At 62.8% G+C, this 115,343-nt stretch carries 106 protein-coding genes (1 of these 106 running past the window's edge); 65 read left to right on the plus strand and 41 right to left on the minus strand.

The window, feature by feature from the left end; translation table 11 throughout:
- Together RQH14_RS10685 and RQH14_RS10690 are read left to right on the plus strand one after the other, a co-directional pair.
- Window positions 1-252: hypothetical protein (locus RQH14_RS10685; protein ID WP_311213234.1), on the plus strand; the 252-nt coding region annotated here is incomplete at its 5' end.
- Between the two features lie 71 nt (window positions 253-323).
- Entirely contained in the window at window positions 324-455 is a 132-nt protein-coding gene (locus RQH14_RS10690) for a hypothetical protein (RefSeq protein WP_311213235.1), read from the plus strand.
- Between the two features lie 123 nt (window positions 456-578).
- Here the strand turns inward: RQH14_RS10690 and RQH14_RS10695 are convergent, their stop codons facing one another.
- The 3 genes from RQH14_RS10695 to RQH14_RS10705 all read right to left on the minus strand — a co-directional run bounded on the left by RQH14_RS10695 (window position 579) and on the right by RQH14_RS10705 (window position 3,704).
- The gene (locus RQH14_RS10695) at window positions 579-2,288 is read right to left on the minus strand and encodes an acyltransferase (RefSeq protein ID WP_311213236.1); all 1,710 of its coding nucleotides are present in this window, start codon (window positions 2,286-2,288) and stop codon (window positions 579-581) included.
- 102 nt (window positions 2,289-2,390) lie between these two features.
- Window positions 2,391-2,795, minus strand: coding sequence for a cupin domain-containing protein (locus RQH14_RS10700; protein WP_311213237.1), 405 nt, complete (start codon window positions 2,793-2,795; stop codon window positions 2,391-2,393).
- 18 nt (window positions 2,796-2,813) lie between these two features.
- The gene (locus RQH14_RS10705) at window positions 2,814-3,704 is read right to left on the minus strand and encodes a helix-turn-helix transcriptional regulator (protein WP_311213238.1); all 891 of its coding nucleotides are present in this window, start codon (window positions 3,702-3,704) and stop codon (window positions 2,814-2,816) included.
- A 130-nt stretch (window positions 3,705-3,834) separates the two neighbouring features.
- On the opposite strand from RQH14_RS10705, the gene RQH14_RS10710 reads away from it, so the two are divergent.
- Both RQH14_RS10710 and hrpB read left to right on the plus strand, forming a co-directional pair.
- Entirely contained in the window at window positions 3,835-4,878 is a 1,044-nt protein-coding gene (locus RQH14_RS10710; RefSeq protein ID WP_311213239.1) for an NAD(P)-dependent alcohol dehydrogenase, read from the plus strand.
- An 81-nt stretch (window positions 4,879-4,959) separates the two neighbouring features.
- Complete coding sequence (gene hrpB / locus RQH14_RS10715) at window positions 4,960-7,626, plus strand: ATP-dependent helicase HrpB (protein ID WP_311213240.1); 2,667 nt, start codon at window positions 4,960-4,962, stop codon at window positions 7,624-7,626.
- Here the strand turns inward: hrpB and RQH14_RS10720 are convergent.
- Window positions 7,623-9,254 (minus strand): amidohydrolase, encoded by a 1,632-nt coding sequence (locus tag RQH14_RS10720; protein WP_311213241.1) that lies wholly within the window; start codon window positions 9,252-9,254, stop codon window positions 7,623-7,625. The genes hrpB and RQH14_RS10720 overlap by 4 nt on opposite strands.
- A complete protein-coding gene (locus tag RQH14_RS10725) occupies window positions 9,244-10,701 on the minus strand; it encodes an APC family permease (RefSeq protein WP_311213242.1) in 1,458 nt (485 codons plus the stop codon). Before RQH14_RS10725 ends, RQH14_RS10720 begins: the two co-directional genes overlap by 11 nt.
- A gap of 148 nt (window positions 10,702-10,849) precedes the next feature.
- Here RQH14_RS10725 and RQH14_RS10730 point away from each other — a divergent pair, with 148 nt between their 5' ends.
- The 3 genes from RQH14_RS10730 to RQH14_RS10740 all read left to right on the plus strand — a co-directional run bounded on the left by RQH14_RS10730 (window position 10,850) and on the right by RQH14_RS10740 (window position 14,498).
- Window positions 10,850-11,467, plus strand: coding sequence for a TetR/AcrR family transcriptional regulator C-terminal domain-containing protein (locus RQH14_RS10730; protein WP_311213243.1), 618 nt, complete (start codon window positions 10,850-10,852; stop codon window positions 11,465-11,467).
- A 31-nt stretch (window positions 11,468-11,498) separates the two neighbouring features.
- Window positions 11,499-12,233: a M50 family metallopeptidase gene (locus RQH14_RS10735; protein WP_311213244.1), complete on the plus strand. Its 735-nt coding sequence runs from the start codon at window positions 11,499-11,501 to the stop codon at window positions 12,231-12,233.
- Window positions 12,234-12,392: 159 nt separating this feature from the next.
- Window positions 12,393-14,498 (plus strand): elongation factor G-like protein EF-G2, encoded by a 2,106-nt coding sequence (locus RQH14_RS10740; protein WP_311213245.1) that lies wholly within the window; start codon window positions 12,393-12,395, stop codon window positions 14,496-14,498.
- A 15-nt stretch (window positions 14,499-14,513) separates the two neighbouring features.
- On the opposite strand, the gene RQH14_RS10745 is transcribed toward RQH14_RS10740, so the two are convergent.
- Window positions 14,514-15,179, minus strand: coding sequence for an alpha/beta family hydrolase (locus tag RQH14_RS10745; protein WP_311213246.1), 666 nt, complete (start codon window positions 15,177-15,179; stop codon window positions 14,514-14,516).
- Between the two features lie 76 nt (window positions 15,180-15,255).
- Between RQH14_RS10745 and ligD the strand changes: the two genes are divergently transcribed.
- Both ligD and RQH14_RS10755 read left to right on the plus strand, forming a co-directional pair.
- The gene (gene ligD / locus RQH14_RS10750) at window positions 15,256-16,281 is read left to right on the plus strand and encodes a non-homologous end-joining DNA ligase (protein WP_311213247.1); all 1,026 of its coding nucleotides are present in this window, start codon (window positions 15,256-15,258) and stop codon (window positions 16,279-16,281) included.
- Window positions 16,282-16,417: 136 nt separating this feature from the next.
- Entirely contained in the window at window positions 16,418-17,446 is a 1,029-nt protein-coding gene (locus tag RQH14_RS10755; protein ID WP_311213248.1) for a serine hydrolase domain-containing protein, read from the plus strand.
- Window positions 17,447-17,469: 23 nt separating this feature from the next.
- Here the strand turns inward: RQH14_RS10755 and RQH14_RS10760 are convergent, their stop codons facing one another.
- From RQH14_RS10760 to RQH14_RS10780, 5 genes are all read right to left on the minus strand, one after another.
- On the minus strand, window positions 17,470-18,090 hold the full coding sequence (locus RQH14_RS10760; protein WP_089595019.1) for an L-threonylcarbamoyladenylate synthase: 621 nt from the start codon (window positions 18,088-18,090) through the stop codon (window positions 17,470-17,472).
- Between the two features lie 20 nt (window positions 18,091-18,110).
- Complete coding sequence (locus RQH14_RS10765; RefSeq protein WP_311213249.1) at window positions 18,111-18,977, minus strand: ABC transporter permease; 867 nt, start codon at window positions 18,975-18,977, stop codon at window positions 18,111-18,113.
- A complete protein-coding gene (locus tag RQH14_RS10770) occupies window positions 18,967-19,938 on the minus strand; it encodes an ABC transporter ATP-binding protein (RefSeq protein WP_311213250.1) in 972 nt (323 codons plus the stop codon). Before RQH14_RS10770 ends, RQH14_RS10765 begins: the two co-directional genes overlap by 11 nt.
- A complete protein-coding gene (locus RQH14_RS10775) occupies window positions 19,935-21,086 on the minus strand; it encodes an outer membrane lipoprotein carrier protein LolA (RefSeq protein WP_396136295.1) in 1,152 nt (383 codons plus the stop codon). The genes RQH14_RS10770 and RQH14_RS10775 overlap by 4 nt, the downstream gene beginning before the upstream one ends.
- Window positions 21,087-21,160: 74 nt before the next feature.
- A complete protein-coding gene (locus RQH14_RS10780) occupies window positions 21,161-22,096 on the minus strand; it encodes a BadF/BadG/BcrA/BcrD ATPase family protein (protein ID WP_311213252.1) in 936 nt (311 codons plus the stop codon).
- 103 nt (window positions 22,097-22,199) lie between these two features.
- Here RQH14_RS10780 and RQH14_RS10785 point away from each other — a divergent pair, with 103 nt between their 5' ends.
- The 5 genes from RQH14_RS10785 (at window position 22,200) to RQH14_RS10805 (ending at window position 26,679) form a co-directional block, all read left to right on the plus strand.
- On the plus strand, window positions 22,200-22,922 hold the full coding sequence (locus tag RQH14_RS10785) for a GntR family transcriptional regulator (RefSeq protein ID WP_396136293.1): 723 nt from the start codon (window positions 22,200-22,202) through the stop codon (window positions 22,920-22,922).
- 1 nt (window position 22,923) lies between these two features.
- On the plus strand, window positions 22,924-23,718 hold the full coding sequence (locus tag RQH14_RS10790; RefSeq protein ID WP_311213254.1) for an IclR family transcriptional regulator: 795 nt from the start codon (window positions 22,924-22,926) through the stop codon (window positions 23,716-23,718).
- A gap of 176 nt (window positions 23,719-23,894) precedes the next feature.
- Window positions 23,895-24,680 (plus strand): SDR family oxidoreductase, encoded by a 786-nt coding sequence (locus tag RQH14_RS10795; protein ID WP_311213255.1) that lies wholly within the window; start codon window positions 23,895-23,897, stop codon window positions 24,678-24,680.
- Window positions 24,681-24,718: 38 nt separating this feature from the next.
- Complete coding sequence (locus RQH14_RS10800) at window positions 24,719-26,392, plus strand: FAD-dependent oxidoreductase (RefSeq protein WP_311213256.1); 1,674 nt, start codon at window positions 24,719-24,721, stop codon at window positions 26,390-26,392.
- Entirely contained in the window at window positions 26,389-26,679 is a 291-nt protein-coding gene (locus RQH14_RS10805) for a Dabb family protein (RefSeq protein WP_311213257.1), read from the plus strand. Before RQH14_RS10800 ends, RQH14_RS10805 begins: the two co-directional genes overlap by 4 nt.
- A gap of 55 nt (window positions 26,680-26,734) precedes the next feature.
- Here RQH14_RS10805 and RQH14_RS10810 read toward each other — a convergent pair whose 3' ends face one another.
- From RQH14_RS10810 to kynA, 3 genes are read right to left on the minus strand one after another with little or no spacing between them, the layout of a single operon-like run.
- On the minus strand, window positions 26,735-27,616 hold the full coding sequence (locus RQH14_RS10810) for a PaaX family transcriptional regulator C-terminal domain-containing protein (RefSeq protein WP_311213258.1): 882 nt from the start codon (window positions 27,614-27,616) through the stop codon (window positions 26,735-26,737).
- Window positions 27,617-27,623: 7 nt separating this feature from the next.
- On the minus strand, window positions 27,624-28,862 hold the full coding sequence (locus RQH14_RS10815; protein WP_311213259.1) for an aminotransferase class V-fold PLP-dependent enzyme: 1,239 nt from the start codon (window positions 28,860-28,862) through the stop codon (window positions 27,624-27,626).
- Window positions 28,863-28,914: 52 nt separating this feature from the next.
- A complete protein-coding gene (gene kynA / locus RQH14_RS10820) occupies window positions 28,915-29,784 on the minus strand; it encodes a tryptophan 2,3-dioxygenase (RefSeq protein ID WP_311213260.1) in 870 nt (289 codons plus the stop codon).
- A 108-nt stretch (window positions 29,785-29,892) separates the two neighbouring features.
- On the opposite strand from kynA, the gene RQH14_RS10825 reads away from it, so the two are divergent.
- The 6 genes from RQH14_RS10825 to RQH14_RS10850 all read left to right on the plus strand — a co-directional run bounded on the left by RQH14_RS10825 (window position 29,893) and on the right by RQH14_RS10850 (window position 34,572).
- The gene (locus tag RQH14_RS10825) at window positions 29,893-30,411 is read left to right on the plus strand and encodes an HAD domain-containing protein (RefSeq protein WP_311213261.1); all 519 of its coding nucleotides are present in this window, start codon (window positions 29,893-29,895) and stop codon (window positions 30,409-30,411) included.
- A gap of 181 nt (window positions 30,412-30,592) precedes the next feature.
- Entirely contained in the window at window positions 30,593-31,798 is a 1,206-nt protein-coding gene (locus RQH14_RS10830) for an inorganic phosphate transporter (RefSeq protein ID WP_311213262.1), read from the plus strand.
- Window positions 31,795-32,016 carry a hypothetical protein gene (locus RQH14_RS10835; protein ID WP_311213263.1) on the plus strand — a complete coding sequence of 74 codons (222 nt, stop codon included), beginning with the start codon at window positions 31,795-31,797 and terminating at the stop codon, window positions 32,014-32,016. The genes RQH14_RS10830 and RQH14_RS10835 overlap by 4 nt, the downstream gene beginning before the upstream one ends.
- Before the next feature lie 327 nt (window positions 32,017-32,343).
- Window positions 32,344-33,123 (plus strand): hypothetical protein, encoded by a 780-nt coding sequence (locus RQH14_RS10840; RefSeq protein ID WP_311213264.1) that lies wholly within the window; start codon window positions 32,344-32,346, stop codon window positions 33,121-33,123.
- Window positions 33,120-34,007: a hypothetical protein gene (locus tag RQH14_RS10845; RefSeq protein ID WP_311213265.1), complete on the plus strand. Its 888-nt coding sequence runs from the start codon at window positions 33,120-33,122 to the stop codon at window positions 34,005-34,007. The genes RQH14_RS10840 and RQH14_RS10845 overlap by 4 nt, the downstream gene beginning before the upstream one ends.
- A gap of 13 nt (window positions 34,008-34,020) precedes the next feature.
- A complete protein-coding gene (locus RQH14_RS10850; protein WP_311213266.1) occupies window positions 34,021-34,572 on the plus strand; it encodes a dihydrofolate reductase family protein in 552 nt (183 codons plus the stop codon).
- Between the two features lie 4 nt (window positions 34,573-34,576).
- Here RQH14_RS10850 and RQH14_RS10855 read toward each other — a convergent pair whose 3' ends face one another.
- Window positions 34,577-35,041: a hotdog fold thioesterase gene (locus tag RQH14_RS10855; protein ID WP_311213267.1), complete on the minus strand. Its 465-nt coding sequence runs from the start codon at window positions 35,039-35,041 to the stop codon at window positions 34,577-34,579.
- Between the two features lie 160 nt (window positions 35,042-35,201).
- Here RQH14_RS10855 and polA point away from each other — a divergent pair, with 160 nt between their 5' ends.
- The 4 genes from polA to rpsA all read left to right on the plus strand — a co-directional run bounded on the left by polA (window position 35,202) and on the right by rpsA (window position 41,904).
- Window positions 35,202-37,844, plus strand: coding sequence for a DNA polymerase I (gene polA, locus RQH14_RS10860; RefSeq protein ID WP_311213382.1), 2,643 nt, complete (start codon window positions 35,202-35,204; stop codon window positions 37,842-37,844).
- Window positions 37,845-37,929: 85 nt separating this feature from the next.
- On the plus strand, window positions 37,930-39,246 hold the full coding sequence (locus tag RQH14_RS10865) for a GNAT family N-acetyltransferase (RefSeq protein WP_311213268.1): 1,317 nt from the start codon (window positions 37,930-37,932) through the stop codon (window positions 39,244-39,246).
- A 50-nt stretch (window positions 39,247-39,296) separates the two neighbouring features.
- Window positions 39,297-40,238 (plus strand): polysaccharide deacetylase family protein, encoded by a 942-nt coding sequence (locus tag RQH14_RS10870; RefSeq protein WP_311213269.1) that lies wholly within the window; start codon window positions 39,297-39,299, stop codon window positions 40,236-40,238.
- A gap of 184 nt (window positions 40,239-40,422) precedes the next feature.
- A complete protein-coding gene (gene rpsA / locus RQH14_RS10875; RefSeq protein ID WP_026540604.1) occupies window positions 40,423-41,904 on the plus strand; it encodes a 30S ribosomal protein S1 in 1,482 nt (493 codons plus the stop codon).
- 203 nt (window positions 41,905-42,107) lie between these two features.
- Here the strand turns inward: rpsA and RQH14_RS10880 are convergent, their stop codons facing one another.
- Window positions 42,108-42,797, minus strand: coding sequence for a YigZ family protein (locus RQH14_RS10880; RefSeq protein WP_311213270.1), 690 nt, complete (start codon window positions 42,795-42,797; stop codon window positions 42,108-42,110).
- A 22-nt stretch (window positions 42,798-42,819) separates the two neighbouring features.
- Between RQH14_RS10880 and coaE the strand changes: the two genes are divergently transcribed.
- The 4 genes from coaE (at window position 42,820) to RQH14_RS10900 (ending at window position 48,760) form a co-directional block, all read left to right on the plus strand.
- Window positions 42,820-44,058: a dephospho-CoA kinase gene (gene coaE, locus RQH14_RS10885; RefSeq protein ID WP_311213271.1), complete on the plus strand. Its 1,239-nt coding sequence runs from the start codon at window positions 42,820-42,822 to the stop codon at window positions 44,056-44,058.
- Window positions 44,059-44,087: 29 nt separating this feature from the next.
- Entirely contained in the window at window positions 44,088-46,187 is a 2,100-nt protein-coding gene (gene uvrB, locus RQH14_RS10890) for an excinuclease ABC subunit UvrB (RefSeq protein WP_011774759.1), read from the plus strand.
- 168 nt (window positions 46,188-46,355) lie between these two features.
- Window positions 46,356-47,384, plus strand: a complete 1,029-nt coding sequence (locus tag RQH14_RS10895; RefSeq protein ID WP_311213272.1) for a TerC family protein — start codon at window positions 46,356-46,358, stop codon at window positions 47,382-47,384.
- 29 nt (window positions 47,385-47,413) lie between these two features.
- The gene (locus RQH14_RS10900) at window positions 47,414-48,760 is read left to right on the plus strand and encodes an MFS transporter (RefSeq protein WP_311213273.1); all 1,347 of its coding nucleotides are present in this window, start codon (window positions 47,414-47,416) and stop codon (window positions 48,758-48,760) included.
- Here RQH14_RS10900 and RQH14_RS10905 read toward each other — a convergent pair.
- The 4 genes from RQH14_RS10905 to RQH14_RS10920 are packed head-to-tail and all read right to left on the minus strand — an operon-like array spanning window position 48,757 to window position 54,584.
- Window positions 48,757-50,115 carry an alpha/beta fold hydrolase gene (locus tag RQH14_RS10905; protein ID WP_311213274.1) on the minus strand — a complete coding sequence of 453 codons (1,359 nt, stop codon included), beginning with the start codon at window positions 50,113-50,115 and terminating at the stop codon, window positions 48,757-48,759. The genes RQH14_RS10900 and RQH14_RS10905 overlap by 4 nt on opposite strands.
- On the minus strand, window positions 50,108-50,620 hold the full coding sequence (locus RQH14_RS10910; RefSeq protein WP_311213275.1) for a GNAT family N-acetyltransferase: 513 nt from the start codon (window positions 50,618-50,620) through the stop codon (window positions 50,108-50,110). Before RQH14_RS10910 ends, RQH14_RS10905 begins: the two co-directional genes overlap by 8 nt.
- Window positions 50,621-50,668: 48 nt before the next feature.
- Window positions 50,669-52,039 carry a CoA transferase gene (locus RQH14_RS10915; RefSeq protein ID WP_311213276.1) on the minus strand — a complete coding sequence of 457 codons (1,371 nt, stop codon included), beginning with the start codon at window positions 52,037-52,039 and terminating at the stop codon, window positions 50,669-50,671.
- Between the two features lie 10 nt (window positions 52,040-52,049).
- On the minus strand, window positions 52,050-54,584 hold the full coding sequence (locus tag RQH14_RS10920; protein WP_311213277.1) for a DUF3516 domain-containing protein: 2,535 nt from the start codon (window positions 54,582-54,584) through the stop codon (window positions 52,050-52,052).
- A 70-nt stretch (window positions 54,585-54,654) separates the two neighbouring features.
- On the opposite strand from RQH14_RS10920, the gene RQH14_RS10925 reads away from it, so the two are divergent.
- From RQH14_RS10925 to RQH14_RS10995, 15 genes are all read left to right on the plus strand, one after another.
- Entirely contained in the window at window positions 54,655-55,434 is a 780-nt protein-coding gene (locus RQH14_RS10925) for a trans-aconitate 2-methyltransferase (protein ID WP_311213278.1), read from the plus strand.
- A gap of 202 nt (window positions 55,435-55,636) precedes the next feature.
- On the plus strand, window positions 55,637-56,017 hold the full coding sequence (locus tag RQH14_RS10930) for a GntR family transcriptional regulator (RefSeq protein WP_311213279.1): 381 nt from the start codon (window positions 55,637-55,639) through the stop codon (window positions 56,015-56,017).
- A gap of 65 nt (window positions 56,018-56,082) precedes the next feature.
- Window positions 56,083-59,010, plus strand: a complete 2,928-nt coding sequence (uvrA, locus tag RQH14_RS10935) for an excinuclease ABC subunit UvrA (protein WP_311213280.1) — start codon at window positions 56,083-56,085, stop codon at window positions 59,008-59,010.
- 68 nt (window positions 59,011-59,078) lie between these two features.
- A complete protein-coding gene (locus RQH14_RS10940; protein WP_311213281.1) occupies window positions 59,079-59,795 on the plus strand; it encodes an HAD hydrolase-like protein in 717 nt (238 codons plus the stop codon).
- Window positions 59,782-60,450 (plus strand): lysophospholipid acyltransferase family protein, encoded by a 669-nt coding sequence (locus RQH14_RS10945; RefSeq protein WP_311213282.1) that lies wholly within the window; start codon window positions 59,782-59,784, stop codon window positions 60,448-60,450. Before RQH14_RS10940 ends, RQH14_RS10945 begins: the two co-directional genes overlap by 14 nt.
- A 61-nt stretch (window positions 60,451-60,511) precedes the next feature.
- Window positions 60,512-62,527 (plus strand): excinuclease ABC subunit UvrC, encoded by a 2,016-nt coding sequence (uvrC, locus tag RQH14_RS10950; RefSeq protein WP_311213283.1) that lies wholly within the window; start codon window positions 60,512-60,514, stop codon window positions 62,525-62,527.
- 128 nt (window positions 62,528-62,655) lie between these two features.
- Window positions 62,656-63,579 (plus strand): RNase adapter RapZ, encoded by a 924-nt coding sequence (rapZ, locus tag RQH14_RS10955; protein ID WP_311213284.1) that lies wholly within the window; start codon window positions 62,656-62,658, stop codon window positions 63,577-63,579.
- Window positions 63,579-64,595 (plus strand): uridine diphosphate-N-acetylglucosamine-binding protein YvcK, encoded by a 1,017-nt coding sequence (yvcK, locus tag RQH14_RS10960; RefSeq protein ID WP_089595053.1) that lies wholly within the window; start codon window positions 63,579-63,581, stop codon window positions 64,593-64,595. The genes rapZ and yvcK overlap by 1 nt, the downstream gene beginning before the upstream one ends.
- 9 nt (window positions 64,596-64,604) lie before the next feature.
- A complete protein-coding gene (gene whiA / locus RQH14_RS10965; protein ID WP_018777554.1) occupies window positions 64,605-65,585 on the plus strand; it encodes a DNA-binding protein WhiA in 981 nt (326 codons plus the stop codon).
- Window positions 65,586-65,760: 175 nt separating this feature from the next.
- On the plus strand, window positions 65,761-66,384 hold the full coding sequence (locus RQH14_RS10970) for a superoxide dismutase (RefSeq protein ID WP_062069703.1): 624 nt from the start codon (window positions 65,761-65,763) through the stop codon (window positions 66,382-66,384).
- A gap of 271 nt (window positions 66,385-66,655) precedes the next feature.
- On the plus strand, window positions 66,656-67,666 hold the full coding sequence (gene gap / locus RQH14_RS10975; RefSeq protein WP_311213285.1) for a type I glyceraldehyde-3-phosphate dehydrogenase: 1,011 nt from the start codon (window positions 66,656-66,658) through the stop codon (window positions 67,664-67,666).
- Between the two features lie 9 nt (window positions 67,667-67,675).
- On the plus strand, window positions 67,676-68,902 hold the full coding sequence (locus RQH14_RS10980) for a phosphoglycerate kinase (protein WP_311213286.1): 1,227 nt from the start codon (window positions 67,676-67,678) through the stop codon (window positions 68,900-68,902).
- 74 nt (window positions 68,903-68,976) lie between these two features.
- Window positions 68,977-69,792, plus strand: coding sequence for a triose-phosphate isomerase (gene tpiA, locus RQH14_RS10985; protein WP_311213287.1), 816 nt, complete (start codon window positions 68,977-68,979; stop codon window positions 69,790-69,792).
- 36 nt (window positions 69,793-69,828) lie between these two features.
- Window positions 69,829-70,086 carry a preprotein translocase subunit SecG gene (gene secG, locus RQH14_RS10990; protein ID WP_024821019.1) on the plus strand — a complete coding sequence of 86 codons (258 nt, stop codon included), beginning with the start codon at window positions 69,829-69,831 and terminating at the stop codon, window positions 70,084-70,086.
- 175 nt (window positions 70,087-70,261) lie between these two features.
- A complete protein-coding gene (locus RQH14_RS10995) occupies window positions 70,262-70,657 on the plus strand; it encodes an RNA polymerase-binding protein RbpA (protein ID WP_311213288.1) in 396 nt (131 codons plus the stop codon).
- Here the strand turns inward: RQH14_RS10995 and pgl are convergent.
- Genes pgl through tkt form a run of 6 tightly spaced genes read right to left on the minus strand, consistent with a single transcriptional unit; the run spans window position 70,610 to window position 78,880 of the window.
- Complete coding sequence (pgl, locus tag RQH14_RS11000; protein ID WP_311213289.1) at window positions 70,610-71,428, minus strand: 6-phosphogluconolactonase; 819 nt, start codon at window positions 71,426-71,428, stop codon at window positions 70,610-70,612. The two genes, RQH14_RS10995 and pgl, sit on opposite strands and share 48 nt — an antisense overlap.
- Window positions 71,418-72,359 carry a glucose-6-phosphate dehydrogenase assembly protein OpcA gene (locus RQH14_RS11005; protein WP_024821021.1) on the minus strand — a complete coding sequence of 314 codons (942 nt, stop codon included), beginning with the start codon at window positions 72,357-72,359 and terminating at the stop codon, window positions 71,418-71,420. The genes pgl and RQH14_RS11005 overlap by 11 nt, the downstream gene beginning before the upstream one ends.
- Window positions 72,356-73,912, minus strand: a complete 1,557-nt coding sequence (gene zwf / locus RQH14_RS11010; RefSeq protein ID WP_311213290.1) for a glucose-6-phosphate dehydrogenase — start codon at window positions 73,910-73,912, stop codon at window positions 72,356-72,358. Before zwf ends, RQH14_RS11005 begins: the two co-directional genes overlap by 4 nt.
- 15 nt (window positions 73,913-73,927) lie before the next feature.
- Window positions 73,928-75,559, minus strand: coding sequence for a glucose-6-phosphate isomerase (locus RQH14_RS11015; protein WP_311213291.1), 1,632 nt, complete (start codon window positions 75,557-75,559; stop codon window positions 73,928-73,930).
- A 6-nt stretch (window positions 75,560-75,565) separates the two neighbouring features.
- A complete protein-coding gene (gene tal / locus RQH14_RS11020) occupies window positions 75,566-76,684 on the minus strand; it encodes a transaldolase (RefSeq protein WP_311213292.1) in 1,119 nt (372 codons plus the stop codon).
- Window positions 76,685-76,717: 33 nt separating this feature from the next.
- On the minus strand, window positions 76,718-78,880 hold the full coding sequence (gene tkt / locus RQH14_RS11025) for a transketolase (protein WP_311213293.1): 2,163 nt from the start codon (window positions 78,878-78,880) through the stop codon (window positions 76,718-76,720).
- Between the two features lie 392 nt (window positions 78,881-79,272).
- On the opposite strand from tkt, the gene RQH14_RS11030 reads away from it, so the two are divergent.
- Window positions 79,273-80,235, plus strand: a complete 963-nt coding sequence (locus tag RQH14_RS11030) for a heme o synthase (protein WP_311213294.1) — start codon at window positions 79,273-79,275, stop codon at window positions 80,233-80,235.
- Between the two features lie 168 nt (window positions 80,236-80,403).
- Here RQH14_RS11030 and RQH14_RS11035 read toward each other — a convergent pair whose 3' ends face one another.
- Complete coding sequence (locus tag RQH14_RS11035) at window positions 80,404-80,952, minus strand: TOPRIM nucleotidyl transferase/hydrolase domain-containing protein (protein WP_311213295.1); 549 nt, start codon at window positions 80,950-80,952, stop codon at window positions 80,404-80,406.
- Between the two features lie 211 nt (window positions 80,953-81,163).
- On the opposite strand from RQH14_RS11035, the gene RQH14_RS11040 reads away from it, so the two are divergent.
- The 4 genes from RQH14_RS11040 to RQH14_RS11055 all read left to right on the plus strand — a co-directional run bounded on the left by RQH14_RS11040 (window position 81,164) and on the right by RQH14_RS11055 (window position 85,587).
- Window positions 81,164-81,544 carry a peptidase inhibitor family I36 protein gene (locus RQH14_RS11040; protein WP_311213296.1) on the plus strand — a complete coding sequence of 127 codons (381 nt, stop codon included), beginning with the start codon at window positions 81,164-81,166 and terminating at the stop codon, window positions 81,542-81,544.
- 203 nt (window positions 81,545-81,747) lie between these two features.
- A complete protein-coding gene (locus RQH14_RS11045) occupies window positions 81,748-82,452 on the plus strand; it encodes a hypothetical protein (RefSeq protein WP_311213297.1) in 705 nt (234 codons plus the stop codon).
- Window positions 82,439-83,632: a hypothetical protein gene (locus RQH14_RS11050; RefSeq protein ID WP_311213298.1), complete on the plus strand. Its 1,194-nt coding sequence runs from the start codon at window positions 82,439-82,441 to the stop codon at window positions 83,630-83,632. The genes RQH14_RS11045 and RQH14_RS11050 overlap by 14 nt, the downstream gene beginning before the upstream one ends.
- Window positions 83,629-85,587 carry an ATP-binding cassette domain-containing protein gene (locus RQH14_RS11055; protein WP_311213299.1) on the plus strand — a complete coding sequence of 653 codons (1,959 nt, stop codon included), beginning with the start codon at window positions 83,629-83,631 and terminating at the stop codon, window positions 85,585-85,587. Before RQH14_RS11050 ends, RQH14_RS11055 begins: the two co-directional genes overlap by 4 nt.
- Window positions 85,588-85,606: 19 nt before the next feature.
- Here the strand turns inward: RQH14_RS11055 and RQH14_RS11060 are convergent, their stop codons facing one another.
- Genes RQH14_RS11060 through RQH14_RS11070 form a run of 3 tightly spaced genes read right to left on the minus strand, consistent with a single transcriptional unit; the run spans window position 85,607 to window position 88,325 of the window.
- The gene (locus RQH14_RS11060) at window positions 85,607-86,551 is read right to left on the minus strand and encodes a COX15/CtaA family protein (protein WP_311213300.1); all 945 of its coding nucleotides are present in this window, start codon (window positions 86,549-86,551) and stop codon (window positions 85,607-85,609) included.
- 47 nt (window positions 86,552-86,598) lie between these two features.
- Window positions 86,599-87,363, minus strand: a complete 765-nt coding sequence (locus tag RQH14_RS11065) for an ABC transporter permease (protein ID WP_311213301.1) — start codon at window positions 87,361-87,363, stop codon at window positions 86,599-86,601.
- Window positions 87,360-88,325 carry an ABC transporter ATP-binding protein gene (locus tag RQH14_RS11070; protein WP_311213302.1) on the minus strand — a complete coding sequence of 322 codons (966 nt, stop codon included), beginning with the start codon at window positions 88,323-88,325 and terminating at the stop codon, window positions 87,360-87,362. The genes RQH14_RS11065 and RQH14_RS11070 overlap by 4 nt, the downstream gene beginning before the upstream one ends.
- 109 nt (window positions 88,326-88,434) lie before the next feature.
- Between RQH14_RS11070 and RQH14_RS11075 the strand changes: the two genes are divergently transcribed.
- Genes RQH14_RS11075 through RQH14_RS11100 form a run of 6 tightly spaced genes read left to right on the plus strand, consistent with a single transcriptional unit; the run spans window position 88,435 to window position 93,588 of the window.
- Window positions 88,435-89,256 carry a helix-turn-helix domain-containing protein gene (locus tag RQH14_RS11075; RefSeq protein ID WP_311213303.1) on the plus strand — a complete coding sequence of 274 codons (822 nt, stop codon included), beginning with the start codon at window positions 88,435-88,437 and terminating at the stop codon, window positions 89,254-89,256.
- Window positions 89,256-90,719, plus strand: a complete 1,464-nt coding sequence (gene sufB, locus RQH14_RS11080; RefSeq protein ID WP_089595074.1) for a Fe-S cluster assembly protein SufB — start codon at window positions 89,256-89,258, stop codon at window positions 90,717-90,719. Before RQH14_RS11075 ends, sufB begins: the two co-directional genes overlap by 1 nt.
- Window positions 90,720-90,721: 2 nt before the next feature.
- Window positions 90,722-92,035 carry a Fe-S cluster assembly protein SufD gene (gene sufD / locus RQH14_RS11085; RefSeq protein ID WP_311213304.1) on the plus strand — a complete coding sequence of 438 codons (1,314 nt, stop codon included), beginning with the start codon at window positions 90,722-90,724 and terminating at the stop codon, window positions 92,033-92,035.
- Window positions 92,036-92,056: 21 nt separating this feature from the next.
- Complete coding sequence (locus RQH14_RS11090; RefSeq protein ID WP_311213305.1) at window positions 92,057-92,413, plus strand: non-heme iron oxygenase ferredoxin subunit; 357 nt, start codon at window positions 92,057-92,059, stop codon at window positions 92,411-92,413.
- Window positions 92,414-92,456: 43 nt separating this feature from the next.
- Complete coding sequence (gene sufC, locus RQH14_RS11095; RefSeq protein ID WP_089595077.1) at window positions 92,457-93,242, plus strand: Fe-S cluster assembly ATPase SufC; 786 nt, start codon at window positions 92,457-92,459, stop codon at window positions 93,240-93,242.
- Between the two features lie 13 nt (window positions 93,243-93,255).
- Window positions 93,256-93,588 (plus strand): metal-sulfur cluster assembly factor, encoded by a 333-nt coding sequence (locus tag RQH14_RS11100; protein ID WP_089595078.1) that lies wholly within the window; start codon window positions 93,256-93,258, stop codon window positions 93,586-93,588.
- A gap of 88 nt (window positions 93,589-93,676) precedes the next feature.
- Here RQH14_RS11100 and RQH14_RS11105 read toward each other — a convergent pair whose 3' ends face one another.
- Window positions 93,677-94,576, minus strand: coding sequence for a neutral zinc metallopeptidase (locus tag RQH14_RS11105; protein WP_311213306.1), 900 nt, complete (start codon window positions 94,574-94,576; stop codon window positions 93,677-93,679).
- Window positions 94,577-94,637: 61 nt separating this feature from the next.
- On the opposite strand from RQH14_RS11105, the gene RQH14_RS11110 reads away from it, so the two are divergent.
- Together RQH14_RS11110 and RQH14_RS11115 are read left to right on the plus strand one after the other, a co-directional pair.
- Complete coding sequence (locus RQH14_RS11110; RefSeq protein WP_311213307.1) at window positions 94,638-96,029, plus strand: AMP-binding protein; 1,392 nt, start codon at window positions 94,638-94,640, stop codon at window positions 96,027-96,029.
- Window positions 96,001-97,224: a thiolase family protein gene (locus RQH14_RS11115; protein ID WP_311213308.1), complete on the plus strand. Its 1,224-nt coding sequence runs from the start codon at window positions 96,001-96,003 to the stop codon at window positions 97,222-97,224. The genes RQH14_RS11110 and RQH14_RS11115 overlap by 29 nt, the downstream gene beginning before the upstream one ends.
- A gap of 13 nt (window positions 97,225-97,237) precedes the next feature.
- On the opposite strand, the gene RQH14_RS11120 is transcribed toward RQH14_RS11115, so the two are convergent.
- The 3 genes from RQH14_RS11120 to RQH14_RS11130 are packed head-to-tail and all read right to left on the minus strand — an operon-like array spanning window position 97,238 to window position 99,234.
- Complete coding sequence (locus RQH14_RS11120; RefSeq protein WP_311213309.1) at window positions 97,238-97,864, minus strand: energy-coupling factor transporter transmembrane component T; 627 nt, start codon at window positions 97,862-97,864, stop codon at window positions 97,238-97,240.
- Entirely contained in the window at window positions 97,861-98,598 is a 738-nt protein-coding gene (locus tag RQH14_RS11125; RefSeq protein ID WP_311213310.1) for an ABC transporter ATP-binding protein, read from the minus strand. Before RQH14_RS11125 ends, RQH14_RS11120 begins: the two co-directional genes overlap by 4 nt.
- Window positions 98,599-98,616: 18 nt before the next feature.
- Complete coding sequence (locus tag RQH14_RS11130) at window positions 98,617-99,234, minus strand: biotin transporter BioY (RefSeq protein WP_311213311.1); 618 nt, start codon at window positions 99,232-99,234, stop codon at window positions 98,617-98,619.
- Window positions 99,235-99,514: 280 nt separating this feature from the next.
- Between RQH14_RS11130 and RQH14_RS11135 the strand changes: the two genes are divergently transcribed.
- The gene (locus RQH14_RS11135; RefSeq protein ID WP_311213312.1) at window positions 99,515-101,113 is read left to right on the plus strand and encodes an ABC-F family ATP-binding cassette domain-containing protein; all 1,599 of its coding nucleotides are present in this window, start codon (window positions 99,515-99,517) and stop codon (window positions 101,111-101,113) included.
- A gap of 178 nt (window positions 101,114-101,291) precedes the next feature.
- On the opposite strand, the gene RQH14_RS11140 is transcribed toward RQH14_RS11135, so the two are convergent.
- The 4 genes from RQH14_RS11140 to RQH14_RS11155 are packed head-to-tail and all read right to left on the minus strand — an operon-like array spanning window position 101,292 to window position 103,396.
- Window positions 101,292-101,759 carry a YbaK/EbsC family protein gene (locus tag RQH14_RS11140; RefSeq protein ID WP_311213313.1) on the minus strand — a complete coding sequence of 156 codons (468 nt, stop codon included), beginning with the start codon at window positions 101,757-101,759 and terminating at the stop codon, window positions 101,292-101,294.
- Complete coding sequence (locus tag RQH14_RS11145; RefSeq protein ID WP_311213314.1) at window positions 101,760-102,626, minus strand: SURF1 family protein; 867 nt, start codon at window positions 102,624-102,626, stop codon at window positions 101,760-101,762.
- Window positions 102,627-102,902 (minus strand): hypothetical protein, encoded by a 276-nt coding sequence (locus RQH14_RS11150; protein WP_311213315.1) that lies wholly within the window; start codon window positions 102,900-102,902, stop codon window positions 102,627-102,629.
- Window positions 102,899-103,396 (minus strand): DUF3099 domain-containing protein, encoded by a 498-nt coding sequence (locus RQH14_RS11155; RefSeq protein ID WP_311213316.1) that lies wholly within the window; start codon window positions 103,394-103,396, stop codon window positions 102,899-102,901. Before RQH14_RS11155 ends, RQH14_RS11150 begins: the two co-directional genes overlap by 4 nt.
- A gap of 153 nt (window positions 103,397-103,549) precedes the next feature.
- Between RQH14_RS11155 and RQH14_RS11160 the strand changes: the two genes are divergently transcribed.
- The 3 genes from RQH14_RS11160 (at window position 103,550) to RQH14_RS11170 (ending at window position 106,920) form a co-directional block, all read left to right on the plus strand.
- Window positions 103,550-104,275 (plus strand): beta-ketoacyl-ACP reductase, encoded by a 726-nt coding sequence (locus RQH14_RS11160; protein ID WP_311213317.1) that lies wholly within the window; start codon window positions 103,550-103,552, stop codon window positions 104,273-104,275.
- Window positions 104,276-104,385: 110 nt separating this feature from the next.
- On the plus strand, window positions 104,386-105,138 hold the full coding sequence (locus RQH14_RS11165; protein ID WP_311213318.1) for an SDR family oxidoreductase: 753 nt from the start codon (window positions 104,386-104,388) through the stop codon (window positions 105,136-105,138).
- Between the two features lie 282 nt (window positions 105,139-105,420).
- Entirely contained in the window at window positions 105,421-106,920 is a 1,500-nt protein-coding gene (locus RQH14_RS11170; protein WP_311213319.1) for a sugar ABC transporter ATP-binding protein, read from the plus strand.
- Window positions 106,921-107,010: 90 nt separating this feature from the next.
- Here RQH14_RS11170 and RQH14_RS11175 read toward each other — a convergent pair whose 3' ends face one another.
- Both RQH14_RS11175 and serB read right to left on the minus strand, forming a co-directional pair.
- Window positions 107,011-107,607 carry a hypothetical protein gene (locus RQH14_RS11175; protein WP_311213320.1) on the minus strand — a complete coding sequence of 199 codons (597 nt, stop codon included), beginning with the start codon at window positions 107,605-107,607 and terminating at the stop codon, window positions 107,011-107,013.
- A gap of 317 nt (window positions 107,608-107,924) precedes the next feature.
- The gene (gene serB, locus RQH14_RS11180; protein ID WP_311213321.1) at window positions 107,925-108,818 is read right to left on the minus strand and encodes a phosphoserine phosphatase SerB; all 894 of its coding nucleotides are present in this window, start codon (window positions 108,816-108,818) and stop codon (window positions 107,925-107,927) included.
- 111 nt (window positions 108,819-108,929) lie between these two features.
- Here serB and RQH14_RS11185 point away from each other — a divergent pair, with 111 nt between their 5' ends.
- From RQH14_RS11185 to RQH14_RS11205, 5 genes are all read left to right on the plus strand, one after another.
- Entirely contained in the window at window positions 108,930-109,715 is a 786-nt protein-coding gene (locus tag RQH14_RS11185) for an ABC transporter ATP-binding protein (protein WP_311213322.1), read from the plus strand.
- Between the two features lie 21 nt (window positions 109,716-109,736).
- A complete protein-coding gene (locus RQH14_RS11190) occupies window positions 109,737-110,522 on the plus strand; it encodes a sulfite exporter TauE/SafE family protein (protein ID WP_311213323.1) in 786 nt (261 codons plus the stop codon).
- Window positions 110,523-110,529: 7 nt separating this feature from the next.
- On the plus strand, window positions 110,530-111,339 hold the full coding sequence (locus tag RQH14_RS11195) for an RNA methyltransferase (protein ID WP_311213324.1): 810 nt from the start codon (window positions 110,530-110,532) through the stop codon (window positions 111,337-111,339).
- A 142-nt stretch (window positions 111,340-111,481) separates the two neighbouring features.
- Entirely contained in the window at window positions 111,482-111,739 is a 258-nt protein-coding gene (locus RQH14_RS11200; protein ID WP_089595095.1) for a type B 50S ribosomal protein L31, read from the plus strand.
- 76 nt (window positions 111,740-111,815) lie between these two features.
- Window positions 111,816-112,925, plus strand: a complete 1,110-nt coding sequence (locus RQH14_RS11205) for a biotin/lipoate A/B protein ligase family protein (protein WP_396136292.1) — start codon at window positions 111,816-111,818, stop codon at window positions 112,923-112,925.
- Window positions 112,926-112,939: 14 nt separating this feature from the next.
- Here RQH14_RS11205 and pepN read toward each other — a convergent pair whose 3' ends face one another.
- Window positions 112,940-115,343, minus strand: partial view of an aminopeptidase N gene (gene pepN / locus RQH14_RS11210; RefSeq protein ID WP_311213326.1) — the 3' portion only. It continues 203 nt past the right edge of the window; only the last 2,404 of its 2,607 coding nucleotides appear in the window; the start codon falls outside the window, past its right edge; it ends in the stop codon at window positions 112,940-112,942.

Genomic DNA, 115,343 nt, shown 5'->3' on the forward strand with positions numbered 1-115,343 from the left:
GACGTCCTCGACCTTGCCGGCAAAGTCAGCCGCGTCTTCGAACCCAAACAGGGAACTCTCGCGGGGAGCGGACAGGCGGGCAGTGTCCAGAAGTGCCGCGCTGTGGGTAAGAAGCGCCGTCAGATCCCGCCCGCCAGCCGCGCTGGGGTCCGGACGCTGGGTGTCGGAACGTTGGACTCCGGGGATCCCGCCGTGGCTCAGGGATCGATCCTGTACTTTGTGCCGGAACGTCCGCCGGGGCCGGGCCGGTGAGCGATGAAGCCCGGGCCGACATGGACTTGCCGTTGAGCAGCCCAGCGCCGTGAAATGGGATGGTGATGGTGATGGGCACCGTCGAATCCTTGAACCCGGCCCTCAGCAAGTCCGGCATGCTCAAGAAGCGTCGTGACCGGACGGCGGACAGGGCAGCGACAGCAGGGGACAATTCCCCCATCGGTGCTGTCAACTGCCCTTGATCTTCCATAAAAACATCATGTCAGGGGGGCCTGACATTTTTAGCCCGTCGATGTACCACGTGCTTTCGGGGTCACGTGAGAGCGTTCGAAGGACATCAGCCGACGTGGTGATGCATCAAAAGGCTACAGACCAGGCAGCAACCATGTGGGTTCGGGCCGGTGGACGCCGCGGGGCCTGTATCCCAGTGCCTCGGCGCTGCCCAAGAGGTCGGCGAGGTACCAAATGATGGCAAGCCACATCTCCGTTCCCTGGAGTGTTGGGACATGGTGGGCTCCGCTCTCCTCAGCAACGCTGAAGGCCATTCCTTGGGCCGGATGCCACTGGCCCAAGGCCTGCTTCAGCTGGCTCGCGGCCCAGTTGCTGATCTCCGCCCGGCGATGAGAGGTCTGTTTGGACGCCAGCCACAAGGGGTGCGCGACGTCCAGGACATTGCAGGCGTTCTGCCGCCCGGGTGAGAAGAAGCGTGGATCCGAGGCGTGCTCAAGGACAGTGTCCACGAGGCGTTCAACGTGGGGGACCGGCACCCCGAACTGCGCAAAAGTGCCACGCGTCAGACGGTAGTACCCGTTGACTAACTTCAGTCGGGTGTCTGATGTGGGTGTACCCCACGTTCCGGCCGTTGGGTTGGCGTGCGTCAGCAGCCAACCGAACAGCGCCTCCAGCGACCCCAAGGAATTGGGATGATTCTGTGAAAGGTTCCAGTAAGCGGCAGTGCCCCACGCGTCCACCCAAGCACCCGATCCCCAGGCTTCCTTTCGCCACGGCAGGGCATCCAAGGAAGAAATCAGCGTCGCCGGATCCATGTCGGCGATGGAGTGCACCGGATGGCGGAACCGGCTCCCCAGGAGGTCCAGGGCATAGCCCACCGCGAGGACGTGATAGGTGGCTGGTCCCTCGCCAAAGGCGAGCGGATCACTGATGTCGGAGCCAAACTCCGGCACCAGCCCGGTTGTCGGATCCTGGAGTGTCTGCAGCCGTTCGATGTGATCCTCCCGTGTGAACTGCGGTGGGACGGAGCCCAGCAGGAGGTCGGCGATTTCAATGGCATCGCAGTGCGCCCTGACGGACGGCGAAGTCTCAGGACGGTCCACATAATGGCCGCCGTCGGCAGAGGTCCAACACCTTGAAAGAATCATCGGAGCATCGGTGCGTGCCGCATCGGCGAACGCCCCCAACTCTGCCAACAAGCCGCTGTCGGCCGCGGTCCCTTCCGCAAACGTTTCGGTCTGGCCGCCGGACGTCGCAGTCCGGTCCCCAGACCTTGCGCCATCCCTCCTGTCGCGGATCCTGCGGGCGGGGTTTCCGCCCACGATGGACCATTCGGGCACGTCCTTGGTGACCACCGAGCCTGCGGCCAGAACTGCATGCGGGCCGACGGTGACTCCGTCAAGGACCACCACGTTGGACCCGATCCAGACGTCGTCTCCGATGCGGATGCCTTTGCTGGTCAACGGCTGCTTGAAGACGGGTTCGGCGGGATCCATGGAGTGGTTGAATCCGAGGATGGACGTGTGGGCGCCGATCCTCACGCCGTCGCCCATGGTGATGTTGCCCCGGACCACAGTGAAAGCGTTGACAGAGCAGTCGTCGCCGATGGTGACGGTACCCGTGACGTAGGCGTGGGCGGCAATGAAGGAGTCGGCCCCAATGGACAGCGCATCGGGGTCGATACTGGCCAAGGGAGACAGGAAAGCCCGCTCACCTATGGTGACGCCCTCCCGTTCGGCGAAGCCTTTCTGGTATTCGTGCTGCGCCTCGCGCTCCGCCTCGGCGGCAGCACTCCAAAACGTCCAAGGGGAGTAGTCAAAGTTCAGGTGGTGCTGGGGATTCACGTCGTAGACTCCGCGGTAACAGAAGAGGGAAAGCGCTTCCCCCTCATTATTCGTGTCCGACTCACCCCGGTCAATGCGTCAAACGCAATCAATCAAGGTCGTTCACTCCGGGTAGCCATACTCCTCATCGCTGACCAACTCGCCCCACGTTGTCTCCGAGCCATCGGTGGCGCCCGCGGTTTCCCACATGGCCAAATGACTCATGAAGTGATCCGGGGCCGCGCCGTGCCAGTGCCACTCGCCGGGCGGTGTGTAGATGGTCTGGCCCTGCTTGACCACCTGAACCCCACCTCCACGTGCCTGCACCAGGCAGACGCCGTCCGTGACATGCAGTGTTTGCCCCGCAGCGTGATTGTGCCACGCAGTCCGCGAACACGGCGCGAACCGGACGATGTTCACCCGTAATTGCGATGGCGCTTCGCCCTTGGCGATGACGTCAAAGTAGACGTCGCCCGTGAAGAGCTCTGCCGGCCCTTTGGTGCTGGTGGACTTGGGAGAAATATCCATGATTCCTTTGCGTAGGTGTTACTGGTGGTGACGGAGAGGCTCTGGGTCCGAGGCCGGCACAGGAGTCGTCGCAGCCCAGCTTGCGAGCAATTGAAGGGCGTCCGCAGTGCCCGTCCCGGGCTCGGCGTTGTAGACGGTCAAGGTAAGACCGGCATCAGCGGACAAGTCCAAGGCCTCGTAGATCAGGTGCAAGTCACCGACTATCCGGTGCCGGAAGTGTTTCTTGCCGGTGAAATGCTGGCGGACGTTGTGGGATGCCCAACGGACCCGGAATTCCTCGCTGCGGGTGGACAGTTCACCCACCAGGTCGCTGAGCCCACGGTCGTAGGGATCACGGCCGGCCTCCGTGCGCATGATGGCCACGGTGTCGTTGGCGGCACGCTCCCAGTCCGTATAGAAATCGTGGCTGCGGGCATCAAGGAAGAGGAAGCGCGCATGGTTGGGCGGTCCGGATGGGCTGTCGTAAATGTCCGAGTACAGAGCCCGACCCAGGGCGTTCGTGGCCAGAAGGTCCAACCTGCCGTTGCGGATGAAAGCCGGCGAGCCGGTGATCGCATCCAGCGTGAGTTGTACTCCCGGCCGGATGGCCTGCTTCCGGACAGGTCGACGCCGGGACTTGCCGCCGTCGCTTGCAGCGCGGGCGAGGTCATACAGATGGGCGCGTTCGGCGTCGTCCAATTGCAGGGCGTTGGCGAGCGACTCCAGTACGCTCTCGGAGACTCCTGCGAGGTTTCCGCGTTCCAGGCGGGTGTAATACTCAACACTCACGCCGGCCAGCATGGCCACTTCGCCGCGTCGAAGTCCCGGGACCCGGCGGTTGCCGCCATAGGCTGCCAATCCCGCTTGTTCCGGGGTGATTTTCGCCCTCCGGGTGGAAAGAAAGTCACGCGTCTCAGTCCGGTTGTCCATGCTTTCAACGGTATGGCTTTTGTCCGGCTAAGGGAGTCCCTGTCATTACCCCTAACAGCAGTAACTCCTTACGCCCAGGGAAACAGGGTTAGATGGAAATATCCACCAACGTTCACAACGCAGGAGAAACATGCCTACCGCTAACGCTTACGCTGCCCCCTCGGCTACGGGCGACCTGACCCTGACCACCATCGAACGTCGCGAGGTCGGTCCGAACGACGTCCACATTGACATCAAGTTCGCCGGCATCTGCCATTCCGATATCCACACTGTCCGCGGTGATTGGGGACCGCAGCAGTATCCATTGGCCCCCGGACATGAAATCGCCGGCATCGTCACCGAGGTTGGCTCCGATGTGACCAAGCACAAGGTGGGAGACCGCGTTGGCGTCGGCTGCATGGTCAACTCGTGCAAGGAGTGCAGGAACTGCCTGGCCGGAGAAGAACAGTACTGCCTCAAGGGAAACGTGGGCACCTACGGTGCCGTTGACCGCGACGGCACCATCACCCAGGGCGGATACTCCAGCCATGTGGTGGTGAACGAGGACTTCGTCGTCACCATTCCGGAGGGTCTGGAACTCGACGTCGCTGCTCCGCTGCTCTGCGCAGGCATCACCACCTACTCGCCCCTGCACCACTGGGGCGCCGGTCCCGGCAAGAAGGTCGCCGTCGTTGGGCTTGGCGGACTCGGCCACATGGCCGTCAAGATCGCCCATGCCATGGGCGCTGAGGTCACGGTCCTGTCGCAGTCGCTGAAGAAGATGGAGGACGGGCTCAAGCTCGGCGCGGACCACTACTACGCCACCAGCGATCCCACCACGTTCGAGCAGCTCGGCGGCACCTTCGATCTCATCATCAACACGGTCAGCGCCTCGATCGACATCAGCGCCTACCTCCAGTTGCTGACGCTCGACGGAAGCCTGGTTAACGTTGGCGCCCCGGCAGAACCCTTGCCGGTTAACGTCTTCTCCTTGATCATGGGTCGTCGCCGGTTCGCCGGCTCAGCGATCGGCGGCATCCGCGAAACGCAGGAAATGCTGAACTTCTGCGCAGAACACGGCCTCGGTGCCGAAATCGAGGTCATCCCGGCCAGCAAGATCAACGAAGCCTACGAGCGCGTGCTCGCCTCCGACGTCCGCTACCGCTTTGTCATCGACGCTTCCACCATCGGCTAGAAACACAGCACCAGAGGAAGGCCACGCCCGGTTCACGCCGGCGTGGCCTTTCCCGCACCGCCCAGCAGGGACAATGGTCTGGTGACTTTCAGACTGGACACCATCGGTAAGGGGCTGGTCTTTGCTGAATCCCTGGCCGACCTGACCGCAGCGCTGGAACGCCAGGGCGACGGCGGGGCGGCAGTCGTCCAGGCGCCGCCCGGCACCGGCAAGACCACACTCGTGCCTCCGCTGCTGGCCAACCTGCTGGCCGAACGGCAGCTGCCCTCCGAACGGAAAGCCGGCCAGCCACGTATCGTCGTCACCCAACCACGGCGAGTTGCCGCCCGATCCGCTGCCCGCAGGCTGGCGACACTGGACGGCAGCCGTTTGGGCAGCAGAGTGGGTTACACCGTGCGCGGGGAGAGCAAGACCGGCAGGGACACGGTGGTGGAATTCGTCACGCCCGGCATTCTCCTCCGCCGGCTCCTGGGCGATCCCGGCCTGGAGGACGTTCATGCTGTGGTCTTGGATGAGGTGCACGAGCGCGGGCTCGAAACCGATCTGCTGATTGGCATGCTTGCCGAGGTCCGTGAGCTCCGTGGCGACCTGACGTTGATCGCAATGTCGGCAACCCTCGACGCCCCGCGTTTTGCAGCCTTATTGGAGCAGAGCGGGACAGCCCACGACGACGGCGGCCCGGCTCCCGTGGTTGACTGCCCTTCCGCGCTGCACCCACTGGAGGTTCAGTGGGCCCCCTCCGGTGAGCACCGCCTTAACAATCGGGGAGTGGCCCGCACGTTCCTGGACCACGTGGCCCGTGCCGCCGCGACCGCCCACGGACAGGCGTTGGCCACCAACCCAGATGTTGATGCGTTGGTTTTTCTGCCGGGCGCCCGTGAAGTGTCCGACGTCGCACATCGCCTTCGCGCCCAGGTTCCCCGGAACGTGGAGGTACTTGAGCTGCACGGCCAGATCGGCCCCGATGCCCAGGATCGGGCGGTTTCGGGCCGGGCGCCCGGCGGTCCGCCACGGATCATTGTGTCGACGTCGCTCGCTGAGTCATCCCTCACCGTTCCCGGTGTGCGGCTCGTCATTGATTCGGGGTTGGCCAGGGAACCGCGCAGGGATTCAGGGCGTGGAATGTCAGGCCTGGTGACCGTCTCATGCTCGCGGGCGTCGGCCGACCAGCGTGCCGGACGCGCGGCACGACAAGGACCAGGCGCAGTGGTCCGCTGCTACGACCACCAGGCTTTCGCAGCAGCCCCGGCCCACCAAACACCTGAGATTTCGGTAGCCGACCTCACTGGAGCCGCGCTGGTCCTCGCATGCTGGGGTGCGCCGGGAGGCCTCGGCTTGCAACTGCCTGACGCTCCACCTTCCGGAGCCATGGACGAGGCTGTGGAAGTCCTCCGGGAATTAGGTGCAGTGGCCGGGGACGGATCCGTCACAACGTTGGGCAAGGCACTGGCACGCATTCCGGCCGATCCCCGCCTTGCCCGCGCCTTGCTGGATGGAGCTGCACTGGTCGGTACGCGGGCAGCGGCGGAAACGGTAGCACTCGTTGCCGGTGACCAGCGCGCACCCGGTGCAGACCTCACCGCCTTCCTGACGTCGCTGAGGTCCGGTTCCGATCCCGCCGCACGCCGTTTCGCGGAGGAGGCGAAGCGGATGGAGTCGATGGCCCGCCAGGAGGCGTCCGGCGTCGCGCCTTCACAACCACCAGGGGACGTTACAGCCAAGGAAGCGCCCGGGTTTGTGGTGGCGTTGGCTTTCCCGGACCGCGTGGCGCGTCGCGTCCCTGGCGATGGATCCACATATCTGTTGTCCTCCGGGACCCGGGCCGGGCTTCCCGCCGGAAGTCCATTGTCCGGGCATGAGTGGCTGGCCGTATCGGAAGTGTCGCGGGCACAGGGCCGCGACGCTGCTGGAACGGGTGCGGTGATCCGCTCAGCGGCGCCGTTGTCCGCGGAACTTGCCGAAGCTGCTGCCCCGGATCTTATGGTCACCAAGGTGCAGGCGAAGTTTGACCACGGGAAGGTGACCGCCCGCTTGGAACGTCGGTTGGGATCGATCGTCCTGTCCTCCACGCCTGTGCGGCCCAACGCTGAAGCCGGACGCCATGCGGTGGGTGAAGCTCTGGCAAAAACAGGGTTGTCCATGATCGGTTGGTCAACAGCAGCCGATGCCCTGCGGAGGCGGCTCGCCTTGCTGCACCATGAGCTCGGCGCGCCATGGCCCGACGTCCGCGAAGCCAGCCTGCTGGCCCGGCTGGAGGACTGGTTGGCCCCGGAGCTGGAACAGATGGCCACCGGGACGCCCGCTAAGTCGATCAATCTGGCGGAGCCCTTGCGTCGGCTGCTGCCGTGGCCGGAAGCATCCCGCCTGGACAGCCTGGCTCCCGAGCGTCTGCAGGTTCCCAGCGGCTCGCGGGTCAGGATCGATTATCCGGAAGTGTCGGAGAAAGGACCGGAAGAGCACGACGGCGGCAGGCCGGTTGTGGCGGTCAAACTCCAGGAATGCTTCGGCTGGGATCGCACGCCACTGCTCGTCGATGGCCGGGTCCCTGTGCTGTTCCACCTGTTGTCTCCGGCAGGAAGGCCATTGGCCGTCACGGATGATCTCGCCTCCTTCTGGTCCGGCCCCTACTCCCAGGTCCGGGCCGAGATGCGTGGTCGCTATCCCAAGCATCCCTGGCCCGAAGACCCGTGGACTGCGCTGGCCACCGCCAGGACGAAGAACAGAATGCAGTCCGGCCCCTCCAGCTAGGCGAGCCGCTCCAGCATGAACTGGATCTCACCGTCCACGAATGTTCCCAGAACCTTGCTGGCAGCCAACTCGTCGGGGTGGGTGGTCAGGGGATCCAGCTCAAAAGCCGTGAAGTCTGCCCGTTTGCCCACCGAGATGGAACCGGAGACATCCCAGAGGCCTGCCGCTTTTGCTGCATGGGAGGTGTAGCCCTCCAGTGCTTGGTATGCGGTGAGACCTTGCGCCGGCACGATGGGCTCTTGTTCGGGATGTCCGGAGCGCCGACGCAACTGCGCATCAGCGATGATGGGAAGGGGCTCAAACGGAGCGATCGGCCAGTCCGAGCCAATGCCCAAAGTCACTCCCGCCTCACGGAGGTCCCTGCAGCGCCAGGCCCGGTCTGCCCTCTCGGCGCCCAACCGGGTGGACCAGTTGTCGCTGTGGTCTGCCGCTGAATAGTGGGTGCAGTGCGTCGGCTGCATACTTGCCACCACACCCGCAGTCCTGAAACGCTCCAGGAGTGTGTCCGGAACTGTCTCGATGTGTTCAATGCGGTGGACGGTCCGGCAAAGGACATCAGCCGGTACTGTACCGGGCAACGACTCCAGAGCATTCAACACATGTTCCACACCCGCATCACCGATCGCGTGCGTCGCCGTCGGGATGCCCCGGGAGGCGAAGTAGCGAACGGCCGCCGAGTATTCTTCCGGCCGTGGCCAGAACGGTGCAGTTGATTGGCCGTAGGCGTCGGGTTCATAAAGCCAGGCGGTTCCGTTGTCCACGGTTCCATCGACGAACAGTTTGATGGCCTCAACGGACCACCGTCGACCACCGGTTCCCACGGTGCGGGCAAGCTCCTTCCACTCGGATTCATCGGTGCCGGGCATGCACCACGGGGCGCTCCGAAGGCGCAGCGGCAGCTCGCCGTCGATCTCCAGGGCCCGGAAGAGGCGGGCGGATTCGTCGCTGTGGTCCATGATGTGGCCGCCGGTCAGTCCTGATCGGGCAAAGTCCTCCAGCAGGGCCGCGAGCCTGGCCTTCCGTTCGTCGAACGTTTCCTGGGGGATATGCCGTTGGATAAGTTCCATGGCGGCTGCTTCGAGGAGGAGCCCGGTGGGAACGCCATCGGCATCGCAAACCACCTCGGAAGCCTGCTCGAATTCGTACCTGCCCCGGACGCCTGCCAGGTCCAGTGCCCGGCTGTTGGCAAGGGCTGAATGACCGTCGAACAACCGGATCAGCGCTGGCTTGTCGCCGCTGACAGCATCCAGAACGCCCCGGTGCAACGGAACTGCGCCAAAGGCGTTGGGGTTCAGTCCCCAGCCACGCAACCAGCCGCCGTCGTTCTCTGACTCCGACTGGAGCAGGACGCGGACTTCCTCCAGGGTGGCAGCACTGGAAAGGTCGACGCCGATTGTCAGGTCCAGTCCGAACACCGGATGGATGTGGCAATCCACCAGGCCCGGGGTCAGCGTCGCGTTGCCAAGCTCTACCACGCGGGTGCCGTTGTGCGCCCAGTCCTGCGCTTCAGCCCGGCTTCCGACGGCGGTAATCACCCCATCGCGGACGGCTACAGCCTGGTGGGAATCGCCCAGGTGACCGTCCATGGTGTGGATGGTGTCGGCGAGGACTATGAGGTCAGGATTCATGTTTTTCGAAGCTTCCAATCCGTGCAAAAACGTCGGGGCGGGTGGTGCGCAGGCGGCGTGCAATCAGCAGGCCTGCCAGGAAAACAAGGGGTGCCACCAGAAGGAGGATGGTGTTGGTGAGGGCATCGGCAAAGGTGAGGAGTTCGATGTTGATGGCGATCAACGCCACCACTCCGAACAGGAGGACGGCCGAGGCCACGCTGACCGGCAGGAGAAGACGGTTGGTGACGGCAGCCGGATGACGGCGGAGATAGATGAACGCGGCCACGGACACCAGACCCTGCAAGGCGACGATCCCGACGATCCCCGGAGTGTTCACCCAGATCAGCAGCTGCTTGTACGGGTCGGCGCCGGCGATCGCGCAAATGATGATGACGACGGCGGCCAGAATGGTCTGGATCTGCCCGGCGCGGTGCGGGGACTTGTAGGTGGTGTGGGTCCTGCCGAGGAACGCGGGAAGGACGCCGTCCTTGGCGAGCATGTAGACATAGCGGTTGATGGCGTTGTGGAAGGCCAGTTGTGAAGCATAGACACTGGTGACGATCAGCACGTACATCACCACCTCGGCCCACGGCCCCACGTACTGGTTGATGGTGGCGAAGAACATTCCGTCGGCCAGTTCACCGGCAGCGGTGATTACGTTCCCGTCGCCGAAGGCCTGAATGACTGTCCAGACGATAAAGGCGTAAAACACGGACATGAAACCGACGGCGATGTAGGTTGCGCGCGGGACGGACTTGTCCGGGTTCCGGGCCTCACGCCGGTACAGCACGGTGGATTCGAAGCCCATGAATGCCGCGAAGCAAATAGCAAGGATGGCCAGGACGCCCGGTGTGAATGCGTGCTCAGGGGAGAACGAGGCGAAACTGATGCCGGCAGCTCCGCCCCGGGCAAGGATCGCTACGCCCATGATCGCCAGGATGGCGGTTTCGGCGATGAGCAGGACTCCGAGGACCTTCGCGCCGACGTCAATGCCGCGGAATCCGAGAAGCCAGACGGCTGCGATGGCCACCAACGCCACAACAGGCCATGGCACGTCCACGCCAAAGAGCGTGCGGAGCATGGCCTGGGTCTGGACTGCGAACAATCCATAGACGCCGATTTGCAGGCAGTTGTAGGACACGATCGCCAGTACGGCCGCAGCCAGGCCCACTGTCCTGCCCATGGCCAGGCTGATGTAGGTATAGAAACCGCCTGCGGCTTTGACGTGTTTGGTCATGGCCATGAAGGAGATGGCGAAAACCAGCAGGACGGCCCCGGCAATGACGTATCCCATGGGGGCGCCAATGCCCCCGATGCCGATGGCCACAGGGGCTACGCCGGCCATCACTGTCAGGGGGGCTGCCGCGGAGATCACCAGGAAGGCGATGCCGCCGGTGCCGATGGCATTCCGTTTGAGCCCATTTCCAGCATCTGCTGCTGGAGGTCGGGTTTCGAGGTCAGACATGGGGATCCTCAGGAGTGTTGGGGGAAGGAGTGCCGATCATTAAGCGAAAGGCTTTCGTTTAGCGTAGGGCCTAGTGATCCGGAGCACAATACCCGGACGCAAAGTTCTGGTTAGAGTCGTAACAACAACCTTGAATGGAGACACCCGTATGGCACGCCCGTTGGTCCCGCTGATATCAATCGATGCACTCGTCACGGCCGCCCTTGAGTTGGTGGACGAGGCTGGGGACTTCAGCCTGCCCAAACTGGCCAAGCGGATCGGCGTCAGCCAGTCCTCCATCTACAACCATGTGAGCGGACGGGAGGAAATCCTTGAGCTGATGCGGGGCCGGATCATCGGCGAGAGTCCCTACGTCCTGGAGGACGAGGAGGACTGGGAGGCGTCGCTTCGCGCCATTGTCCGGAGTTATCGCGATGCCTTCGCCCGACATCCGAAACTCGCACCCCTGCTGGTGCTCCAAACAGTTCAAGACGACCAGGTGATGGCACTCTACGAGAACCTTGCGGTGGCCCTTCACGCCGCAGGTTTCCGGGGCCGGGACGTGATGTCAGCGATTTCCACCATTGACAGCTTCGCCCTGGGTTTCGCCTTGGACCTGGCAGCGCCGGATGTCGTCTGGGCTCCACCTGCGCAGGGGTACCCGGCCCTGACCGATGCCTTGGCGCAAGCTGGACCTGCTGGGGAGCGTGGCGAGGCCGCTTTCGACTTCGGCCTCGAGATACTCATCGCCGGGCTGCATTCCCGTCTTCAGTCAACAGTGCTGTGAGGATGTCAGTTCAGGGAATCCGGAAGGCGCAATGACCCTCTTTCAAACCTGGTGGGACGCGGTGGTCCGCGGTTTCACCGAAATGCACACCACTGCGGTGCCACTGCCTGCCTTGCTGGGTATCCTTGCGTGTGCCGTTGTCCTGAGCATCCCTCGTGTCACCTGGCGCTGGTTCGGCCTCTACGTCACATTCGTCCACGAGCTCGGCCACGCTTATGCGGCGCTCATGACAGGGCGCTTTGTGCACGGGCTCCGGATAGGGCTCGACCATTCGGGACGTCTTGTCAGCAGTGGCCGGAGTGCTTTTGGGGCGGCCTGGTCCGGATTTTGGGGTTACCCGGCACCAGCGGTGGTTGGCCTGGGGCTGATCGCCGCGTTTGCTGCAGGCCGTTCCGGTGCTGCCATGTCCATCGGGGCCTTGATCCTGCTGGTATCACTCATTTTCCTGAGGAACATCACCGGGATTCTCGTGGCCGTGGTGAGCGCTGCGGTCGCCCAGCTCCTGATCCTGTTCGCTGCGCCCACGACGGTGAACTACGTGGTGCTCGCCCTTGGTGTCGCCCTGTCGGTGGGAGGTGTCCGCGACCTCTTCAAACTGGCCGGTGTGCACACCAGCCGCCGGGACCGGATTGCAGACTCCGACGCCTTCATCCTGGGCCGCACCACAGGCCTCCCGGCCTTCGTGTGGTTGACGGGTTTTACTGTGGTGATCGCGGGATGCGCGGCAGCGTCGGCCTTGTTGCTGTGGGGGATGCTCGCCCCGTAGTTCGCCAGTTCCGCACGCTGCCAAGGGCCCGACGGCGGCCGGCCGGTTTTGCTGGCTGCCAGCCCTTGCCCTGTGGTCACCTCAGGGTGTCCAATCCTGTTAACGTTCGAGCGGAATGTGCTCGGACTCCGTGCCGGGATTCAACACCAGGAGGTGCCCATGTCCGCGAAGGGCACACGCGAAACGCCAAGGGGAACCGGCCCCGGCATGCCTGAAGCCCGCCGGGGTGACAACGGGGCGGGCCTGGCAGCACGGGACCCCTCCCGAATCCGAAATGTAGCGCTCGTGGGGCATTCAGGAGCCGGTAAGTCGATGCTGGTGGAGGCGCTGCTCGCCGCAACCGGAGCCATCACCCGGATGGGATCCATCAGCGAAGGCACCACCGTCAGCGATTCCGATCCGTCGGCGATCCACCAACAACGCTCAGTGGCCATGTCTGTCGCGCCCATTCTGGTAGGTGAAATCAAGGTCAACCTGATCGACACCCCGGGCTACACCGACTTCACCGGCGAATTGCGCGCTGGTCTCAGGGCCGCCGATGCGGCCCTTTTTGTTGTCTCGTGCGTCGACGGTATTGACGCTGCCACCATTGCCCTGTGGGGCGAATGCGAGAAAGTCCGCATGCCTCGGGCGGTGGTGCTCAGCAAACTGGACCATCCGCGCGGCGACTTCAGTGCCGCCGTCGTGCGGTGCCAGGAGGCTTTCGGTGAGTCGGTGCTCCCGTTGTACATTCCTCAGGTGGGCAATACCGGCCTTGTCGGCATCCTCAACGGCCCCGCTGAGGGGGATTCGGCATCGGTGACGGATGCCGAGGAGGCGCGGGGCCCCTTGATCGAAGGGATCATTGCCGAGAGCGAAGACGAAACACTCATGGACCGGTATCTTGGTGGCGAGGAGTTGCCACTGGCAGACCTCGTAAGGGACCTGGAAACCGCCGTGGCCCGGGGAAGCTTCTTCCCGGTCATTCCGGCGTCGGCGGATACCGGTGTGGGCCTTCCGGAGCTCATGGCCTTGCTGACCGATGCCTTGCCATCGCCCATGGAGCGCATCAACCCCGCGGTGATGAAACTGGACGGTTCGTCAATGAAACCGTTGGAGTGTGATCCTGCGGGGCGTCTCGCCGCCGAAGTGGTCCGGACCACCGTGGATCCCTTTCTTGGCCGCGTGTGCCTGGTCCGTGTGTTCTCGGGGACGTTGCGGGAGGATTCCTCGATCCACGTGGGCGGCAGGGGATTGGCGGACAGGGGCCATGAGGACCACGACGCCGACGAACGCGTCACCCACCTCTATTCGCCGGTGGGCTCCAGCTTGAAGGCCGTTCCGCAGTGTATTGCCGGGGACATCTGCGCCATCAGCAAGCTTGCCAGTACCGAGACCGGCGACACTGTGTCCGACAGGGAAGCGCCGTTGCTGATCGAGACGTGGAACATGCCCGAGCCACTGATGCCCATTGCCATCGAGGGTGCTTCACGGAGTGATGAAGACGCGCTGGCCAAGAGCATCGGGAAGGTGGCGGCCGCCGATCCGACGCTGCGATTGGAACGCAACCAGGACACCCACCAGCTCATCCTCTGGTGCATGGGAGAAGCCCACGCGGAGGTTGTTTTGGACAGGTTGCGCAGCCAAGGCGTCAAACTGCAGACCGTGGACGTCATCACTCCGCTCAGGGAGACCTTCGCAGGCCAAGCCGCGGGCCACGGACGGCACGTCAAGCAATCCGGCGGCCATGGGCAGTTTGCCATCTGCGACATCGAGGTGGAGCCCCTTGCCAGAGGCGAAGGTTTCGCCTTCACCGACAAAATTGTGGGTGGAGCGATCCCGGCAACGTTCGTTACCAGCGTGGAGAAGGGCGTCCGTTCCCAGATGCTCAAGGGCGTATCCGCAGGATTCCCGGTGGTGGATATCAAAGTGACGTTGGTGGGCGGAAAGACCCACAGTGTTGACTCCTCGGATGCGGCCTTCCAGGCAGCTGGAGCGCTGGCCCTCCGTGAAGCTGCGGCGGCCGCCAAAATCCAGCTGCTGGAACCTGTCTCGTCGGTTGTTGTCAGCGTCCCTGACGAGTACGTGGGTGCCGTGATGGGTGATCTTTCGGGACGGCGCGGCCGGGTCACCGGCACTACCGCGACCGACGCCGAGGGAACGGACATCAGCGCTGAAGTGCCGGACCAGGAACTTCTGCGCTATGCCATCGAACTGCGCGCCCTTACGGCCGGTACTGGCCGTTTTCGCCGTTCTTACCTGCGCCACGAGCCCCTGCCAAAGTAGAGCCGGGGGACATCCTTAGGAGTTTGCCCGCAGGAACGCAGCCACCGCGGGCGCCAATGAAGCCCCGGTCTGCTCCGCCCCACGTTTGACGCCCTTGACCGCGAACGAATGGTCGCCTCCCTCGCTCCACTGAAGCGTCGCCGTCGGGCCTATCTTTTCCACCACGGTCTCCAAGAGTTCCGGTGTTGCGAAGGTATCCCGCGTGCCTTGGAGGAAGAGCATGGGCGCCGTGACGCCGTAGAGGTGTTCGTCGCGCAGCTTCCCAGGTTTGCCGGGCGCGTGCAGCGGGTAGCCGAGGTACACCAATCCGCTGGCAGTCATGCCTTCAGCTACTGCCATGGACGCCATTCGCCCGCCGAAGGACTTACCCGAAGCCCAGAGGGGCTCACCATCGCTGAGTTCAGCGGCCTTGTCCATGACCGCACGCCAAGTGGCGATGGCCAAAGGTGGGCGGTCGGGGAATCGCCGGCCGGCCTCGCGATAGGGAAAATTGAAGCGCAGGGTGGCCACGCCTTCGTCCGCCATCGCCCCAGCGAAACCTTGGAGGAACGGGTGTTCCATTCCAGCTCCGGCGCCATGCGCCACCACCAACGTGGCAAACGGGCTGTCCGGCCTGATGTGGAGGGCGGAAATGTCGGATTCACCGACCGTGATGGTGACAGGTGTTTCAGTATTTGGCATGCATCCATCATTGCCCACCGCAGCAAAATCGCAGTGGGTGCTGACGTACGAGCCCTTTACGGGGTAGCTTGTGCCCATGGCAAGCGAAGCAACCACTGTCACTGTTCCTGGTCCCGATGGCCCTCGGGAGGTCCGGATTTCCAGTCCAAGCAGGGTGATGTGGCCCGAGGCGGGACTGACCAAACTGGACCTCGCCAACTATCTCATCGACGTCGGAGAGGCGTTTGTGGCCGCCAACGGAAGCCGGCCCGTCAGCCTTCAGCGCTACTCGGGCAACATTGAGGGCGAGATGTTCTTCTCCAAGAATCCGCCCAAGGGCGCACCGGAGTACGTCCGTTCAGTCCCGGTGACCTATCCCAGTGCCCGGTCGCATCCGCAGCTGGTCATCGACGAGCCTGCGGCGGCCGTGTGGGCGGCACAGATGAATACGGTGGTGTTCCATCCTTGGGCGTCGCGGGCCGGCGATCCCGATAACCCGGATCAACTGAGGATAGACCTCGATCCCCAGCCGGGCACCGACTTCGACGACGCCATCCCCGCCGCGCAAGAGCTCCGGTCCGTTCTGGAAGAAGCCGGATTGACGGCGTTCATCAAGACATCCGGCAACCGGGGACTCCATGTCTACGCACCCATCCACCCCAAGCATGAATTCCTCGATGTACGCCATGCCGTGATTGCCGCAGGACGCGAATTGGAGCGCCGTCAGCCGGACAAGGTCACTACAGCGTGGTGGAAGGAGGAACGCGGGAGGCGGATCTTCGTGGACTTCAACCAGGCAAACCGGGACCGAACCATCGCCGGCGCTTACAGCCCCCGCGCCGTGCCCACGGCGCAGGTGTCCTGCCCGCTGACGTGGGATGAACTGGAGAGCTCCGATCCCGCGAAGTACACCATCACCACAGTCCCGGACCGTCTGGCGAAGACCGGCGACCCCTGGGCGTCCATGCACGATCACCCCGGTGATATTGACGTGCTGCTCCAATGGTGGGAGCGGGACGTCAAGAACGGCCAGGGCGAGATGCCTTTCCCGCCCGAATTCCCCAAGATGCCGGGTGAACCCATGCGCGTGCAGCCCAGCCGGGCCCGCAAGCCCGAGGAATAAACCGGGAGTCTGCGTGCCGCGACGTCAAGGTCAGGGGTTAACGAGCCTCGCACTTGCGTGCGGTTTGTTTCTGTGTGGATGCACCGGCACACCTAGCCCCCTGCCGCCCCTGCCCACCACGCCGGCACTGCCTCCGGTGACGGCAACGGTGGCACCCACGACGACGGCCCCTCCTTTGGTGCCGACGGTCACCGGAACACCAACTGCGCTGCCCACGGACACCGCCACATCTTCGCCGGCCTTTCAGGAGCTCCGGGCCACCTTGGAGCTCTTCTCCCGGGAGAAACTGGAGGAGGGCGCCTCAGCGGTGCTCATCAAGGCCAAAGTTGGCCGGCAGGAGTGGATCAGCGCAGCAGGATTGAGGAGCCGGGAAGCGCGCACGGCCGTCCAGCCCGGCGACAGTTTCCCTGTGGGTGGGCAGCTCCGGTCCATGGTGGCTGTGTCCATCCTCAAGCTCGCCGAAGAGGGCCTGTTGACGTTGGACGACGCCGTCACCACCTACCTGCCGGGTTCCCTTGCTGCGGGCAACCCACTCACCATCGGCCAACTCCTGGGAATCACCGCGGATCTCCCGGACGTGACGTCTACCCAGGCCGATGCCTTGCTGGGACGGGTGGTGGAGCAGCTCCGTGGTTCTCCGCTGGAGGCTGTCCTGCGGGCCGACATCCTGACGCCCCTGGACCTCGGGGCCACCGGGCTGCTGGCCCCCGGCTCCACCGTGCCGGATGACCTCGTCCACGGCTATATCCAGGTGAGCGGGGAAACGGTGGACGTGACGTTTCCCTCGGCGCCATCAGGGGTTGCACCAGGAGGCCTGGTGTCCAGCGTCGGGGACATCAGTACCTTTCAGGACGCCTTGCTGAGGGGACGGTTGCTGGCGCCGGCAAGCCTCATCACCATGAAGGGCACGGTGTTCGCCGAGTACGGCCTTGGCCTGGACCATTGGGACGACCGCTGCACCAACGGCTCCTACTATGGCCATGCCGGAGATGTTCCAGGCTACGGAAGTGTTGCCCTCAGCAGCGCCGACGGCAACCGCCAGCTGGCCATTTTCGTGGCCTATCCTCCGCAGCCTCTCGTGAGGCAACCGTCCGCGCTTTCCCTGGAGATGACGGGTGTTGCGCAGGTGGCCCTGAACTCAGGCTGCCGCTTCCAGTTCCGCTGAGCGCCTTCCAGGCATCCACGCGGCTACTCGAAGCGCGAAGTATCGCCCATTCCACGACGAACAACCTCGGCCACTCCGCTGGAGAAGTCGATCACGGTGGTGGGCTCTGAGCCGGTATCGCCGGCATCGATGACGCCATCCACCTGGTTGTCCAGGAGCTCCTTGATTTCCCAGCCCTGGGTCAACGGTTCTTCCTCATCCGGGAGCAGCAGGGTGCTGGAGAGCAAAGGCTCGCCGAGTTCGGCCAACAGCGCCTGGACTACCTTGTGGTCGGGAATGCGCACGCCCACGGTCTTCTTCTTGGGGTGCAGCAGCCGCTTGGGGACTTCACGCGTGGCCGGGAGGATGAAAGTGTAGCTGCCGGGAGTGACGGCCTTGATGCTCCTGAAGATGTCGTTGTCCAGCATCACGAACTGACCCATCTGGGCAAAGTCCTTGCACACCAGGGTGAAGTGGTGTTTGTCGTCCAACTGCCGGATGGTCCTGATCCGGTCCAAGGCTTCCCTGTTGCCGATCTGGGCTCCCAGCGCGTAGCAGGAGTCGGTAGGGTAGGCGATCAGCCCGCCGCCTTGGAGCATATTCACCACTTGGCCGATGGCGCGTGGTTGTGGATCTTCCGGGTGAACGTCAAAGAATCTGGCCATGGGAAGAGCCTACGACAAAGCTACGACAAGACGTCCTTGCTGGAGAATTTGGCGTAGGCCAGCGCGCCGCATACTGCAATGTACCCGGCCTGGAGAAGCGCGTTGTCGCCGAACGATGTCCAGGAGATGGGTTGCCGCAGCAGATCCGCGAAACCCAGCCAATGGTGGCTGAAGAGCCAGGGGTGCAGCCATTCAAGTTGGGGGAGATTATCCAGTACTTGCGAGACCACCGAAAGAACGATGGTGGCTGCCATGGCTCCCACCGGGACGTCCGTGAACGTCGAGATCAGCAGCCCGATCGCGGACAGTCCCAGCAGCGACACCGTGATGTAGCCAGCGATCAACAGCGATCTCAAGGCAGACTCACCCACGGTGATGGTGTCACCGGACAGGAGGGTCACCGGCCCCACAGGGAAAAGTACGACGCCGGCCAGGGCGCCGGAGGCTGCCACAGTCGCCGTTGCGGCGAAACAGAAGGCGACGGCACCCGCATACTTCACCAGCAGCAGGCGGATCCGTCCTGCGGGAGCCAGCAAAAGGTACCGCAGGGTTCCAATGTTGGCCTCTCCCGCGATGGTGTCTCCTGCCACCACGCCAACGGTCAGTGGCAGGAACAGCGGAACGCATACCACCAAGGCAGTCACGGCCACGAAGAGACCATTCTGGGTGATGCGATCCAGGAAAAGCGGTCCCCGCCCGGGCGTCGCTGGCCGGGACGACAACTTCACAGCCACGGCAATCAGCAGGGGAACTACGGCCAAAGCGATCAGCATGGCCCACGTGCGGAGCCTGCGGAACAGCACGGTTAGTTCAGAGCCCAGCAGCGCCCATCCGATTCCGGGCCGGACAGCGGCCGAGGTGCCGTGCGCAGCAGGTTCAGCCGACAACGTCGAACCCCTCTCCTGTCAGTGACACGAAACGTTCTTCGAGGCTCGCGTTTTCCACGGCGAAGCCTCGGACCCGGACACCCTCGGCCACCAGTGAGGCCACGATCATTTCGGGTTCCAGGCCATTGAGCCCAGTTCCCAACAACGCTGTGGTTCCCCAAGGGCTGCCGGTACCGGGAGCTTCGCCGGGAACCAGTCCCAGCCGGGCAAGGACGCCGGCGGCACGTTCGACGTCGGGTGTGTGGACCACAACGTGGGCCTGCCCGGCGGAACGCAGCTCTTCCAGGGGACCCTGGGCAACCAGCCGGCCGGCACTCATCACGCCCACGTGGGTGCACATCTGTTCCACCTCAGCCAGCAAGTGGCTGGAAACGAATACGGTGGTCCCGCCTGCGGCCAGGGCACGAACCAGGCTGCGCACCTCGCGCGTGCCCTGCGGGTCCAATCCATTGGTTGGTTCGTCGAGGACCAGCAGTTTCCGCGGTCTCAGCATGGCGTTGGCCAGGCCAAGGCGCTGTTTCATACCCAGGGAATAGGCGCGGACTTTCTTGCCTGCGGCGTGGCCAAGCCCCACCCGCTCCAACGCCTCGTGGACGCGTTGCCGTCTGGTGGATGAGGCGGCATGGCGGTCGGCGGTGTCCAGGCGCATCAGGTTGCCAGTTCCCGAAAGGAACGGATAGAAGCCCGGCCCCTCCACCAAGGCGCCGACATCCGGCAGCACGGACGCCAGCGATTGGGGCATCTCCTGGCCGAGCACGCGGATGTCGCCGCTGCTTGCCGAAGCAAGGCCCAGCAGCACCCTGATGGTGGTGGTTTTTCCCGAACCGTTGGGCCCAAGGAAGCCGAAGACAGAGCCCTGGGGGACCGCCAGATTTATCCCATCAACGGCGGGACGGCGACCGAAGCGCTTGACCAGGCCGCGCGTTTCTATGGCGAACTCAGTGGGTAAGGATTCGCTCACTGGGCGGCAGCGGCTGACTGGAGCCGTTCCAACGGCACCATGCCCGCATAGACGCGGCCGTCGTCGAGAATCAGGATACTGACCAGCGACGTCGTCATCGCGCGGCCACCGGCAATAGGTTCCAGCGCCTGGGACAATTGGGGGCTGGAGGTGAGCTCTGCCGGGGCAGAGCCTGCCGGCAAGGCAACAACGGACTCCCAACCCTCACCGGTCACGGTGGGGCGGGGCAGGTTGAGCTCCGGGGCATCCTGCGCAGTGGGCGTGCCGGGAGCGGCCATGGTGGGAACCGGCTTGGCAGGGAGTTCCTTCTCCGTCACAGTGGCACTCGGTGGCGGGGTGAACTCGAACAACGCGGCATCCGGTGTGGACAGGTTCAACTCGGTGAAGGCCAGTGAATACGCGGGGTCGGATTGACCCTTGGCCCGTACTTCAACACGCAGGGGCAGGCCGGTGTCAGCATCGACGTCGATCGCCACGGACTCAACCAAGGTGGTGGTGCTCCGGGGATTTAGGCTGAGCCGGTACGCGCCGCGGCCGGCAACCGAGGAGGAATCACCAACGGACACCTCGGTGCTGTCATCAATGGCCGCCAGGAAACGGCCGGCCATGGCCTCGGGCGTGGGCAGGTCCCGCGAGGACATGTCCGGTGAAGGCGGGTCGGATGGGGAAGTGGGTGGAAGCGACGGCCTGGGGCCCGCAACGGAAGGGACCTCGACTGGAGTTGGTTGCGGCGCCGTTAAATGCTTGGCGCTGTTGTCCGCAGAGTTGTAGAACCAAGCGTCGCGCCCGTTGATCACCACGTCACGCTCGGCCATGCGGTCCATGATCTGCAATCGGGCCTTGGAGGGACCGTCGACGTAGACCCGGGCTGTGTGCGAGCCGGTCAAGAACTCCAACGCCGAGGCCGCCCCGGGGGCAATGCCTGGGCCCGCCGCGGGGATTTCCGGCAACCCCAGTGCGGCTGTTTGTTCTACGGTGCCGGGCAACGCCCGAACCTCTGTGCGGGCCATCATCGCCAGGATTTCGTCAGCGGTCTTGGCCGGGAGGGAAACGGTGGCACCGGCTTGGACCGAGCCGAACGCGGCAGCCATCGCGATTACAAGGGCGATCACGCCGGCAGGCAGCCATCGCTGCTTGGACCGCGCCAATGTCACCAACCACCGATCGTGAAAGGCATGAACCCAGACTACTCCGGTTACCCGCGCGGATCACCTGTCTGCGATCAGGCCTTGATGAGTTGGCGTGCCAGTTCCACCGCCCCGTGGACCGGGGTTTGGGAGAGAATCCGAATCGATGACGGATCTTCCAGGGACACCTTCCGGGCAACGGAGCCGGCGAGTTGGCTGTGGTTCACCAGTAAGCTGCCGGCCATGACCAGCGGCAGGTCAAGGCCGAGCTCTCCCAGTACCTGCCTGGCCAAACTTGCCAGATGGTGGGCGGCCTCAGCCTGAATCCGCACGGCTGCGGAGTCGCCTTCGGCCGCGAGTTCAAGGACCAGCGGGGCCAGCGTCGCCCAGTGGTCCGGCTCCGGCTTCGCGTAAAAGGAATCCATGAGCTGCAAGGCGTCCACATTGGCCGTCGCTGCCATCAGCGCCCGGACCAAGGTGCCGGGTTCCAGCCCTGCATAGTATTCCCGAAGGGCTTCACGGACGGCGTCACGGACCACGGAGTAGCCGCCGCCCTCATCGCCCAGCAAGTAGCCATAGCCGCCACTGCGGGCTTCCAGCCCGTCTCGGTTCCTGCCCCAGGCTACCGAACCGGTACCAGCCACCAGGACGACTCCGGCGTCCAGGCCGGCTGCGGCGAGGACGATGCGCGTGTCATGGACCACCTCGATGCGGGCGCCCGGGAAGTGTTCAGTCAGGAGTGCGGACAGCACAGCCCGGCTGGACGGGGTGTCGGCGCCGGCAGCTCCAGCACACACGGCTTCGATTCCGCTGCCCACGCTCGCGGCGATCCTTCGCAGAACTGCGTCGGCTCCCTGGTGGCCCACTGAGGAAAGGTTGGCGCTCGCTTCGGTGATTTCGACACCTCCGCCCTCCGCGTGGGTTCCGTCCCAGCGCACGGCATGGGTCTTGGAGCCGCCGATGTGAAGGCCGAGGACTGCAGGCCCGGAACTCTTCCCACCGTTTTCATGGAACTGCTGTATTTCCTCCAACGGACGTCCCTTTCGTTTCCTGCTTTGTCAGGTCAGCGTGGTCCACGAGCCCAGTTCACATTGGCATAGACCAATTGTGTTGTCTACAAGTAGGATGTCCAATATGCCCACAGACGTCGCGCCGGGAACGCCGAAGTACTACCTCCTCAAGACTGAGGTTCTCGGGCTCATCGCAGGCCTCAAGCCAGGAACGCTGATCCCCACCGAACGTGCACTGGCCGGTAAATACGGGACGTCACGCACCACTGTCAGGCAAGCGATCAGCGAACTGGTGGCCGAGGGCAAGCTGGGCCGCATCCAAGGGCATGGAACGTTCGTGGCCCCGCCCAAGGTAACCCATGTCAGGCAATTGACGTCCTTCTCCGATGACGCCCGCAGCCAAGGGCTGCGGCCGGATTCCAGGGTGCTTGGCCTTGATGTGATCGGGGCCGATTCCGGCGTCGCAGTCCAGTTGGGACTTGAGCAGGGGGATCCTGTGACAAGGCTCGAACGCATCCGGTTGATTGAAGGGGAGCCTTTGGCGCATGAGGTGGCCTGGCTTCCAGGCAGGCTGCCGCGCTTGAAGTCCAATCTGGCTAAAGCAGGTTCGCTCTATGCTGTACTGGCCGATGTCTACGGCCTCCGCGTCGCCGACGTCGAGGACACTGTGGAGACGGCCTTGGCTGGGCCGGAAGATGTCCGGCTGCTGGGGATCGGGATGGGCGCGCCACTGTTGGTGGTCCACCGGCTGGCCCGCGACGCCAATGGCGCCCCGGTGGAATGGACGCGCAGTGCGTTTCGTGGTGACAGGTTCCGGTTCGTATCCCGCGTGAAGTCGGGAGGCTGAGGTGGCCAACTCGTCCTCGGGGGAATCAATTATCAGGCGGCTGGTCCGGCTGGTGGGAGCGTTCGACGACGCCCACCTCACCATGAGCGTCGCCACCTTGGCCCGGCGTTCAGGGCTTCCGGTGACAACCACCTACCGCCTTGTGGATGAGCTCCTGCATGAAGGTTTGCTCGAGCGCGAAGCCAATGGCGAGGTGCGGATCGGCACCCGGCTGTGGGAGCTGGTCTCCAGGAGCTCACGCATGGTGGGCCTCCGCGAAGCTGCCCTGCCCTTCATGGAGGACGTGCAATCGGTGGTCCAGCACTCCACCACGTTGGGGATCCTGGATTCCGATGAGGTCCTCTACATCGAGCGGATCGGCTCCCGGGACTCCATGGTGGACATCACCAAGGTAGCCGGCCGCCTGCCGGTCCATGGAACCTCGTCAGGGCTGGTACTGCTTGCCTACTCGCCCTCTGCCTACCAGGACCTGTTCCTGTCGCGCACGCTGGAGAAATTCACCGATGCAACCCTGACCCAGCCCACTGACCTGCGCCGCCACCTGGCAAATATCCGGCAACAGGGGTTTACTTCCATGCCCGGAATCATCGTTCCGGAATCCAGCGGAATCGCAGTCCCCATCTTCGGCCGTGCGAATACAGTGGTCGCCGCCCTGAGCGTCGTGGTTCCAAGAAATGAAGAAAACGTGGCAGCGCGGGTGCCGGTCCTGATGACGGCGGCACGCGGCATTTCACGTGCGCTGGGCTGGCGGGGAGAGCTCAAGGGAGCTGTCCGGCAGAGCAACGGAAGCATCTGATTCCCGTTCATCGGTAACCCTGTGGTTCCACTCACAAGCGCGCTGGCAGAGTGGAACCCAGCAGGGCATCACCGCCCACCATCCACCCACTAAGGGCCCCCGGGGCCCTGTTCTGTGCTGCCCTGCGTCGTATGTGGGTTTCAGCAGCCGCAACGCCGCGGCAGGAGGAGTTGGTCATGGATACAGCAACGCAGGCAGGGCAGACGTCCGTCAGCGGACGGGTGAACGGCAAGGTAGCCGTGGTCACCGGAGGCAGGGGAGACCTTGGCGGCGCCACGGTCCGCCTGCTTGCCCGCCACGGAGCGACAGTCGCCAGCCTTGACCAGGCAGGTACATCCGCCACAGGAAGCCACCCAGGGATCACTGAGTACGACGTCGATGTCACCAACGAAGCCAGCGTCGCCCAGGCCGTGAAGCAACTGACCGCTGACCTCGGCGCACCGGACATCCTTGTCAACGCAGCCGGAATCATCGGTCCGGCAGGTGCCAGCCACACTGCCAGCATGGACGAGTTCAACCTCATCTTCGACGTCAACGTCAAAGGCGTGTGGCTCCTGACCAAGCACGTTGTTCCGGCCATGATCGCCAAGAAGGCCGGCAGCATCATCAACTTTTCCTCCATCCACGGACTGACCGGCGGCCGCAACGTCCCGCTGTACCACGCCACCAAAGGAGCCGTCCGGCTCTTAAGCAAGTCTGACGCTGCGGCTTATGGCGCCCACGGAGTCAGGGTGAACTCCATCCATCCCGGATCCATGAACACCCGGATGAGCAGGCACTCGGCAGAGCAGTCGGACATTGGCGCGGAGGCCTATTACCAGCAACTGGTGGGCGGGAACCCGCTCCCGCGCCAAGGCGAACCGGACGAGATCGCCTACGGAGTGCTGTATCTGGCCTCCGATGAGTCCCGGTTCACCACCGGATCCGAGCTGGTCATCGACGGCGGTTACACGGCCGTCTGACGCCCACCCATCCATCACGCCCTATGAGAGGTACCACCATGAAATTCCTGAACGGCACACCCTCCGATACCTATGACGTCGTCGTCGTCGGTTCAGGCGCCGGAGCCCTGACTGCAGCCGCCACGGCCGCACGTGCCGGTAAGTCCGTCGTCGTGCTTGAAAAGACCGAACTGCTGGGCGGCACAACCGCCGTCTCGGGAGGCATGTTATGGGTTGCTGACAACCATCATGCCCGCGAAGCCGGGCTGAGCGACTCCAAGGAAGCAGCAGCCCAGTACGTCCGGGCCGTTGCCCGTGGCCGGAGCCGCGAAGAGCTTCTGGATGCGGCCCTGACCTACGGCGACACCATGCTTCGCTTCACCGAAGACGAATGCGGAGTCCGGTTCATCTTCCTGGACAACTTTCCGGACTACCGGCAGGACCTGCCCGGTTCCGTGGAGGGCGGCAGGACTGTTGAACCCGCGCTGTACAACATTCGTGAAGCGCTCGGCGGCCTCGCCGCCCACGTCCGTTCCGATGGCCGGGCCCCCTTCACCATGCAGGAGTACGAGACCTGGGGCGCTTTCACCAGGTTTCCGTGGGCGCAACTGCACCAACGGCAGGAGCAGGGGCTGGTGGCCAAAGGCCAGGCGCTGGTCTCCATGCTGTTGGCCAGCCTGGTCCGGGATGACGCTGCGCTGGTGGTTGGCGCCCGTGGGCATCGGCTGCTGAACGACGGCGGCAGGGTAGCGGGCGTGCAGCTGGCGTCAGGCGAAACCTTCCATGCCAACGACGGCGTGGTTCTCGGCACGGGCGGTTTCGAATGGGACAAGGCACTGGCTGACTCACTGCTGGCCTCACGCCTGTACATCATGTGCTCGCCGCCCTCCAATACTGGCGATGGCCTTAAGATGGCCCAGCGGGTCGGGGCACAAACCCGGGGAACGCGGGAAGCCTGGTGGGCCCCCATGTCCATCACGGGAGACACGCGGGATGGTGCACCTGTTGGTACGCTTCTGCGCTTTGAGCGGCAAGGGCCGGGCTCGCTCATGGTCAACCGTCACGGCCGGCGGTTCGCCAACGAATCCCAGAACTACAACGACCTCGCACGCTGCCTCCAATCATGGGATTCACCCAACAACCAGACCCTGAACACCCCTGCACACGTGGTGTTCGACCACAGTTACCTGGAGCGCTACGGGATCCTCGCGCACCGAGCCGGACAACCGACGCCGGCCTACCTGATGGAGGCCCCCACGTTGGCGGAACTGGCCGCGAAGATCGGTGTCCCTGCCGACAACCTGGCTGCCACCGTTGAACGCTTCAACCACTATGCAGTCAGCGGCGAAGACCCTGACTTCGGCCGCGGCGAAAGCGCCTACGACAAGTACTGGGGTGACGACGACTGCCCGTGGCCCAACCCATCCCTGGGTCCGCTGCAATCCGGCCCGTTCTATGCAATGGAGGTGGTCAACGGCGCCTTTGGCAGCAACGGAGGCGTGGCCACTGATGCCTTCGCACGGGTACTTGACGTGGACGGCGAGCCCATCCCCGGCCTGTTCGCCGCCGGAAACACCACTGAGAACGCCTACGCTGCAGGCTACCCCGGGGCGGGTGCCACCTTGGGGCCCATCATGACCATGGGCTACCTGGCGGGCCGCACCATTGCGGGCGAACCGGCAGAGTACACAGCGGCGGGGTATTCGGGCGCAGCAGCAGGAGTTGAAGCATGATTCGCCACACGGTGCTTTTCAAGTTCAAGGCCGACTTTCCCGAGGCGGACAAGGCTGCTTGGCAGGAGGGCCTGGACAGGATGAAAGGCAATATTCCCGGGCTTCTGGAGCTTACGCACGGGCCGGACGTCCTCCAGCAAGAACGTTCCTTCGACTACGCCATTGTGGCTGACTTCAGGGCCGTGGAGGACCTCGAGGTCTACACCACGCATGCGCTGCACGAGCCGCTGAAGAAGTACTCCTTTCCCAACAGCGAGCAGATCATCGCGGTGGATTTCGCGCTCTAGTTTGGCGCCGTGCCGTGCCGTGCCGTGCAGTGCTGAGCAGTGCAGGGGCGGCTGGTCAGGCCACGGTAGCGCCGGCAGTTTCCTTCAGAGCCAGGCGAACAAACTCCGCACTGGGCTCCGCAAAGGCGGCAACTGTCCGCCTGAACAGTGCCGTACCTTCGGCCCCGGGCCAGTCCTCCGGCAGGAAGGCGACCGGCAACCCGGGGTCGAGGTACGGGATGATCCGCCATCGGTCAATGCACTGCACATAGGTGGCGAAAGCTTCAGCAGAAGGCTCCACCATCCGGCCGTGAGGCGTAGGAACAGCAGCTCCGTTCGCACTGGCCGGACCGTGCTCACGGATAAAGTCCCTGTGCAGCGCGGCCACTGCTCCCAGGTCCCACCACTTGGAGGCTGCTTCCCGGAGGTTGCCGCCAACCATGGGTGTTTCCGTCACGAAGATCGTCGCCATGTCCCGGAGCGACAAGTCCGTCAGGATTTCCTCTACTTCTCCGCGCAGTGAATCGGGGCAGATCCACAAACCGGCCGCGACGGTCCCGCAACCGATCCAGTGGAGCCGGCGCCGCAGCTGGTGCCGCTTTTCGCGTTCCGTCTCGGGAATGGAAAACGAGAGCAGGCACCAGGGATCCGACGGTGACATGCTCCTTGGGTTGTAGATACGGCGGTCACCGCGCGCCAACATGGTGGCAGCCCCTTCCGTCAGTGTGAAACCGGGAACCCCTGCCCGCGTTTCCTGCAGCACCACGTCCTTTTTGCGCAGCCGGCCCAAGGCAGTCCGGGTTACTGTTCCGGACGTGCCAAGGGCCTCCATGAGTGCCACGATGTCCTTGGCGGACATCCATCCGCCGGCGTCGCGAAGATACAGGCCGATGACGGTACGCAGCAACGACGTTGTACTCCCCGGGCGGGAGTCCATGTCATCGAGGACAGCACTCATTTCCGGCTCACTGCAATTCGGAGAGTGCGTCGCGGATGGCTGCCACTCCCAGTTCAACTTCGGCAAAGCTTGTGCTCAACGGTGACAACCCAATGCGTAGGCCGTGCGGAGGGCGGAAATCGGGGATGACGCCCTTTTCCCAGAGCTTCGCCGTCACGTCTGCGAACAGTGGGTGGTCCACGGTGATGTGGGATCCGCGCTCGGCCACATTGCGCGGGCTCACGATTTCTGCGCCCAGGGGCACCAGGAGCTCCTCGGAGAGTGCGATTGCGTACTCGGTGAGCTTGATGGACTTCTCCCGGACCGCGTCCATCCCTACGGAGGCAATCAGTTCCAGCATGTCCTTCATGGGCTGCATGGCCAGCACGGGAGGAGTTCCCGTGATGAACCTGCGCATCCCCTGCGCGGGGCGGTAGGCATCCGTCATGCCAAAGGGATTCTCGGCACCCATCCAACCCCAGATGGGTTGCTGCAGACGTTCATGCTGGGACGCGTTGACGTAGGCGAAGGCCGGCGATCCGGGGCCACCATTGAGGTACTTGTAGGTGCAGCCCACGGCGATGTCCACGCCCCACTTGTCCAGCTCCATGGGCACGGATCCTACGGAGTGGCAAAGGTCCCAGAGCATCAGGGCACCTGCCTGGTGGACTTTGGCGGTGATCCCCTCCGCGTCGGCCAGGAAGCCGGACCGGTAGGCAACATGGCTGAGGACCACCACGGCGGTCCGCTCGCCCAGCAGGCCGTCCAGGTCCTCCGCGCGCACACCGCTGGCAGGGTTCGCAGCGATCCACTTGATGCTCGCTCCGCGTTCCGCGGCAATGCCCTCGATGATGAACCGGTCTGTGGGGAAGTTGTCGCGGTCAATGATGATCTCATCCCGGCCAGGCTGGGCATCCACTGCTGCGCGGATCATCTTGTAGAGCATGACGGATGTGGAGTCGCCCACGGTGGTCTGACCGGCGGCAGCGCCCAGTGTCACCTCGCCAATACGGTCTCCCACGGCTGTCGGCTCATCCATCCATTGCTCATCCCACCCCCGGATGAGGCGGCTGCCCCAGGCCTCGTGCACAAACGACTCAAGGTTTCCTGCCGTGGCTTTCAACGGACGTCCCAGTGAGTTGCCGTCCAAATATGAGGTGAGCTGGTCGGCGTCGGGCGCGTAAAAGGCTTCGCGCTGGGCGGCGAGGGGATCAGCGGCATCCAGCTCGGCCGACGTTGGCCGTTGGGTTTGCTGGGCTGTTGTCATGGTTTCTCCTGCGGAAGTGTTGGGCGACGATGCTGGACGGTTGCCTTGGTGCTTAGTTGCCGATTTCGGTACGTACGGCGTAGAGCTCGGGGAAGAAGGTCAGGTCCAAGGCGCGCTTGAGGAAATCCACGCCGGAGGATCCTCCGGTGCCCACCTTGAATCCGATGGTTCGTTGAACCGTCCGCAAGTGGCGGAAACGCCATGCCTGGAAGTTGTCCTCAATGTCCACCAGGTCTTCGCAGGCTTCGTAAAGGCCCCATGGGGTGTCGTCCGACTCGTAGATCTTCTGGAAGATCGGGACGAGGTCCTGACGGAAGGTCCATGGCTCACTGGTGTCCCGCTCCAGAATGTCAACGGGGATGTCGTAGCCGGCGCGGGAGAGAACTGCCAGGAAGGCGTCGTACAGCGTTGGCTCTTCCAAGAGCTTGCTGAGCAAAGCGTGAGCCTCGGGTTCGCTTTCGAAGACGCGCAGCATCCCGCGGTTCTTATTGCCCAGCAGGAATTCAACACCCCGGTACTGATAGGACTGGAAGCCGGACGAGCTGCCAAGGAACCCGCGGAACTGGGCGTATTCACGTGGCGTCAGCGTCCCCAGGACCGACCATTGCTCCGTCATGGTGCGCTGGATGGCCTTGACGCGTGCGATGCACTTCAGCGCCTTGCCCAGGTTGTCCACGTCAAAGAGCCTGCGGGCTTCCAGAAGTTCGTGAAGGACCAGCTTGAGCCAAAGCTCGCTGGTCTGGTGCTGGATGATGAACAGCAGCTCATCATGGTGCTCCGGCTCGCTCAGAGGATGCTGGGAGCTGAGCAGGTGGTCAAGGTCCAGATATCCGCCGTAGGACATGGCATGCCGGAAATCGGTGCGGACGGTGTCCTCGATGTCGCGGACGCTGTGGGCGGAATGGACTGTGGGCTTTTCCATGGCTTGAGATTATCACTTCCATGACGCACGTCAAGGTTTTGATTTCTGGACTGCGATGGATCCCGGTCCCGTAGGCTGAAGCACAACCATTGGGGAAGGGAAGTGGAGATGGATAGTGGGGGAACGGCTTCCGCGCACGTGTCCATTTACTTGGACGTCGACGGCGTGGTGAACCCCTTCAGTCCGGTGGGAACCACCGATTGGGGTGGTGAATGGACCACCGCAGACGCCGGCATCCTGGAGGTTTCCTTCGCACCGGAACTTGTGGCCGGTCTTAATGACCTTGCCCACCATCCAGCTGCGCGTTTCGTGTGGCTGACCACGTGGGAGCGTCTTGCACCCGAGTTCCTCTGCCCGGCTATCGGCCTCAAGGGGGAGGACTGGCCAGTACTGTCCAGCCAGGGCTGGGACCAAAATCCAGAGTGGTGGAAACTTGCCGCCCTCCAAAAGGACCTGGCAGCCACTGGCCGCCAGCGGATCGTGTGGCTCGACGACCAGCTCAGCCGGGAATCCGATGCCCGGTCCTGGGCTGAATACCAGCAAGACCGTGTGCTTTGCATCTCACCTGATCCCCGTAAGGGACTGTCCCCGAGCCACCTTGCAGCGGTACGGGAGTTCTTGGGCTGAAGCGGAGCCCGCGCACGTTTGTCCGCGCACTGGATGCCACGTAGGATTCTTAAGGTTTCAAGCCCGCCAGAGTGAATCCCGCAAGCCGAGTCAGTTGAACAGTTGCTGAACTATGCTGTGGATGGCAGGTATGGGGAAGTGAAACTGCTGAACGTCGTCGACTCTGCAGATTGGGCAACAGGTGGATATCACCTTCATGGTCGCGCTGGTAATAGCGTTGGCCCTATTCTTTGACTTCACCAACGGATTTCACGACACCGCCAATGCGATGGCCACGCCTATCGCTACGGGGGCGATCAAGCCCAAGACGGCCGTTGCCCTGGCCGCCGTCCTGAACCTCGTCGGCGCCTTCCTCTCCACGGAAGTGGCCAAGACCATTTCCGGCGGACTGATCCGGGAAGGTTCGGACGGTATCCACATCACTCCGGACATCATCTTTGCCGGACTTATGGGCGCTGTCCTGTGGAACATGGTCACCTGGCTCAAGGGCCTCCCGTCGAGTTCCTCGCACGCCTTGTTCGGCGGCCTGATCGGCGCAGCAGTGGTGGGCATTGGATTCCACTCGATCAATTTCGAGACCGTGCTGCAGAAAGTGATCCTGCCCGCCATTTTCGCGCCGCTGATTGCCGGCCTGGTGGCTTACATTTGTACCCGCCTGGCCTATGCGCTGACCTCGCGCCACGATCCCGAGACCGGTGACAAGCTCACGCAGAAACGCGGGGGCTTCCGCACCGGACAGATCTTTACCTCCAGCCTTGTCGCACTGGCACACGGTACCAACGATGCCCAGAAGACCATGGGCATCATCACCTTGGTTCTTATTGCAGGCGGTACCCAGGAACCGGGCAGCGGCCCGCAGTTCTGGGTGATTGCGGCATGTGCCTTCGCCATCGCCATCGGAACCTATGCAGGTGGGTGGCGCATTATCCGCACCATGGGATCCGGCCTGACCGAGGTCAAGCCCGCCCAGGGTTTCTCAGCTGAAACCAGCACCGCTTCGGCCATCCTCGCTTCGTCCCACCTCGGCTTTGCCCTGTCCACGACGCAGGTCGCTTCGGGGTCCGTCATCGGCTCGGGCCTGGGCCGCAAAGGCACCTCCGTTCGCTGGGGGACCGCGGGCAAAATCGCGTTGGGCTGGCTCTTTACCCTCCCGGCGTCGGCCATTGTCGGTGCGCTGACGGCGCTCTTGGTGAGCATCGGCGTCGTGGGCGTCATCATCGCGGCAGTTGTTGGAACAGCAGCGGTGCTGTTCATGTTCGTAGCCTCGCGCAAGTCGCATGTGGGCCACCACAACGCCGTCGAGGTTGAAGAAGCCGGCCATGCCGTCCGGTTCCGCAAGAAGAAAAAGACCCGGAAGACCACCCAGAACGAGGATGTGCAGCGATGAAATGGTTGGAATTGCTGCAGGTAGCAGGCGTTACTCTCGTGGCAGCCGTGACGCTGGTGGTCCTTTATTCCCTGGGAGTCCGCCTCACGGCCATCGCCGGTGACGCCCAGCAGAAGTCGCCTGCCCTGGTGCGGTCCCTGGCGTTCGTTTGCTTTGGCGTGTGCGCTGCGGCCGTGCTGTTCGGGATCTACCTGATTGTTCCCTACTTCGGAAAGTAGCAGCCTCTCTGGCAGTCAAGGGCTTTCGGGAGAATAATCAGCAGTGTAGTTATGCACATAACTGCGTGGTTGTGATCCGGCAGATGCGGGGCTGTCATGAATTGCCCATCCCAAAGCCATCTCATCCGACTGGCCCTGGTTCCGGTCTTGATGCTGGGCCTCTCCGCCTGCCTTCCGCCCGCTGCCGACGGTGGCGGAACACCCGCCCCGGGTTCCACCTCGTCCACGGCTGCCACCCCTGCGCAACCATTACCAAGCACCCTGGGTCCTACTGCCACCCAACCCGTAGGGCCAGCGGGCCCTGGGGCGCCACAGGCAGATGCTCCAGTGGTTCGTTGGGTTCCCGTCGGACCGGTTGGCCCCAACGATCCCACCTCCGGCCAGCGCTATCTTTTGCTCCAGCAATTCCAATGCGATGCCCTGGTGCAGAGCGTGGAGGGCGCCGACGACGCGGCCGTTTGGCTGGCCGGCGCAGCGGTGTGCAAGGCACTGCAGAGCGGGAGTCAGCAGGATTGGCAGCGGGCTTCCATCGCAGTTGCCGCCACGCCACGGATTCCGCAAACCCAGTGTCTTGAGTTCAGGGTGGCCGCCACCTCGGCGTCGCTGCTCGCCCAGCACCGCAGCAATCCCGGCGCCGTCTTCAGCGTGGAGCCGGGACAGGGCGAAGCATGCCCGAGGCAGTTGGTTGGTTTGACGGTGGTCGACGAAGAACTCAGGCCGGTCCCCGGGCTGTCACGCGCTTCCGGGCCCAGTACTGGTGACACAATCGTCCGCTTGGACGGCTACTACGTCCGGGTGGGCGAGGTCCTGTTCGACGGCGTTCCCGTGGATGCTGACTTCGTTGGCGGCAGGGACGACTACCAGCCTGTCTATCTGCGGATGCCCGCCTCAGGTGGCCGGGACTCGATCCGGATCTCCATCACGGACACCGTCGATATTGCCGGAACAGTCACCTTCTTCTACGACGACGCCGGTACGGCCACTGGACCCGCCAAGCCCCCGGAGACTGCAAGCCCGGGCACTGGTTCGCCCGGCGGCAGTCCATCGGCCACAACACCCCCCACTGCACCGCCGTCCAGCGATGCCTCCTCAACGGCTGCGCCGTGAGCGACACTCTGGATACCGCAGGAGCAATCAACAACACGCGCTGGCAACGAACCCTTGAGGTCCTCTCCGTCATCGGTCCGCCCCTAACCGTTGCCACGGCGCTGCTGGTCTACTTTGGTTGGGCCCGCACTGACGCCCAGGCCAAAGCCATGGGCCTTGATGTCAGCCTCTTCGGTTACACAGTCCAGGACTTCGTCCTCAGGAGTATCCAGTCGCTTTTCCAGCCGTTGGCATGGCTTGTGGTCATCGGATTGCTGTGGTTCATGCTGGACCGCGCGGTAACGCGGGTCCTCGAGGCCGGGCGCCACAGAAAAGCGGCCCACCTGACTGCCACCATTGTGATGCTGCTCGGCTTTGCCTATGCAGCAGCGATGTGGCTGGCTATCTCGGCACGTCCCGGCCAGATCGTGCTGTACGCGCCCTTCCTGATCGCCGGGGGATTGGTAGTAGGGGTCTGGGGCCTGAGCGTGCGACGCCGGGCGGTTGAACGCGGGCGGCTTGCGCTGAAGATCACCCCAAGGGCCCTTGAGAGGTCGCTGGTGTTCGTGCTGGTCACGCTGCTGCTGTTTTGGGGCACGTCGGACTACGCGCAGGCACTGGGGCGCGGTGCTGCCCTCGACTACCAGGAACGGTCCGGCCTTTTGCCCACGGCGGTGGTCTACAGCAAGGAACGCCTTGCGGTTGGTGCCCCGAACGTCCAAGAGGAGTCGGCAGGATCGGAGGCGGCGCCGCTGTATCGGTACACCGGGCTGCGCTTGCTGGTAGTCAGCGGCGGACGGATCTTCCTGCTCAACGACGGCTGGTCGCTGGAGCGGGGGCGCGTAGTGGTGTTGCCGGATGATGGCAGTGTCCGCGTGGAGTATGGGAACCCCTCGTCGAACTGACTAGTCTGGGCCAATGTCGACCTTTCAATACTACGTAGCTTGCACCATCGACGGCTTCATAGCCTCCCCGGACGACGACCTCGGCTGGCTCCTGCAGTTCGACCGGGTGGAGGGCGTGAACCAGGGCATCGAGTCCTTCATGGCGGGAGTAGGGTGCATCGTCATGGGCGGGGAAACCTACCGCTGGCTGATGGACCACGAGCCCGGCCAATGGCCGTATCCGGATACTCCCTGCTGGGTTTTCACCCACCATGAATACTCGGCTCCTGCTGGCGCAGACATCACTTTTGTCCGCGGAGACGTCCGCGAGTTCGCCCCGGACCTGCTCAAGGACGCCGGGGACAAGAATGTCTGGTTGGTGGGTGGAGGTGACCTTGTGGCGCAGTTCGCCGACGCCGGACTGCTGGACGAGATGATCGTCACGATCGTGCCTGTGGTGCTGGGCGCGGGGAAGCGGCTGTTGCCGCTTAAGGGCCCGACGGCGCCCCTTGAGTTGGTCTCGCACAAGGTCATTGGCGGGGCCGCGGCAGAGTTGCACTACCGGCTGCCCAAGGGCTCGGACTAGGGGCTCAGTGCCGGTTGTCCCGGATCATGTTGGTGATCCGGGCGGTCGAGAGGCGGCGGCCCTTGTCATCGGTCATCACGATCTCGTGCGTGGCAAGGGTGCCTCCCAAGTGAATCGCCGTGCACGTGCCAGTCACCAGGCCGCCGGCTGCTGAACGGTGGTGTGTTGCGCCCACCTCAATGCCTACGGCGTGGCGGCCCCGGCCGGCATGGAGGGAGGCCGCGAACGATCCCAGGGTCTCGGCGAGGACAACGTGGGCCCCGCCGTGAAGGATGCCCGCTACCTGCGTGTTTCCTTCCACCGGCATCGTGGCGACCATCCGTTCCGCGCTCATCTCCGTAAACCGGATCCCGAGCTTCACCACAAGGGCACCCACACCGTGCGCCGAGAGCCAATCGTGGAATTCTTCGGGCACCCCTGCCTCGTTGAGCTCATCGACAAAGGGGTTCGGCGTGAAATTGTCCATCATGCCAACTAGGCTGGCACCTGTGAGTGAAACAACCAAACCGGACCAGGTTCCAACGGCCCAGGCTGTTGCCATTGCAACAGCCCCCACCCCCTCTGCCACAGCATCCGCCAGCACCACGGGGGAGGGCCGGCCCAGGTTGCTGGTCCTTGACGGCCACTCCATGGCGTTCCGGGCTTTCTATGCCCTTCCTGCGGAGAATTTCTCCACTGCCAGGGGACAGTACACCAACGCCGTCCATGGGTTCACCTCCATGTTGATCAACCTGATCAAGGACCAGAAGCCCACACACGTCGCTGTAGCTTTCGACGTCTCTGACGACACCACGTTCCGCAAAGCCGAGTACAGCGAGTACAAGGGCGGACGCAACGCGACGCCCGCAGAGTTCGCCGGCCAGATCGGCCTCATCGCCAAGGTCATGGAGGCCTGGGGCATCAGGACCATCGCCATGCCCGGATATGAAGCAGACGATGTCCTGGCCACGCTGGCCGCGCAAGGCGACGCCGCAGGCTTCGAAGTCCTTCTCGTCTCCGGCGACAGGGATGCGTTCCAGCTGATCAACGACAACGTCTTTGTGCTCTACCCCAAGCAGGGCGTGAGCAACATCCCCAGGATGGACGCTGCGGCCATTGAAGAGAAATACTTCGTCAAGCCCGGCTTGTACTCGGACCTCGCCGCCCTTGTTGGCGAGACCGCTGACAACCTGCCCGGCGTCCCGGGTGTTGGCCCCAAGACAGCTGCCAAGTGGATCAATCTTTACGGTGGGCTCGAAGGCATCCTCGAAAACCTTGATTCCATCGGCGGCAAGGTCGGCGGGGCCCTCAAGGAGAACCTGGAGAACGTCAAGCGCAACCGCAGGCTCAACCGGCTGCTGACCGAACTCGACCTTCCCCTCACCCTGGCTGACCTGCACGAGCCACGTCCGGACCGCCAGGCGATCGAGGAACTCTTCGAGGAACTTGAGTTCAGGACCCTGCGCACGCGACTGTTCGATCTCTACGGTGATGACACCGCAGGGGAGGCTCCGGACACCATTGAAGCCCCGGAGTTTGCGACGCTCACTGATGCTTCCGGGCTGGAGGCCTTCTTCGCTGCAGGGGCGGGGATGCGCTCCGCCCTCGCCGTGCACCTGGTCCCCGGCAGGATCGGCGACGACGCCAATGCCCTGGCCGTGGTCAGGTACAACGGCGCCGCCCACATCGACCTCGCAACCCTGGACGCGGCAGCGGAAACCGTAGTGGCCACGTGGCTGCGGGACCCCGAAGAAGCCAAAGTCCTGCACGAGTTCAAGTCGGCGCTCAAGGCACTGCACCACCGCGGCCTCGGTTTGGAAGGCGTTGTGGATGACACCTCCATCTCGGGCTACCTGATCCAGCCGGACCGCCGCAGCTACGATCTCGCCGAGCTTGCCCAAGTGCACTTGAAAATCTCACTCAGCACGGCCGTTGCCACCTCCGGCCAGCTGGAGCTTGACCTCTCGGGCGAAACGGACCAGGCTGCAGCAGCAGCGCTCGTCCAGCAGGCCGCCGTCGTGCATGCCCTCAGCAAGCACTTCGAGACCGAACTCGCCGCCATCAAGGCCGATGCCCTGTTGACCACACTGGAACTTCCGGTGGCCCGCGTGCTCGCCCAGATGGAACTGACGGGTATTTTCGTTTCCACGGACCGTATGGACGAACAACTGGCCGACCTCACCAAAGTGATCGAGAATGCCCAGGAGCAGGCTTTCGCAGCGATCGGCCATGAGGTCAACCTGGGTTCACCCAAGCAGCTGCAGACCGTTCTGTTCGAGGAACTGGGGCTGCCCAAGACCAAGAAAATCAAGTCCGGCTACACCACGGATGCTGCCTCGTTGAAGGGGCTGCTGGAGAAGACCGGCCACGAATTCCTGGTACAGCTCATGGCACACCGTGAGTCCTCCAAGCTGGCCCAGATGGTGGAGACGCTCAAGAAGTCCGTGGCCGATGACGCGCGGATCCACACCACGTACGCGCAGAACATCGCCGCTACGGGCCGTATCTCGTCCAACAACCCCAATCTGCAGAACATCCCGGTGCGCAGCGAAGAGGGCCGCCGCGTTCGTGGAATTTTCGTGGTCAGCGAAGGCTACGAGTGCCTGTTGTCAGCGGACTACTCTCAGATCGAAATGCGCATCATGGCGCACCTTTCCGGCGACGAAGCCCTCATCCAGGCGTACCGCGACGGAGAAGACCTGCACCGCTTCGTGGGTTCCCGGATCTTCAACGTAGAGCCGGCCGAAGTCACCAGCGCCATGCGGTCCAAGGTGAAGGCGATGTCCTACGGCCTCGCGTACGGACTCACATCCTTCGGCCTCTCCAAGCAGTTGGAGATCTCCGTGGACGAGGCACGGACGCTCATGAAGGACTACTTCGACCGCTTCGGCGGCGTCCGCGATTACCTGCGTGGAGTCGTCGACCAAGCCAGGACGGACGGCTACACGGCCACCATCGAAGGCCGCCGCCGTTACCTCCCTGACCTGACGAGCACCAACCGGCAGGCACGCGAAGCAGCAGAACGCATCGCCTTGAACTCGCCCATCCAAGGCTCTGCAGCAGACCTCATCAAGCGCGCCATGCTGGGTGTGTCCGCCGAGCTCGCCAGCCAGGGCCTGAAGTCCCGGATGCTGCTGCAGGTCCACGACGAACTGGTCCTGGAAGTTGCTCCAGGAGAGCGCCAAGCCGTGGAGAAGTTGGTCATCGAACAAATGGGTTCAGCCGCCCAGCTGTCCGTTCCCCTCGATGTCCAGATCGGCGTTGGCTCCAGCTGGTACGAAGCCGGGCACTAGTCCGGCCCTTGAATTCCGGGTATCGCCGCAGGGCGCGCCGCCGAGATGGTGGCGCGCCCTGCGGCGTCTGGCTAGGCTCGGAATCGTGGCCGATCCCAATGAACCAACCTCCCAAAAATATTCCGTCCAGCGTTTCCCCGCTGTCGCCGGCAAGGAAGATTCCGAAGACTATGGCCGCTGCGCCACCTGGGTGCAGGCTGTATCGCACGGATTCCACCAGCAACGGCGTGACGACGAGTACGTCGCCAAGACCCTTTCCTCATACGAGACCGACAAGCGTGAGCTGACAGGCGTCTACGTCAACGGCCCTGTACCGGAGCACTCCCTTGGAGCCAATGTGCCGGTGGCAACCTACGCCACCATGCGCAAGGACCTGAATATCGGTTTTGGGCGTCAGCTTGAGTCCAATCTGGTCACGGCTGTGACGGTCCGCGGAACACACCGCCGCCATGGAATCCTGCGGGGGATGATCACTGCCGACCTGGAGGGCGCCAAGGATGACGGCCTGGCCACGGCGGCGCTGACGGCTTCCGAAGGATCCATCTACGGCCGTTTCGGCTTCGGTGTAGCTACCTTTGAGCGCAGCATCAAGGTTGACACCGGCCCCCGTTTCCGGATGAAGGGTCAACCCGAGGGAACCGTGGAAGTCGCCGATCCTTCAGTGCTTCTGGAATTGGCACCCCAAGTGTTCAAGCGCGTCCAGCGGCTGTCTCCGGGCTCGGTGGACCGGCAGGAGTATTACCGGCTTGTTGCTTCCGGTTCCATTGGGCATGACGGCAAGCCCGACACCAGCGTGCGCTGTGCCCTGCACTACGATCTGTCCGGAGCCTTGGACGGCTACGTTTCCTACCGTTTCAAGGGGTGGGACCACAAGCCCTACACCATGGAGATTGTGGACCTCGTTGCCGCTGCCAACGCCGCCTACCTCGATCTGTGGCGTTTCCTGGGCAGCATCGACCTCATCGACGAAGTGACGTGGGCTGAGGCCCCTGTGGATGACCCCTTGGCATGGGCGCTGGAAGACCCGCGGTGCATCGAAGCCTCCGAGGTCCGGGACATGCTGTGGCTCCGGATCCTGGATACGCCTGCCGCCCTGCAGGCGCGGCGCTTCGCCTCTGCAGGACGCCTGGTCCTCGAAGTGGCGGACCCCCTGTCTCTGGCGGGCGGCACCTGGGTCCTGGAGTCCGACGGCGGTGCTGCCGCCGTCGTGACTGAAGCGGCGGGCCAATCACCGGACCTGAGCATGGACGTAACCGACCTCGCGTCGATTTATCTTGGTGCGGTTTCCCCGGTAACCCTGGCTGCTGCGGGACGCATCCATGAGAAGACCGCCGGCGCCGCTTTCCTGGCCCAGCAACTGTTCGCGGTGGATCGCCCGGCGCATTGCCTGACGCACTTCTAAGCTGCACAACGTCATACAGAACACATAGCCACACCTAATTAAGGACATCCATGGGGGATTCCACGCGGCGGCCTTTGGCCGGCCGGCGATCAGTGCTGCTTGGAATGGCGGGCCTCGCGTCGGCTGCGTTGGCGGCTTGCGCATCGGTCGAGGGACCATCGGGAGCGGCAGCACCGTCGGCTGAGCCACCGACAGGCCCGGCCACGCCACCGCCGTCGATTGCTGCGATATCAAGCGAACAGGCCGCTGCCGCCCTCGCGCCAACGGCAACGGCCACAGCGGCCGCAGTGCCGGACAAACAGCAGATCCTGGCCGAATTCGCTGGCAGGCGGCCCAAAGAGTGGGGGCTGCACATCACGGGAGTGGTCAACGCTTCGGCCTCGAAGCACGTGGGGCTGACGTTCGACGCGTGCGGCGGACCCGGGGGCGCTGGGTGCGACCACGCCCTGCTGAAGACACTCCGCCGGCTCCATGTCCCGGCGACGCTCTTCATCAACAGCCGCTGGCTCCACGCCAACCCATCGCTCGCCGCCGAACTGGCCGCCGACCCACTGTTCGAACTGGCCAACCATGGCACCCTGCACCAACCCCTGTCCGTCAACGGGAAGTCTGCCTACGGGATCCCCGGGACGGCCAATACCGCTGCTGCCTACGATGAGTTGATGGGAAACCAGGCGCTGATGCAGGAACTCGACGGTTCCCCTCCCAAGTTCTTCCGCCCGGGAACTGCCTACTACGACGACGTCGCTGTGGAGATGACGCGCAGGCTTGGGATGCTGCCGGTCAACTTCACGATCAACGGGGACGGCGGCGCCACCTATCCGGCGGCCACGGTCGCAGCCGAGGTGTCGCGCGCAGCTGCCGGCGACATCGTCATATCGCACTTCAACAGGCCTGCTGCGGGCACTGCCGAAGGCTATGCCCGGGCCTTGCCGGGAATGCTGGACAGGGGCGTCACGTTCGCCCGCTTGGGAGACGTGCTGACCCTGTGACACTCCTTTTGACCCTGCTTTGCCAATGCGACTAGAATAAACGGGCGTGTACTACGTGCATGCATCCATTTTGTATTAATCCACAAATCAGGATGACCCGGTAATTTGCCGTGTTCTGCCGTCCGGACCCGGACGGCAGCGGTTTGCCTGACCGACTCACTATCCACAACGGAGCCCCTACTACATGACCATCACCTCCACCGAGAAGCCCGGTACCCCCGTAGTCGCCATTAACGACATCGGTACCGCTGAGGACTTCCTCGCAGCTGTCGACGCCACCATCAAGTACTTCAACGACGGAGACCTCGTCGAAGGTACCGTCGTCAAGGTCGACCGCGACGAAGTTCTGCTCGACATCGGTTACAAGACCGAAGGTGTCATCCCTTCCCGCGAGCTTTCCATCAAGCACGATGTTGATCCCGGTGACGTCGTCGCCGTTGGCGATCAGGTCGAAGCTTTGGTTCTCACCAAGGAAGACAAAGAAGGCCGTCTGATCCTCTCCAAGAAGCGTGCTCAGTACGAGCGCGCCTGGGGCGACATCGAGAAGGTCAAGGAAGAAGACGGTGTCGTTACCGGTACCGTCATCGAGGTTGTCAAGGGTGGCCTCATCCTGGACATCGGCCTGCGTGGCTTCCTGCCCGCATCCCTCGTCGAGATGCGTCGTGTCCGCGACCTCGCTCCGTACATCGGTCAGCAGATCGAAGCCAAGATCATCGAGCTGGACAAGAACCGCAACAACGTTGTGCTGTCCCGCCGTGCATGGCTCGAGCAGACCCAGTCCGAGGTTCGCTCCACGTTCCTCAACAAGCTGGAAAAGGGCCAGGTTCGTCCGGGCGTTGTTTCCTCCATCGTCAACTTCGGTGCCTTCGTGGACCTGGGCGGCGTAGACGGCCTCGTTCACGTTTCCGAGCTGTCCTGGAAGCACATCGACCACCCGTCCGAGGTTGTCGAAGTTGGCCAGGAAGTCACCGTCGAGGTCCTCGAAGTGGATCTGGACCGCGAGCGTGTCTCCCTGTCGCTCAAGGCTACGCAGGAAGATCCGTGGCAGACCTTCGCCCGCACCCACGCCCTCGGCCAGGTTGTTCCGGGTAAGGTCACCAAGCTGGTTCCGTTCGGTGCGTTCGTTCGCGTCGAAGACGGCATCGAAGGCCTCGTGCACATCTCCGAGCTGGCTGTCCGCCACGTGGAGCTCGCCGAGCAGGTTGTCTCCGTTGGCGACGAACTGTTCGTCAAGGTCATCGACATCGACCTCGAGCGTCGCCGTATCTCCCTCTCCCTCAAGCAGGCTAACGAGGGCGTTGACGCTGACAGCACCGAGTTCGATCCCGCTCTGTACGGCATGGCCGCTGAGTACGACGAAGAGGGCAACTACAAGTACCCTGAGGGCTTCGACCCCGAGTCGAACGAATGGCTCGAAGGTTACGAGACCCAGCGCGCCGCTTGGGAGCAGCAGTACGCTGACGCCCAGACCCGTTGGGAAGCCCACAAGAAGCAGGTTGCCCAGCACGCTGCTGACGACGCTGCTGCTGCAACGTCCGGTGAGAGCGATTCCGGCACCACCAGCTACTCCTCGGAGCCTGCTGCTGCTGAGTCCAACACCGGCGGCGGTACCCTGGCGTCCGACGAAGCACTCGCCGCACTGCGTGAGAAGCTGACCGGCAACTAATTCCGCCTCCCTCACGGGATGTGCTGAATAGCCAAAGAAGGACCCCTGCCTCCGGGCGGGGGTCCTTCTGCTTTAAGCCCTAAGCCGCACCACTTGCCGCCTCACGCTCCCGTAAGCACTGGTGCATGTTGCGGGAATGGGAGCAGGTCCAGCGTGAATTGGGCGCGCAGAGCGTTGCGGGGTGCGGCAACTCGTCAGACTCGTCAGAGGGGGACGTCTACCCACTCGGTTCCCTGGGGCCGCAGCTCAAGATGTCCTGCCGTCAGGGAAGCCAGCCGTGCGCGGGCCTCGGCGATGGCCGTTGCCTCGTCGGGCAAGGCGAGTTGAAGGACCGTGTGCTGGGGTTCGTAGCCGGTGTCCGCCATGACGTACCCGGCGCCGCGCAGCTCGTTTTCCAGGCGGCCGGCCTCGGCATGGGGGACGTCAATGGCGCACAGACGCAATCTTCGCCGATGAACCAACGGAGCCAGATCCAAACCGGCGGACACCGATTCGGAGTACGCGCGGACCAGTCCGCCCGCTCCCAGGAGAATCCCACCGAAATAGCGCACGACGACGACACTGACGTCGCTGAGGTCCGTCACCCTTGGTGACGTCTCACGTTTGATGAGGGCCTCCAGCATGGGGATGCCCGCCGTGCCCGACGGCTCGCCGTCGTCGCTGGAGCGTTGGATCATCCGATCAGGACCTATGACGAAGGCTGAGCAGTGGTGTCGGGCGTCGTGGAATTCGCGCCGAAGGTCACTGACCAGAGAGCGCGCGGTCTCCTCATCAGGTGAGCGCCGAAGGACTGTGATGAAGCGTGACCGCCGAATCTCCAGTTCGTGTCGGAAATCCGGCCCAACCGCGATTGTCGTATATGTTGTCGCGCGGCTGTCATCCTCATTTTCCACCGCTTCAGTCTAGTGTTGGAGGGTGCTGAAGATTGGGTTGACGGGCGGCATCGCCTCGGGGAAATCGCTGGTGGCGTCCAGATTGCGGGAATTGGGTGCCATCCTTGTGGACGCGGACCTCCTTGCGCGGGAAGTGGTGGAGCCTGGAACTCCCGGGCTGAGGCGCGTTGTAGAAGCATTCGGCACTGGAATTCTCGACTCTGATGGACGGCTTGATCGGCCCAAGCTGGGAGCTATCGTGTTCCAGGATCCCTCACAGCGCGAAGTGCTCAATGGCATCGTTCACCCGCTGGTCCGCGAAGCAGCGGGGGCGATCGTTTCAACTGCCGGCCCTGGCGACGTCGTGGTCCAGGACATTCCGCTGCTGGTCGAGACCGGGCAGGGCAGCAACTTCCACCTGGTGGTGGTGGTGGATGCGCCGGAGACGGTTCGCGTCCAACGAATGGTGGATTTCCGGGCGATGACTCCCGACGATGCCAAGGCCCGTATTGCGGCCCAGGCCACGCGTGAGGAACGCAATGCTGCTGCCGATGTTGTCTTGGTCAACGACGGTGACCGCGAAGAGCTCCTCGCCAAGGTTGAGGCATTGTGGACGGACCGCCTGTTGCCTTTTGCAAAGAATCTCAGCCAGGGAACAAGGGCTGAACGGCACGTTGGGCCGGTCATGACGCCATCCAACAGTGACTGGAGCAGTCAGGCTGACCGCCTCGCCGCCCGCATTGCTGTTGCTGCCCCCCACCAGATCCTCGCGGTGGACCACGTCGGCTCTACATCGGTGCCGGGACTGGCGGCCAAGGATGTGATCGACCTTCAGGTGGCGGTAGCCGATCTCAAGGCCGCTGATCTGATGGCGAATCAGCTGGCTGCAGCAGGTTTCCCTCCGGTCCCGGGAGTCAACCGGGACACACCGAAACCCACCCAGCCTGATCCCGCAGACTGGCAAAAGCGGTTCCACGCCAGCGCCGATCCCGGCCGGCCGGTGAATCTGCATATCCGCGTGGTCGGGTCGCCGGGGTGGCGGTATGCACTGCTGTTCCGTGATTGGTTGCGCTCTGAGCCCTCCGCCATGGCGCTGTACGAGGCGCATAAGCGCGATCTGGCCGCCACCTTTGCGGGGGAAAGCGGCACATCTGCCTATGCCGATGCCAAGGAGCCGTGGTTTACCGATGTTGCCTGGCCGCTCATGGATGAGTGGGCCAAACGCGCGGGGTGGCAGCCGCCGTCGTATATGTCTTCCGCTGAAGGCAAACGCGGACAGTAGCTGTCCTGGGGCAGGGGTAGATTGGTTTTATGAGCCTTGCCCAGGAAATCAACCGTGTCGTCGCGCCCTTCGAAGTGATCAGTGAGTTCAAGCCCGCCGGTGACCAGCCGACAGCCATTGCAGAACTGACGGAACGAATCAACAACGGCGAAAAAGACGTAGTCCTCCTCGGCGCCACTGGTACGGGCAAGAGTGCCACCACGGCATGGCTCATCGAGCAGGTCCAGCGACCCACCTTGGTGATGGTCCAGAACAAGACACTCGCCGCACAGCTGGCCAATGAATTCAGGGAGCTGCTGCCCAACAACGCAGTCGAGTATTTTGTCTCCTACTACGACTACTACCAGCCCGAGGCATATGTAGCGCAGACGGATACCTTCATTGAGAAAGACTCCTCGATTAATGAGGAAGTGGAACGCCTCCGGCACTCTGCCACCAACGCCCTGCTGACCCGCCGCGACGTCATCGTGGTGGCCACGGTGTCCTGCATCTACGGCCTGGGTACGCCCGAAGAATACATCGCCGGTATGGTGACCCTCCGCAAGGGTGCGGAAATGAACCGGGACCACCTCCTGCGCAAGTTCGTCTCCATGCAGTACGCGCGCAACGACATGGACTTCCACCGGGGAACGTTCCGGGTCCGCGGTGACACCGTGGAAATCATCCCCATGTACGAGGAACTGGCCATCAGGATCGAATTCTTCGGTGATGAGATCGAGAACATCCAGACCCTCCACCCCCTGACCGGAGAAGTCCTCCGCGACGAAGAGGAGATGTACGTTTTCCCGGCGTCGCACTATGTTGCCGGTCCGGAGCGCATGGCCCGTGCCATCAAGCGCATCGAGGACGAACTTGCTGACCGCTTGAAGGTCCTCGAAGGCCAGAACAAGCTGGTGGAGGCCCAGCGCCTCCGTATGCGCACCACGTACGATCTCGAGATGATGCAGCAGATGGGATTCTGCAACGGCATCGAGAACTACTCCGTGCACATTGACGGCCGTAATCCCGGGACCGCCCCGCACTGCCTCATCGACTACTTCCCGGACGACTTCCTGCTGGTCGTCGACGAATCGCATGTCACTATCCCGCAGATCGGTGCCATGTATGAGGGCGACATGTCACGTAAGCGGAACCTCGTGGACTTCGGCTTCCGGCTCCCGTCCGCCATGGACAACCGGCCGCTGAAGTGGGATGAGTTCCTGGAACGCATCGGCCAGACGGTGTACCTGTCCGCAACCCCAGGTAAGTACGAGCTCGGCAAAGCTGATGGCTACGTGCAGCAGATCATTCGTCCCACCGGCCTCATCGATCCCGAGGTAGTGGTCAAGCCCACCAAGGGACAGATCGACGACCTCCTCGGTGAAATCAGGACCCGCACGGAAAAGAACGAGCGCGTTCTGGTCACCACGTTGACCAAGCGCATGGCGGAGGATCTTACGGACTACTTGGTGGGTCACGGCGTCAAGGTGGAGTACTTGCACTCCGACGTCGACACCCTCCGGCGCGTGGAGCTGCTCCGTGAGCTGCGGATGGGCGTGTTTGATGTCCTTGTAGGCATCAACCTCCTCCGTGAAGGCCTCGACCTGCCTGAGGTTTCCCTCGTGAGCATCCTCGACGCTGACAAGGAAGGGTTTCTGCGTTCGTCCACCTCACTGATCCAGACCATCGGCCGCGCAGCACGTAACGTGTCGGGCCAAGTCCACATGTACGCGGACCGGATTACCGATTCCATGGCCCACGCCATTGAGGAAACCAACCGACGCCGAGCCATCCAGGTGCAGTACAACACGGACCATGGCATTGATCCGCAGCCGTTGCGGAAGAAAATTGCTGACATCACGGACCAGCTGGCCAAGGAAGACGCAGACACCCAGGAGCTGCTCAACAACAACCGACTCGCCAAGGGTGGCAAACGCGGCAAGTCGGCTGCCAAGGGTGCGGCAACAGTTCGGCAGGACGGCCTCGCCGCGGCGCCTGCCGAGGACCTGGTGGGCCTCATTGAGCAACTGACCGAACAGATGCACGGGGCGGCTGCTGAACTGCAGTTCGAAGTCGCGGCCCGCATCCGTGACGAAGTCAAGGAGTTGAAGCGCGAATTACGCCAGATGCAGTCCGCCGGGCACGCCTAAGGTAAGGTTGAGGTCACGTAGGGGAGTATCCCAAGCGCTACGTCCGTCAGCACGCAAGGCACAGATGCCTCGCCGGATCTAGCGGGCCGCCAATTTTTGCATTCACCGCACCCTGGCAGGCCGGAGAGACTTACACCGCTTTCCCGTACCCTGCGAAAGGCACCTTTAATGCAGCTTCCCGTCTGGTTTGAGATCGGCTCGTTTGTCGTTCTCGGAATCATCCTGCTGATCGACCTCCTGTTGGTCGTCAAGCGTCCCCATGAACCTTCCATGAAGGAAGCCGGCCTGTGGGTCAGCTTCTATGTAGGACTGGCACTGCTCTTTGCCGTAGCCATGTTCGCGTTCGCCGGCCCGGAATACGGCGGACAGTTCGTCGCCGGCTGGGTCACTGAGTACAGCCTCAGCATCGACAACCTCTTTGTGTTCATCATCATCATGGCCCGCTTCTCGGTGCCCCGTAAGTACCAGCAGGAAGTGCTGATGGTGGGCATCATCATCGCGCTGATCCTTCGCGGTATCTTCATCGCCCTCGGCGCCGTGGTCATCGAACAATTCAGCTGGGTCTTCTACATCTTCGGCGCTTTCCTCCTCTGGACTGCTTGGAAGCAGGCCAAGGACTCGGGCGAAGACGAAGAAGAGGGTTCAGAGAACCCGCTGATTGCCCGCCTCCGCAAGGTCCTGCCGATGTCCGAAAAGTTCGACGGCAACAAGATCCGCACCGTGGTGGACGGCAAGAAGGTCTTCACCCCCATGCTGATCGTCTTCGTGACCATCGGCCTGACGGACCTCCTGTTCGCTGTGGACTCCATCCCCGCGATCTTCGGCCTGACCCAGAGCGCCTTCATCGTCTTCACGGCGAACATTTTCGCGCTGATGGGCCTGCGCCAGCTGTACTTCCTCCTCGGTGGTCTCATGACACGCTTGGTGTACCTGAAGCACGCCCTGTCCGTGATTCTTGCCTTCATTGGCGTCAAGCTTGTCCTGCACGCCATGCACGTCAACGAGCTTCCGTTCATCAACGGCGGCCACCACATCGAGTGGGCTCCTGAGATCCCCACCTACGTGTCCTTGGCGGTCATTGTCGGAACCATCATCGTGGCTGTTGTCGCCAGCCTCCTGAGCCCGCAGGCACGCCAGGCCAAACTGGATGCACGGCTCGAGGAAGATGCAAAAAAGAGCATGAGCGAGGCAGAGTAACTCTCCTCGGAAAGTTGTAGTCTCGTGAAGTGACTACCACTTCAACTACGGCGCTGGACCCACAACGGGTTCAGCGCCGTACTGTTTTCCTGCTCAGTTCCGCACAACTTCTCAGCGGCGTCGGCAATGGAGCCACGCTCTCCATTGGATCGTTGCTGGCAGTGGACCTGTCAGGTTCAGAAGCCTGGGCCGGCTCCATCACCACAGTGCTGACCCTGGCTGCAGCGATCGCGGCTCTTCCCCTTGCGCGACTGGCGGAAACGCGTGGACGCCGCACGGGCTTGGTCACCGGACTGGTGGCCGCGATGATGGGGGCCCTCCTGATTATTGCGTCTGTGGTGGGCCAGTCCTTCGTGTTGCTCTTATTGGGCGCAGCTTTCCTGGGTCTTGGGACGGCCGCAAACCTGCAGGCGAGGTTCGCCGCCGTCGACCTCGCTGACCCTGAGCACCGCGGACGATCCTTGTCCACCGTGGTTTGGGCCATCACTATTGGTGCTGTCGCCGGCCCCAACCTGATCCAGCCCGGCGCCGTGGTGGGGGAGGCACTCGGGCTGCCGCCCATTGCCGGTCCCTTCGTTTTTTCGGCGGCCGGACTGTTCCTTGCAGCCGTCCTGTTGTTCGCGGGCCTTCGTCCTGACCCCCTGTTGCTGTCCCGGCGGCTGGCATCCCAGGCAAGCGGCGACGCTGGCGAGGGCGCGCTGCCCGTCAGGGGTACCATCCGTTCAGGATTGCGCGCCGTGCGCGCATCACCTTCGGCGATGCTGGCCTTGGCCGCTGTTGTGGCCGCGCACGGCGTCATGGTCGCCGTGATGTCCATGACGCCCCTGCACCTTCAGCAACTCGTGGGCGGTTCCCACGCAGGACACCATGTTGGAACGACGGACAGCGCGGATGCCTTGGTGATCATCGGCCTCACGATTTCGCTTCACATTGCCGGAATGTTTGCGTTGTCGCCGCTATGGGGGTGGCTGACTGACAAAGCAGGGCGCCTGCAAACCATTGCCATGGGCCACGGCCTGCTGCTGGTGGCCGTGTTCATTGCCGGGTTTGGCCAGAATGAGCCTGGTCTGGTCACCGCTGGCCTGATCCTCTTGGGCCTGGGCTGGTCTGCGGCAACCATCGCCGGTTCAACGTTGCTGGCTGAAAGTGTTGCCCCCGATGCGCGCGTCACCGTTCAGGGCGTCTCTGACACCCTCATGGGTGGCGCCGGCGCCATCGGTGGCGCCACCTCCGGCCTGCTGCTCGCGTGGATCGGATACCAGGGCCTGAATATCGCGTCCAGCGTTTTGGCCGCGATCGTGCTGGCTTTGACCTTCGTCATGGCCGCACGGTCGGCACGGGCCCAGGACGCGCCGGCGCCCCAGCCACCGGCCTAGCGGACTGCCCGAACCATCCCAAGGAGACGAGCGAAGATTCCCTCGCCGTCTTCGCCGATGCCATCGTGGTGGAAGTCTGCGGTGACCCATGGTTGAAGCCCACGCACCGCGGCCGCCGTTTCCAGGGACAGGTCATGATCCACGTAGATATCGTCCTTATAGACGGCGGCCGCCACGGGGACGGTGTTTGCCGCCAACCGTTCGGGACTGTACAGGGGCTTCCAGTCTTTCTTGGCGGCCAACTGCTCAGCCACGTCCCGCAGAGGTACCAAGGCCGGATCCTGTTCGAAGTACCAGGGGTAGACCATCTCACCGGTGAGCAGAGGCTCGTTCGCGTCAGGCTTGAATTCCGGGTGGTCCTCCAACACCCGCCATGCGGCCCAGTTGGTTGCCTCACCCTGTCCGTAAATCGACTCATGGACGACGGCATACAGAGGGTTGGCCGCGCGACTCACGAGGCTCCGCACTTGTTCAAGGAACGCCTCGGACAGGCCTGGGCCGGAGGGCGTGTCAATAAATGCATCCTCCAGAAGGTAGTGAAGCGCGTCCACCCGCGTGTTGCCCCCGAGGAAGGATCCGATCATCTGGAACCGCTCGGTCGTGAGCCTTTCGCCGCTGGCAAGGAACTCAGCATTCCGGTCCAGGTGGCGGGCGATCCGGGTGACGACGTCCCGATCTTCCGGGTACCAGGAGAAGTACTCGGCGTTCCGCGCAGCGACGCGGTGGAACGTGGCCTGGTACACGCGGTCCGCCGGACCGTGCAGCGGCGCCAGCCCACCGGTGATAAGGACCTCGCGGAGACCCCCCGGGGCGAAGGACAGGTACGTCAACGCGCAGAAGCCGCCGAAGCTCTGGCCGAGGACAGACCATGGACCCGAGCCGAGCACGCCGCGGATGTACTCAGCGTCAGCGACGATCGAGTCGGCACGGAAGTGGGTCAAGTATTCGGCTTGTGCTGCGGCGTCGCCCCGGAGTTCGAGTGACTGCCGTTCAACGGGTGTGGACAAGCCTGTGCCGCGTTGGTCGAGCATCAGGATGCGGAAGTCCTTGGCAGCGGCCTTCATCCAACCCGACAATGATGTGACCCGGTTGCCACGGCCACCCGGGCCACCTTGCAGGAACAACAACCAAGGCAACCTGCCGGCTTCCTCAGGCGAGTGGTCGGTGGATGAGTACTCCCTGGCAAAGACCGTGATGGTCTCGCCGGCGGTGACTGATTCCTCCGGTGCGTGCACCAAGGGAACGGTGAAGTAGTGCTCCGCCGTGCGCAAGCCACGGAACTCGTGGCGTGCGTGAACACTGTGGACGCCTGCAGTGCTACGGCCGGCGTTCTGGCCGGCGTTTTGGTCAGCCACGGGCAAGAGCCTCGTTGGCCTGGCCCGCTTTCGTGCCAAAGGCCTCAAGTGCCTCGCCGGTCAGGCGGAACGTGGACCACTCTTCCATGGGGAAAGCGCCAAGGTTCTTGTAGAAGTTGATGGAGGGTTCGTTCCAGTCAAGGACGCTCCACTCAACACGGGCGTAACCACGTTCGACGGCGGTGGACGCCAGATGCTGCAACAGCGCCTTGCCATGGCCCTCGCCGCGTGCATCGGGGTTCACGTAGAGGTCCTCGAGGTAGATTCCGTGGACGCCCTCCCAGGTGGAGTAGTTCAGGAACCAGAGGGCGAACCCTTGAACTGTGCCGGCACTGTTTTCGGCGATGTTGGCGTAGACCCGCGGGTTTTCACCGAAGAGTACTTCGGTAAGCATGGCCGGGGTATTTTTGACCGCGTCGGGTTCCTTCTCGTAGATCGCAAGATCATGGATCATCCGGAGGATGGCAGGGACGTCGTCTACAGTGGCTGGGCGGATTACACTCATGGCTCCGAGCTTACTAGGGGAGCCGTGCCTGCCGCTCCCGGTTCTTCCTCACTGCCACGCCAGGGCGGACGTTCCGTACTTCACCGGCGCCTTGCCGTACTGGAGGGGAAAACCGTCCATGGTCAGGGGTGGCCCTACGAAGCGGAGCGGACCGTAAGGGCTGTCCACCTTCCGGAAGTCCGGTTCGGGCAGTCCGCCGATACCGCTGGCGGGCCCGGGCGACGACAGGCGGAACAGCACCTCCGCCGTGCGGACCAGGGAAACGTCCGCCGTTCCTCCTCGTCCTGTGTGGAGGCGTTCGGACAGGAGAGCCATGGCGGCTGCAGCAATCCCATACCCCGTTGCGTGATCCAGCGCCTGGACGGGCAGCGCGCCGGGCGTCCACCCGTCGTCGTCGTTTCCGTATCGCTCCGCGATTCCACAGGCTGCCTGGACCAGGCTGTCGAAGCCGCGCCGGCCGTTCCACGGTCCTGAGCTGCCCCAGGCGCTCAATGTCACCACCACCAGATCAGGCCGGGCGGCCAGCATCTTGTCCGGGTTCAAACCGAACCTGCCCAGTCCACCTGGGCGGTAGCCGGTCACTACGACGTCGGCCGCCGAAAGCAAGCGGTTCACTACTTCCAAGGCCCCGGCATTGTTGAGGTCAGCTTCGGCGCTGCGCTTATCGAACCCGGAGTCAACAAAGGCATCGGTGAGCTCGGGAAGGCCGGGAGGATCGATCCGCAGCCCATCCGCACCCAGGGCACCCAGAAGTCGCGTGGCTGTGGGCCCGGCTATGACGCGGGTCAGGTCCAGGACCCTGAGTCCGGCCAAGGGCCGGAAAAGGTCCATTGAGGGAATCCACGACGACGGCCGCAGAGCATTCTCCGGCGCTGCGGGACGGGTGAACGCGATCCACGGTCCCGTGCTTGCCGCCGTATGCATTGCTGTTGCCGTCCACTCTTCCCGGGTACGGACGGCCGCAGCAACACCCCGCCCGGCAGTGATGGCTTCCTCGGCCTCCAGTGCGGTCATGGAACGCAGCACCCGGTCAAGCTCATCGGGCGTAGTGGCCCGGAGCGTTTCCATCAGCCGCGCCGCATGGTGCGGGTAGTTGGCATGCAGACGGACCCAGCCATCTGCGGTGGCGCGGAACCCGGACATTGGAGCAAATCCTTGAGGTTTCCGACCCGAGATCCTCAGGTGACCCAACGAATCAAAAGAGGCTGCCGTCAGCTCTGACGACACCGCGTAGCGTCCCGAAGAACCCGTCAGGAATTCGAGGGCAGTGGCGGCTGCCTGGACGGACCCCAACGCGAGGCCTTCGACGTCCAGGTTGCCACCCCACCACCAGCGTGGACCGATGCAGGCTGCCGGCTCCGCGGTACTGAAGGCGTCGAGCAACCGCAGGCTGCCAGTCAGGTCCGGGACCGGTTCCACAGCAGTTGGCCTAGAGCCTGTTGGCGTCTGTCACCCGGACCACGGCGGTACCGGTTTCGTCAGATGCGGCCAGGTCCACCTCGGCCGAGATTCCCCAGTCATGGTTGCCCGCGGGATCGTCGAAGATCTGCCGCACTTTCCAGGTGCCGGGTTCTTCGGTGATGATCAGCAGCCCGGGGCCACGGGCATCAGGACCCGTGCCGATGTCGTCGTGTTCATCGAAGTAGTCGTCCAGGACTTCTTCCCAGCGTTCTGCATCCCAGCCGGCATCGCCGTCCAGCTCACCCAGTGCCGCAGAATCCTCATCCGCGAAGAGTTCAACCCTGCGGAACATTTCGTTCCGGACCATCACGCGGAAAGCCCGGATGTTGGACGTCAGCAGCGGCGGCGGGGGCGGGGGCGCGTCGTGTGGTGTGGGGGCAAGCCCCGAAGTGAGCTCTTCCCATTCATCCAGCAGACTGGAATCAACCTGGCGGACCAGTTCTCCCAGCCACGCAATCAGGTCTTCAAGGTCCTCACGCAGCGAATCCTGGGGAACAGTCTGCCGCAACGCGCGGAACCCGTCCGCCAAGTACCGCAGGACGATGCCCTCCGAGCGGGCCAGGCCATAGAACTGCACGAACTCACCAAAGTTCATGGCGCGCTCGTACATGTCCCGGATGATGGATTTCGGCGCCAGCTCGAAGTCGCCCACCCACGGCGCGGCCTTGCGGTATACCTCGAAAGCTTCGCCGAGGATCTCCGCCAAAGGCATGGGGTAGGTAACTTCGTCAAGCATGGCCATCCGCTGGTCGTACTCGATGCCATCGGCCTTCATGGCCGCAACTGCCTCGCCGCGTGCCTTCTTTTGCTGCGCGGAAAGAATCTGGCGGGGCTTCTCCAAGGTTGACTCGATCACGGAGACCACGTCCAAGGCGTAGGACGGCGACTCGGGATCGAGCAATTCCAAGGCGGCCAAAGCGAAGGGGGAGAGCGGCTGGTTCAGGGCGAAGTTTGCCTGCAGGTGCACTGTCAGGCGTACAGAGCGCCCCTCGACTTCCTGCTCTTCCTCCGGGATCCGTTCAACCACCCCTGCGGCCAGCAGTTCGCGGTAAATCCCCAAAGCCTTCTTCATGAGCTTGAGCTGGGCTGCGCGGTTCTCGTGGTTCTCGCTGAGCAAGCGCCTGGTTGCCTGGAACGGGTCACCCGGGCGTTCCATCAGGTTCAGGAGCATCGCGTGCGTCACGGTGAAACTGGACGTCAGTGGCTCAGGCACGGACTCCACCAGCCGTTTAAACGTGGGCTCACCCCAGGAGACGAATCCCTCAGGAGGTTTCTTCTTGACCACCTGCCGCAACTTCTTTTGGTCATCGCCGAACTTGGCAGTTGCCTTGGCCATTGCCTTGGTGTTCTCCACCACATGGTCGGGGGCCTGGACTACCACCGTGCCGGCGGTGTCGTACCCCGCGCGGCCGGCGCGTCCGGCAATCTGGTGGAACTCACGCGAGTTAAGCGATCTGGTGCGTACGCCGTCGTACTTGCTCAAAGCAGTCAGCAGCACGGTCCGGATGGGCACGTTGATGCCCACCCCCAAGGTGTCGGTACCGCAGATGACCTTCAGCAGCCCGGCCTGGGCCAGTTGCTCCACCAGCCGGCGGTATTTGGGAAGCATGCCGGCGTGGTGGACACCGATGCCGTGGCGGACCAGCCTGTTGAGGGTTTTTCCGAAGCCGGCGGCGAACCGGAAACCAGCAATGAGCTCAGCGATCCGGTCCTTCTCGGCGCGGCTGCACATGTTGATGCTCATAAGGTTCTGGGCACGCTCAATGGCTTCGGCCTGGCTGAAGTGGACCACGTACACCGGGACCTGCTTGGTGGACAGCAGTTCTTCCAGGCTCTCGTGGACCGGGGTCAGGTGGTAGTAGTAGTGCAGCGGAATAGGACGTTCCGCTGAGCTCACTGTGGTGGTGGACCGGCCAGTGAGTTCAGTCAGCCCGGTTTCGAAGCGCCTGACGTCGCCCAGGGTCGCGGACATCAGGAGGAACTGCGCCTGGGGGAGTTCCAGCAGGGGTACCTGCCACGCCCACCCGCGCTGAGGATCGGAGTAGAAGTGGAACTCATCCATGACCACCGAGCCAAGCTCCGCCGTCGAGCCTTCACGGAGGGCAATGTTGGCCAGGATTTCGGCGGTGCAGCAGATGATCGGGGCGTCCTGGTTGACGCCGGAATCGCCGGTGATCATGCCCACGTTCTCCGCGCCGAAGATGTCACAGAGGGCAAAGAACTTTTCAGACACAAGTGCCTTGATCGGAGCCGTGTAGTAACTCCGCTGGCCGCGTGCCATCGCCTCGAAGTGTGCAGCGATCGCCACCAACGATTTCCCCGAGCCTGTGGGGGTGGCGAGGATGACGTTGGCGCCGGAGGCAAGCTCCATGATCGCTTCGTCCTGGGCCGGGTACAGCTGCAGCCCACGGGTTTCGGTCCACTCCACGAACCGTGTGTAGATTTCGTCCGGGTCCAGGGGACCGGTGGCGGTGGAACCGGGAAGCTGCTCAAGAAGTTTCATTGGTTTCCAGCTTAGTGCCCGTAAGGTTTAGGCTCGGCCCAGCAATGGTGGCAGATGCGAGGAGGCTTTGATGAAGTGGGATCCGTCCAAGTATGTGGAATTCGGAAACCATAGGGACCGTCCTTTCCACGACCTCGTAGTGAGGGTCCAGGCCAGTGAGCCCGGCACGATAGTGGACCTTGGCTGTGGCCCCGGAAACCTGACTGCTACGCTCACCGAACGCTGGCCAGGGGCCCGTGTTGTGGGCGTCGACTCTTCGGAGGAAATGCTCCGCAAAGCCGGCGCGCTCACGCAGCAGTTCAATCATCTGGAATTTACACAGGGCGACATCGCGGACTGGTCGCCCTCCGCCGATACCGATGTAGTTGTGAGCAATGCAGCCCTTCAATGGGTCCCAGGCCATCAGGAATTGCTGGCCGGGTGGCTGCGCGCACTGAAGCCCGGCGCGTGGTTTGCCCTGCAGGTTCCCGGAAATTTCACCTCTCCCTCCCACACTCTGATGCGGCAACTCGCGGAATCGCCCCAGTGGTCGGCCCGGCTGGGCGGCGTTCTCCGACATGACGGGGCCGTGGGGAGCCCGGCGGACTACTTGGGAATAATGCTCGACGCCGGTTGCTCGGCTGACGCTTGGGAAACCATCTACCAGCAGGTACTGCCGGGCAGTGACCCGGTCCTGCAATGGGTCCGCGGCACGGGGCTCCGTCCCGTGTTGGCCGCCCTGTCCGGGGAAGAAGCTGCCGACTTCGAAGCTGAGTACGCCTCGATGCTGCGCGAGGCCTATCCCGCCACAAGCCATGGAACCGTCTACCCGTTCCGGCGCATCTTTGCCGTGGCAAGGAAGAACACATGATGCTGCTGGATTCCCCGTGCGGGAAGGCAGCGATCTTCCTGCGCCGTGAGCTGCATGGTGATCCGCCTGGTCATGGATGGAGATGCGCGTGTCGTCATGGCTTGTCCAGTGCCGTCGTCGCTGGTCTAATTCTCGGCATGGACCAAGGACGCTTCGAACACCAGATGCCCCGCCTCCTTCCGGCACCCGGGCGGAGGTCCTCGTGACTCCCTCAGGCGACTTCCCGGGGAGCTGGCGCCCCAACACCGCCAGCGCCGTCGCCCTCTTTGAGCAGTTGAGGTTGCGCATCATCGAACTCGCTGACTCGGGAGTCCTGGCGGTGGGAGCGAAGCTGCCGCCCGTGCGCAACCTGGCAGGCGTTCTGGACGTGGCACCGCACACCGTCGCCCGGGCCTACAAGGAACTGGAAGCAGCGGGTGTCGTGGCAACCCGCGGCCGGAATGGCACCGTGGTCTGTGCACGGGATGATCGTTGGGGAGCCCTGGCCGAAGTGGCGGGGGAGTATGCGGCCGCTGCGAAGGCACAGGGCGCATCTTTCGCCGAGGCAGTCCAGCTTCTTGCCGCAGCTTACGACGCGGATTGATACCGATCGGTAGCATGTGAGGCACGACATGGAAATTCGAAGAAGTTTTCGATTAGCATTGGTAAGTGCCCAAAGCCTTAGCTGAAGATACCGCCATCGAATCCCCGAACAGCATTCCTGTCGTTCCTGACACCAAACCCGCGAGGCCCGACCTCTCGCGGCTGGTGGTCAAGGGTGCCCGGGAGCATAACCTGCGCAACGTGGACCTCGACCTTCCGCGCGATGCCATGATCGTGTTCACGGGGCTCTCGGGTTCCGGAAAATCATCGTTGGCTTTCGACACCATCTTCGCCGAAGGGCAGCGCCGGTACGTTGAATCGCTGTCCGCGTACGCCCGCCAGTTCCTTGGCCAGGTGGATAAGCCTGATGTCGACTTCATCGAGGGCTTGTCGCCCGCGGTGTCCATCGACCAGAAATCCACCAGCAAGAACCCCCGCTCCACGGTGGGTACCATCACCGAGATCTATGACTACATGCGGTTGCTGTGGGCCCGAGTTGGCCGCCCGCACTGCCCTGTCTGTGGCGAACCCATCGCGCGCCAGACGCCGCAGCAGATCGTTGACCAGCTTCTGGAGCTTGAGGCGGGCACACGTTTCCAAATCCTCGCCCCGGTGGTCCGCGGGCGCAAGGGCGAGTTCGTTGACCTGTTCAAAGAGCTGACAGCCAAGGGTTATTCGCGCGCACGCGTTGACGGTGAGCTGGTCCAACTGAGCGATCCGCCCAAGCTGGGGAAGCAGTTCAAGCACACCATCGAAGTGGTGGTTGACCGCTTGGTGGTCAAGGAAGACATCAGCCAGCGGCTCACGGATTCCGTGGAAACCGCTCTTGGCTTGGCCGAGGGCCGCGTCCTGGTGGAATTCGTGGATCTCGAGGCCTCGGATCCCGGTCGTATCCGGGCTTTCTCCGAGAATCTTGCCTGCCCCAACGAGCACCCTTTGGCCATCGATGAGATTGAGCCTCGCTCGTTCTCCTTCAACAACCCCTTTGGCGCCTGCTCAGCCTGCAGCGGCATCGGAACCAAGCTTGAAGTGGACGAGGAACTCATCATCCCCAATCCTGAGCTCTCTTTGGGCGAAGGCGCCATTGCCCCATGGTCCCTGGGAACGGCAACCACGGAGTACTGGAACCGCCTCCTTGAGGGTCTGGCCCATGAACTCGATTTCTCCATGAAGACACCTTGGGAGAAGCTTTCCAAGGAAGTCCGGAACACGGTACTGCATGGCAAGGACCACAAGGTTGTTGTCCAGTACAAGAACCGTTTTGGCCGTGAACGCAAATACAGCACGGGCTTCGAAGGAGCCATTCAGTACGTCCACCGCAAGCACGGGGAGACCGACTCTGAGTGGGCCCGCGACCGGTACGAAGAGTACATGCGCCAGATTCCGTGCCCCGAGTGCAACGGTGCGCGCCTCAACCCGGCGTCGTTGTCCGTGCTCATCAACGGCAAGTCGATCGCCGCAGTCGCGGCCTTGCCGATGCGTGAGTGCGCCGAGTTCCTGGGGAGCCTGACCCTCACCAGCCGGGAAGCCCAAATCGCCAACCAGGTGCTGAAGGAGATCCAGGCCCGCCTGACCTTCCTGCTGGATGTGGGGTTGGAATACCTCAACCTCGAGCGTCCCTCGGGAACCCTGTCCGGTGGAGAAGCCCAGCGCATCCGGCTTGCAACCCAGATCGGCTCCGGCCTGGTGGGTGTCCTCTATGTCCTTGACGAGCCATCCATCGGCCTCCACCAGCGTGACAACCGGCGACTCATCGAGACCCTCACCCGCCTCCGGGACCTCGGCAACACGCTGATCGTTGTGGAGCATGACGAAGACACCATCCAGGAGGCTGACTGGGTGGTGGACATCGGACCAGGCGCCGGTGAGCACGGCGGCCAGGTGGTGCACTCAGGCACCTACAAGGAACTGCTGGAGAACACGGACTCCCTGACGGGTGCCTACCTGTCGGGTCGCCGGAAGATCGACATTCCCACCAAACGCCGTAAGTACGACAAAAAGCGCGAGCTGAAGGTTGTGGGTGCCCGTGAGAACAACCTCAACAACGTCGATGCCACGTTCCCGCTGGGGCTCTTTACTGCGGTGACCGGCGTCAGCGGTTCCGGTAAGTCAACGTTGGTCAATGAGATCCTCTACAAGGTCCTGGCCAACAAGCTCAACGGTGCCAAGCAAGTGGCGGGACGGCACCGGACGGTAGCCGGACTGGAACACCTGGATAAGGTGGTGCACGTCGATCAAAGCCCCATCGGACGTACTCCACGCTCCAACCCTGCAACATACACCGGGGTGTTCGACAACATCCGCAAGCTCTTCGCCGAGACCACCGAAGCCAAGGTTCGTGGTTATCAGCCCGGGCGGTTCTCTTTCAACGTCAAGGGCGGCCGCTGCGAGGCCTGTTCAGGCGACGGCACCTTGAAGATCGAGATGAACTTCCTGCCGGACGTCTACGTTCCTTGCGAGGTCTGCCATGGCGCCCGGTACAACCGGGAAACCCTTGAAGTCCACTACAAGGGCAAGACCATTGCCGATGTCCTCAATATGCCCATTGAGGAGGGTGCGGAGTTCTTTGCTGCCTTCACCCCGATCGCACGCCACTTGAATACCCTGGTGGACGTGGGCCTTGGCTATGTCCGTCTGGGACAGCCTGCAACCACCCTGTCCGGTGGGGAGGCCCAGCGCGTGAAGCTTGCCGCAGAGCTGCAAAAGCGCTCCAATGGTCGCAGCATCTATGTCCTGGACGAACCCACCACGGGCCTGCACTTCGAGGACATCCGGAAGCTCCTCATGGTGCTTCAGGGCTTGGTGGACAAGGGCAACACGGTCATCACCATTGAGCACAACCTCGACGTCATCAAGTCCGCGGACTGGATCGTGGACCTTGGCCCCAACGGTGGCTCGGGTGGCGGAAAGATTGTTGCTACGGGAACGCCTGAACAGGTGGCAAAATCAACGGACAGCCACACGGCCACCTTCCTGGCCGAGATTCTCGGATAGTCGCCAGAAGTATTCCGGTAGCGGCATGCGAGTTTCAGGCATGCCGCTACTCGTGAGAAACTAACCCGGTGACTCAAACAACGGTGCCCGTAATATTCGATCTGGACGGCACCCTTGTCGATCCAGCCGGCGGTATCACGGGAGGAATCTCTGCGGCCCTCCGTGAATTGAACCTTCCCGTTCCGGAACAGGCCGTGCTGAATTCCATGGTGGGTCCCAAACTCAGCGATTCCCTGCTGCATTTGGCCAATGTCCCGGAAACCCTGGTGAATGAAACCATTGAGCGTTACCGGCGCCATTACAAGGAGACGGGAATCGGGCAGAGCAAGCTCTACCCCGGGATCTTCGAACTCCTCGAATACTTTGCTGAATCAGGCAGGGCTGTAGCAGTTGCTACGCAGAAGCCGCAGTCCGTAGCGAGGCTTGTCCTGGAGCACCACAACATCGCCGATTTCTTCGTCTCCATCCGCGGGGCTGCGGAAAACGAGTCCCTGGAAGCCAACACGGCGTCCGGCAAAGTCGAAATTGTCGGGGCTGCCTTGGCTGACCTGCATTCGCAGCCGGCAGTCATGGTGGGAGACAGGCATCAGGACGTTGCGGGGGCCATGGCGAATGGCCTGGATTGCATCGGAGTGGCCTGGGGATTCGCCCCGGACGGAGAACTCGAAGAAGCCGGCGCTGTGGCCGTGGTGCAAACCGCAGCAGAGTTGCGGATCAAAATTGAAGAACTTGACGCTGTCCGTGCGGCAGCCCTGAGCGAGGTACAAAACGATGGCAGTCTTTGATGCGATCCGGTGGACTACCCGTGGACTGATTTCCTCCACGTGCCGGCCTACTGTCATTGGGTTGGAGAACGTTCCCAAAGAGGGGCCCTTCATTGTGGCGCCCAACCACCTTTCCTTCCTCGACAGCGTGATCGTCCAGGCCCTGATGCCGCGTCCGGTGGCTTTCTTTGCCAAGGCCGAGTACTTCACCACCAAGGGCGTCAAAGGCGCTGTCATGAAGTCTTTCTTCGAAGCCGTGGGATCCATTCCGGTGGAGCGCGGTGAGCAGGCTGCCAGCGTGCAGGCGCTTAAGACCTTGCTGGACATCCTCGAGTCCGGCAAGGGCATCGGCATCTACCCCGAAGGCACCAGGTCCCGTGATGGCATCCTCTACCGTGGACGCACGGGCGTAGGGTGGCTTGCGCTGACCACGGGCGCGCCGGTCATTCCCGTGGGCCTGATCGGAACCGAAAAGCTGCAACCGGCCGACAAAAACGCAGTAAGGCCGCAGCACTTCACCATGAAGGTTGGCGAGCCGCTCTACTTCGAGAAGACCGGGCCGGACCACTCACTTCCGGCACGGCGTGAAGTCACCGACAAAATCATGGACGCGATCGCCGTACTCAGCGGCCAGGAACGTTCTGCAAGCTATAACCAGAGCAAATCCGTCGACTAACGGGAGCTGCAGCCGCGATGGCGTGGCAATGACTGTCGTTCCGGTTCACTAGACTGGAAACGTGGCAGATCCAGCAAGTTACCGGCCCCAAACAGGTGAGATTCCCACCACCCCGGGCGTCTATCGATTCCGCGACCCCCATGGCCGGGTCATCTACGTGGGCAAGGCAAAGAACCTCAGGTCCAGGCTCAATTCCTACTTCGCCAACCCGGCAGGGCTTCTTCCCAAGACCCATGCCATGGTGCATGCGGCCAGCAGCGTCGAATGGACCGTGGTGGGCAGCGAGCTGGAATCGCTGCAGCTGGAATACACGTGGATCAAAGAGTTCAAGCCGCGCTTCAACGTAGTTTTCCGCGACGACAAAACCTATCCCTACCTTGCCGTCACCATGGGGGAGAAGTATCCCCGGGTGCAGGTCATGCGTGGCGAACGCAGGAAGGGCACCAGGTACTTCGGCCCCTACACCGCGGGTGCCATCCGCGACACGATGGATACCCTGCTGAGGGTGTTCCCGGTCCGCAGCTGCAGTGCAGGGGTCTTCAAGCGCGCGGAATCCAGCGGGCGTCCTTGCCTGCTCGGCTACATCGACAAATGTTCTGCACCGTGCGTCGGCCGCGTCACTCCAGAGGAACACCGCGACCTCGCGGAAGATTTTTGTTCCTTCATGGGGGGCGAAGCCAAGCGCTTCATCGGCCGCCTGGAAAAGGACATGGCCGCGGCCGTCGCCGAACTCGACTATGAGCGGGCTGCCGGGCTCAGGGACGACATCATCGCGCTGCGGAAAGTCTTTGAGCGTAATGCCGTGGTTCTTGCAGAAGATACCGATGCTGACGTTTTCGCCCTCCACGACGACGAATTGGAGGCTTCCGTGCAGGTCTTCCACGTCCGCGGCGGCCGGGTCCGCGGTCAGCGCGGCTGGGTTGTCGAGAAGGTCGAAGACGCCACCACACCTGAGTTGATAGAACATTTGCTGCAGCAGGTCTACGGTGAGGACAGCGAGGTCCAGGGCCGGATTCCACGGGAAGTCCTGGTGCCGGAGACGCCCAGCAACCATGCCGACCTCACCGAATGGCTCGGCGGGCTGCGTGGCGCCAAGGTGGACATCCGGGTGCCGCAGCGTGGTGACAAAGCCGCCCTGATGTCCACGGTGCGGGAGAACGCGGAGCAGGCCCTCAAGCTGCACAAAACCCGGAGGGCCGGTGACATCACTGTCCGTTCCGTGGCACTTCAGGAATTGCAGGAAGCCCTGGACATCCCCGTTCCTTTGCTGCGGATCGAGTGCTTCGATATCTCGCATGTGCAGGGCACCAACGTGGTGGCCTCCATGGTGGTGGTGGAGGACGGCCTGCCGAAGAAGGCCGACTACCGCAAGTTCTCCATCACGGGTGCAGCGGCCGCCGACGACACCGCCGCCATGCACGACGTCCTGACCCGGCGGTTCCGGCACTACCTGACGGACAAAGCTGCCCAGGTCCCCGTGGTGTCCGGTGAGATCGTCAACCCAACGCGTGCGGGGGGCAAAAGCGCCGCCGACGCCCCGCCGTCGGACCCCACCATGCCGGCCCCCAAGGCCAAGTTCGCCTACCCACCCAATCTGGTGGTGGTGGATGGTGGCCAGCCGCAGGTCAACGCTGCCAAGCGTGCGTTGGCGGAGCTGGGCATCGACGACGTCTACGTGGTGGGCCTTGCCAAGCGCCTGGAAGAAGTCTGGCTGCCCGACGACGACTTCCCGGTCATCCTGCCGAGGACATCGCAGGGGCTGTACCTGCTTCAACGGATCCGTGATGAAGCCCACCGCTTCGCCATCACTTTCCATCGGCAAAAGCGCGGTAAGGCCATGACCGTCTCCGTCCTGGACGGCGTGCCAGGCCTGGGTGAAGCCAAGCGCAAGGCCTTGGTGGCGCACTTCGGCTCGCTTAAAAAGATCAAAGCGGCTTCCGTCGAAGAGCTCACCTCAGCCAAAGGCATTGGTCCTGCGCTGGCAGCCGCCGTGGTTCAACATCTGGGTTCCACGGATGACTCCTCGGTGGCAGCCCCGGCGATCAACATGACCACCGGCGAAATCCTTGAATCTTAGCTAGGGTTAGAACTTGGCCGATGGCCGCATCTGCGGTCACCGGCGCTTGAACATGACGAGGGTGCGTTGACCAACCGGGGCGCACCTCAGGCTGTAAACACCACTTCGGACGAAACGGGGAACAACTCATGGATGAGGCAACGGCGGGGTCCGGAACGGAGCAGGACGGCCTCACGCCCGTCAAGCCCCCGGAGGCGGAACTGCTGGTAGTCACCGGCATGTCCGGGGCAGGACGCAGTACGGCCTCGGATGCCTTGGAGGACCACGGCTGGTATGTGGTGGACAACCTCCCGCCGCAGATGCTGGGAACCCTGGCCGAAATTGTCTCGCATGCTCCCAAATCCATTCCCAAGCTGGCAGTTGTGGTGGATGTCCGAAGCAAGGACCTCTTCACCGACATCCAGACGGCGCTGGGTGCCCTGAGCGCCAGCGGCATCACCTTCCGGGTTCTCTTCCTGGATGCCAATGACGACGTCCTGGTCCGACGTTTTGAGCAAGGACGCCGACCGCATCCCCTGCAGGGCGGCGGCAGGATCCTCGACGGCATCGGGATCGAACGCGAGGTCCTGCGGGAACTGCGCGAGCATGCCGACGTCGTGCTGGACACGTCCGACTTCAATGTCCACGGCCTGGCAACAGCCATCACCGAACTGTTCAGCGACACAGGCCCGGTGACCCTGCGCCTTAACGTCATGAGCTTTGGGTTCAAGTACGGCCTGCCCGTGGATGCCAACTTTGTGGCCGATGCCCGCTTCATTCCCAACCCGCATTGGGTTCCCAAACTCAGGCCCCACACGGGCCTGGATGAGGACGTCAGCGACTACGTGCTCGCTGCCGATGGCGTTCACGAGTTCGTGGACAGGTATGTCCAGGCCTTGGAACCGGTCCTGGACGGCTACCGCCAGGAGAACAAGCACTACGCCACGTTGGCCGTCGGCTGCACGGGAGGCAAACACCGTTCGGTGGCCGTCGCCGTCGAACTTTCCAAGCGTTTGGCGCAGTATCCCCGTGTCACCGTCACCACCACCCACCGAGACCTGGGACGCGAGTAGTGGGCGTCCTCACCGGCCCGCTGCCCCTGATTCCGCCCAAAGGCGTCCCCGGCAGCCAGCAGAAGAAGAGTCCGTCAGTGGTTGCCCTGGGTGGCGGCCACGGCCTGGCGGCGTCGCTGTCGGCCCTGCGCTTGCTCACCTCCGAGCTGACGGCAATCGTCACAGTAGCGGACGACGGCGGCTCATCCGGGCGTCTCCGCGAAGAGTACGGTGTCCTTCCGCCCGGTGACCTGCGGATGGCGCTCAGCGCTCTGTGCGACGACACCGACTGGGGCCGGACGTGGCGTGACGTCATGCAGCACCGTTTCAACGCCGGATCCGCCAAGGGCGGCTCACTGGACCATCACGCCATGGGCAATCTGTTGATCGTGACCCTGTGGGAGCTCTTGGGAGATACAGTTGCCGGCCTGAAATGGGCCGGCGCCCTGCTGGGAGCCAGGGGCCAGGTTCTGCCCATGTCCAGCGTTCCCCTCACCATTGAGGGCCAGGCCCACCTTGACCTTCCGGGGGGCGGCCAGGAACTGCGTACGGTCCGGGGCCAGGCCAAATGCGCTGTGGCGGGCAAGCTTGAAGACGTCAGGCTGTTGCCTGAGGATGCTCCTGCCTGCACAGAAGCCCTGACGGCCATCGAACTGGCGGACTGGGTCATTCTCGGACCCGGCTCCTGGTACACCTCGGTCCTGCCGCATCTGCTGTTGCCTGAGCTGCGCCAAGCCCTGGGCGACACCGCTGCGAAACGCTGCCTCACCATGAACCTTGACGTCGAAACGAAGGAAACCTCGGGCATGACAGCCGCGGATCATCTCGACGTCCTGCGCCGCTATGCACCTGAGTTCAGCGTGGATGTGGTCCTTGCGGATCCTGCTGCAATCCAGGATCTCAAAGCCTTCGAGAAGGCCGCGGGGATGATCGGGGCTGAAGTGGTGTTGGGTAGAGTAGGGGCGTCGAGGCGCCGCCCCGTCCATGATCCACTGCTGCTGGCAGCGGCGTACCACGATATTTTCGGGAACAGTTAGGAATACGCGATGGCACTTACTGCGTCGGTCAAGGACGAACTGTCCCGGCTGGACATCAAAAAATCTTCAGTCCGCAAGGCTGAAGTTTCGGCAATGCTGCGCTTCGCGGGCGGCCTGCACATCATTTCGGGCAGGATCGTCATCGAGGCTGAAGTCGACCTCGCTTCCACTGCACGCCGCCTCCGGGCAGCGATCGCGGAAGTGTACGGCCACCAGAGCGAAATCATCGTCGTTTCCGGAGGCGGCCTGCGCCGGGGGAGCCGCTACGTTGTCCGTGTGGTCCGGGATGGCGAGGCCCTCGCCCGCCAGACGGGCCTGCTGGATGGACGCGGACGCCCAGTGCGGGGGTTGCCCTCGGTGGTAGTCAACGGCTCGGCTGCAGACGCTGAGGCAGTCTGGCGGGGAGCGTTCCTTGCCCATGGTTCGCTCACCGAACCGGGGCGTTCCTCCTCGCTGGAAGTAACTTGCCCCGGCCCCGAATCCGCACTGGCGCTCGTAGGAGCTGCCCGCCGGCTCGGCATCCAGGCAAAGGCCCGTGAGGTGCGTGGAGTGGACCGCGTGGTCATCCGTGACGGAGACACCATTGCTGCCCTCCTGACCCGGATGGGAGCCCATGACGCCCTGATGGTCTGGGAAGAGCGGCGCATGCGCAAGGAAGTCCGGGCTACGGCCAACAGGCTTGCCAACTTTGACGACGCCAACCTGCGCCGCTCCGCCCAAGCAGCAGTGGCAGCGGGTGCCAGGGTGGACCGTGCCCTGGAAATCCTGGGAGACGACGTACCGGATCACCTCAAGTACGCCGGGGAGCTCCGTGTGGCCCACAAGCAGGCAAGCCTGGATGAACTCGGACGCCTTGCGGATCCACCCATGACCAAGGACGCCATCGCGGGCCGCATCCGCCGTCTCCTTGCCATGGCGGATAAACGTGCCCTCGACCTGGGTATCCCGGGTACTGAGGCAAATGTGACTCCGGAAATGATGGACGAGTAGTCCGCACCCATAGAATCGAAAATGCGTGGAGGAAATACTGCGAGGCCACCCGGGGTTGTTCCCGATGGAGGCGACAGCCAAGCTTCTTCGCCAAGGATTTCCGGCCGGCATGCTGGCCGGATGACATAACGAGAGTTACCAACCCGGACGTCAGTCCATTACATTGGAGGATTTCGTGACAGAGTACGTTCTGCCCGAGCTCGGCTACGACTACGCAGCACTCGAGCCGCACATTTCGGCAAAGATCATGGAGCTGCACCACAGCAAGCACCATGCCGCTTACGTTGCCGGCGCCAACAACGCCCTCAAGCAGCTGGCCGAAGCGCGCGAAAACAATGATTTCGCCAACATCAACCGTCTCTCCAAGGACCTCGCGTTCCACACCGGCGGACACATCAACCACTCCGTTTTCTGGAACAACATTTCCCCGGACGGCGGCGACAAGCCCGAAGGTGAGCTCGCAGCAGCCATCGACGACGCTTTTGGTTCGTTCGACGCTTTCCGTGCACAGTTCAGCGCTGCCGCACTTGGTTTGCAGGGTTCCGGCTGGGCTTTCCTGGCGTACGAGCCCATCGGCGGCAACCTGCTCATCGAGCAGCTCTACGATCAGCAGGGCAACGTTGCAGTCGGCACCACGCCGCTGCTGATGCTGGACATGTGGGAGCACGCTTTCTACTTGGACTACGTCAACGTCAAGGCTGACTACGTCAAGGCCTTCTGGAACATCGTCAACTGGGCGGACGTTGCCAAGCGTTTCGAAGCCGCGCGCGCCAACGCCACGGGGCTCATCGTCCTTTAGTTGGTGAGCCCCGGTTCACGCCGATGTAACAAAAGTCACTTTTTGCGTGAATTGGGGCCAAATGCTGGAAAGCCTGCCTCCGCAGTTGCGGGGGCAGGCTTAGTTAAACGTAAGATGGATCACGGAAGGCGGTTAGCCTTCAGCAACGTGGCTGGTCGCCCTCCGATCTGATAATCACCTCTGCCCAAAGACGTGCGGGGTCTGTTAGTTGGAAATAATAAATCCGACTCACTAGGCGTGCTTGCAAGAGCACCAAGGAGATTGACACATAGTGACCACCCGTATTGGTATCAACGGCTTCGGCCGCATCGGCCGTAACTACTTCCGTGCAGCACTGGCCCAGGGCGCAGACCTTGAGATCGTCGCAGTCAACGACCTCACCAGCCCCGAAACCCTCGCCCACCTCCTGAAGTACGACTCCGTCGGTGGACGCCTCGCCCAGACCGTGGAAGTTGTCGATGGAAACCTGGTAGTCGATGGCAAGTCCATCAAGGTCCTGGCTGAGCGCGATCCCGCCAACCTTCCTTGGGGCGAATTGGGTGTTGACATCGTCATCGAGTCCACCGGCTTCTTCACCAAGGCCGCAGCAGCCCAGAAGCACCTTGATGCCGGCGCCAAGAAGGTCCTGATCTCGGCACCCGCCAGCGACGAAGACATCACCATCGTCATGGGCGTCAACCACGAGCTCTACGATCCCGCAGCGCACAACATCATTTCCAACGCCTCCTGCACCACCAACTGCCTCGGCCCGCTGGCCAAGGTAGTGAACGACGCCTTCGGCATCGAGCGTGGCCTCATGACCACGGTCCACGCCTACACGGCCGACCAGAACCTGCAGGACGGACCCCACGGCGATCTCCGCCGCGCCCGTGCCGCTGCCATCAACATGGTTCCGACATCCACCGGTGCAGCCAAGGCCATCGGCCTGGTGCTCCCGGAGCTCAAGGGCAAGCTGGACGGCTACGCCATCCGCGTTCCGGTCCCCACGGGTTCCGCTACGGACCTCACGGTCACCGTCTCCCGCGAAGTAACGGTTGAAGAAGTCAACGCAGCCGTCAAGGCTGCCGCCGAGTCCGAGCAGTTCGCCGGCATCCTTAGCTACACCGATGCTCCCATCGTGTCCTCGGACATCGTCGGGGACCCGGCTTCTTCCATCTTCGACTCCGGCCTCACCAAGGTCATCGGCAACCAGGTCAAGGTTGTTTCCTGGTATGACAACGAGTGGGGTTACTCCAACCGCCTCGTAGACCTCACGGAGCTCGTCGCATCCAAGCTGGGCTAGGGTAGACACATGACATCTCACACCCTCAACGAACTCATCGCTGAAGGTGTCCGCGGGCGGTACATTCTGGTCAGAAGTGACCTGAATGTGCCGCTCGACGGCTCTACAGTGACCGACGACGGCCGCATCAAGGCCTCGCTTCCGGTCCTCAAGAAGCTCTCGGACGCCGGTGCCCGTGTGCTCGTTACTGCACACCTGGGACGCCCCAAGGGCGTTCCTGAAGACAAGTTCTCCCTGAAGCCCGCTGCAGCCCGCCTTGCTGAACTGGCGGACTTCCCTGTACAGCTTGCCGCAGACACTGTGGGGGACTCCGCCAAGGAGCTCTCATCCGGCCTCAACGACGGTGACGTACTCATCCTGGAGAACGTCCGCTTCGATGCCCGCGAAACCAGCAAGGACGACGCCCAGCGCGGCGCATTTGCCGACGAGCTGGTTGCCCTCACGGGAAGCAACGGCGCGTTCGTGGACGATGCTTTTGGTGCGGTCCACCGCAAGCACGCCAGCGTTTATGACGTGGCCACCCGGTTGCCGTCCTACTTGGGCGACCTCGTCCACACCGAGGTAGAGGTTCTCCGGAAGCTCACCACGGACACACAGCGCCCATATGTCGTGGTTCTTGGTGGATCCAAGGTCTCGGACAAGTTGGCAGTGATCGAGAACCTCCTGGGCAAGGCGGACACCATCCTTGTTGGCGGCGGCATGCTCTTCACCTTCCTGGCCGCAGCGGGCCATAAGGTTGCGGGCAGCCTTCTCGAGGAGGACCAGATTCCCGTAGTCCAGGACTACCTCCAGCGCGCTTCTGCTGCTGGTACCTCCTTCGTGATCCCCACCGACGTAGTGGTGGCCAGCCGCTTTGCAGCTGACGCAGACCACGAGGTCGTCAGGGCGGACGCCATCGAGGACAGCGCTTTCGGTGCTTCCGGCATCGGCCTGGACATCGGACCGGAATCCGCGTCCGCGTTCGCAGCCCAGATCGAAGGCGCCAAGACCGTCTTCTGGAACGGCCCCATGGGTGTCTTCGAATTCGAAGCCTTCTCCAGCGGCACACGGGCTATTGCCCAGGCGCTGACGGACACGGTCGCCTTCACAGTGGTGGGGGGTGGCGATTCCGCCGCAGCCGTTCGGACCCTTGGGTTCGAGGACTCGCAGTTCGGACACATCTCCACTGGTGGTGGCGCAAGCCTGGAATACCTTGAAGGCAAGGAACTTCCCGGCCTGAGCGTTCTGGACCGCTAAGTACAATCCGGCCGGCAGGGCGCCACGGCGTCCTGCCGGCCGTTCCATATTTCAACGCATTCTTTGGAGTTCATGTGACTACCTCTGCCAACGGCAACTTTGTCCGCAAGCCCTTCATCGCCGGCAACTGGAAGATGAACATGGACCATGTCCAGGGCATCACCCTGCTGCAGAAGCTCGCTTGGACGCTGTCCGACGCCAAGCACGACTACAACCGTGCCGAGGTCGCTGTCTTCCCGCCGTTCACGGACCTCCGTGGCGTCCAGACGCTGGTCCAGGGTGACGACCTTGAGGTCGTCTACGGTGGCCAGGACCTCTCGCAGTTCGACTCCGGAGCCTACACCGGTGACATCTCCGGTCAGTTCCTCAGCAAGCTGGGCTGCGCTTACGTCCTGGTGGGCCACAGTGAGCGCCGCACCATCCACAACGAGTCCGACGACGTCCTGAACGCCAAGGTCAAAGCCGGATTCCGCCATGGTGTCACCCCTGTACTCTGCGTCGGCGAAGGCCTTGAGATCCGCCAGGCAGGAACGCATGTGGAGCACACTCTCACCCAGCTGCGCGCCGGTGTTGAGGGACTCACTGCTGAGCAGGCTGCGGAACTCGTGGTTGCCTACGAGCCCGTCTGGGCCATCGGCACGGGTGAAGTTGCCGGTCCGGAGGATGCTCAGGAAATGTGCGCAGCCATCCGAGCCGAACTTGCCGAACTCTTCGACGAAACCGTCGCAGCAAAGACCCGCCTGCTTTACGGCGGTTCCGTCAAGGCCAACAATGCAGCGGCCATCATGGCCGAAAATGATGTTGACGGATTGCTTGTGGGTGGCGCAAGCCTGGACCCCGCTGAGTTTGCTAACATTGTCAGGTTCGAGAGCCACCTCGTCACGGACTAGTCCGGCTCCCGTTTTCCGCTTCTTCGAAAGGCCGTCGTGGACGTTCTTCAAGTCATTCTGCAGATCTTGCTGGGAATCACCAGTCTTCTGCTGACGCTGCTCATCCTCTTGCACAAGGGACGTGGCGGCGGTTTGTCCGACATGTTCGGTGGCGGAATGAGCTCCGGATTGAGTTCGTCCGGTGTAGCCGAGCGCAACCTGAATCGCTTCACCATCATTCTCGGTATTACATGGGGAGCTGTCATCATCGGCCTTGGCCTGATCATGCGCTTCACCTCAGGTGGCGACTCTTAGTCACCACCGCAACTGATCTGTCACAAGAGGAGTGGTTCCTGCCAGGGACCACTCCTCTTTTTGTCAGCTACCCATCCCTGGTGCCGTCCTCGAGCCCTTCGCATTAGAATGACCGTGTTGGCCGAAAGGCCCGCAGGCCGTGACGGCCGACCACCGAGTCGCTAGGGGTTCGAAAATGGTTCATGGCACGCCAGGATATCGGGGCACCCGCGTAGGCGTGGCCCAAGGTTCTACTCCGAGAAACCAAAGCGACCATGGCGAGGGAGTGCAGCTGCCGCGAATTCGGGTTCCCTATTGGTGCGCCAAAGGACACGAAACGCGGCTTGTTTTCCTTAAGCTGCCGGACGATCAAATACCCAGGAACTGGGACTGCCCCAAATGCGGTCTCCCTGCCTCACGGGATCCCGGCAATCCAGCCTCGGCCAGGCCGGGGGATGAGCTCTTCAAATCGCACCTCGACTACGTTAAAGAGAGACGCTCCAGCCAAGACGCAGAAATTGTCCTGGCTGGAGCGTTGGAGCGGCTACGCGCCCGCGGGGTCCTTCCGGACCAACTGCTGGGGGACGCGTGACGCTGCGTTCTCGTCGATAAGCCACAGGGTCCGCGCACGGCCAACGGGGCCGGCTGCGGGCACCTGGACCGGGTTGGCGCCCGCCAAGGCCAGGCCAACAGCTCCTGCCTTGTCCTCGCCGGCAACAACCATCCAGATCTCCTGGGCGGTGTTGATGGCGGGCAGCGTCAAAGAGACGCGCGACGACGGCGGCTTGGGCGAATTCTCGACGCCCACCACCGTGCGTTTCTTCTCCCGGATGCCGGCCTGCTCGGGGAACAGCGACGCCACGTGGGCGTCCGGGCCTACGCCAAGAAGCAGGACATCGAAGCGCGGCAGGATGCCAGGCTCATCAGCGCGGTTATCAGACATGTCAGCTGCGTGCTCGGCTTCGGCCGCTGCTTTGAGTTCCTCGGCGTAGGCAGTGGCGGCTTCGTCAGCCGTGGCAAACTGGTCCGTCGAGCCAGGCTCGTGGATCCTGGCAGGATCTACGGCCAGGTGGGCCAGCAGGGCGTGATGCGCTTGACGGGTATTCCTGTCATCGCTGTCAGCGGCAACAAAGCGCTCATCACCCCACCAAAAGTTAACTTTCGACCAGTCGACGGCCGGTGCTGCAGCTGAATCGGCCACAGCCTTCAGCGTTCCGATACCGACGGTGCCGCCGGTCAGGACCACCGTGGCCTCGCCATGCTTGTCCTGGACATCCACAAGCTTGGTAATGAGGCGTGCCGCGATGGCGGCCATCAACACCTTGGAGTCGGGATGGATGCTAACTCTTGGCTCAGCGTGCACTTGTCTGGACTCTCCTCTGGCTGGTAAGTGGCAGTCCCATCGTAATCACTTCTCCGAAGACTTCGTCGGGGTCAAGCCGTCGGAGTTCTTCGGCGAGGCAATCTTTAAGACTGCGCCGGGGGAGGGTGATACGCTGTGCCGGCTGTCCGGGCTGGGTCAGTTCCGCCACAGACAGTCCGGGACGGAAAAGCTGGACGTCGCCGCTTGCTCGGGTCAGCCGGACCCGCCGAATGCCGGTACCTGCGGGGTCCGCCACAATCGTCACGGGCGCCTCCAGCGCCAGGCTCAGCCAGGCTGCCAGCAACAAGGTGCTGGGGGAGTCCGATGCGCCTTCAACCGCCACGGCCGAGACGGGGTCGCTGTCGACTTGGTCGAAAACTGCTGCGAGTTGCATGCGCCAGTTGGTCAGTCGGGTCCAGGCGAGGTCGGTGTCGCCGGCCTTGTACGTTGCCCGGATGTTCTCCAACGCCCGGCGGGGGTCGGGTTCGTTGGCCGAATCGGTGATACGCCGGTGGGCGATGCGGCCGATGGAGGTCTCGCAGGCGCTTTCCGGGGCGCCGTGCGGCCACCACGCCACGATCGGGGCGTCCGGCAGGAGAAGGGCGGCCACGAGGGATTCGCTTTCGTGGGCCATATGCCCGTGCCCGCGCAGAACGATGACTTCGGACGCGCCGGCGTCACCGCCTACCCGGATCTGCGCATCAAGGCGGTCCGGACCTTCCACACCGGCATCGGCCAGGACAATGATCCGGCAGGGGTGTTCCCTGCTGGCTTCATTGGCTGCCTCGATGGCTTCTTCTTCCTGCCCGGACTTGGTCACCACCACGAGGGTCAGCACACGACCCAAGGCAATCACACCGCCCTGTTCGCGCAGGGACATGATCTTCTTGGAGATCTTGGAGGTGGTGGTATCGGGAAGATCTACAATCATGGCCTTCTCCAGGTTCGTCCGTCGCGGGCCAACAGGGCGTCGGCCGAGGCCGGTCCCCAACTGCCGGGTGCGTAGGGTTGCGGTTGTTCATCCAGGCCGGCCCAGTATTCCTCGAACGGATCAAGGATCTTCCAGGACAGTTCCACTTCCTGATGGCGTGGGAACAGCGGCGGCTCGCCCAAGAGTACATCCAGGATCAGCCGCTCATATGCTTCGGGGCTGGACTCGGTGAAGGAGTGGCCGTAGCCGAAGTCCATGGTGACATCGCGGACTTCCATCTGCGTGCCCGGAACCTTGGAACCGAAACGGATCGTCGCGCCCTCATCGGGCTGGACACGGATCACCACGGCATTCTGGCCAAAGTCGTCCTCGCCATGATCACGGAACAACAGGTTAGGTGCACGCTTGAACACCACGGCGATCTCGGTGACGCGACGGCCCAGGCGCTTACCGGCACGCAGGTAGAACGGCACACCATTCCATCGGCGGGTGTTGATGTCCACCCGGATCGCCGCGAACGTCTCGGTCTTCGAATCGGCGGGGATGCCATCCTCGTCCAGGTACCCGAGGACTTCCTCGCCGCCCTGCCACCCACCGGTGAACTGACCCCGGGCCGAATGTGTGGAGAGATCATCGGGGAGCTTGACCGCGGCCAGGACCTTTTCCTTCTCCGCCCGCAAATCATCGGCATTGAAGGAGATGGGCTCTTCCATCGCGGTCAACGCCAGCAGCTGCAGCAAGTGGTTCTGGATCACGTCACGGGCAGCACCCACACCGTCGTAATAGCCTGCACGCCCACCCGTGCCGATGTCCTCGGCCATGGTGATCTGCACATGGTCCACGTAGTTGGCGTTCCAGAGCGGTTCGAACAACTGGTTCGCGAAGCGCAGCGCCAGGATGTTCTGCACCGTCTCCTTGCCCAGGTAATGGTCGATCCTGAACACGGCATCAGCCGGGAACACGGATTCCACAATGTCGTTGAGCTGACGGGCCGACTCAAGATCATGCCCGAAGGGCTTCTCGATCACCACACGCCGCCACTGCCCCGGCTTCGCCTGCGCCAGGCCGTGCTTGGAGAGCTGGCGGCAGACCTGCTCAAACGCCTTGGGCGGGATGGACAGGTAAAAGCCGTGGTTCCCCCGGGTACCGCGTGTCTCATCCAACTCATCAAGGACATCTCCGAGGCGCTCAAAAGCGTCGTCGTCGTCGAACTCGCCCTGAACAAAACGAATGCCGGAAGCGAGCTGTTCCCAGACCGCTTCGTCGAACTTGGTTCGCGCGTGGGCCTTGACGTTTTCCTTGACTTCTGCCGCGAAGTCGGCGTTATCCCAGTCGCGACGGCCGAAACCGACCAAAGCGAAGCTGGGGGGCAACAGGCCACGGTTGGCGAGGTCATAGACCGCCGGCATGAGCTTCTTACGGGCGAGGTCGCCGGTGACTCCGAAGAACACCAACGATGAAGGCCCGGCAATGCGGTTCAGGCGCCGGTCCCGCGGATCCCGCAAAGGATTCCGCAGACCGGCGTTTTTCCTGCCGTTTTCAGTTTCTGGCATGTTTGGTTCTGTGCCTTAGCTTTCGAGTGCGCTGGCCTGGCCGGCCAACGCAGCGACGACTTCCTGGAGTTGGACTACGCCGGCGGCACGCTCAGTGAGGTGCAGGCGCAATACCGGGCGGCCATGGCCTTCCAGGACCTGGGCATCGCCCGTGGCCTGGGCAGCAATGAGCTGGCCGAAAGTGAAGGGCCGCTCAGGGATTTCCAGATCGGTGGAGGATGCCGCAGTCACCTGCAGGAACACTCCGATGGCCGGTCCACCCTTGTGGAACTGGCCGGTGGAGTGCAGGAACCGCGGACCCCAACCGAACGTCACCGGACGCCCACTAACGGCCGCGAGTTCATCGCGGATGCCTTCAAGGGGTGCGTGGGAGATACGGTCCAGGTAGGCCTGGACACTCAAGTAACCATCCGTGCCGAGCTGGCTGAGCAGTGCCTGCACAGCTTCGCTTGCCGTTGAGGCGTCACCGAGCCATTCGCCTCCGCGTACTTCCACGGCGCCGTCCGTGAAGGCCGCAGGCGTGGGTTCGGGACGCGCGTCCAGCAAGCCGCGCGCGGCCACCTTGGCGGCCTCGACGTCGGGCTGGTCAAACGGGTTGATGCCCAGCAGACGACCCGCCACGGCGGTGGCGAACTCCCAGGCGAACATCTGGGAGGCCAGTCCACCGGCAATGGCTACCTCGTTCTCACGGAGCTCGACGTCGTCATCCGCACTGACCAGCCGCACCACCAGGACGTCCTCGGCCCCGCTCAGGGCTTCAGGAGAATCCGGGCCGGCAACGACCGGCAAAACACCAGTGCCCAACTTGCCGGTGGATTCGGCGATGAGCTGTTCGGCCCAATCAGCGAAACCGACAATGCCGGACCCGTCTTCGGCAATGACGATCTTGTTGCGCAGCGGGCTGGTTCCGCCCAAAGCAATGCCCAGCGCCAGGCCGATGTTGTCAGCGGAGTCCTCATTGAGGATCTCCGCCGCTTCCTCTGCCTCATCCAGGAAAGCCTGGATGTCCACACCGGCAAGTCCACACGGAACCAAGCCAAAGGCAGTCAGTGCCGAGAAACGGCCACCGACGTTGGGGTCGGCGTTGAACACCGCACGGTAGCCTGCCTCGCGGGAAGCCTTATCCAGGGGCGAGCCCGGATCCGTGACGATGATGATGCGGCTTTTGGCGTCGATTCCGGCGTCGTTGAACGCTTTTTCGAACACGCGGCGCTGGGAGTCGGTTTCAACGGTGGAGCCGGACTTGGAGGAAACGACGATGGCCGTTTCAGCCAGCCGGTCCGCCAGGGCAGCACCAACCTGTTCAGGGTCAGTGCTGTCCAGCACAGTCAGCTCGACGCCGGCAGTACCGGCAATGACCTCCGGAGCCAGCGAAGACCCGCCCATGCCACAGAGGACAATGCGGGTAACTCCTTCGGCGCGAAGAGCGTCGCGAAGTTCCAGGATGTCGCCGACCAAGGCCTGGGACACCGTGGCGGCCTCGACCCAGCCGAGACGGATCGCGGACTCTGACTCCGCGTCAGGACCCCAAAGGGTGTGGTCCTTGGCGAAAATCCGCGTGGCGATCCTGTCCTCGACCAGGCCGTCAATGTGCTTGGCGATGGCCTGCTGTGCGGCACCGCTGGCGTCGTAGCTGATTGTGCTCATAGTGGGTTAGGAAGCCTTCCGTGCGGTGGCGAGGGCGCCTTCGACGTCGGCGAGGAGTTCCTTCCAAGAGCCTACGAACTTCTCGAGGCCTTCGGTCTCCAGCAACGTCACGACGTCGTTGTAGGAAACGCCGAGGGCTTCGAGTGCATTGAGGGTCTCGTTTGCCTCGTCGTAGGTGCCAGTGATGGTGTCACCGGTAACGACGCCGTGGTCGAACGAAGCGTCCAGCGTCTTTTCCGGCATGGTGTTGACAACGCCGGCGGCCACGAGTTCGGTCACGTAGAGGGTGTCCGGGTAGGCCGGATCCTTGACTCCTGTGGAGGCCCACAGAGGACGCTGGGGGAGGGCGCCGGCTTCTGCCAGCACTGCCCAGCGCTCGGTGGAGAAGAGCTCTTCGTAGACCTGGTAGGCCAAGCGGGCGTTGGCGACGCCTGCCTTGCCCTTGAGGGCCTTGGCTTCGTCGGTACCGATGGCGTCGAGGCGCTTGTCGATCTCCGAGTCAACGCGGGACACGAAGAACGAGGCCACGGAGTGGATCTTGGAGAGATCGTGGCCGTTGTCCTTTGCCTGCTCGAGGCCGGACTGGAAGGCGTTGATGACCGCGCGGTAGCGCTCCAGGGAGAAGATCAGGGTCACGTTGACGCTGATGCCCTCGGCCAAGGTAGCCGTGATGGCTTCGAGGCCTTCCAAGGTTGCGGGGATCTTGATGTGGACGTTGTCCTTGTTGACCTTGGCGTAGAGGTGCTTGGCCTCGGCGATGGTACCGGCGGTGTCCCAGGCAAGGCGGGGGTCCACCTCGATGGAAACGCGGCCGTCCACGCCGTTGGTGGCGGCGGCGACCGGTGCAAAGAGATCGCAGGCGTCTGCAACGTCAGTGGTGGTGATTTCAAAGATGGTCTCTTCGACGCTGGCGCCGGCCGCGGCCTGCGCTGCGATGGTGGCGTCGTAGTCCGTGCCGGAGGTGATGGCGGCGTGGAAGATGGACGGGTTGGTGGTCACACCAACTACGTTCTTTTCGTCGATGAGCTTCTGCAGGGTGCCTGAGTCCAGGCGGGTGCGGGAGAGGTCATCGAGCCAGATGGAAACGCCGGCGTCGGAGAGCTGCTGCGTGGGAGTGCTGGTCATGTGTTTTTCTCCTTGTGAGAGGGAAGCAGACTGTTATGCGTTGGAGTCTGCGAGGGAGTCTTTGGCTGCCGCCGCGACGGCTTCGGCGGTGATGCCGAATTCGTTGAAGAGCCGCTTGTAGTCTGCCGAGGCGCCGAAGTGTTCCAGGGAGATGGAGCGGCCGGCGTCGCCGACGAATTCTCGCCAGCCCAGTGCCAGGCCTGCTTCAACGGAGACACGGGCCTTCACGGATGCCGGGAGCACCGACTCGCGGTAGGCCTCGTCCTGCTTGTTGAACCACTCAACGCACGGCATGGACACAACGCGGGCGGCGATTCCTTCAGCTTGGAGGGCTTCGCGGGCCTGCACGGCGAGCTGGACTTCCGAGCCGGTCCCGATCAGGATGACCTGCGCGTCAACGGTTTCGCCGTCCTTGGAAGCTTCGGCCAGCACGTAGCCGCCCTTGGCGACACCTGCGGTGGAACCGAACGTGTCACCGGTTGCTTCGCCTTCGCCGCGGGCGTAAGTGGGGATGTTCTGGCGGGTCAGGACGATTCCGGCCGGGTTCTCGTGGTTCTCCAGCATGACCTTCCATGCCGCGGAGACCTCGTTCGCGTCACCGGGACGGACAACGTCCAGGCCCGGAATTGCACGCAGCGAGGCAAGCTGTTCCACCGGCTGGTGGGTGGGGCCGTCTTCGCCCAGGCCGATGGAGTCGTGCGTCCAGACGTACAGCGACGGAACCCCCATCAGCGCGCCGAGGCGGATGGCCGGGCGCTGGTAGTCGCTGAAGATCAAGAACGTCCCCGAGAAGGCGCGCGTGCGGCCATGCAGGGAGATGCCGTTCACGATCGACGCGGCAGCGTGCTCACGGATACCGAAGTGCAGCACCCGTCCGTACGGGTTGCCCTTCCAGGCATCCGTGGAGCGCGAGGTCGGGATGAACGACGGCGAGCCTTCAATGGTGGTGTTGTTGGACTCCGCGAGGTCGGCCGAGCCGCCCCACAGCTCCGGCAGGACCGGGCCGATGGCGTTCAGGACCTTGCCCGAAGCCGCGCGGGTGGAAACGTCCTTGCCTGCTTCGAACACGGGGAGCGCAGCATCGATGCCCACGGGGAGCTTCTTGGCTTCAACACGCTCCAACAGCGCAGCGGCGTCCGGGTTGGCGGACTGCCATGCCTCGAAGCTGGACTGCCAGGCAGCGCGTGACTCGGCGCCGCGGTCCAGGACCTTGCGGGCGTGTGCCAGGACTTCTTCGTCAACGTCGAAGGACTTGGCCGGGTCGAAGCCGAGCACGGTCTTCAGAGCCGCGACTTCCTCGGCACCGAGGGCGGATCCGTGGATCTTGCCGGTGTTCTGCTTCTTCGGCGCCGGGTACCCGATGATGGTGCGCAGCGAGATGATGGACGGCTTGTTCGTCTCAGCCTTCGCAGCGAGCAGTGCTGCGTAGAGTTCCTGGACGTCTTCGACGTAGTCGCCGGTCTTGGTCCAGTCCACGCGCTGGGTGTGCCAGCCGTAGGCCTCGTAGCGCTTGAGGACGTCTTCGGTGAAGGCGATGTCGGTGTCGTCTTCAATGGAAATGTGGTTCTCGTCGTAGATCACTACGAGGTTGCCCAGTTCCTGATGACCGGCCAGTGAGGAGGCCTCGGAGGTGACGCCTTCCTGGAGATCGCCGTCGGAAGCGATGACCCAGATGGTGTGGTCGAACGGCGACTCGCCGGCGGGAGCATCGGCGTCGAACAATCCGCGCTGGCGACGCTGCGAGTAAGCGAAACCAACAGCGGAAGCCAAGCCCTGGCCCAACGGGCCGGTGGTGATTTCCACACCGGCGGTGTGCTTGTACTCGGGGTGTCCCGGGGTCAGCGAACCCCACGTGCGGAGCGCCTCAAGGTCCTTCAGTTCCAGGCCGTAGCCGGACAGGAACAGCTGGATGTAAAGGGTCAACGACGTGTGGCCGGGGGACAGGACAAACCGGTCGCGGCCAAGCCAGTCCGGGTTCTTCGGGTCATGGCGCATCAGCTTCTGGAACAGCAAGTATGCTGCCGGAGCCAAGCTCATCGCCGTACCAGGGTGGCCGTTGCCGACCTTCTCCACGGCGTCGGCGGCCAACACGCGAACGGTGTCAACTGCCTTCTTGTCCAGATCGGTCCATGACAGTTCTTGCTCTTCCAAATGTGGCACGAAAACCGAGCCCCTCTCTGTGCTGACGGCAGGCATATGGACACGGCACGCAGGAAGCACAGGATGGCGCCCGCTGCAATGTGTCTACCAGCCGTTCACCATTGAAACGTTGATCTCTCATCCAGACGCACGGATATCCGAGAATACGGTTTCCCGGATCGTCAACGTGTGCTGATCTGCTCAACAGCTTAGCCCTAAACGTGTCATGGAACTCAGGGAATCCCACTAACTGGACAGAAATTCCCTTATATGAATCACGACGGCCCCGAAGCGGAGTGAAGATTCGGAAACATTGACGAATTTTGCGGACATTGGGCTACTTCCAGCCACGGTATGATATTTGGAGGCCACCAGCGGTTCATGCGCCCGTGTCAGCTTTCGAAGACCGGGACGGCAGCCGTTGCGAGAACCCCAGAGCATAGAACAGAGTGACTGCCGCCGTGAGCACAACTGATACGCCCCTCAACGCGTCCCCGGCCCGGGGAAGCATCGGAATTTCCCGCAAGTTCAAGGCGTATCTGGCACTCACCAAACCCCGGGTCATCGAACTCCTCCTGGTCAGCACCCTGCCCACCATGATCTTCGCCCAGCGCGGCTTCCCCTCCATCGGCCTGATCCTGGCCACCCTCGTCGGCGGAGCGTTTGCAGCCGGCAGCGCCGGCGTCTTCAATTGCTACATCGACCGCGACATCGACAAACTGATGCACCGCACCGAGAAGCGTCCCTTGGTTACGGGTGAAGTGACGCCGCGCGAGGCCCTGATCTTCGCCTGGATCCTTGGCGCAGCCTCAATTGCGATCCTGTGGTTCGGCGCCAATCCTCTCTCCGCCTGGCTCGGGCTCGGCGCCATCGTCTTTTACGTGGTCATTTACACCATGATCCTGAAGCGACGCACTGCCCAGAACATTGTGTGGGGCGGAGCAGCAGGGTGCTTCCCGGTGCTGATCGCCTGGGCCGCGGTCACCAATACGGTGGAGTGGCCTGCAATCGTGCTCTTCATGGTGATCTTCCTGTGGACGCCCCCGCACTACTGGCCCCTGTCCATGCGCTACGGCGAGGACTACCGCAACGCCAAGGTGCCCATGCTGGGTGCCATCGCCGGAGCCAAGGTGGTTTCGGTACAGGTTGTCCTCTACGCCTGGGCCATGGTTGCCTGCTCACTCTTGATGGTGCCCGTCGGCGGTGCCGGCTGGGTTTACACGATCGTCGCCGTTGCCGCCGGCGCCTGGTTCCTCTACGAGAGCCACGCCCTGTACAAACGCGCACAGGGTGGCGACGTCTCCAACAAGGGCGCCATGAAGGTCTTCCACGGCTCCATCAGCTACCTGACGCTGCTCTTCATCGCACTGGCAGTTGACCCGTTCATTGGCTCAGCGATCGTCGGCGGCTAAGTCCCGCAGTTCCTCAAGTAACAAACGTTCGACGCCGACACTCACCTGAGTGCCGGCGTCGCGCTGTTCCGCTCACATCCCTAGCCCTTGTTCCCAAGGCTCGCTCACATCCCTAGCCCTTGTCCCCAACGCTCGCTCACATCCCTAGCCCTTGTTCCCAAGGCTCGCTCACATCCCAATGGACGCAACCAAGTGAGCCAGCGGGGGTGGTGCCTGGCCAGCGGGCAGCGCAAAGACCAGCAGGGGAGCGTAGCGAATCTTGTTGCCGCTCCGGCCCCCGAAGAACCGCTGCAGTTGGGCTTCCACGGACCGTTCACGGAGTGAGGGCTGGCGTTGGAGGAGCTTGAACGAGGCCAGCTCGCCCTGGGCCTCGATGACCTCGAGCACTGCCTCGATTCCCAGGCATCGGATGAGTTCATCCTCCAGATCGGCGTCACAAACCTGGAACCCTCGCTCTTCCAGTGTTCCGGACCCCATGCCGGCACGCAGGAGTGCCCTGGCAATGCCTCGGGACTCACCTGCGTCACAAAGCCCAAGTAATCGGTGGTTGGCTCCCTTCGGGCCGTATCGCTCGAGGTAGTGCACGATACTCGTGGCGCCACCCATCGGGACGATTTGCACACGTTCCGAGGCCAAGTCGTGGTCACATCGCAAGGCCAGGGCCTCCATGGCCAACCTGTCGCTTTCACCCTCGACCAGCACAGTTGTCGCCTGCATAGGACAAGTATGTCGGACGCGACGGCGGAGGGCTCTGGCACGCTTCCATACCTAGAGGTCCCATTGCGGCACCTAGTTTCTGCCTTCTGGGCACCTATTTCCTGCCCAAACGCCACCTAGTTTGAATTCTGGCGTCTAGGTGGCGCCGTGCGCACCCTAGCGTTCGTAGTGGAACAGAGTCGTTCCGCACCACAAGAGCATTGGGGAAACAGTGAAAGCACTTCTGCGTACAGCCGGGATCCTAACGGTTGCTTCAGCTTCGGTCCTGACCGGGGTAAGCGCTGCCCAAGCCGCGCCGGCATGCTCCACAGCGCGAGTATGCCTCTATGACGATTACTGGTTCACGGGTACGCAACGGTCTTTTGGCTGGGTCACTTCATATGTGGGCGGCCCAGCAAACGACAAAGCGAGTTCAATCGTCATTGGCCCGGCTGCAAACGTCCAATCGCCCTACGTCTATCTCTACCGGGACCTGAACTACTCGGGCCACGCCGTCATTTTTCGTGGTGGCAACGCTGTGAACGATCTTCGGGGCGTGTCAATGTACTCCGGCGTGAACTGGGACGACGAGATCTCAAGTATCTGGGGTTAGCCTTGCGACCTCCAACATTTCCATGTGTCGCGCAGATCATCACGTCGCTGGCCGTTGTCACGTGTCTCACCACGGCCTGTGCCAGCCCATCAGCGCCAGACCCCACCGTACCTCCGGCCGCCAGCCTGCCCGATGTCGATCGTTCGGCCGGAGCCGGGGCGAGGGCATCCCTCAATGAAACAAGCGGTGAGGTGGTTCTTCCCATGAGTTCCTACTGGTACTCGGACCGCGAGAACGTCATCGTCAATACGGCGGTTGCCTTCCTTATTTACGACTGCGTCGAGGAGGCCGGTTTCACAGTGGCACCCTGGGGCGGCGGAGGTAAGGCCCTGCAGGACTACAGGTATGGTCAGTGGTCCCGGTCCCTGGCTGCGCGGAACGGTGCCATGCCGGAGATCCGTGTTATTCCAGGAGTCATTGATCAGCAACCGGAGCGCCCTGCCCTTAGCGCACGGCAACAGGAGATGGAAGTAAAGTGCACCAGTTCGGTGGGTCGGGCTGGTCTGCCCGAACTCCTTGAGGGGCTGGCGGGCGATACGTCCATTCAGAATCAGGTTGTGCAGATTTCAGTAGCCCTCACTGAACGGGACCCCGAATATCTGGCATATCGCAGCACGTGGGAAGACTGTGTGGAGGCCAAGGGGCTAAAGCTTGCTGCTGCGGACTCATGGTCGTTCCAGGATGGCAGCTCCAAGGAAGATGAAATCCGGACGGCTTTGATTGACGTTGACTGCAAGGAGGCCAGCGGCGGCGCCCGGATACCTTATGACATTCTCGCTCAGTATCAGGCAGCACAGATGAAGAACCATCAAGCGGAACTCAACGCCTTGGCGGAAGAGAAGACGGCTGCAGTGGAGCGTGCCAGGCGAATACTGCGGGACCACGGAGTGGCAGATGCAAGACTCTGAATCACTGCAGATTGCCCGCGCCATGAGGCGCATTCCGCGCTGGTGGCTGATTCCTGTGGTGGTGCTGGTCGTGCTTGCAGGTTTGGGCGCCGCCTACTGGGCAGGCACTTCCACCACGGCAGGGACGGAGTCGACACCGCCCCTGGCAGCCGTCGTTCCGGTGTCAGCGACGGTAGAACGCCGGGCCGTGGTGAAACAGGTGGTCCTTTCCGGGAAAGTCGTTGCGGGAGCAGAGTCCATTCTTCAGGCAAGCCCTGCCGAGGGAGTTGACAGGCTGGTTGTGACAGCAGTGGCCAAAGAGGCTGGAAGCCACGTGGCCCCCGGTGACTTGCTGGCCGTCGTGTCCGGCAGACCACTGCTGATACTCCCTGCGGGTGTGCCGTTGTATCGGGATATCACCCAAGGAGAGGCGGGACCCGATGTGGAAGCCCTTCAGACGGTCTTGACGTCGTGGGGTTATGCGTGTCCCGTGACGGGAAGCTTTGACCTGCCAACCCAGCAGGCATTGGGATTCTGGTACAAAGCCGCAGGGTTTATAGCCCCCACTGCCTCCGATCCCATCTCTCAGGGGGACGCCGGTAGTGCAGCACCCAAGCCATCGTCGTCGGACATCATGTTCCGCTGGCGGGAGTTCGTTCAGGTCCCCGGTGACACCGGGACGGTCGCCTCCATCGCCGATTCTGGTGCCATCCTGGCAGAGGATGGGGTCGTGGCACGGATCAGAGTTGCCGACGACGCCATCGTTGCCCGCGCAGACGTGGTCCAAGCCGAGCAATTCGCTGTCGGCATGCCTGTCACGGTCAGGGCCGGATCGGCTGCGCTTGACACTACTGTGGCGAAGGTCAGCAGCTTCCTGGAGGGTGAACACAGCGAGAACACTATTCCAGGAAAAGACATCACTGTGGCATTGCCGCCGGGCGCACAGGGATTTGCGGCCGGGCAATCAGTCACCGTAACTGCAGGCAGCGCAGCTACGGAGTCCCTCGCCGTTCCACTGATAGCCATTCGTCAGGAGGGCGGTAGGCCTTACCTCCTGGTCCAGGCGAACGACCAGAATAACGATCAGGCGAACGGCCAGCCGCGCCGTCTGGAGGTAAAGATCACGGCCCAAGCGGACGGATGGGCGGCCATCGCGGACGTCGACGGACTACTTGTTGGCGATGAGGTCACCTTGCAATGAGCACTTCCCATGCATCATCGGATCCCGCGCAGCCCCGCCCGATTCTCAGTCTGCGTGGCGTTATTCGGCGGTTTACCGGGGTGACAGCACTGGATGACGTGTACCTGGACATCCATGAGGGGGAGTTCGTCGCCATCGTCGGGCCCTCGGGTTCGGGAAAGTCGACCCTTCTGAATGTCCTCGGCCTCCTGGACACACCGACTCACGGTACCTACCTCATTGATGGTGTGGACGTCGAAGGCCTCAACGAGAGACGAAGAGCAGACCGCAGAGCAGGCATTTTTGGCTTCGTCTTTCAGGAATCCCACATGGTGGGGCGTGATGCTGCAGCCCGCAATGCCGTACTGGGCCTACGTGCACGCGGTATAGCGTTTGCGGTCCAGAAACAACTTGTCTTACCTTCTTTGGCGAGATTCGGCCTTGAGCGCAGGTCAGCAACCCCTGCTGCGTTGTTGTCCGGGGGTGAGCGGCAACGACTTGCCATCGCCAGGGCCGTGATGGGTGCGCCCAGGGTAGTCCTTGCCGACGAACCCACGGGCAGTCTTGACACAGCAAACGGCGAGCTGGTCATCCATCATTTGCGCGAACTCAGTGAGTCCAGAACCACCGTAGTCATGGTGACCCACGATCCCGACATTGCGGCGGCCGCGGGCCGCATCATCACCATGCGCGATGGAGCCATCGTCCAGGACACGGGCGACAGCAAGGGCCGTTTCGGCACGCCACCCGCTACGGCTGCCGGTTCCGCAGGCAACGAACACACGTTCGTCCGGCGCCGACGTCACGAGGCCGTGGATGTTGTTGCTGACGCCCTGTCTGCCCTCACGGTTCGTCCGGCCAAGGCCCTTTTGCTGATCATGGCATTCCTTTTGGGCAGCGGAGGGCTGGTGACGGCCATCGGACTGAGCGAGAGCGCCTCCGTCAAGGTATCGGCCCGCATCGATGCCGCCGCCAGCGACGAAGTCCGGGTGACTCGCGAGGGAGGTTATGCATCCTGGGAAGCCGTCAGCACCGATCTCCAGGCATCAAGGAGACTCTACGGCGTTCACGACGCCGGTGTTATCGCCGAGCTCTCCTCGTCGGTGGTGCAGCCATCAACTTTCCGGCCCGGGTCCTTTCCCGATCCGCCAGGGTTCACCGGGGCTGTCCGGATCGTCGACTCTGGGTATCTTCGACTCCAAGGCGCAACAGTTTCCTACGGCGATGCCGCCCTGCTGGATCAGTCATTTGGAGGGCCTGTTGCCGTCCTGGGCCAGGATGCCGCCCAGCGGTTTGGAATCGCGAAGCCAGGTGCCGGTGTGGTGGTGTGGCTGTATGGCCAGCCCGTCCCGGTGGTGGGAATTGTTGACAACCCTGGGCGGGACCCTGTTCTGCCCTCAGCTGTTCTGGTGGGCGTCGGATCCTATCCCTTGACCAATAACGTGGCAGCCAGCCTGGTTTTTCGGACAACTCCAGGGATGCCGGCAGCTATTGCAGAGGCGCTGCCAAAAGCACTCAGTCCGAGCGAACCGGGCAACGTCAAGGTGCAGACAGTGGCGGACCTGCGTGAGCTCAAACAGGGGATTAATTCGGACCTCGGCAGGCTGGTAGCCATTGTCTCCGTCGTGCTGCTCGCCATGGCCTGCCTCAGCGCCGGAACTACCATGTACCTGGGCGTGCTGGCGCGATCAAGCGAGATTGCACTGCGACTGGCCCTGGGCATGCGGCGGGGAGTGCTGGCCTCGATGTTCCTCACCGAAGGTGCCGCGGTAGGAGCGTTGGGCGGGGCTGCAGGCGCTGCGGCCGGAATGGGCTCCGTCTTGGCCTACGCATCCAGTGAAGGCTGGGCGGCAATGATTCCTTGGTACGCGTCGATGTGGGGCATGGGGGCGGGACTTGTCAGCGGTACCCTGTCCGCCGTATATCCGGCCATACTGGCCATGCGGTCCAACCCGGCGCACCTGATCCGGGCTTAGGACAGGCATAGGAGTTCAGTTATCGGACCGGGCTGTGCTTGGCAAGGTCGGCGGCATTGGTGGCAGCACTCATGAGGACGGCTGCCCCGAACATGTGGGCGCCGACCAGCAGGGCAGGAATGCCGTTGTAGTACTGGGTGAAACCGATGACAGCCTGCAGCAGTGTCACGCCCAGCAGCAGGTATGCCGCCGTTCGGAACGGACCGTTGATCTTGTAGCGGACCACCAAGTACACCGCGAACAGCGTTCCGGCCGTGATCAAATAAGCGGGGACGGCGTGGATGTGGGAAAACAGGTCCCAGTCGAGGTCGTTCCGGGGTGCGTCGGCGTCTCCAGCATGAGGGCCGGAACCAGTGACCACGACACCCAGCATCACCGACACTGCCGAGAAAACAGCAACGGCCAGCATCACAGGGCGGGCCGTGGCCGGGAGCGCGGGCAGGATCCGGTTCATATAGCCACCAGCACGGCCATAGGCCCGGTTGACCAGCAGCGTGGCGAAGACCACCAAAGCCATGGAGACCAGGAAGTGCAGGCCCACCACCCATGGGTTGAGGCCGGACAAAACCGTGATGCCGCCGATGACCGCTTGGGCCGGGATGCTGGCCAGCAGGCCCAGGGCGAGGATGAACAGGTCGCGGCGCTCTTTACGGAGGTTCCACAAGTACACCAGCATGAGCGCGGCAACGGCTGCCAGGGCGAAGGTCAGCAGGCGGTTCCCGAATTCGATGAACCCGTGAATGCCCATTTCCGGAGTATTGACCAGCGAGTCGTTGGTGCATCGCGGCCAGGTGGGGCAGCCCAAACCGGAGGCGGTAAGGCGGACGGCACCTCCGGTCACCACCAGGACGGTCTGCCCAATGAGTGACAACAAAGCCAAGCGGCGGACGGCCTTATTAACCTCGGTAGGCAACTTGGACGTGAACCGCTGAATGGTCTTTGGAAGGCGCGATGCCGTGCTCACAGTTTTCTCACTTCTCAGTTCTGCATTGTTGTTGGTGCCCGGTTGGATTAGTTCCACTTGAACCAGCGGATGGCTGCGGCGCCGGCAATTACCGTCCACAGCAGGAGGACAAGGACGGCGGGGAACGGAACGGCGCCCACAAGGAAAGCGTCGCGGAGCGCCTGGCCAAGGGCACCCGACGGGAGGAAGTGGACGATGCCCTGGAGCAGGCCGGGAAGCCGTTCGGACGGCACCACGATTCCGCCCAGCGCACCCAGCAGTATCCACAGCAAATTGGTGATGGCCAGAGTTGCCTCCGGTCGGACCGTGCCCGCCACCAGCAGTCCAAGGGCAGTGAAGGCGGCAGCGCCAAGAACCAGCAGACCAAGCCCGGGGAGCCAGGCTTCGGGCCTGGGCTGCCATCCCAGCAAGGCGGCAACGGCGCCCACCACCACTACCTGCAGGAAGAGGACCACCAGCACGGCAAGGATCTTGCCGGCGATGAGCCCGCCCTTGCCCAACGGTGTGGTGGACAGGAAACGGAGGACTCCGTAGCGGCGGTCAAAGCCGGTAGCAATTCCTTGCCCGGTGAAGGCCGTGGACATCGCGCAAAGAGCGAGGATGCCCGGGGTGGCGACGTCCACACGTGATCCCCCCAGGCCATCAAGGAGGGGAGTCACTACGAGTCCCACCAAAGCCATCAAGGGCAGGACGATGGCAAGGATCAGCTGTTCGCCGTTCCGCAGCATGGTGATGGTCTCATAGCGTCCCTGCTGCATGATGCGGCGTGGCAGCGATGCGGGTCCCGCGTTGGGAGAGAGGAGCTTGCTCATCGGAGGTCCCTTCCGGAAATGTCCAGGAACACGTCTTCAAGGCTACGGGCTTCCAGGCGGAGTGATGCAGGCATGATGTTCCGTTCCGCCCACCACGCGGTCAGGGCCGCAAGGTCTTTCGGTGTGATCGCACCCGTGATGGAGTAGCTTCCGGAGCGGGTCTCGGTCAGTTGAAGGCCCGGCCCCAGGGCGCCGGCAAAGTCGAGTCCGCCCGGCGCATCGAAGTGGAGCGTCCGGTCCGTGATGGCAGAATCCGTGGCGTGGTCATGGCGAAGCAGTTCCGCAACGGTTCCCTCCACCACGTTGTGGCCGCCGTCGATGATGTACACGTAGTCGGCCAGGCGCTCGGCGTCGTCCATCAGATGCGTGGTCAGGACAATTCCCATGCCAGCGTCACGGAGTTCGGCGATCAGGTCGAAAACCGTCTGGCGCGATTGCGGATCCAGCCCCGCACTGGGCTCATCGAGGAACAGGATCTCCGGATTGCCGACCAATGCGGCGGCCAGAGCCAAGCGCTGCTTTTGGCCGCCCGACAGCCTGCGTACGCTTGTCCTGCTGAATTGGCCGATTCCCAGCCGTTCCACCAGCGCGTCAACATCCATGGGGTTTTGGTACATGCCGGCAACGTGCCGCAACAATGGGATGGGACGGGCCGACGGCGGCAGCCCGCCATCCTGGAGCATCACCCCTACGCGCGACCTCAAGTCGGCGCCGGCCGAATCAGGGTCTGCGCCAAGGAGCGAGATACTTCCGCCGGTCCGCTTCTGCAGTCCTTGCGCACATTCAAGGGTGGTGGTCTTGCCGGCTCCGTTGGCACCGAGCAGGGCGGTCACTTGGCCGCGCTCCGCCACAAGGGACAGTCCGCTGACCACCCGGAGCATTTTGCCGTCAAGGGAGGCCAAAGGGCCTACATCCTTAATGAGTCCGTCTATGGTGAGGACAGGGGATTCGGGTGAGCGCACCAGAGTATTCTACGTGAAGTAGTACGGTCACACTTGGCGGGCGACTGAGGTCAGTCTTGCCTTACTGGATGCATGAAACAAATTACGACATGATTGTGTTGTGTATTCCATGAGCAGTCCAACTTCCATGCCCTCAACACGGCATGCTGCAGCGGCAGAGGCATTCGTTGCCCCGCCTGCGCTGCCGGACGCGGATGACCGCACAAGGGACCGGGTCCTGAGCGCCGTTCTTGAGAACGGACCGGTGAGCGCCGCGGAACTTGGCGATCTCCTCGGCTTCACACCCGCTGCAGTCCGCCGTCACCTTGATCATTTGGCGCGCAGCGGCGTCATAGAGGTCAAGCGTGTGGCTAAGGCCGGTTCCGGCGCGGGACGCCCCGCACGCCGTTACGTCCTGAGCTCCCAGGGGCAGTCCACTCTGGGCGATGACTACCTGAACATTGCCAGCTCTGCGCTCCGGCGCCTCCAGGAACTCGCCGGCGAGGATGCAGTCCGTGAATACGCGGAGGAACGCTTCTCCGACATGGAACGTCGTTACGCCCCTGAGGTCGAAGCCGCCGGGGACGACATCACCGCCCGGGCCATGGCGCTCTCCAAGGCACTCAGCCGCGACCGCTTCGTTGCTTCAGCGCATTCCATTGAGGCCAAGGCCCCGTTGCCTGCAGCGCTGTCCAGCGTTCAGTTATGCCAGGGCCATTGCCCCATCCAGCGGCTCGCCGCGGAGTTTCCGGTGTTTTGCGACACCGAGACCAAGGTCTTCTCGCGTTTGGTGGGCGTCGATGTCCGGCGCCTCTCCACACTCGCGCAGGGCGGCCACGTCTGCACCACCCACATACCTACCGGGCGCCCGGCTGCCACGGCATCCCCAGATGTCGCAGAGCAGTCCGGGAACCCGTACCAGGAATCAAACAACCAGCAAGAAAGGCCGTGATGACGGACCAAATAGCAGAGAAAGCGGTAGCTGACGGCACTGTGATCTCGGAGATTCTGGAGAAGAATCCCGAACTGCACGGTATCGGAAACTACGAGTACGGCTGGGCCGACAAGAACGACGTGGGCGCAAACGCCCGTCGTGGCCTCAACGAGGAGGTCGTCCGCGACATCTCCTCGAAGAAGAACGAGCCCCAATGGATGCTCGATCTGCGGCTCAAGGGCCTGAAGTACTTCGACCGCAAGCCCATGCCTACCTGGGGTGCAGACCTCTCCGGCATCGACTTCGACAACATCAAGTATTTTGTGCGTTCCACCGAGAAACAGGCCGCCACGTGGGAAGACCTTCCGGAAGACATCCGGAACACCTACGAGAAACTCGGTATTCCTGAAGCTGAGCGCAGCCGCCTCGTCTCGGGCGTCGCTGCCCAGTACGAGTCCGAGGTGGTCTACCACCAGATCCGTGAAGACCTGGAAGCCCAGGGCGTCATCTTCCTGGACACTGATACCGCTTTGCGTGAGCACCCGGAGATCTTCCAGGAATACTTCGGCACCATCATTCCCGTGGGCGATAACAAGTTCGCATCGCTGAACACGGCTGTCTGGTCCGGCGGTTCCTTCGTGTACGTCCCCAAGGGCGTCCACGTGGACATTCCGCTGCAGGCCTACTTCCGCATCAACACGGAAAACATGGGCCAGTTCGAGCGCACGCTGATCATCGCCGATGAGGACTCCTACGTTCACTACATCGAAGGCTGCACGGCTCCGATCTACACCTCGGATTCCCTGCACTCGGCCGTCGTGGAGATCATCGTGAAGAAGGGCGCCCGCGTCCGCTACACGACCATCCAGAACTGGTCAACCAACGTGTACAACCTCGTCACCAAGCGTGCCATCTGCGAAGAGGGCGCCACCATGGAGTGGATCGATGGCAACATCGGTTCCAAGGTGACCATGAAGTACCCGGCCGTGTACCTTGTGGGCGAGCACGCCAAGGGCGAAACTCTCTCCATCGCTTTCGCCGGCGAAGGCCAGCACCAGGACACCGGCTCCAAGATGGTACATATCGCGCCGAACACCAAGAGCTCCATCATTTCCAAGTCCGTGGCCCGCGGCGGTGGCCGTGCTGCATACCGCGGCTTGGTCCAGGTCCGCGAGGGCGCCAAGCACTCGGCCAACACGGTCCGTTGTGACGCCCTCCTGGTGGACACCATTTCCCGCTCGGACACGTACCCGTACATCGACATCCGTGAGGATGACGTTGTCATGGGCCACGAGGCCACCGTTTCCCGCGTCAGCGAAGAGCAGCTCTTCTATCTGATGTCCCGCGGCATGCCTGAAGACGAGGCCATGGCCATGATCGTGCGCGGCTTTATTGAGCCGATTGCCCGTGAACTGCCCATGGAATACGCCCTCGAGCTGAACCGCTTGATTGAACTGCAGATGGAAGGGTCCGTCGGTTAACAATGACTGATATCACTACTGAAAAGGCGCGCATCGGCGCGCCCTCGGCCCAGCCGTTTATCAACGGCTTCACCGAGGAAGGCGAGAACCTTTCGCCCGTGAACACCGGTACGAACACCAGCACGACGTCGGAGCAGCCTTCCGCTGGTCCGCTGGCGGGCGCTTCGGCCAAGAGCCACTCGCATGGTGGCGGCGTAGGCATCCCGGACAGCTCGCGTGCCGGCCGCCTCACCTCCTACAAGCTGGCAGACTTCAAGCCGCTGAACGGACTCGAGGAAGACTGGCGCTTCACACCGCTGAAGCGGCTTCGTGGCCTTCACACCGACGTCCTCAACGGCGAAGCCCCGGCTGTCAGCGTTACCGCGCCTGCCGGCGTCGTTGTTGAAACCGTTGGCCGCGATGACCAGCGCATCGGCCAGGCAGCCATCCCAGAGGACCTTGTGTCCGCCAACGCCTGGGAGAACTTCGCCGAGGCAACGGTCATCACCGTGCCCGCCGAGCTGCAGGCCGAGAGTGAAGTTTCGGTCCTGATCACCGGTGCCGGCGAAGCACCGTCTGCCCAGCACATCGTGATTGTGGCGGAGCGCTTCTCCAAAGCCGTTGTGGTCCTGGACCACCAGGGCACCGCGGTTGTCTCCGAGAACGTGGAGATCATCGTTGAAGACGGTGCTGAACTGACCGTTGTTTCCTTGCAGGAATGGGCAGACAACGCTGTGCACGCATCATCGCAGCAGGCAAAGATCGGCCGCGATGCCAAGTTCAAGCACATTGTGGTCAGCCTTGGCGGCGACCTCGTTCGCGTCACGCCGTCCACGCGCTTCACGGCTCCCGGTGCCGACGTCGAAATGTTCGGCCTGTACTTCGCCGACGCCGGACAGCACCTTGAGCAGCGCCTGTTCGTTGACCACGCGGTGGCCAACTGCAAGTCGCGCGTTCTTTACAAGGGCGCCCTCCAGGGCCGCAACGCCCACAGCGTATGGGTTGGCGACGTCCTGATCCGCAAGGAAGCAGAAGGCACGGACACTTACGAGGCCAACCGCAACCTGGTCCTCACTGACGGCGCCCGCGCCGACTCCGTACCGAACCTCGAAATCGAAACCGGCTTGATCGAGGGTGCGGGCCACGCCAGTGCCACCGGCCGTTTCGACGACGAACACCTGTTCTACCTCATGGCCCGCGGCATCCCTGAGAAGGTTGCCCGCCGCCTGGTGGTCCGGGGCTTCCTCAACGAGATCATCCAGCAGATCAAGGTGCCGGCAATCGAAGATCGCCTGACCGCAGCTGTTGAGCGCGAACTCGCCGCGACCGACAACTAAGACAGGCCAGGCAGAGCAACAATGAGTGAAGAAACCAAAGGCGAACTGGTATGCAACGCCAATGACATCCAGGTCAAGCAAGCGCTGCGCGTCCTGATTGATGACTACCCCATAGCCATCGTCAAGGACTCGATGGGCGAGATCCACGCCATCGCCGATACCTGCTCGCACGCGGACATCTCTTTGTCCGAGGGTGAGGTTGAAGGCTGCGCGATCGAGTGCTGGGGCCACGGTTCCCAGTTTGACCTCCGCAGCGGACAGCCGCTCCAGCTGCCTGCTTACGACCCCGTCCCTGTTTTCGCCGTCACCATCGACGGAGACGACGTGTATGTGGACGTGACCAACGTTGTGAACGGCGCTTCGGTAGATCACTACTGAGCGCCCAGTACCGCCAGACTTACGAACGGAAAGAAAGAAGAGCATGTCAACTCTTGAAATCAAGGACCTGCACGTCAGCATCGAGACGGAGCAGGGCACCAAGGAGATCCTGAAGGGCGTCAGCCTCACCATCAAGACCGGTGAAACGCACGCCATCATGGGCCCCAACGGCTCGGGCAAGTCCACCCTCGCCTCCACCATTGCCGGGCACCCGCGCTACAACGTCACCAGCGGCACCATCACGCTGGATGGTGAGAACGTGTTGGAAATGAGTGTCGACGAGCGCGCCCGCGCAGGCGTCTTCCTGGCCATGCAGTACCCGGTAGAGGTTCCCGGTGTCACCATGACCAACTTCCTGCGGACCGCCAAGACCGCAATCGACGGCGAAGCACCGGCCCTGCGCACGTGGACCAAGGACGTCAAGGCTGCCATGCAGCAGCTCCGTATCGACGCCGACTTCGCACAGCGCAATGTCAACGAAGGCTTCTCCGGTGGTGAGAAGAAGCGTGTTGAGATCCTTCAGCTCGAACTCTTCAAGCCGAAGTTCGCCATCCTCGACGAGACCGACTCCGGCCTTGACGTGGACGCCTTGAAGGTCGTCTCCGAGGGCGTTAACCGCGCTCACGAAGAGGGCAACATGGGCACCCTGCTCATCACCCACTACACCCGCATCCTGCGCTACATCAAGCCGGACTTCGTTCACGTATTCGTTGACGGCAAGGTTGTTGAAGAGGGCGGCCCCGAGCTCGCCGACCGTCTTGAAGACGAAGGCTACGACCGCTACGCCCCAGGCGCCGGCGTTGCCGTTGCTCCTGCCGTGCAGGCCTAGTTAGGATCGTTCCATGACCGAAATCAACACGGCGCGCACCAGCCTCGAGGACGTCGAGGAAGCGCTCAAGGACGTCATTGACCCCGAACTCGGAGTCAACATTGTGGACTTGGGCCTTCTTTACGGACTGAAGTATTCCGACGACGACGGCGCTCTCCTGATCGACATGACACTGACCACTGCGGCTTGCCCGCTGACGGACGTGCTCGAAGAGCAGGTTGGCAAGTCCCTTGACGGCGTGGTTGATGATTGGCGCCTTAACTGGGTATGGATGCCGCCATGGGGTCCCGAGCGGATCACCGATGACGGCAAGGACCAGATGCGGGCCCTCGGCTTCAACATCTGATCAGCCATTTCTGCCCGCTTCCGGCGGGCATAGGGAAGGGTTCCGGGCCATTGGCCCGGAACCCTTCCTTTGTCGTTTGGCCGCTACCTTACGGCGTGGCTACCCCAAACGTGTCGCACTTGTTGATGTCGCCCGTGGTGTAGCCCTGATAGAACCATTTCTGCCGCTGCTCGCTGGAGCCGTGAGTCCATGACTCAGGAGAGACGCGGCCCGTAGCCGCCTCCTGGATGCGGTCATCGCCGACCGCGGAAGCAGCAGAGAGCGCATCCTGCAGATCCTGCTCGGTCAGGGGATCAAGGAAGGGTTTGCCGCTGGCATCCGTTTGCGTCGTTGCGTGCCTGACCCACAAACCCGCATAGCAGTCAGCCTGCAGTTCCACCCTGACGGCGCCCGACTGCGGACCTTGGGGATCCTGCTGTGCCTGGTCCAGGCTTCCGAGGACATTTTGGACATGGTGCCCGAACTCGTGGGCCACGACATACTCCTGTGCCAGCGGTCCTCCGGAGGAACCAAAGCGGGTCACCAGTTCGTCGAAAAAGCCAGGGTCGAAATATGCGGTGGTGTCTGCGGGGCAATAGAACGGACCCACGGCGCTGGTAGCTGCACCGCAGCCGGTGTTGGTGGCCTCACTGAAGATGACGGTCTTGGGCCGTGGGTACTGGACGTTGTAGTCGGCAAGGTAGCCAGGCCAGAAAGCGTTCAGGCTGTTCACCGTTCCGGTGATCCGGCAGTCCAACCGTTTGTCCGCGTCAGCGCCTGTCTGGCATTCCTGGACACCTCCGGCGCCGCCACTTTCGACGGCGGGCGGCTGGGTTCCGCTGCCTGTCAGGTCACCCAGGATGTTGGGGTTTATGCCGAAGAGAGCCAGCAGCAGCACCACAATCCCGCCGCCAATGCCACCGCCGATCTTGGTCCCGCGGCCCATTCCACTGCCACGTCGGTCCTCCACTTGGGAGGGGTCAAGCTGTGCGCCGTCATTGAAACTCATACAGTCAGAATAGACGTCACTATTGGTGCCCGGGGCCTGACACTGCCGTAAAATTGTGTGGATGCCTTTCCTGGACAAACTTCAGCTCTGGGCCGATGAGCGCCCCCACGACACCGCGGTCGTCGTGGGCAGCAGCCGGCTCACCTGGGCGGGACTCCGCGACGCCGCAGCAGCGCTGCTGGGCGATGCGACCACTACTGCTGTTCTCGCCGAGCCCAACTCCGTTCGCTTTGTGGAGCGCTACACGGCAGCGGTGGCGGGGGAGCGGCGCTGCGCCGTGCTCGACCCCGAATGGCCGCTTCCGATGATCGAAGAAGTCACGTCGCGCATCGCCGGGACCACCAAACCCGTCGAGACCGGCTTATCGGACGGGGACCCGTCCAGTACCTTCCTCATCGGCCTTACTTCGGGAACTACCTCCGTCCCCAAAGCCTTCACCAGGTCCCGCCGCTCCTGGCAAATGTCCTTCGAGGCATCCATCGAGTTCTTCGGCCTCGCACAGGACGACCGCACACTTGCGCCCGGCCCTCTGTCAGCCAGCCTGAATCTGTACGCGCTCTCGGAGTGCCTGTACGCGGGTGCCGCGTTTCACACTCTCGAATCCTTCGACGTGGGGGACGCCCACTCAGCCATCAGTCACGACGGCATCACGCGATTGGTCCTCGCGCCCACTGCGCTGCGGTTGCTCAGCGAACGGGGATTGGCAGGAGACGTTGACGCTTCAGGAATCCGCAGCATCATCTGTGCCGGTTCCAAGTTGGACGCCCGAACCTTGGAGGCGGCCCGGCGGTGGGCGCCCCGAGCGGCCATCTACGAGTATTACGGCGCTTCCGAACTGAGCTTTGTTTCCGGCACCCGCCTGGCTGCGGGAGAACCGATGGACGCCGGTGGTACCGGCATTGGCTCGCCTTTCCCGGGTGTCGAACTGAACATCCTCGACGACGCCGGGAAGCCACTGCCGGACGGCGGGCACGGCAATATCAGCGTTCGCAGCGGAATGGTCAGCAACGGCTACCTGTGGGGAGACGATGGACAGGCCCTGAGATGCCTCGACGGCTGGTACACCGTAGGGGATCAGGGTTTCCTCGAGAAGGGCACCCTGCACATCCTTGGCCGGCGCTCGGACATGATCATCACTTCGGGAAAGAACGTCTACCCGCATGAGGTGGAGCTCGCCGTCGCCTCGGTGCCCGGCGTGGATGGCGCTGTTGCGGCCGGAGCGCCGGACGATATCCGTGGCCAAAAGGTGATCGCCGGCGTCGTGCCTGCCTGCGGTGCGGTCACAGCCACCCAACTCCGCACCGGACTGGATGGTCTGCTGGCACGGGACAAGTGGCCGCTTCAGTACTACTTGTTGGCGGAGTTGCCCCTGACCGACCGGGGCAAAGTCAGCAGAAAAGTGCTCCTGGACTGGATCAAAAACCATGACCCGCGGGCGCAGCTTCTTGGATAGCGGCGACGACTCCGCCAGAGAACCCGACGAGTCCCGGCAACCCGTCATTATCGCCGCGCTTCGATCTCCGATTTGCCGGGCCAACGGCCAGCTCAAGCATCTCCGCGCCCCGGACCTCCTGGCACCCGTGCTGACTTCCCTCGTGGAAACAGCAGGCGTGGACCCGGCGGACGTGGACGACGTCATCGTGGGCAACGCCGTGGGCGGCGGTGGGAACGTGGCCCGGTTCGCAGCCCTCCAGGCCGGCCTGCCCATCAGCGTGCCCGGGATCACCGTTGACCGGCAATGCGGCTCAGGCCTGGATGCCATTGCGCTGGCGTCCCGCCTGGTGGCGGCCGGCGGTGATCCGCTGTTCCTGGCGGGCGGCGTTGAAAGCATCAGTACCGCCCCGGCAAGGGCCAACAGGAACGACGACGGCGAACTCGACTTCTACTCCCGGGCCAGCTTTGTGCCGCCGGAGTTTGGCGACCCTGACATGGGTGTTGCCGCCGAGAACGTTGCCCGCGAATTCGGCGTGGCACGTCTGAGTCAGGACGAGTATGCGCTCCGGAGCCATCGCCGTGCCGTTGAAGCGGCCAGGACAGGCTCTTTCTCGGCGGAAATCGTTCCCCTGAAGTGGGACGAAAAAACGGTGGATGCCGACGACGGCCCCCGGGCGACCTTGCGGGCACCGTTGATGGCCAGATTCCCTGCAGCATTCGTGTCCGGCGGAACGGTCACGGCAGCGAACTCCTGCTTCGACGCGGACGCAGCATCCGCCGTCGTCATCACGTCACTGAAGCGTGCCCGCACCATGGGGGCCACCGACGGATTGTTGGTGCTGGGGTGCGATACCACCGGCATTGATCCGGAACTCCTGGGTATCGGAGGAGCCTACGCGGCCAAACAGCTCCTGGATCGCCACGGAGTGGCCGCAGATGAAATTGATCTGGTGGAGTTCAACGAGGCGTTCGCTTCCCAAACCATCGCATGCCTGGAGTATTTGGGCGTAGATCCTCAGAAGGCAAACCTTGATGGCGGAGCACTTGCTTTAGGCCATGGCTACGGAGCCTCGGGAGCGGTCCTGGTGACGCGGCTGATGGCCCAAGCACGCCGCAGTTGCTCACAGCAGGGCGAGTTCCCGCTGGCGTTGGCAATGATCAGTATTGCAGGGGGCATGGGAACCGCCGCTCTCCTGCAGTACGCCAGGCTCTAGGCCTCCTTCGGGTTTAGTCGCGCTCCGGTTCGCCCAGCCCGCGGGCTGCCAAAGCGTCACCGGTTTGGCGCGCGTACGCAACAGTGGTGATGAAGACGGGCAGAACCAGTGCACGAGGATTGCGTTCAAGCCCCCGCGCCCGCGCTGAGTCCCGCACGTCAGAGAAGGCACCGGCAATAAAGGGAATGCTCCTGAGCATCACCGCGATGGTCAACGCAAAACGTTCAGGGTCGGCACCGAAACGCCGGAACGGTTTAGCCAGTGCCACCACACCGTCCAGCAGTTCCTGCACGGGGGTAGTTGCGGTCAGGACAGAAGCTGCCACCACACACACGAGCACGTTCAACACGATGCGCGCCGCGGTGGGCCCGCCGAGTTGCCACCACTGGAAGAGCCCAATGACCAGCAGGATGGGAGCCACCAACCAGATGGCCCGCAGAAGGCGGCGGAAGCCGGCTCCTGTCAGCATGAACAGCCCACACATGACGGCGAAGATTGCCAGCGAAACGGCCCAGTCGACAATGAGGAACGACGCCGCTCCACAAGCCGCCACCACCAGGAATTTCAGCCACAGGGGAGTTCGGTGGATGATCGAGTTGCCGCGAACGTAGTTGGCGATCAGGAATCCATGGCCTCTCACCTGGACACATCACCCAAGCGGGCGCCGGGCAGGGGAGCCGCACATAGCTCACGATAGCGGGCGACGCCTTCGGCAGCACCACCGTCGAACACAATGCGTCCGGACTCCACCACCAACACCCGGTCCATGTCCAGCGCCAGGTCGAGATCATGCGTTGACATGATCACTTGTTGATCCAGGCCGGCCACCGTATGCCGCAAGAGTTCTCGGTTCCGGAGGTCCAGGAGGGTGGACGGTTCGTCGAGCACCAGCACCGTGGGATCGACGGCCAGGACTGCGGCAAGGGCCAGCAACTGCCGTTCACCACCGGACAGTTCGTAAATGCTCTGATCGGCCAAGTGCAGCAGCCCAAAACGATCCAGGACTGTTTCTGCCCGGGCCGCCCGCTCTTTGGAGTTCTTGATGGAACGGCGTAAAGAAAGCTCCACGTCTTCGCGCCCTGTGGGCATCACCAGTTGGGACAAAGGATCGGTAAAAACAAAACCGACGTTGGCCCGGACACGGCGCACGGCGGCAACAGTGTCATCGCCGTTAACCTCCACGCTGCCTTCGGACGGTTCAACCAAGCCATTCATGAGCCGTAGCAGGGTGGACTTCCCGGATCCGTTGGCACCGATCACTCCGATCCGGCGTTCGGTCAGTTCAAGGGAAAAATCGTGCAGCAGGGTCTTGGGCGTGTCGCTGCCATCGACGGCGACACGCACCGAAACCCTGCTGAAACTGATGGAATTCATGGAGTGATTGTTCCCGCTTTACTTGACCCGGCGTACCAGGACATCCGGGAAGGCCTTGTGGATTGCCATGGCGATGATGACGGCCAGGACGTTCTTAATGATATCTCCGGGGACAAAGGGAAGGTCGGCGAGGAAGGCTTTGGCGAAGTCCAACCTGGCGTTGACCATCATGCCCACCACGCCCAGCCCATGGATGATGACGATGCTGCTCACCATGGTGGCGGCAAACAACCAGAGGGCCCGGAACTTGACTGTCCGGCGGATGACGATGGCCGCGAGGTAGCCGGTGGCTGCTGCAGCCAAAGGGAACGCAACGATGTAGCCTGCGGAGGGAGTCGCCAGGATACCCAATCCGCTGCGGCCGCCGCTGAAGATCGGCAGCCCCGCCAAACCCAGCAGCACATAAAGCCCGACGGCGGCAAAGCCGCGCCCGGCGCCCAGCACCAATCCGCTGAGCATCACTGTCAGGGTCACCAGAGTGATGGGCACGCCAAGGGCGCCTACCGGGATGCCGGGAACGATCGCGGAGACTGCCACGAGGGCCGCGAAAACCGCAATGAGCCCGAGGTCGGTGGCCGTCCACCGTTTACGGGACGTTGGCTTGTGCTGCACAGCGGCAGAGTTGGTCTGGCTCATGACGGGTCCAATCAGGTGTGGTGCGATGCGATGAATGTGGAGCTTTCTTCCCCTGTTCCTGAGAATACGGATGCAGCGGACGTGGAATTTTGGAGCCTTCCCACAAAGCCGGCCCGGAATTGTTTGGCCGTTGGCACAGTTTCCCCCGTCGGGGCCCGATGTCACCCCGCGGCCAGGGTACCGGTAGACTTGAACAGGCTGTTCTCACAGCCGCATCCCGCCGCACTTATCGGACCCACCGGTCCCCGCGAGCGTTCCCCATTGAAAGGCATCACCCGAATTGATTACCGTCCAGGACCTCGAACTCCGCGCCGGCGCACGCCTGCTCATGGACCAGGTCAACTTCAGGGTGGACAAAGGGGACAAGATTGGACTCGTCGGACGTAACGGTGCCGGCAAGACCACCCTCACCCGGGTCCTCGCCGGCGAAGGCCTTCCCGCAGGCGGCAAGGTCACCCGCACCGGTGAAATCGGCTACCTTCCGCAGGACCCGCGGACCCCGGACATGGAGCAGCTCGCCCGCGACCGCATCCTCTCCGCGCGTGGCCTGGACGTCGTGGTAGGCAAGCTCAAAAAAGCCCACGATGACATGGCCAGCGACGACGCATCCGTCCAGCGCAAAGCCATGAACCGCTACGACCGACTGGAAGCTGAATTCCTGGCCGGTGGCGGCTATGCGGCCGAAGCTGAAGCCGCCGCGATCTCCTCCAACCTCGCACTGCCGGACCGACTCCTCAACCAGCCGCTGAAGACTCTTTCCGGTGGCCAGCGCCGCCGCGTGGAATTGGCGCGCATCCTGTACTCCGACGCCGAGACCTTGCTCCTCGACGAACCGACCAACCACCTCGATGCCGACTCCATCACGTGGCTGCGCGACTTCCTGAAGAACCACCAGGGTGGCCTGATCGTGATCAGCCACGACACCGAACTGCTGGAAGCAACGGTCAACAAGGTGTATCTGCTGGATGCCAACCGCGCCCAGATCGATTACTACAACATGGACTGGAAGCGCTACCAGCTCCAGCGCGAAACGGACGAGCGCGCAAGGAAGCGCGAACGTGCCAACGCTGAGAAGAAGGCCCAGGTCCTGATCGACCAGGCCAACAAAATGCGTGCCAAGGCCACCAAGGCTGTCGCTGCCCAAAACATGGCCAAGCGTGCTGAGCGGCTTTTGAGCGGGTTGGAGGCTGTACGCGAGAACGACCGCGTGGCCGCACTGCGCTTCCCGGATCCCTCTCCCTGCGGCAAGACTCCGCTCACCGCGGAAGGCCTCAGCAAGTCTTACGGTTCGCTGGAAATCTTCACGGACGTGGACCTCGCCATCGACCGCGGTTCCAAGGTAGTCATCCTTGGTCTCAACGGTGCCGGCAAGACTACCCTGCTGCGCATGCTGGCAGGCGTCGACAAACCGGATACGGGCGACATCATTCCCGGCCATGGCCTCAAAGTGGGCTACTACGCCCAGGAACATGAGACGCTCGACGTCGATCGCACCGTCCTGGAAAATATGCGCTCATCCGCGCCGGACATGAAGGATGCCGAAGTCCGCGGCATCCTTGGTTCGTTCCTTTTCTCCGGCGACGACGTCGATAAGCCCGCAGGCGTTCTCTCCGGTGGTGAGAAGACCCGCTTGGCCCTCGCCACCATCGTGGCTTCCAGCGCCAACGTTCTCCTCCTCGACGAGCCCACCAACAACCTGGACCCCGCCAGCCGCGCGGAGATCCTGGGCGCACTCAAGAACTACAGCGGCGCCGTCGTCATGGTCAGCCACGACGAAGGCGCTGTGTCCGCACTGAACCCGGAGCGTGTTGTGCTGCTTCCGGATGGCGTGGAGGACCACTGGAACGAGGACTACCTGGACCTGATTACGCTGGCATAGGCCTGCTTGGCGGTCCGCTGCGCGGCGCGTGTGGTTGGGTTCCGCTGCGCGGCGCGTGTGGTTGGGTTCCGCTGCGCGGCGCGCTTGATGTGCCGCGTGCTCGCTCGTTCCTCGCTTAGACGCACGCTACGCACATCAACCCCTCCACTCCGCTGGTGGCCAAGTCACCCCATGCGATTTATCGAACCTGCAGGGGTTCCGCGCTCGTGATTCGTGCCAGTTCTTCGTAGCCGATGGAGAACATGGAGTTGTGGTCTCCTGCTCCGGCCCAGAGGACAGCATGTTCGTGAAGTGAGGTGTCCAAGATGGTTCTTAGTTTCTTGGGATGGCCCACTGGCGCCACTCCGCCTACTTCCTGGCCGGTGTGCTCCAGCACGAATTCCGGCTTGGCACGGCGGATCTTTCCGGTCCCAAGCTGCTTAGCCACCAGTGCCGTATCAACTTTGGCTGCTCCACTGGCAAGGATGAGGAACGGTGCGCCGTCCAGCTCGAAGATCAGGCTGTTGGTGATTGCAGCGACGGCACATCCCAGCACGGCAGCAGCGGCGGCCGCCGTCGGGACCTTGTCCTCGAAGATCCGAACCGTGTCCTGGGCTCCGGCCGCTGCCAGGGCTGACTTTACGTTGAGTACGGGTTCCGGAATCACTCAGTAGCCTTGGGCATCCAGGATGGCGTCTTCCTCTTCTTCGGACGTAGCGCGCTTGCTCTTCCGGGGAGCCGGAGTACGCTTCTTCGGCGTGCCACCGGCGGCGATGATCTGCTCATCCTCTTCCTCTTCGGCGTCGATGGCCGCGTTGCGGGCCTGTTGCCGTGCTGCGTAGCCGAACCCGATGAACATCAGGACACCGAACGCAAACCACTGCAGGGAGTAGGAAAGGTGCGTCCCCTCTTCGGTTGCCGGTTTAGGGAAGGGCGTGGGCATCGGTTGAACTGCAGGGTCTTCACTGGCCAGCTGCCCGTAGGCCCCGGTGGCGATGGGGTAGGGGAGCTCGCCGGCGAAACTGGCCAGGTCTATCGAGGCCAGCTGCCCGTCCACCGCTCCACGGTCCAACTTGGGTTCAGCGGGTTTGAGGCGCGCCACCACGGTAACCTGGCCCGTTGGTGGGGCCGGTACAACATCGGGACGGCCGGGAGTGTTGTTGCCGATGGGCAGCCAACCACGGTCAATCACCACCGCTTCGCCGGTGGTGAGCCGGAAGGGAACCACGACGTCGTAACCTGGCTGGCCGTTGAGCGGGCGGTTTCGGACGACCCGCTGGCCGTCCGGGTCGTAGCTGCCGCGCAGCTGGACCTGGGTCCATTCCCGTTCAGGATCCAGGGTGTTGAACTGGTCCTTGATTTCCGCGTAAGGGATAGGCGTGGCCGAGTAGTTGCTCACCACGCGATTGATTTCCGCCAAAGTCTCAGCGCGGCGGTCCATCTGCCAGCGGCCCAGGAAAACACATGCGGTGGCAAAAATGACAGCCAGGACAAAGTACCCCAGCCACTTGCTGGAGAAGAGGAAGCGGTACATTCAGCCGGCCTCGTTCGCTGCAGCTTCGCCCGCTGTGAAGGCGAGGGTTTCTTTCCACAGGCCCCGGGTGGTCAGGTATTCCTCCAACCACTCCCGGTGGTCTCCGCAGGAAAGCCATACCTTGCGCCGTTCCGGAGTGTGGATACGCGGGTTGTTCCATAGGAGTTGCCACTGGGCACCGGTCCGGCACCCCTTCCGGGAGCACACCGCCGGAGCCGTGGCGCGTTCGGAGTCCTGGCCGGCCGCATCCGCGCCGCCAAGGTTGAAGATGTTCATGAAGCCGCCCGTTCGTCGCCGGGGTATCCGGCCTCGCTTGCAGGTCCCGTTGTAGGACCGCCTGGATTGCTGGTTGGTTCGTCGTCCACCAGCTCGCCTTGGAGCACCGTGGGTCCATCGGCAGGTGCTTCTTCCGGCTGGGAGGAGCGCTCGATTTCGGGGACAGCCACGTAGTCCAGCAATGACTCGCTGTGGTCCTCCGCCTTGTCATTCCCGTTGGCGATGACAACGGCGATCCAAGGGAGGAAAACTGCGCCGGCGATCGCAATGATCTTGAACCATCCATCAACCACGAAAATGAGGACGATACAGACCATTCGGATCCCCATGGCCACCGCGTACTTGATCATGCGCTCCCGCATGTCCTCGGAGTGAGCGGCGGCGGCGTCCGTGATGCTGTGGACCTCGGGGTCGCCGGAAAAAGCGTCCGGTTCCCCGGGCACTTGCTGCAGGGGACTGTTTTCTCGTGTCACAACTGAATCATCACGCTCCAAAGGCCTATCCCAATTCTCTCACCAAGGCCCTAACCGCCCAAACCGCGCAGGTTGGTGGTTACCCACGGGTTGGGATGGGCGGCAGATAAGATCGTCACAGGAAAATCCCCCTTCAATGCGGCACTTCGATGCCGCGGAACCTGGAGCCACAGCATGTCTGAAGCAGTCACAACCGGCCGCAGCGTCTTGATCACCGGCGGCAACCGCGGCATTGGCCTGGCCATTGCAGAATCGTTCCTTGCCAACGGCGACAAGGTGGCGGTGACCTACCGAAGTGAAACAAAGCTGCCCGAAGGCATCCTGGGCGTTAAGGCCGATGTCACGGATGAGGCCTCCGTTGACGCTGCTTTCAAGATTGTCGAAGAAGCCCATGGACCCGTTGAAGTCTTGGTTGCCAATGCCGGCATCACCAAGGACACGCTCCTGCTCCGCATGAGCGAAGACGACTTCACCTCGGTCCTTGATACCAACCTCACCGGCGCATTTCGTGTGATAAAGCGGGCGTCCAAAGGAATGATCCGGCTCCGTAAGGGCCGCGTGGTCCTCATTTCATCCGTCTCCGGCCTCTACGGCGCACCCGGCCAGATCAACTATTCCGCTTCCAAGGCCGGCATGGTCGGCATCGCACGGTCCCTGACCCGTGAGCTCGGCAGCCGGGGCATCACGGCCAACGTGGTGGCGCCCGGCTTCATCAACACTGACATGACGGCCGAATTGCCCGAAGACACCCAGAAGGCCTACCTGGCCAACGTTCCTGCAGGTCGTTTTGCCGAGGCCTCCGAGGTAGCTGACGTGGTGCGCTGGGTTGCCAGCGACGAAGCCGCCTACATCTCAGGGGCTGTGATCCCGGTAGATGGTGGCCTGGGTATGGGCCACTAGCCTGAAGAGCGGTTTTTTGTCCGGGGCCCACAAGCGATTTCGTCCTTGCCGCTGGCATGATGGAAGGCGAGGCCCACGGAATTTGGATGAAGTGAACAAAAGGAGCATGAATGGGAACGCTGGATAACAAGACCGCCATCGTCACGGGATCTTCCCGTGGAATTGGCGCCGAAGTTGCCAAGATCCTCGCAGGCGAGGGTGCCGCCGTCGTCGTCAACTACCGGCAAAAGGCGCCCCGCGCCAATAAGGTAGTGGCCGGCATCCAGGAAGCAGGTGGCCGTGCGGCTGCCGTGGGCGCAGACCTCACCACCGATGAAGGCGTTCACGCCCTCGCCAGCAAAGCCATGGAGGAGTTCGGATCCCTTGACGTCTTGGTGCTGAACGCTTCAGGCGGCATGGAATCGGGCATGGAAGAGGGATACGCCCTCAAGCTCAACCGCGATGCCCAGGTCAACATGCTCAACGCGGCCGTTCCGCTCATGCCTGAGGGTTCGCGCGTCGTTTTCGTGACCAGCCACCAGGCGCATTTCGTGGAGACTGTTCCCACAATGCCGGAGTACGAGCCCGTCGCGAAGAGCAAGCGCGCCGGGGAGGACGCCCTGCGTGAACTGATTCCCCACCTCGCGGAGAAGGGAATCTCGCTGGTGGTGGTCTCCGGTGACATGATCGAGGGCACAGTGACCGCCACCCTGCTGGATCGGTCCAACCCGGGAGCCATCGAAGCGCGCCGTGCCGAGGCAGGCAAGCTTTACTCCGTGGAGGAGTTCGCTGCCGAGGTTGCCAAGATGGCCACTGCGGACGTCGAATCCGGACACACGGAATATGTTGGCGGTGCCGACTACTTCGGCAAGACCGCCGAGTGATCAGTACCCCATAGCTGTGGCCCGGAACGTTGTTTCCGGGCCACAGTTGTTTAAGCCCCAGCCGTATAAGGCCACAGTGCCGGATTAAACTCCCACGCGTTGAGTACCAGTTTGATAAATAATGCAGATTCTTGCGTCACGAAATGGCAATGATTGTTTTGCAAAATTGGCTTTGCATTATGTGAATCCTTCTGGTTGACTCTCCAAGGCAGCCTCGCACGTAGTTGTCAGCACGTTGCATAAACCACAATGGGCGGGTTTATGCATGCCTTAGGAGCTTCTTTGGACCTGTTATTACATGCTGATGATATTCACGCATCATACGATCAACGGCGCATCCTCAAGGGTGTTGGGCTTTCGTTGCATCGCGGCGAAATCCTGGGATTGATTGGAACCAACGGCGCCGGCAAGACCACCCTGATGGGCGTCCTGGCCGGATCCCTCAAGCACGACCATGGGCGAATCACCCTGGCCGGTGAAAAATACATGCCGGATTCCATCGCAGAAGCACAGGCCTGCGGAGTGGGACTGATTCCCCAGAACTTCCACATAGACCCGGCGCTGACCATCACCGAGGCCATCTTTCGCGGGACCTTCCAGTCGGGCCGGACACACGGGGAACTCCGAGATCAAGCGGGCAAGCTGATCCGGGACATCGGCATCAGCATGGACCCTGACGCGAAGGTCGGAACGCTGATTCGAGCCGAACAGGCCCTGGTGGAGGTCCTCCGAATGGTGGCTGAGGAAGCCCAACTGGTGATCATGGACGAAGTGGCCGCGTCACTTCCGGACCACGATGTCGCGGTTTTGCATCAGGTGCTGAGAATGCTGACACGGCAGGGCCGGGCCATCATTTACATTACCCATCGCCTTGATGAGGTCCGTTCCATAGCCCACCGCATCGCCGTCATGCGGGACGGCAAGGTGCACAAGATCGTGGAGGCCAGCCAAACCGACGTCGATGAACTTGCCTTCCTCCTGCTGCAGCAGGAACTGGAGCCGACTTCCCGGCCCTCCGGCCCGGCGCCCGGGGGAGAGGCCCTGCGGATCTCCAACCTCAGCGTGGAGGAAAAGGTCCGTGACGTGAGCTTTAGCGTGGCCAAAGGCGAAATCTTCGGCCTGGTCGGAACCCATAGATCCGGCGTCTATCAACTCATAGCAGCACTGGCGGGCATCCATCCCTCCACCTCTGGAACGATCTCCCTGAACGGTAGCCACGTCCAGATCCGCGGGCCCCAGGATGCGCAGCGGTTGAAGATCGGCTACTCGCCGGATGCCGATACCTTAGTGCCCGGGACCAGCATTGCGGAGGGGCTTCACCAAGGTGCCGGGGCGGGCGCTGAAAGCCTGCGGGATGAGATCACCCACCTCAGGGGTGTGGCTGATGTAGTGCACCGTATGCGCATCAATACCACCAACATCCAAGGCGACCTCTCCACGCTTTCCGGAGGCGACCGCCAGAAGGTGGAACTGGCCCGATGGATCTCCACCGACTGTGACGTCCTGATCCTGAGTCACCCCAGCCGCGGGATTGACATTGGGGCAAAAGAAATCGTCTACAAGATGCTGACGCAGCTCAGCAAAACCGGTGTGGCCATCATTCTCCTGTCCTCAGACCTCTCCGAGATGGTCAACTGGTGCCACCGGATTGGCGTCATGAGGGACGGGGAACTTGTCACCATCGATGCCAATGCCAACACCAATGAGGATGTCCTTGTGCACCACATGCTGGGGGTTAAGTTTGAAGCGGGCGGCAGCGAGGCCCGCCGCGTGAAGGTTTGATATATCCTGCTTGACCGACGAATGCTTGACCGACGAATGAGGGGCGGCTGCGATACTCGCGGCCGCCCCTCATTCGTTAACGCCCTGGGATCAGATGGCCACGGCCTTGGCGATGTTGTTGAGCTTGTGGCGTGCCAGCGCCAGGTTCGCATAGTTCCGGTCCAGCACCAGGTACACAAAGAGCCCCTTGGACCCCGCCGAATTCAGGACATTGATCAGGTGGTACTGCGTATCCAGGGTGATGAGGACGTCCTCAATGGTGCCGTCCAGTCCGAGGTCCGCCATGGTCCGGAGCTTGGAACTGACAACATTGGAGTTTCCAGCAGCGGCGACTCCGAGGTCGAAGCCTGGGTTGCCGCCCTGCGCCAGTGCCATTCCGCTGGTGTAGTCGACAATGGCCGCACCTGTGGCGCCTTCAATGGAGAGCAGTTGTTTCGTAGCTTCATCAAGTGAGCTCATGATCAGTTCTTCCTGTTCTGTGGTTTCATCACTGGCAGCCATGAAATAGACGGACGGAATTTCCGGGTGGGACGTCATGCCGGGTCCGGAGTCCCATTGGTTGGGAACCATTCCCGTTGCCACCGCGTCAGGGTGCCGTTCACGAATGATCTCGTGGAGAGGTGTTGGAAGGGGTTCAAATCCTTCGCTGCGTTTCCACCATTTCCACGTACGCTCCGAACGGTTCACTTACTGACCCTGCACTTCCGTCATTCAGACTGCCGCATGTTCCACGGATTTCTTCATCGAGTTTTTCACTCTACACATCAATTACCGGCAAACGGAATGAATGTACATTTGCCATGGAATCCACGGCAAAGAATGCGCAATTAATGACGATTCGATAAATTATTTGAATATCCGCGTCACGAAATCTACATTGTTGTTTCACGCCACAGGCCGAAGAACAGCGCAGAGTGAGTGCAGTACTTTTTGGGCGCGCAAAAGCTGCCCGCTGCTATGTGCGGGCCGCCGGGGGTCACGGCCGGCGGGGGGCAAAGCAGGAATCAGACGTTGGCGATATGCCGGACGGCGTCAAGGTAGGGCATGTTGATTGCAGCATCCGCCACCGCACGAACAGCCGGCTTGGCATTGAACGCAATACCAATTCCTGCCGCACTGAGCATGTCCAGGTCATTGGCACCGTCGCCTACGGCGATGGTGTGCTCAAGACTGATGCCCTCCGCCGCTGCCCACTCACGCAAGTACTTTTCTTTGGCCGCCCGGTCGATCACAGCGCCAAGCACCTTGCCCGTCAACACGCCGTCGACGATTTCGAGCTCATTGGCGATCCAATAGTCCAGTCCAAGGTCCGCGGCAATGGGACGAAGGATCTGGTTGAAGCCGCCTGACACCACCGCCACAACGTGGCCTTCTTCCTTGAAGGCGGACACGAGTTCTGCAGCACCAAGGCTGAGGCGCACCTCTTGCCGGACTGACTCGACGACCGCCACGGGCAACCCTGCGAGCACGGCAACCCGGGCATGGAGACTCTGGGCGAAGTCCAACTCACCGCGCATGGCGGCCTCGGTGACAGCGGCGACTTCCTCGCGCTTGCCTGCGTGGGCTGCCAGCAATTCAATGACTTCTTGCTGGATGAGCGTGGAATCGACATCCATGATGAGGAGCTTCCGGGGCGCCTGGCGCAGGCCTTCGGGAACAATGGCTGTATCAATACCCTCACTGGCTATCGCAGCAACGTGTCGCCGCACTGTTTCAAGATCCGCCAAGGTCTCCGCACCCGCGGCAAGACCGGCAGTCATGACACTGAAGCGGTGGTCGCCACCCTGTGATTCCGACGACACTTCGACGCCGGCGTCAGCAAGTACCTTCCGAAGCTTAACGAGGGATGAGGGGGACAAATTCACGCCATAGCTGACCGCAGCCAAGTTCGAAGTCATGGCCCCAATCCTACTGAGGGCAGCGTATCCACCCGAATTCGTTTCGGCTGGCAAACACCGCGAAGTGACCGGTTATCAGTCATATGCATTTTTGTCCTAGTGTCTACTGCTATGAGTGATGTTCTGGAATTGGCTTCCGTCAGCGTTGTCCGAGGCAAGAAAACCCTGCTGGACAAGGTTGACTGGCAGGTCAACGAAGGGGAACGCTGGGTCATCCTGGGACCGAACGGCGCCGGCAAGACCACCCTTCTCCAAATTGCTGCGGCCCGGCTCCACCCCAGCAGCGGAAAAGCCGGGATCCTGGACGAGGTCCTGGGCCGCGTTGACGTCTTCGAACTCCGCCCCCGGATCGGACTCTCTTCTGCTGCGCTTGCTACCCAGATTCCCGAGCACGAGAACGTCCTGAACGTGGTGGTCACCGCCGCCTACGGTGTCACCGGCCGGTGGCGTGAAGGCTACGAGCGCGACGACGAACGACGCGCCTTTGGGCTCCTGAACGACTGGGGGATGGGCCCGCTGCTCAACCGGACCTTTGCCACGTTGTCCGAAGGGGAGCGCAAGCGTGTTCAGATTGCCCGCGCCCTCATGACGGACCCCGAACTGTTGCTCCTGGATGAGCCGGCAGCGGGTCTGGACCTCGGCGGCCGGGAGGAACTGGTGCACAAACTCGGCGAGCTCGCCAGCGATGAAGCGGCACCCGCGATGGTCCTGGTCACCCACCACCTCGAAGAAGTTCCGCCTGGTTTCACCCATGCCATGCTGCTCCGCGAAGGTGGAGTGGTTGCTGCGGGCCCCATCAAGGAAGTGCTCACCGACGAGCACCTCAGCAGCACGTTCGGCCTGCCCTTGGACGTATCAGAAAACGCCGGGCGCTACACCGCTACTGCCCGTCGCTAAGCCGGAAGCATATAGTCAACAGTGGACATTCTTAGTAGCATCCTGGTCTTTTTCGCGGGCCTGTGGGCCGGCACCATCAACGCGGTGGTCGGTTCCGGCACTCTCGTAACCTTCCCCGTGCTCATCGCCATTGGCATCACTCCCGTAGTTGCGTCCATGAGCAATGCGATGGGCCTCGTGGCAGGTACAGCGGCGGGGGCGTGGGGTTACCGCCGCGAATTGGCGGGCAGGGGGCGGCAGTTGATGAAATTGCTGCCGGCCTCGCTGCTGGGCGGCATCACCGGCGCGTGGCTTCTGCTGCACCTGCCGGAGAAAGTGTTCCACTACGTTGCCCCAGTCCTGCTGGTGGTGGCACTGCTCATGGTGGTGTTCCAGCCCAAGCTGCAGGCGTGGGTGCGCAGCCGGGAAGAGAACCCCGAGCACGCCATCCGGGACCGCAGCCACGGCATCCTCCTGGTCGCGCTCGTCTACCTCGCAGGCGTTTACGGTGGCTATTTCGTAGCAGCCCAGGGGATCTTGTTGGTAGGCATCCTCGGTGTGTTCATGGCGGGAACCATGCAAAACGCCAATGCCATGAAGAACTTCCTGGTACTGGGCGTGAACATGGTGGCAGCCATCTCATACCTGATCTTTGCCTTCGACCGCATCAACTGGCTTGTGGTCCTGCTCATTGCTGTCAGCTCAACCATCGGCGGTCTTGTGGGCTCGAGGGTTGGCCGAAAGCTTTCGCCGCGAATCCTCAGGGCGGTCATTTTCACCCTGGGCATCGTGGCCCTTGGCTTCATGATCGCCAACCTGCTGAAATAATCTCCCGGTGACCTTTCACTATCTCGAGTCCGCAGACGATCCCCGTGTGGCGGACTACACCACGCTCACCGATGTGCATCTGCGAAAGCTGCGCGAGCCCGAGGAAGGCATGTACATCGCGGAATCGTCCCGGGTGCTGCGGCGGGCGCTGGCCGCGGGACACCAGCCACGGTCCTTCTTCCTGGCCGAGAAATGGCTGGAGGATCTGGACGACGTTTTCCAGGCTTTTCCTGACGTTCCGGTCTTCATTGGCAAGGCTTCCCTGCTCGAGGAGATCACGGGGTTCCATCTGCACCGCGGCGCCATGGCGGCGATGCACCGGCCCGCGCCCGTTCCGCTGGAAGAGCTCCTGGCGAACGCGCGGCGCGTGGCCGTGCTCGAGGACATCGTTGACCACACCAATGTGGGAGCCATCTTCAGGTCCGCTGCTGCCCTTGGGGTTGACGCCGTCCTGGTCTCTCCACGCTGTGGAGATCCCCTCTACAGGCGCAGTGTCCGGGTCAGCATGGGCACGGTCTTCCAGGTTCCCTGGGCGCGCCTGGAAAGTTGGCCCGGGGACCTGGAGCGGCTCAAGGAGCAAGGCTTCACCGTGGCGGCAATGGAGTTGACCGAGGACGCGTTGGATCTGGACGATCTTGCGGCAAAGCAGTATCCCAAACTGGCCTTGGTACTCGGTACAGAGGGTCCCGGCATGAGCCAGGACACGTTGGCCGCGGCTGACCTCGCGGTCAAGATCCCCATGCGTGCCGGCGTTGACTCACTCAACGTCGCCGCTGCCTCGGCGGTGGCCTTCTGGGAGCTCCGCCCACGGGACTGATCGCGGTTCGTCTGGCGGCACGCTTTCCGCTATGATTGGTTGTTGGCCCGGCAGCTGGATTATTTATCCTGCAACAACCGGACCACCTCCATTCATACCTGGCAGCTGGCAAAATCCAGTTGCGTGAACAAAAGGTCCCATTATGAAGTCTGATATCCACCCGAAGTACGAAGCTGTTGTTTTCAACGACCTGGCTTCCGGTACGCAGTTCCTGACCAAGTCCACCGTGTCTTCCTCGAAGACCATCGAGTGGGAAGACGGAAACACCTACCCGGTTATCGACGTCGAAATCTCTTCGGAGTCCCACCCGTTCTACACGGGCAAGCAGCGCATCATGGACTCCGCTGGCCGCGTCGAGCGCTTCAACGCCCGCTTCAAGGGCTTCGGCGGCACGAAGTAACCCACTTCACCCCAAGGCTTTCACAGCCCGCATTGCCGGATCCCCGGCAATGCGGGCTTTTGCGTTTTCCGGCAAGATGGAAAGCATGACTTCCAGCGCTGAGCAGCAACCCACCATCAACGACGCCGATAACCGCCTTCACGGCGAATATAAAGTACCCGGCGGCAAACTGGTGGTAGTTGACCTGGACGTCGTGGCAGGGAGGTTCGCCAACGTCTCCCTGAGCGGTGACTTTTTCCTGGAACCGGACGAGGCCCTGCAGGCCATCAATACGGCTCTCACCGGACTTCCGGACAATGCAACGGCAGCAGATATCGCTGCAGCCGTCACCGCGGGGCTGCCCAGGGATGCCGTACTGTTCGGGTTCTCCGCGGAAGCCGTAGCTGTCACCGTCCGCCGCGCGCTGGCCAAAGCCACAAGCTGGGCCGACCACCAGTGGGAAGTCATCCCACCGTCGGTCCTGCCCACCCAGGTGAACGTCGCCCTGGACGAGGTCCTCACAGAGGAGGTAGGTGCCGGACTGCGCAATCCCACGCTGCGCTTCTGGGATTGGGAGGAGCCATCCGTGGTGATCGGCAGCTTCCAGTCGGTGCGGAACGAGGTGGACCCGGACGGAGTAGCCCGCCACGGCATAACGGTGGTGCGGCGCATCAGCGGTGGCGGGGCCATGTTCATGGAGGCCGGCAATTGCATCACCTATTCCCTCTACCTGCCCCAGACCTTGGTGGACGGCATCAGTTTTGCCGACTCCTACGCGTTCCTGGATGCCTGGGTAATGGCAGCCTTGGAGAAACTGGGCATCACTGCTTTCTACGTTCCCCTCAATGACATCGCTACCGAACAAGGCAAGATCGGAGGCGCAGCACAGAAGCGCCTCGCGAACGGTGGCATGCTCCACCACGTCACCATGAGCTACGACATCGATGCCGAAAAGATGGTGGATGTCCTTCGCATCGGCAAGGAAAAGCTCTCGGACAAGGGGACACGCAGCGCCAAGAAGCGTGTTGATCCGCTTCGACGCCAAACGGGGCTGGCCCGCGCGGCCATCCTCGGGGCCATGCAGGAGGTCTTCGTGGAACGTTATGGCGCTGAGGAGTCCCGCCTCACCGAGGCCGAGCTCGGTGAGGCGAGGAAACGCGTAGAGACGAAGTTCGGCACCGACGAATGGTTGAACCGGGTTCCGTAGCCTGCCGGCGGGAACTACACCCCTGCAGCTTGTGCCGTGAGCGCCCGCACCAAGTGGCTTCGCTGCTCTATGACGATTCGGCGCAGTGCTCGGGGAGCGCCGGTGTGCGTCGTCAGCCAATCATCTGTCCGCACCAGGACCGCGTGCTCCGAAGGCTGCATGCCTTCGGCCAGGTCCTGGGCGCCCGGGAACAAGCCGCGCACAATCCTTCCGGCAATCTCGATGCTGCGTTCCGCCCATACCTGCTCCATGCAGTCGAAGTAGCGTTCCACATACGGTTCCAGCAGGAACCCCGGCGCCGTGGCGAAACCGGTGATTGTTGCGCTCAGGATCTCGTTGGACAGCCCAGTGCTGTTAACCGTGGAATCCCAAGCAGCTGACTTGACTGCGGCATCCGGCACGGCGGCCGATGCCAGGGCGTGGCCCTCCCTGCCTGACGCTGTCTTATCGGCCTGCAGTTCGCGGTCCAATTCGGCGCGTGACGCCTGCCCCTGGGCAGAGAGGGCCTGCCAGAAGCTCCACCGCAGTTCTGCGTCGACTGCAAGTCCGTCAATGACGGTGCCGCCTTCCAGGATTCCACGCAGCAAGGGAAGTTCACTGTCCCCATGCCGGGACACGTCCGCCAAGGTCCTGGCCCATGCCAGCTGATGATCGGAGCCGGGGGCCGCTGCTTTCATCCTGGCCGCAACTACTGCGAGGAAGTCTTTGCGTACCCCTTCACGGGCTGCCGCCGGAACGTATCGTTCAATGGCGCCGGAGGCATTGCCGAGCACGTTCAACAGGACCCCGATGCCGGTCTCCGAGGACGCGAACTGCTCCACTGCGGCCACGTAGCGCACGGCAGGCGTCACACCGTCACGGGCAGAATCCCACAATGCGGTCCAACACAGGGCGCGGGCCATGGGATCGGTGATTTTATCGAGCGAGGTCCGGACAGTGTGTTCGGAACCCGGATCCAGTCGGACCTTGGCATAGCTCAGGTCATCGTCGTTCACCAGCAGCAAGGCAGGACGGCGCTTACCGTTCAGTTGGGGCACCAACGTACTGGGCCCCGCCACATCCACCTCATGGCTCTCTGACCGCACGAGCAGGCCCGAAGCGTCAGCGTCGTACAGACCCAGACGCAGCCGATGGGGCCGGAGTTCCTGATGACCCGTGATGGGGTCGATGGCGTCCTGCCGAAGCGTCACGGCGCCAAAGACGCCGCCGTCGTCCACTATTTCTGCCGAGATGGTGGAGATTCCGGACGCCTGAAGCCATTGACGGGCCCAGTCCCCAAGGTCCCTTCCTGAAGCGGTGCTGAGTGCACGGAGGAGATCCTGGAGGGACGTGTTGCCGAACGCATGGTCCCGGAAATACTGACGGGAGCCGGCAATGAAAGCATCAAAGCCGACGTAGGCCACCAGTTGCTTCAGGACCGAGGCACCCTTGGCATAGGTGATCCCATCAAAGTTCTGCTTGGCTGCTTCCAGGTCCGGGATGTCGGCCACAATCGGGTGCGTGGTGGGCAGTTGGTCCTGGACATAGGCCCATGCTTTGCGCTTGTTGGCGAAGTTCACCCAGGCGGTGTCCCAATCGGTGGCACGGTCCACGCCAAGTGTCCCCATGTAGTCGGCGAACGATTCCTTGAGCCAGAGGTCGTCCCACCAGTTCATGGTCACGAGGTCGCCGAACCACATGTGCGCCATCTCATGCATCAAGGTGTTGGCGCGGGCCTGGTACTGGGCATCGGTGGCGCGGGAGGCGTAGACATACTTTTCCGTGAAAGTGACCAGCCCGGGGTTTTCCATGGCTCCGAGGTTGTATTCGGGCACGAAGGCCTGATCATACTTACCCCACGGGTAGGGGTAGTCGAAGAGCTCGTTGAAGAAGGCCAGCCCGCTCTTGGTCAACCGGAACAGTTCGTCGGCATCGAAGGACTCCGCCAACGAGGCCCGGCAGTAAAGTGCCAGCGGCACGTCAAGGCGGGTGTCGCCGTCGAAGATTGTTCCCCAGTGATCTGTTGCCTTGAAGTAGGGCCCCGCGAGCATGGTGGTGATGTACGTGGACATGCGTTGGGTTGTGGCGAAATCCCAGCGCGCGGAGCGGGTGTCACCAGCCTCCGGTGTCCGCAGTTCCTCAACTCCGTTGGACGCAACTTCCCAGCCGGCCGGAGCGATCACGTGAAAGGTAAACCTGGCTTTGAGGTCCGGCTGTTCGAAGTTGGCGAAGACGCGGCGGCTGTCCGCGGGTTCGTACTGGGTGTAGAGGTAGCACTGGCCGTCGGCGGGATCAACAAAGCGGTGCATGCCCTCGCCGGAGCGGCTGTAGAGGCCTGTGCCGGTCACGGTGACCGTGTTGTCGGCCGCCAGTCCATCCAGGATGATCCTGTCGCGATCCACTACCGATCCGACCTCCAACGCCTGGCCGTTCAGCACC

Origin of the sequence: Arthrobacter sp. WCS2018Hpa-7, assembly GCF_031843805.1 — a bacterium.
Classification (GTDB): domain Bacteria; phylum Actinomycetota; class Actinomycetes; order Actinomycetales; family Micrococcaceae; genus Arthrobacter.

What these genes read in the sequence shown, in the direction of transcription:
- RQH14_RS11200 (WP_089595095.1), top strand. Translation starts at nt 111,482, where the DNA reads ATGAAGTCTGATATCCACCCGAAGTACGAAGCTGTTGTTTTCAACGAC.
- RQH14_RS10795 (WP_311213255.1), top strand. Translation starts at nt 23,895, where the DNA reads ATGGATACAGCAACGCAGGCAGGGCAGACGTCCGTCAGCGGACGGGTG.
- RQH14_RS11150 (WP_311213315.1), bottom strand. Translation starts at nt 102,902, where the DNA reads ATGAACATCTTCAACCTTGGCGGCGCGGATGCGGCCGGCCAGGACTCC.
- uvrB (WP_011774759.1), top strand. Translation starts at nt 44,088, where the DNA reads ATGAGCCTTGCCCAGGAAATCAACCGTGTCGTCGCGCCCTTCGAAGTG.
- RQH14_RS10805 (WP_311213257.1), top strand. Translation starts at nt 26,389, where the DNA reads ATGATTCGCCACACGGTGCTTTTCAAGTTCAAGGCCGACTTTCCCGAG.
- RQH14_RS11090 (WP_311213305.1), top strand. Translation starts at nt 92,057, where the DNA reads ATGAGTGAAGAAACCAAAGGCGAACTGGTATGCAACGCCAATGACATC.
- sufB (WP_089595074.1), top strand. Translation starts at nt 89,256, where the DNA reads ATGACGGACCAAATAGCAGAGAAAGCGGTAGCTGACGGCACTGTGATC.
- RQH14_RS11075 (WP_311213303.1), top strand. Translation starts at nt 88,435, where the DNA reads ATGAGCAGTCCAACTTCCATGCCCTCAACACGGCATGCTGCAGCGGCA.
- RQH14_RS11005 (WP_024821021.1), bottom strand. Translation starts at nt 72,359, where the DNA reads ATGATTGTAGATCTTCCCGATACCACCACCTCCAAGATCTCCAAGAAG.
- RQH14_RS10800 (WP_311213256.1), top strand. Translation starts at nt 24,719, where the DNA reads ATGAAATTCCTGAACGGCACACCCTCCGATACCTATGACGTCGTCGTC.
- RQH14_RS11110 (WP_311213307.1), top strand. Translation starts at nt 94,638, where the DNA reads ATGCCTTTCCTGGACAAACTTCAGCTCTGGGCCGATGAGCGCCCCCAC.
- RQH14_RS11105 (WP_311213306.1), bottom strand. Translation starts at nt 94,576, where the DNA reads ATGAGTTTCAATGACGGCGCACAGCTTGACCCCTCCCAAGTGGAGGAC.
- RQH14_RS10705 (WP_311213238.1), bottom strand. Translation starts at nt 3,704, where the DNA reads ATGGACAACCGGACTGAGACGCGTGACTTTCTTTCCACCCGGAGGGCG.
- whiA (WP_018777554.1), top strand. Translation starts at nt 64,605, where the DNA reads ATGGCACTTACTGCGTCGGTCAAGGACGAACTGTCCCGGCTGGACATC.
- RQH14_RS11205 (WP_396136292.1), top strand. Translation starts at nt 111,816, where the DNA reads ATGGAAAGCATGACTTCCAGCGCTGAGCAGCAACCCACCATCAACGAC.
- RQH14_RS11115 (WP_311213308.1), top strand. Translation starts at nt 96,001, where the DNA reads ATGACCCGCGGGCGCAGCTTCTTGGATAGCGGCGACGACTCCGCCAGA.
- RQH14_RS10815 (WP_311213259.1), bottom strand. Translation starts at nt 28,862, where the DNA reads ATGACAACAGCCCAGCAAACCCAACGGCCAACGTCGGCCGAGCTGGAT.
- RQH14_RS10910 (WP_311213275.1), bottom strand. Translation starts at nt 50,620, where the DNA reads ATGAGTGTAATCCGCCCAGCCACTGTAGACGACGTCCCTGCCATCCTC.
- RQH14_RS11055 (WP_311213299.1), top strand. Translation starts at nt 83,629, where the DNA reads ATGAGCACTTCCCATGCATCATCGGATCCCGCGCAGCCCCGCCCGATT.
- RQH14_RS10785 (WP_396136293.1), top strand. Translation starts at nt 22,200, where the DNA reads ATGCCCACAGACGTCGCGCCGGGAACGCCGAAGTACTACCTCCTCAAG.
- RQH14_RS10690 (WP_311213235.1), top strand. Translation starts at nt 324, where the DNA reads ATGGGCACCGTCGAATCCTTGAACCCGGCCCTCAGCAAGTCCGGCATG.
- rapZ (WP_311213284.1), top strand. Translation starts at nt 62,656, where the DNA reads ATGGATGAGGCAACGGCGGGGTCCGGAACGGAGCAGGACGGCCTCACG.
- RQH14_RS10945 (WP_311213282.1), top strand. Translation starts at nt 59,782, where the DNA reads ATGGCAGTCTTTGATGCGATCCGGTGGACTACCCGTGGACTGATTTCC.
- RQH14_RS10870 (WP_311213269.1), top strand. Translation starts at nt 39,297, where the DNA reads ATGGGGGATTCCACGCGGCGGCCTTTGGCCGGCCGGCGATCAGTGCTG.
- RQH14_RS11160 (WP_311213317.1), top strand. Translation starts at nt 103,550, where the DNA reads ATGTCTGAAGCAGTCACAACCGGCCGCAGCGTCTTGATCACCGGCGGC.
- sufD (WP_311213304.1), top strand. Translation starts at nt 90,722, where the DNA reads ATGACTGATATCACTACTGAAAAGGCGCGCATCGGCGCGCCCTCGGCC.
- RQH14_RS11125 (WP_311213310.1), bottom strand. Translation starts at nt 98,598, where the DNA reads ATGAATTCCATCAGTTTCAGCAGGGTTTCGGTGCGTGTCGCCGTCGAT.
- RQH14_RS11165 (WP_311213318.1), top strand. Translation starts at nt 104,386, where the DNA reads ATGGGAACGCTGGATAACAAGACCGCCATCGTCACGGGATCTTCCCGT.
- RQH14_RS10925 (WP_311213278.1), top strand. Translation starts at nt 54,655, where the DNA reads ATGAAGTGGGATCCGTCCAAGTATGTGGAATTCGGAAACCATAGGGAC.
- RQH14_RS10850 (WP_311213266.1), top strand. Translation starts at nt 34,021, where the DNA reads ATGTCGACCTTTCAATACTACGTAGCTTGCACCATCGACGGCTTCATA.
- RQH14_RS11130 (WP_311213311.1), bottom strand. Translation starts at nt 99,234, where the DNA reads ATGAGCCAGACCAACTCTGCCGCTGTGCAGCACAAGCCAACGTCCCGT.
- RQH14_RS10725 (WP_311213242.1), bottom strand. Translation starts at nt 10,701, where the DNA reads ATGTCTGACCTCGAAACCCGACCTCCAGCAGCAGATGCTGGAAATGGG.
- RQH14_RS10710 (WP_311213239.1), top strand. Translation starts at nt 3,835, where the DNA reads ATGCCTACCGCTAACGCTTACGCTGCCCCCTCGGCTACGGGCGACCTG.
- RQH14_RS10835 (WP_311213263.1), top strand. Translation starts at nt 31,795, where the DNA reads ATGAAATGGTTGGAATTGCTGCAGGTAGCAGGCGTTACTCTCGTGGCA.
- RQH14_RS11015 (WP_311213291.1), bottom strand. Translation starts at nt 75,559, where the DNA reads ATGAGCACAATCAGCTACGACGCCAGCGGTGCCGCACAGCAGGCCATC.
- RQH14_RS11045 (WP_311213297.1), top strand. Translation starts at nt 81,748, where the DNA reads ATGAGTTCCTACTGGTACTCGGACCGCGAGAACGTCATCGTCAATACG.
- RQH14_RS10980 (WP_311213286.1), top strand. Translation starts at nt 67,676, where the DNA reads ATGACATCTCACACCCTCAACGAACTCATCGCTGAAGGTGTCCGCGGG.
- ligD (WP_311213247.1), top strand. Translation starts at nt 15,256, where the DNA reads ATGGCAAGCGAAGCAACCACTGTCACTGTTCCTGGTCCCGATGGCCCT.
- RQH14_RS10735 (WP_311213244.1), top strand. Translation starts at nt 11,499, where the DNA reads ATGACCCTCTTTCAAACCTGGTGGGACGCGGTGGTCCGCGGTTTCACC.
- kynA (WP_311213260.1), bottom strand. Translation starts at nt 29,784, where the DNA reads ATGGAAAAGCCCACAGTCCATTCCGCCCACAGCGTCCGCGACATCGAG.
- RQH14_RS10700 (WP_311213237.1), bottom strand. Translation starts at nt 2,795, where the DNA reads ATGGATATTTCTCCCAAGTCCACCAGCACCAAAGGGCCGGCAGAGCTC.
- RQH14_RS10895 (WP_311213272.1), top strand. Translation starts at nt 46,356, where the DNA reads ATGCAGCTTCCCGTCTGGTTTGAGATCGGCTCGTTTGTCGTTCTCGGA.
- RQH14_RS11100 (WP_089595078.1), top strand. Translation starts at nt 93,256, where the DNA reads ATGACCGAAATCAACACGGCGCGCACCAGCCTCGAGGACGTCGAGGAA.
- rpsA (WP_026540604.1), top strand. Translation starts at nt 40,423, where the DNA reads ATGACCATCACCTCCACCGAGAAGCCCGGTACCCCCGTAGTCGCCATT.
- serB (WP_311213321.1), bottom strand. Translation starts at nt 108,818, where the DNA reads ATGACTTCGAACTTGGCTGCGGTCAGCTATGGCGTGAATTTGTCCCCC.
- polA (WP_311213382.1), top strand. Translation starts at nt 35,202, where the DNA reads ATGGCGTTCCGGGCTTTCTATGCCCTTCCTGCGGAGAATTTCTCCACT.
- tal (WP_311213292.1), bottom strand. Translation starts at nt 76,684, where the DNA reads ATGACCAGCACTCCCACGCAGCAGCTCTCCGACGCCGGCGTTTCCATC.
- RQH14_RS10920 (WP_311213277.1), bottom strand. Translation starts at nt 54,584, where the DNA reads ATGAAACTTCTTGAGCAGCTTCCCGGTTCCACCGCCACCGGTCCCCTG.
- RQH14_RS11185 (WP_311213322.1), top strand. Translation starts at nt 108,930, where the DNA reads ATGAGTGATGTTCTGGAATTGGCTTCCGTCAGCGTTGTCCGAGGCAAG.
- RQH14_RS10745 (WP_311213246.1), bottom strand. Translation starts at nt 15,179, where the DNA reads ATGCCAAATACTGAAACACCTGTCACCATCACGGTCGGTGAATCCGAC.
- RQH14_RS10810 (WP_311213258.1), bottom strand. Translation starts at nt 27,616, where the DNA reads ATGAGTGCTGTCCTCGATGACATGGACTCCCGCCCGGGGAGTACAACG.
- RQH14_RS10720 (WP_311213241.1), bottom strand. Translation starts at nt 9,254, where the DNA reads ATGAATCCTGACCTCATAGTCCTCGCCGACACCATCCACACCATGGAC.
- sufC (WP_089595077.1), top strand. Translation starts at nt 92,457, where the DNA reads ATGTCAACTCTTGAAATCAAGGACCTGCACGTCAGCATCGAGACGGAG.
- RQH14_RS11035 (WP_311213295.1), bottom strand. Translation starts at nt 80,952, where the DNA reads ATGCAGGCGACAACTGTGCTGGTCGAGGGTGAAAGCGACAGGTTGGCC.
- RQH14_RS11065 (WP_311213301.1), bottom strand. Translation starts at nt 87,363, where the DNA reads ATGAGCAAGCTCCTCTCTCCCAACGCGGGACCCGCATCGCTGCCACGC.
- RQH14_RS10740 (WP_311213245.1), top strand. Translation starts at nt 12,393, where the DNA reads ATGTCCGCGAAGGGCACACGCGAAACGCCAAGGGGAACCGGCCCCGGC.
- tkt (WP_311213293.1), bottom strand. Translation starts at nt 78,880, where the DNA reads ATGCCTGCCGTCAGCACAGAGAGGGGCTCGGTTTTCGTGCCACATTTG.
- zwf (WP_311213290.1), bottom strand. Translation starts at nt 73,912, where the DNA reads ATGCCAGAAACTGAAAACGGCAGGAAAAACGCCGGTCTGCGGAATCCT.
- RQH14_RS11145 (WP_311213314.1), bottom strand. Translation starts at nt 102,626, where the DNA reads ATGTACCGCTTCCTCTTCTCCAGCAAGTGGCTGGGGTACTTTGTCCTG.
- RQH14_RS10825 (WP_311213261.1), top strand. Translation starts at nt 29,893, where the DNA reads ATGGATAGTGGGGGAACGGCTTCCGCGCACGTGTCCATTTACTTGGAC.
- RQH14_RS11050 (WP_311213298.1), top strand. Translation starts at nt 82,439, where the DNA reads ATGCAAGACTCTGAATCACTGCAGATTGCCCGCGCCATGAGGCGCATT.
- RQH14_RS10855 (WP_311213267.1), bottom strand. Translation starts at nt 35,041, where the DNA reads ATGATGGACAATTTCACGCCGAACCCCTTTGTCGATGAGCTCAACGAG.
- RQH14_RS10995 (WP_311213288.1), top strand. Translation starts at nt 70,262, where the DNA reads ATGGTTCATGGCACGCCAGGATATCGGGGCACCCGCGTAGGCGTGGCC.
- RQH14_RS10730 (WP_311213243.1), top strand. Translation starts at nt 10,850, where the DNA reads ATGGCACGCCCGTTGGTCCCGCTGATATCAATCGATGCACTCGTCACG.
- RQH14_RS10760 (WP_089595019.1), bottom strand. Translation starts at nt 18,090, where the DNA reads ATGGCCAGATTCTTTGACGTTCACCCGGAAGATCCACAACCACGCGCC.